Below are 87,650 nucleotides of genomic sequence, written 5' to 3'. Positions count from 1 at the left end.
CGGTGGGCGGGATCTGCAAGGGGTTGTTCATAGAATATGGTAAATGAGAAAGGTGAAAAATGAAATACTGCCGCCCAGCTAGCGTACCCTAAAGCAACGTGCATTGCCGTGTGCCGCCGACTGTAAGCTGGCTTATTGGTAAGGCAAAGGTCTCAGCTACCAGCGGCAGAAATTGCCTTAGATCAAACCAAAACATATACAATTCGAACCTGCGCCAGCCTTTTCGCCGGCCGTTCGCTCACTGATTTTTTAGACCCCAGCCTGCTGGTATGAGCATACCTGACCTAACTGAAACGCTACAAGGTTTTCACCACCATATTCTGACAACCCGTCCCCGTTCGACCGCCGCTACGGTGGCCGCTCCAGGTACGGGGCAGTGTTTTGTGTACAGCAGTGCCGAGCCGGTGCCGCCGCTGCGCCCGCACCAGCGGCGCGACTTCTACAAGATCTACTTACTTAAGGCTGGAACGGGACGGTTGCACTACGCCAGCCGCAGCCTGGAAGTCGCGCAGCCCGCCCTGATCTTCTCTAACCCCTTGGTGCCCTACTCCTGCGAGCGTGATGCGGGGCCGCATGAGGCCATCTACTGTTCCTTTAATGCCGAGTTTTGGCAGGGCAACGGGCGGCCCGGCCTGCCCTCGTTGGCGGAGTCACCGCTGTTTCGGCCCGGGGGCAGCCCGGCCCTGCTGCTCAATGAACAACAGCTGGCTGTTTTGGAGCCGCTATTTCGGCAGTTGCTGGCCCAGGCCACGACCGATTATGCGCATCGCCACGAAGTGATTCACAACTATGTAGAGCTGATCTTACACGAAGCCTTAAAAATAGACCCGCCCACGGCCCACTTTAGCAGCCACAACGCGGCTGGGCGCGTGGCCTCCCTGTTTCTGGAGCTTTTGACGCGGCAATTTCCCCTGCTGACGCCCGCACACCAACTCCGCCTGCGCACGCCCCAAGACTATGCCGCCGCGCTAGCGATTCACGTCAACTACCTCAATCGGGCTGTGCAAGCAGCCACGGGCAAAACCACCACTACCCACTTAGTCGAACGCCTCGTGCAGGAAGCTACCGTGCTACTCCAAACGAGCTATTGGTCCGTTGCCGAAATAGCAGACAGCTTAGGCTTCGCCTACCCCACCTATTTCAACCGATTTTTCAAGAAACATACCGGCCTGACGCCTATGCAGATGCGGCAAGCCGAGCTACTACCAGCATGAGGCGCAGCCCATTTTTAGTTGTGCCGCAGCCCTAGCAGCATTTCTAAAAAGTTGGTGGCGCCTCTGCCTAGTTCTACCTAGCTAGGGGCCCATGCGTTAGGAATCAGGACAGAAAAGGTTAGCTGCCCGCTTTGCAGGATGCACACGCGGAGGTACCGGCTGAAACGGAGGCAGGCTTCTACAGCGGCACGGCCGAAGAAGTGCCGCACGCCAAGAGCTTGTTGCAGCACCGCCACTGCCGGTGGGCCTGGCTGGCACAGTGTCTCAAGGTGGCCGCGCAGGGCGGCACCTAGGCTTACTTTATCAACTACGGGGTTGAGAAAATGCACTTCTCCGATCAGACGGCGGCGAGTTATTTCTCCTTATTCATGCTGCTCATGATGGGTGGCCGTTTCGTGGGCACCTTCCTGATGCGCTACATCGCGCCTAATAAGCTGCTGGCGGCCTTTGCGCTGGCCAACGTGCTAATGTGCCTGATTGTGGCTCAAAGTTGGGGTTAGCCTTCCTGCATGGCCCTGCTGCTGATCAATTTCTTTTTCAGCATCATGTTCCCGACCATTTTCAGTCTAGGTATCAAGGACCTAGGTCCGCAAGCCCAGCAGGCCTCGTCTATCTTAGTCATGGCCGTGGCGGGTGGAGCCTTTTTTCCTACCTCATGGGCAAAATCGCCAACCACGACGTGGCCGCGGCTTACTACTTGCCTATCATCTGCTACTTTGTCATCTTTCTCTGTGGCGCCCGGCTCTACAAGGTGAAAGCCTAGTCGAAGCGCCCTTGCACTTCATCCCCTCACTCTGTTTATCCTCTACTATTCGTGTCACAACAACCAACTTTCGTCCGCCGCACCTTTCTCAAAAATGCTTCTGTGGGCACTCTGGCCGCCATCACGATGCCGTCCGCCTTGCTGGCCGCAGAAGCTAGCCCCAAAGCGCAGAAGATAAGCCTAGCCCCAAACGACGTCATTCTCTTCCAGGGCGACTCCATTACGGATGCTGGCCGCAAGAAAGATCCCAAAGATGCCAACGTTCCCAACTCGTCGGGGGCGCTAGGAAGCGGCTACGCTTACCTCGCTGCCGCCGAGCTCCTGCTGCGCCATGCCGACCAGAACTTGACGATCTACAACCGGGGCATCAGCGGCAATAAGGTGTACCAGCTGGCTGAGCGCTGGGACGCTGATTGCCTGGATTTGAAACCCACTGTGCTTAGCATTCTGATTGGGGTCAATGACTTTTGGCACACGCTGACGGGCAAATACCAAGGCACCGTGAAGACGTACACCGACGATTTTACGGCCCTGCTTAACCGCACTCGGCAGCGCTTGCCCGACGTGAAGCTTATCGTGGGGGAGCCGTTTGCCGTGCCGGGCGTGAAGGCCGTAGATGAGAAATGGTTTCCTGCCTTCAAGGACTACCAAGCCGCCGCTCGCAGCATCGCGGCGCAGTTCAACGCCACGCTGATTCCCTACCAGCGCATCTTCGACCAAGCCCAGAAACAGGCTCCCGGCTCTTACTGGACCGGCGATGGGGTGCATCCGAGCGTGGCCGGCAACCAGCTCATGGCGCAAGCCTGGCTCGAAACCATTAAAAGCTAGCTTCTCCACGCCGCCCCTTATGAAGATTTCGCCCTTGTGACGTGCCTGTTGCACCGCCATGGTATGTTTGCTTGCGTTGGTGGCCCGGGCTCAATCCGGCAATCTTGTAGTTCACCCGGTGCCCAACGGCGTGCTCTACAGCCAGCACAACGACGATTACACCGTGCGCGTGCGCCAAGTCGGCGGCGAATGACAAGACCTGTTTGAGTACAACGTGCAGGTAGACCTCGACAAGGTGCGCGATGCGTCCATGGTCACCTTCGACTTTCGGGGCGGTGGAGGTAGCCGTTCGCAAAACAATGGGGCGGTGCAGCAGGTGCGCATCCGGCCGCTGTCGTACACCATCAAACCTAGGGTGGCAGACAATACGGTGTACTGTACGCTGGATAAGCACCGCAAGCTGTCGGTGGAGTTCAACGGTGACAAGCTGCTAACCCTGCACGTGTTTGCTAACGCGTTGGAGACGGAAAAGCCGGACCCGAAGGACCCGCACGTCATGTACTTCGGGTCCGGCATCTATACCCCGCCCGATTTGCCCGGCAGCGTTATTCACGTGCCAAGCAACACCACCGTATACCTAGCTGGTGGGGCGGTGCTGCAGGCCAAGCTCGTGGTCGACCATGCCGAGAACGTGCGTATCATCGGGCGCGGCATCCTCGACCAGCCCGAGCGCGGTGTGGAAGTCACGTTCTCCCGCAACGTCACTATTTAGGGCATCATCGTCAAGAATCCGCAGCACTACACCGTGTACGGCGGCCAGTCGAACCACCTAACTATTCGCAATCTGAAGTCGTTCAGCGCTAAACCGTGGAGTGACGGCATCGACTTGATGAGCTGCTCGGATGTGCTGGTCGATGACGTATTCCTGCGCACTTCCGACGACTGCGTAGCGCTGTACGGCCACCGCTGGCAGTTTTACGGCAACGCTCGCAACGTCACGGTGCAGAACTCAACCCTATGGGCCGACGTGGCGCATCCGACAAACCTAGGTCTTCACGGCGACACCGACATTGCGGGCGACACCCTGGAGCACATCACCTTCCGCAACCTCGACATCCTGGAGCACGACGAAGACGGCCCGAACTACCAGGGCTGCCGAGCCATCAGCGGCGGCGACTTGAACCTGGTGCGCGATGTGCGCTACGAGGACATTCGCATGGAAGACTTCGAAGAAGATCAGCTGCTGAACCTGCGCGTGCTCAAACAAGACCACAAGCGCATTTCGAGGGGCTTCAGGGTCTGCTGATGTATAAGTTTGATGAAATCACCATTTTCGTTAGGCGAAAGGTCAATTCGTGCTCGGACATGACGATGAAGCAAAGCGTTGAATAAAGTTACAAGCCGGTAAAAGGGCAACGAGCTGGCCCAAAATCTTCTGATCTCTACATGGCTCCCGACTGATTCCCAACACGTAATACAAGCTGCATGGATGCGGTTACGAGCTTGGCCAATCGCTAACCTGAACTTGTGCAGCGGCACCCGGTTATGGCTTCCCAGTCGACTCTTTCCAAGCTAGGCTACTAGAACAGTCTGGCGACTCCTCTTACTCATTAGATAGGAACACCCATGAAATCTATCCTCGTACTCACGGCCGCGTTGGCTGCTTTGGCTATTCAAGCGCCGGCGCAAACTACCTCCCTCGCCGCTACCTCGCGCGTAGCCGCTGACCAGCTTGCTACTAGCAAAGGGCCGCTTACGATACAGCCCATCACGCACGGCAGCGTGGTATTTACCTGGAACGGGAAAACCATTTATGTAGACCCCTACGGCGGAGCCGCGGCCTACGCCGGGCTGGCCGCGCCCGACGTTGTCCTCATCACCGATATCCACGGCGACCACCTGGACCCCAAAACACTGGCTGGCCTTTCTGTGGGCAAAGCGCTGCTAGTGGTGCCAAAAGCAGTGGCCGAGCAACTGCCGGCCGAGTATAAAACGCGAGTACGTATCCTTGGTAACAGCCAGCGGCTCGACACATTGGGCCTAAGCGTGTCAGCCATTCCGATGTACAACTTGCCCGTAGCCGCCGACGCGCGACACCCCAAGGGCCGGGGGAACGGCTACGTGCTAAAGCTAGGCGGCAAAAACGTGTACCTGTCCGGCGACACCGAAGATATTGCCGAAATGCGCGCGCTGAAAAACATCGATGTGGCCTTTGTGTGCATGAACCTGCCCTACACCATGGACGTGCAGCAAGCCGCGCAGGGTGTGCTAGCCTTTAAGCCAGGCATCGTGTACCCCTATCATTACCGAGGCCAGAACGGTTTGAGCGACGTGGACGGCTTCAAAAAAGCGGTGAATGCGGCCAATAAGAACATTGACGTTCGGCTGCGCAACTGGTATCCCGCGGCCCAGTAAGTCTACGTTCTTACGTTCCTCATCCCAACTAGTGGGGTCGTTTGCTGATGTCAGAGGGGCGTTGGAACAATGGTATGATGGGATATCAGCCCAAGGTTGCTCCCTCGTTTGAATGAACAACTGGTCGCTTGAGAAAAGGGGGCAGGTGGGAGCGATAAAAAAGGCTCGGAAATGGTTCAGAAAACTTGTTCATCGAACATTGTACACTACAGTTTCTCGTGCTCATGAGAAGAGTGTACAGCACACGACACCCAGTAGTCATGAGCCGCCTGCTTTTAATCAACCGATGAGTACCATACTACCCGTTCGTTACTAATAATAGAGAAGACGGTATTAGGGCCTGACGGTTGGGTCTACACCACACGGACGAAACACAAGAAACTGCTTCTGACCCGCAAGTATTTCCGAGGCTGGCCAAGCTGCTATTACCTCCTGCAACCGCTCGTTGGCTTCCGCCCACAAGAAAATGGTCAGTCGTCAGCCTCCGTAGAAAAGGCCACGGCTTGCTGCGCCTCTAGCTCCGCCAAGCGCTGCACCAGGGCCGCCCGAATCTTATCGTAAGCCCCGCGCCCGAGGGTAAGCCGCCGCGGGGCCGGGTGTTGGTCGGCGGAAGCTAGCATGGCGTCCACCATTTTGGCGGGGTCGCCGGTGACGGCAAAGCTGCCGTCTTGCAAGCCGCGCCGGACGTCGCCGGCGGGGGTGGCGTCGTAGGCGGGTAGGGGCGTAGCGTGGACCAGCCCACCCCCGAAGTTCGTGCGGGCCGGGCCAGGTTCGACCAGCGTAAACTCGATGCCGAAGGGCGCGACTTCCTGCGCCACGGCCTCTACGAAGCCCTCGATACCCCATTTGGTAGCGTGGTAGTATCCGAAGTTGGGGTAGGCAATCTGCCCGCCTTCGGACGAGAGCTGGAGGATGCGCCCGCCGCCCTGGGCCCGCAAATGAGGCAGCACGGCCCGAATAACCTGAATGGAGCCGGTTAGGTTGGTGTCGATTTGCTGGCGAATTTGCTCGTTGTCAGCTTCTTCGCCCGCGCCAAACAGGGCGTAGGCAGCGTTGTTGACCACCACATCGATGCGGCCTAGGTCGGCAAAAGCTTGGTCAACTACCCGGCGTACGGCCGCGGTATCGGTTACGTCCAGCGCCGCGACCCAGAGCTGCTCGCCGTATTGTGCTTTTAGGTCGTCGAGGGCGTCGGGCTTGCGCAGCGTGGCGGCCACCCGCTCGCCCCGCGCCAGAATTTTTTCGGTCAGCAGGCGGCCGAAGCCAGCTGAAGTGCCGGTAATGAACCAGGTTTTCATACAATTTAGAGGTTAAGTGACTCGGGAAAAGATGCCTTCCCGTTTGCTCCACAAAATTGCTGCGGACCCGTGCGGGCCGGATAACGCCAATCAAACCAATGCCGACGCCAATCAAACCTGCCGCAGCGAGGAGGGCGTGCAGCCGGCCACTTTGCGGAAAAGCTGGGTGAAGTGCGTGGGCTCGTCGAAGCCCACGCAGTAGCTGATGCGGCTGATGGGCCAGTTGGTATGCAGCAGCAAGGTGCGGGCCTCCTGCACGAGGCGCTCGGCCAGCAGCTGAGAGGTGGATTTGCCCGTGGCGGCCTTCAGCACCCGATTGAGGTAGTTGACGTGCACGGCCAGTTGGTCGGCAAAATCGGACGGGGTGCGCAAGGCCAGGCGTCGGGCCGGGGTGACGATGGGGTATTGACGGGCCAGCAGCGCGTGAAACGCCGCGACCAGGCGCTCCGGGCCGCTGATTGCGGGCGCCTGCTCCACGGGGGCCAGTTTCAGCGCCCGGTGGATGCACGTCATCAGGTAGTGGTAAAGCAACTCGTCCTTGGCGGGGTAGTCGGAATCCTGTTCGGCCAGCATTTGCTCGAATAAGCCAGCAAACCCGGCGTGCTGCGCCGGGCTGAGGCGGAAAAAGCCGGGCTGCTCGGGCGCGAAAACGGCCCAGTCGGCGGGCCGCACGCTCGTGAGCGTTGGCACAAATGCTTCCGTAAACACGCAGCAGTACCCTTGGCAGGAGTTTCCCTCAGGTAGTTCCCAGGCGTAAGGTATTTGCGTGTTGGTGAACACCAACGCGGACTCGGCAGGCGCTAGCTCCAGGCGCTGGTGGGCGTAGTGGTAGGTGGAAGGCCCGCTGCTGAGCGTGACTTTAAAGAAATCCTTGCGGCTATAGACGCCCATGAGCTCAAAGTCGGCGAGAAAATCCTCCAGCCGCCACGCCCGAAAGTGCCCGCCGCTCGGCCAGTTGGAGGTGGGCGGCGCCAAGGGATGGTGGGCGTAGTAATCGGCTAACTTCTGCTGCTGAATGGTCATGAGATGGATTTTACTTGTGCATCACCAAAAATGGTCGTGGTGCAAGCTACAGTTTGCGTCTGAGTTCCGGCAAGGCAGCCGCGCGGCTAAAAATACCTTACTTGTTTGGTGTCGCCGGGGCTGCTTGCGGGGCGTGAAGCCAGCGGTTGAACAAGTGCGTCAAAACGGGCATGACCAGCCACGTCATTAGCACCATCACCACGCTCGTCACCGCCAGGCTGTGCAGCCACGGTACCCAGGAACCCACCAGCGGTTCGAGCAGCTTCGGCACCAGCATAATCGTTGGATAAATGCCTAGCATCGTAACCAGCGCAATTTTCCACTTGGGCGGAGCCCAGGCCTCGCTGCCGGAATGAGTAAACCAGCCTTCGAGACCGTTAATGCGCTCCACCCGGGCGGCTCCCTCCGTCAGCGCGTCGCTTTGGGCTTTCCAGGAGCGGCAGAGGGCCGAAGTTTGCCAGGCCCGCAATTGGGCTGGCGTAGCGAACTGCACCAGCAATTGCCACTCGTCACTCGCGGCGCCCGGCGCCGGCTGCAGCAGGTTGCCGCCCGTATAACCTGGGAAGGTGCTGGCGGCTTGCAGGGTGGCCTGCGCCACTTCTTCTAGCGCCGCCTCGGCTCCTGGTTTAACCTGCCACTTCACATGGGTGATGGCCTGAGGCGAGGAGGTGGTAGAACTGGGCGACTGCATAGGCTTTCGTAGTAGGTGGGTACAGAACTTCCTGAGATGGTGCTATTCGTTACTGGAGCGCTTTTAAGAGAAGCCCGCGGCTACTGAGCCAATGAGTTAACCACTTCAATGGCAGTAGGAGGTAAGGCAAAAGCTGGCTAGCGGGCCTCCCTAGGCGAGCGGCTTTTAGGAAGCAAAATGGTAGCGGTGAGCAGCGCCGTATGCTGCCAGCGCACGCGCCGCGGCTCGTAGCCAGCCCACCAGTTCCAGTACAGCGCTTGCGCCGTAATGCCAGTCGTGAGCTGAAACTGCAAGCCGACCTGGGAGCGCACTTCTTGCAACCAGGTATCGGTGCGGTAGAGAAATGGCTCGGTATTAAGCACTAGGCTTAGGTGCGGGGTGAGTTGGGGCACCACGCCTACCAAGGTGCGAACCCGGTAAGTAGGTTGCCGCTCCCGGCCCTCATATCGCATGGGTGTGAACCAGAGGCGGTCCAGCGTGAGCTGCCAGCGCGGGTGCAGCACTCGGCGGGCCAGCAGTTGCCCCACTTGAAATTGGGCTAATTGTGCGGTGCCCAGTTGGTCAGCTGCTCCTGCCACGTACGCCAAGCAGAGAGTTAGCTGTTGCCGAGGCAAGGTGTAGCTGACCCGGCCCAGGCCCACCCGCAAGAACGTGCGCGTCAGGTTCTGATAGGCCACATAATTGGGCGACGCTTCCAGCGCCCAGCGGCTGCTATCGGGCTGCCATTTTGCGCTCACCCAGTTCCAGCTCACCAAGTCCGAATGCTGTTGCGCCCGGCCAATTCGGGGTTGCAGCGCCAGGCTAAGTATGCCGCTGAGAAGGAAGAGTCGGCGCATGAAATGGTTGCTGGCAAACACTAGTGGGGCGTCGCCAACAGCTTGTCGAGGGTGATGGGTAGGGAGGTGATGCGCTGGCCGGTAGCGTGGTAAATGGCGTTAGCAATGGCGGCCGCTACCCCCGTAATACCCAGCTCGCCTAGCCCTTTCACGCCCAATGGATGGCCCCGGCTGTCGTCTTCCTCCACCAGAATCACGTCGATGTCGGCCACGTCGGCGTTGGTGGGCACCAAGGCCTCGCCCAGGCTGTCGTTGAGCCAGTGGCCGGTGCGCTCGTCCATTTCGCTTTGCTCCAGCAGGGCTTGGCCCAGGCCCCATACCATGCTGCCCATCAATTGGCTGCGTACCAGCAGGGGGTTGAGGATGCGCCCGCCGGCGAAGGCACCTACCAGACGCTCCACCTGCACGTGCATGGTGTCGGGGTCCACGCTTACCACGGCAAACTCGGCTCCGAACGCCTCGCGGCCGTAGCTGCTGTGGCCCATGGTGCGCCCGGTGGTGGCCTCTTCGCGGATGGGCGCCTCGGGGTGGCGGGCCATGGCCGCTGCCACCGATTCGCTGGCACCACCCGGCCCCACCATGTGACCGTTTTCTACGCGCAACTCGTCGGGAGCGAGGCCGTGCAGCGGTGAAGCTTTATCAGTCACTACGCGCTTGAGCAGCGCTTTTTGCACTTGTTGGGCTGCTTCCAAAATGGCCGCCCCGCCGCTGAGCGTGGTCATCGAGCCCACGGTCATGCCGCCGTAGGGCAGGCGGGTGTCGCCCCATTCTAGGCGTACGTGCTCTAGGGGCAGCCCTAGGGTTTCAGCGGCCAGCTGAGTAAAGGCGGTAATCATACCCTGGCCGATTTCGTGGTTGGCCGTCTGCACCACGGCTCGGCCATCGGCGCCGAGCTCCACGCGGGCGCGGGCTGGTAGCTGCAAGGTAGGGTAGATGGCCGTGGCCATGCCGTAGCCGATGAGCCGGCCGTTTGCGGCGCGCATGCTGCCCACCTGCGGGTTGCGGTGGTGCCAGCCCACACGCGCGGCCCCTTGGGCGTAGCACTCCCGCAGCGCCTTACTCGACCACTCCTTGCCCGTGTCCGGTTCCGTTTCGGCGTAGTTACGCAGGCGGATTTCGAGCGGGTCGAGGTCTAGCTGGTGGGCCAGCGTATCGAGCGCGCTTTCCAGGGCAAACTGGCCGTTGGGCGCGCCGGGGCCGCGCATCCAGCCGGGAGCGTTGGTGTCGAGGGCGGCGGCCTGCACGTGTAGGCCTAGGTTGGGGGTAGCGTAGACCTTGGTGGTGCCCTCGCCGATGGGGGCTACAAACTGGCCGGCCGTGCCCTTGGCCAGCAGCGCGTCGTGCAGCACGGCTTGCAGGCGGCCTTCGGCATCGGCCCCCAGCCGAATGCGTTGGTGCATCTCGCCCCGGAAGGGCATCAGGGTAAAGGTTTGGGCGCGGTCGAGCACCAGCTTCACCGGGCGGCCGGTGAGCTTGGCGGCCATGGGGGCCAGCAGCAGGTGCACGTTGGCGTTTTTGCTGCCGAAGGCTCCGCCCGTCATCGTGGACACTACCCGCACCTTGTGATGAAACTCAATACCGCCCAGCACCTGCGCCACAATGTTGGGCAGCCGCTCTTTCAGCCCAAACCCAAAGGCCTCGCCCAAAATCACGGCGTCGCCGTAGCTGAACTGGGTGGGCAGGTGCACCGTCAGGCCCCCATCCGCGTCCCAGGCCGCGACGATGGCGCCCGGCTCCATGGCATTGTGGTGGTGGGCGGCCGTGTCGAAGGTCATGTCCACTTGGTGCGGGGCGGCGGCAAACGCCTTTTCGGGGTGGCCTACCTGCACCTGGCCGGGGTCGCCGGCCCCTACCTTTTTCACGTCCTGGGCCCGGCCGCGGCCCTGCGCTAGGGTAAAGGCGGCGTCCGGCTCGGGGGCAGAATACGTGACCTGCACCAGTGCGGCCGCGTCGCGGGCAGTGGCCAGCGTGTCGGCCACGACCACGGCTACCGCCTGCCCGTAGTAATGTAGCTTGTCGTCTTGCAAAGGCAGCAAATCCCCGATTTCCGCGCCGTTGGTGGCCATAACCGAATGTAGACGGGGCGCGGTTTCGTGGGTGAGGACTAGGCGCACGCCGGTCAGTTGGCTCGCCGCGCGGGCGTCAATGCTTAAGATGCGGCCCGTGGCCTGCGTACTAGTCACGACCACGGCCGCGTCGAGCACGCCGCCCGTTAGGTCGGCAGTAAAGTCGCCGGCATACCGGGCGCGGCCGGTGAGTTTGTCGTGGCCTTCCAGCCGGCGTGGGCTGCCGGGAGCGGGGAGTGGGGGTAGCTTAGCGTTAGCGGGCGAGGAGTAGTCAGATACCATAGCGGAAAAACTTAGCGAATGTGTTTGTCGGACTGCGACTGCGGGGTGCCAGCGGCGGCCTGCCAGCAGGCTCGCACGATGGCACGGCGCGCTAGTACCAGCTTGAAATCGTTCTCGCCCTGCCCCTTAGCTCCGGCCAGCAACGCATCGGCCGCCGCTCCAAACACCTCAGCGCTGGGGAGTTGACCGGTGAGTAAATCCTCGGCTTCGGACACGCGCCAGGGCTTGTGGGCTACCCCTCCCAGCGCCAGGTGAGCGTCCAGCACATGGCCGGCTTCGTCGAGGCGCAGGGCCACGGCCACCGAGACCAGCGCAAAGGCGTAGGAGAGCCGGTCGCGAATTTTGAGGTAGGTGTAGTGCTGTCCGAAGTCGGTAGGGGGTAGGTCGATGGCGGTTACCAGCTCGCCGGGCAGCAGGTTGTTGTCGCGCCAGGGCTCGGCGCCGGGTAGGCGGTGATACTCGGCAATGGGAACGACCCGCTCCCCAGCCGGCCCCAGTAGGCGTACTTGGGCGTCGAGCACCCGCAGCGCCACGCACATATCGGAAGGGAAGGTGGCAATGCAGCTCTCGCTGGTGCCTAGGATGGCCAGGTCCCGGTTGTGGCCGCCTAGGGCGGCGCAGCCGCTGCCGGGCTCACGCTTATTGCAGGCCGCGGCTACGTCGTAGAAATAAGGGCAGCGGGTGCGCTGGTTGAGGTTGCCACCGTTGGTGGCTGCGTTGCGCAGCTGCGCGCTGGCCCCGGCCAAAATGGCGCTACTAAGCAGGGGGTAGCGGGCCTGTACCCGCGCATCGTAGGCGGTGGCGGCATTGGTCACGAGCGCGCCTAGTCGCAATCCGCCATCAGGTAGCTCTTCGATGTGGCCATAAGGTAGGCGGTTGATATCAACCAGCGCCTCGGGCTGCTCGACGCGGTATTTGAGCAGGTCGACCAGGTTGGTGCCCCCGGCCAGGTAGTGCACCTGCGGGGTGGCGCCGGCCTGCACGGCCTCAGCGGCTGAGGCAGCGCGGAAGTAGCCGAAGTTTCTCATGGGGCGGGCTGCTGGGTGAGGAGGACGGACAGGATGGCGTCGGTGATGTGGGGGTAGGCGCCGCAGCGGCAGAGGTTGCCGCTCATCAATTCGCGCACCTCGTCTCGGGTGCGGGCGTGGCCCTCGCGCAGCAGGCCCTGGGCCGAGCACAATTGGCCGGGCGTGCAGTAGCCACACTGAAAGGCATCATACTCCAGAAACGCCTGCTGCAAAGGGCTGAGCACGTCGCCTTCTGCCAAGCCTTCCACGGTCGTGACGGTGGCCTCGTCGTGACTGACGGCCAGCGTCAGGCAACTCACGCGGCGCTCGCCGTTGAGCAGCACGGTGCAGGCGCCGCATTGGCCGTGGTCGCAGCCTTTCTTAGTGCCCATTAGCCCTAAGTGCTCGCGCAGCAAGTCGAGCAGGGTAGTGCGCGGCTCAACGGCTATTTGGTGCACCTGGCCATTGATAGTCAGCGCCACGGGCACTGGCGCATTATTGTAAGAGATAGTTTCAGACATAGACCACTAGGAAAAAGGTGAGAGAAACCAGCTAGTGTCGCGCCAACGGATGGCCTAGGTACAGCACCACGAGCGCCAGCAGCAAAAACGGCAGCTCACCTACCGCGCCGGGTAGGTTGCGGTGCGTTAGCTGTAAGCTGAGAATGAGCAGGATGCAGGCCGCCGACGCGTAGCCGCCCACCCAAAATGTGGCCGGCAGCAGCGTAAGCACGGCCCCGAGCAGTACCACGGCCCCAAGCGCCACCTGCCCCGGTCGGCTGACGCCTAGCCGTTGCAGCAGCTCCAGGGCGGGGGGCTGGCCGTGTAGCATGGCCCAGCCCTGCCGGGCGCTCAGCATGGCGCTGACCAGCAGCAGCGCACCAGCCAGTAGTTTGAGAAAGAGGGCCATTGGTGACAGGAAAGCAAGAATGCGGTAGTACAAGCCTCTTAGGGAGATGCTTCGAGCACACACGTTGGCGGGCCGGCTTGGTCTTGCCGGCCTGCTAGGCTCGATGGGTAGCCCTAGCATGACTTTACCTCCTTAAGTTGGGCGCAATAAGGCAGCGAACAACCAGCCAAGCACTACCCGAATTGCTCCTGGGTAGTGTGACCGAACAAAAGTATTCGCTATCTAATGGCTTGTCCTACAGTACATTTTACTGCTTGTTGCGCTTTGCTATCGCATTCTTGCGCTTCTCGAAGCTCGAGCGATAGCTGGCCTCCTAAGCCGGGCGCTGCCGCGTGATGCTAACTGGTAGCTGGCCCGTGTGGCGGGCGTAGAGCTGCGTAAAATGCGCATGGCTGCTGTACCCCACGGCGGCAGCCACTTGCTTCACGCTCAGGTCGGAATTGCGCAGCAGCTCCGTGGCGCGCACCATGCGCTCGTTGGTTAAGAATTGGTTGGGCGAGAGCCCGGTGGTGCGCTTAAAAACGCGGCAGAAGTGGTACGAACTCAGAAACACCAGCTCCGCTAAGTGGTCCAGGCGGATAACGTCCCCTAAATGAGCCTGCACGTAGTCGCGTACACGGTGCAGTTGAGCAGGGGTAAGCTTGCCCCGGCGGTCGGGCAGCTCGTGCGAAAAGGCGCAGTGGTGGCGTAGTAGCTGGGCGGCCAGCAGTTGCGTGGCGCTTTCCGCAAACAGGCTTTCCGGACCGGAGGCAACGGCAACCTCTTGCGCCAGCGCATAGCTCAATTGGTAGAGCAGGGTGTCGGGAATATTGCAACCCTCGGCTACTTCCACCCGGTCTGGGTTGAGACCGGCCGCCTCGGCCGTGCGGGTTAGCAAAGTAGGGGGCAGGTACAGGTGGGCCGTGCGTAGAGGAGCAGGCGTGATGGCGGTCCACTGCATCTCGTACGGCTGGTGGTGGGGGGTAGTGAGCTTTACCGTGCCGGGCCGCGAAACGTAGGTTAGCGTGCGGCCATGGCTGCGTATCTGCATGTTGGTAGTGCCCGAGAGCAGCAATAGCAAGCGCAGCTGGCTGGGGGGTAGCAAGCGCGTTGGCTCGATGCAGCCCGGCTCGGCGAACAACTGAACCGCCAACTGGGGCCAGCGTTGCTCGCGCAATAGGCTGGTTTCGGCAGGGTTAACCTCAGCGTTAGTATGTAGCGGCTTACGGCTTGACTTGGCCGCTTGGTCATCGTGCCGAAGAATGTTGGCGTTGCCCGAGAAGTTCATGCTAAACGCAAGTGCGAGAGTTTCTGATAAAGTTGGTACCCTGCGGCATTGCTCCACAACTGCCACCAACTACAATAGTTGCTCTTATTTCTGATTAACCGCCACTAAGTGCGTTCGCTGATGGAGGACCAGTCATTAGCAAAGAAAACAGAAAAACCGGGTTTATTCATCGCCCAGAATTCTGGACGTTTCACGACAATAGATTGAACGTTTCACGAAACCCCATGCGGTTAGGCCCCACCTAATTTTGCCTCATACTAATCGCAGGAAATCATGAAAAAGACAGTTCTAGTTACCGGAGCATCCGCAGGGATTGGCCAAGCAACCGCCATTTTATTAGCCCAAAACGGCTACACTGTTTACGGGGCAGCACGCCGAACCGAAAAAATGCAAGACCTGAAAAAGTACGGCATTAAACCCATTGCGCTGGATGTGACGCAGGACGAAAGCATCACAGCCTGCGTGGACCAGATTTTCCAGGAAGCTGGAAGCATTGACATTTTGGTCAATAACGCCGGTTTCGGTTCGTACGGGGCGATTGAAGACGTGGCGCTGCCGGATGCAAAGTATCAATTGGACGTAAATGTATTTGGGGCCATGCGCTTAGCACAATTGGTGCTACCGAAAATGCGCGAAAACCACTATGGCAAAATCATTAACATTTCGTCGGTGGGCGGCAAAATTGCGTCGCCGCTGGGCGGGTGGTACCACGCCAGCAAATTTGCGCTCGAAGCCTTGAGCGATGCCATGCGCTTGGAAGTACAGCCCTTCGGGGTGAACGTGGTCGTGATTCAACCGGGCGGCACCAAATCCGAATGGGGCAACATTGCGGTGGACAGCTTACTGCGCGTGTCGGGCCAGACCGCCTACGCTGGCTTGGTCACGGCGTTCAAAAAATCCTTTGAAAAAGTGGCCGGCAATGTTCCTGAGCCGGTTGTGATAGCCAAACTGATTAAAACCAGTATGGAGGCCAAAAATCCGAAAACCCGCTACAGCGGCGGCTATATGGCCAAGCCGATGTTGTTTTTACGCAAGATTTTATCGGATAAATTGTTCGACCGAATCTTAATGAGCCAGTTAAAATAAGGCATCGAAATCGACTGGCTACAACAACTGGGCGAAACCAATTTGTCGGTGCCCATCCAGCCCGTTCACCATATCTTGCTGTAATTCGGCGGCTTTCTTACCCCTTATGTACCAAGCGCACAAGACCGGCAACGTCCTCTTATATACGTGCCACGACGAAACCCCTTTTGGCCACGACCCCTTTGTGTATGAAAACTATATCGGCATCATCACCTCGGGCAGTGCCGACCAGTACACGGATAAAGGAGTTATCACCTATCCGACCGGTTCGTTGCGTTTGGTGAAGCGAAACCAATTGCTGAAAGTAGTTAAGAAGCCCGACGGGCAAAAACCGTTTGCGACCATTACCGTGTTCTTAGAGCAAGAAACGCTGAAGCAGTACAGTGCGGAACACAACGTAAAAGCCGACGGCGTTTATGTGGGCGAACCGGTTACGCTCGTAGAAAATGACGCGTTCCTGACCGGCTATTTTGGTTCGTTGCTGCCTTACTTCGACCAACCCGAAAAGCTAACTCCGGTGTTGGCCGAAGCCAAAACCACCGAAGTCATTGCGCTTTTGCTCCGCAACCCGGCCTTAAAAAACTTCTTATTCGATTTCAGCGAACCGCATAAAATAGATTTGGAGGCCTATATGCAGCGGCATTTTACCTACAATGTGCCGCTGACACAGTTTGCGAAACTAACGGGCCGGAGCTTGTCGACCTTTAAGCGGGATTTTGCGAGAATTTTCAGCACGACCCCCGAAAAATGGTTGCAAAAACAACGCTTAGCGCAAGCCCGTTTTCTTGTCAGCCAAAAGAATAAACGTCCGTCAGACATTTATCTAGAATTAGGGTTCGAAACCTTGTCGCACTTTTCTTACGCGTTCAAAAAGCAGTTTGGACAGACCCTGACCGAATTGCAAACCCTATCCAGGGCGAACAGCTAACAAAGGCCTAGCGTCAGGTAGGACTAGGGTTGGGCAGGAAGGGGAGGGTAGTAAAACCCGGATAAAGCCCCGCGAATCATGTCGCAGCGAAGCCTAGGCGAAGCCGCCGTTGGCCCCGATGTTCTGGCCCGTCACCCAGCTGCTCTCGTCGCTGGCTAGCAGCAACACCATGCGGGCAATATCGTCCGGCTCGCCGATGCGGTTGAAGGCCGCCATCGCGCCTAGGCGGTCAATCACCTCCTGCGGCTTGCCCTTGGTAAAAAGCTCCGTATTGACGGGGCCGGGCGAGATACTATTGACGCGGATGCCGCGCGCACCCATCTCTTTGGCGAACACGCGGGTAAGCTGCTCCACCGCCCCTTTGCTGGCGCAGTAGGCTGCGTAGGTGGGCAGCATCAGCCGCGTCACGGAGCTAGAGAAGTTGATGATGCTACCCCCATCGGCTAGCTGCGTAGCGGCCTCCCGCAAGGTGTTGAACACGCCCGTTACGTTGATAGCCAGCGTGCGCTGCAAGTCCTCGTCGGTGGTGTCCTTCAGCAAGCTCAGCTTCATGATGCCGGCGTTATTGACCAGCACATCTACGCGGCCGAAGCGAGCAATGGCCTCGGCAAACAGGCGGCGCACATCGGCTGCCTGACTGACGTCGGCCTGCACGGCCAGGGCTTTTCCGCCCGCCTGCTCGATGGCGGCCACTACCGCCTGGGCCTCCGCGTGGCCCCCGGCGTAGTTGACGATGACATTTGCCCCCGCCTGGGCGGCGGCGTGGGCAATGGCCGCGCCAATGCCGCGGGAGGAACCGGTAATGAGTACTACTTTGTGGTGGAGGTCTGGCACAAAAAATGGCGTTTAGAAGTGAAGCAACTGCTGCTCATCGTTGAAACGAGGCCGATGAACGCGCGTTTTTCGGCTTCTTGCCCTTTCCTACCGCGTTCTTGCGCTTTTGTCTTAGGAGGAGTTGGGCGCAATTAAGGATTTCAAGCCGACCAACCGCCATCGACGTTCAGAGTGGCGCCCGTGATATAGCCGGCGGCCGCGCTGGCCAAAAAGGCCACTACTTCGCCTACCTCCTGCGCGGTGCCGAATCGACCCAGCATGATAGGCTGCAGCAGGCTAGCCACCGTGGCTGGGTCGGTCGGGGTCATGTCGGTCTCAATCAGCCCGGGCTGGATGATGTTGACGGTAATCTGGCGCGGGGCCAGGTCGCGGGCCCACCCGCGGGTGTAGGCCGCCAGCGCCCCTTTGCTGGCCGCGTAGTCGCTGGTGCCGGCATACGGGGTGCGAATATTCGACCCTGACCCGATGTTGATGATGCGCCCGCCGGCGGACAGGTGCTCGCTAGCCGCCCGCACGGTTTGGGCGGTGCCGTGCACGTTTACTTGCCAAAGGTGAGCCAAGGCCGCCTCATCGGGGGCGACCTCGTCAACCGGGCTATTAACATATACCCCGGCATTATTGACCAAAATGTCCAACTGCCCAAAGTGCGCTATCACGGCCTTGATGGCCTGCTTTACTTCAACGGGCTGGGCCGTGTCGGCCTGCAACGCTAGTACATGGCTGCCCGTTTGCGTGAGCTCGTCTACCAGTGCCTGGGCCGGTTCTGCGCCCCGCACGTAGGTAAAAGCCACCTGCACGCCCTCGGCGGCCAAGGCTCGCACAATTCCGGCCCCAATCCCTCGGCTACCCCCCGTTACGAAGGCTACTTTATTCGTTAAACCTCTCATTGCTTTGTGATTACTAGTAAGGCCTAAGCACTGCTGTGCCGGCGCAACAAAGGTCTGGGAGGGGGGTTGGGCTGGCAAGTACGGAAAAGTTATTCGGGTACGGATAACTTTTTCACCTAGGGCTGTTTTCTTCCCTATGCTGCCTTGGCACTGGTGCCGGCGACCAACCTACTGCGATGTATCAGAAGAAAATAGAACGCACCCTGGACTGCGGTGTGGTCCTGACCAAGGAAGTGCTGCACGGCAAGTGGAAATCGACGCTGCTCCACTTCATTGCCCGCGGCGTGCAACGCCCGAGCGACTTGCAGCGGGCCATTCCTAGCGCCACCCGGCGGGTACTTAATATTCAGCTCAATGAATTGGAGCAGCACGGCCTTATCGGCAAAACCATCTACCCGCAGCTACCGCCCAAAGTAGAGTACAATCTCACCAGTTTGGGCGAGTCGCTACTGCCCGTGATTGATGCCATGGAGCAATGGGGCAACGAGCACCGCGCCACCCTGGAACCTCTGCTTGCGGCCAATCCGAATGCCCAGGCCGAAGCATCAGCGTAGCCCCGCAATCTTGCCCTAGCACCTGAGACTCTGAACTACAGGCAACGCAAGAGTTACCCCGCAGTATCAAAGGAGTTGAGCGTGGTTTTGGACTGCCCATACGCAGCCAATATTTCGTAGTCCCGGTGCTCAAAATCCAGGTTTTCAAAGGTGAACGGCACAAACTGGTGCCCTTGCGAGGATACGTTGATGACCCGTAAAGTCAGTTACCAAGCAGGCTGGCATCGGCTGAGCCGGTGATGGTATGCGGTTGCTCAAGCTGCCCGGCGGTAGGCTAGGGGGGTAGTACCGGTCTGCTTCTTGAAGAAGTTGTTGAAGTAGGTGGGGTAGGCAAAGCCTAGGCAGTAGGAAATGTCGGCCACGCTCCAGCTGGTGTGTTGCAGCAGGGCTTTGGCCTCATCGGTGATGCGGTTGGTGAGGTGGGCGCTCGTGGGCTTGCCCGTAATTTCCTTTACGGCTTTGTTGAGGTGGTTGACGTGCACGGCCAGCCGGTCGGCAAACTCCTGCGCCGTTTTCAGTTCCAATGTCTGCTCGGGGTTTTCTATCGGAAACTGCTGCTCTAGCGTCTCCAAAAACCGGGCGGCCAGGCGAGCCGCCGCCGTGTGGTGCTGGAGCAGAGTTTCCGCGGGCTGCAGGTGCAATGCCTCGTGGATGGCCAGCTGGAGGTACGTTCGAATCAACTCGCCTTTGAAGGGGTAGTCGGCTTCTTGTTCGGCCAGCATTTTCTGAAAAATGCCGTTCATAAAGGGGACTTGCGCCTCCGGGAGTTGGAAGAGCGGCGAACTGCCGATTTTAAATAAGGGCGACTGCAGCAGGCTTTCCGACCGGTCGAGCGAGGTGATGAACTCCTCAGTAAACAAACTGATGTAGCCGTGCCGGAGGTCTCCCTGCATTTCCATGGCGTACGGAATGTGCGGATTGAAGAAGAGCAAGTAGGTGCCATCGAGCTCCCAACTCTGGTGGCCGTAGTGCAGCCGGGCCTTGGTCGTCAGCAGGATGACCTTGTAGCAGTCGCGCCGGGTAAAGCGGGGTTCGGTCGTGCAGGGTTGGTTTACCGCGTACACCTTAAAGCCTCTCAGCTTTAGGTCCCGAGGTGTCCACTTAACGGGCGAGGCAGCAATAGAACTTACCATGCAGCGAAAGTACGAAAATCAAGCAAGCGGTACTGCAAATAAACCCGCGAACCGGGGCAGTCCTTATTTGTCGAAGGAATTGCTGGAACTGGAACAGCACCAGCTCGTGACCCGCACCGTCTGCTATACGCGGCCCATTACAGTCGAATACTCGGCCACTGCCTACAGCCGCACCCTCTACCCCGTGGTGGCTGCTATGCGCGAATGGGGCCTGACGCATCACCAAACCATTGTAGGGCAGCCCCGGCCATCCGCCATCCTACCGGCTTAAACCAGATAGCCTCAGGCAAGCCCTTAGCTAGCACAGCACTTAGGCCGGGTTCTCGCTTACCCGCCGCAGCGGAAGAACGTGCATGGGCGTGGCTAGCAGTGGCAGCATCCGTTCGACCAAGCGGGACTGCGCAGGCGTAGGGTGCGCGGCTACGGCTTCCTCATCAACCCAGGCGGCGGCTATCATGAACGCGTCGGCGTCTTCGGCTTGCTGAAAGATGTTATAGTACAGGCAGCCAGTTTCTTGGCGAACCAACCCCACGAGTTCGAGCAGGAGTTCTTGTACGAACGAGCGGTGAGTAGGCTGACTGCGAACAGTGACCAGCAGGTGACGTTCGGCGGACTTATCATGGGTAGGCATTGGGGTAGGGGGTAGACGTGGCTAGGATAATGGTTGCGGCTTGCCTATCAAGTAGCAGCGCTTACGCCACGGTGAGCACGATTTTGCCCTGGATGTGCCCCTGGGCGGCGCGCTCGTGCGCCTGGCGGGCCTCGGCGAGCGGAAATGTGCTATCAATGACCACGCGAATTGTCCCAGCCTCGAGCAAGCGTCCAAGTTTGGCCAGTTGCGACCCGCTAGAACGCACTTGCGCCATCGAAACCGTGATGCCCAGCTGCGCAGCCTGCTCGGCCTCGTTGAAGCCTAAAAATACCGGGAATAACGCGCCGCCCCGCTTCAGCACCCGCAAGAAACGACCCGTGGTAGGACCACCAAGGGTATCGAGAACGAGGTCTAGGTCTTGGACGACATCCTCGGCCGGGGTTTGAGTGTAGTCAATAAACTCATCCGCGCCAAGTTCGCGCAGCAGGGTTTCCTGCTTGCCGGAGGCCACCGCAATGACGTAAGCGCCTTGCCATTTTGCCAGCTGCACCGCTAGGTGGCCTACCCCCCCCCGCGGCCCCGTTAACGAGCACGCGCTTGCCCTGGAGTGGCACCGGGCGATGCGGCTCCGGCTGAAACGGGTTGGGCTCCGTGTGGCCCAGTTCAATGAGGTACTGCCAAGCAGTGAGCCCCGACATCGGACCCCCGGCGGCGTGCACGTGGTCAAGCCCGGCCGGCTTGAGGGCTAGGTCTGCCGCGGGCGCCGCCACGTACTCGGCATACCCCCGGCTCTCGCCCACGCTCGGAAACCGGACCATGCCATATACTTCCTGGCCCACCGCAAAGCTCTCCACATCCGGCGCAACGGCTTCAACAACACCCGATATATCTGTCCCCAGAATCAAGGGCATCGTCACCGATGGCCGCCACTCCGGCGGCAGCATCTTATACCCGTCGCGCAGGTACCAGTCGGGAGGATTGAGACTCACCGCGTGCACCCGCACGAGTACCTCGCCCACCTGTAGCTCGGGCTTTGGCGCCTCTTCGTAGCGCAATACCTCTGGGCCACCGAACTCGTGTAGCTGCACCGCCTTCATTGTAGTGGTCGGCCTGGCCTCTTGCTTTTGGGATGTCGGATAATCTTTTTCAGCTGTAGTTGCCATGTTAAGTAGGATTGAATTGCGTGTGAAGTCGCATTTGTAAGCTGCTAGCCTATGGCTACCTAGCTGGCAGCGTTGGGTCTTAGAAATCAGCTTGTCGGTGCCCTATTTTGGTTGGTGCAATCGACTCTACAAAGGTCCCTCTTGCCCATAGGGGCAAAAAACACGATTCAATCTAAAAAGTATGAATATCACGCAAGTGCCACTTGCGTGATATTCCTGCTGGCAGTACCTATAACGACCATCCCGCTCCGGGTTAAAACTGTTGACTTGTTTCCGACGCAGCACTGTCACGTAGCTTAATCCTTACTAGCACAGAGGTAGGAGGGGTAGGAAGAAACTGACCATTCTTCTGGGACGTAATACAAAACGCTACTTTTTGCGGGTCTAAGGTCAGGTGCCGGGTTTACCGTTCACCGGGCGAATAATCTTTAAAAGGCAAGAGAAGACTAGCTGAGCTTGTTGCCGCTAAGTACACTGACGAACGTAGGTATTCAACACAGTCTCTCGCGAGCTGAACTACTTTTTTTATCGCTCTGCCCGTCGGTTCCTCATTAGCGTAGGCCGCAGCGGTGTCGATCAGTCGGTCGCTAATGGTTAACGTATTTAATACAGATTGCTCACACGCTATAAACCGTCTCGCAGCAAGTAAGTGTCAAAACCAAGCAGCAGCATTTTTAGGCTATTATTCAGTGTTAGTTCCATCATTCTATACCTAGCTGTACGCTTTTTTCATAACCCACTAGGTAACAGCCCACGCCGGCTGACGTGAGCTGCTACCTAGTGGGTTATCTGCCTTGTAGGTCTGCCAGACTTGCGGTAATTAGCTGCCGACCAAACTTCCGATCAAGTAAGCAAGAGCTAGCAAGAGTTGAGTAAAAATAGGGGCCTTTGGTTCAGCGATAGAAGGTTAATGCACGTGCTATCCTAGCTGGGACTAACTATTGACAAATGCTGATCTCATGCAAAGCGAATCTATGGGATTCGCCGCCACAAGGGTACCCGTTACCGACGGACAACCCTTGTAGCAGGCAGCAGGTCGTGCGTGGTTCCTGCTCAATTCCTGGCAGAGCAAATGCGTTAGGCGTTGTTGCTAAAGGCAGAGTGCAACGGGTTGTAAGCTTCATCAAACCGTTACAGCACCAGCACATTGAGGTAATCTAAGACGCCGAATTTTGTCGTGATAATCGTTCTACGCCATGAACAAACGCAAGCAAACATTCCGCGCACATTGGCTGCTACGTCTGGCCGCGCTCATCCGCCCAACGCAAGTTACCGCCCCGACTACGACCACGCCTAGCTTATTTATATGAAAATGGCTTTTCAGTACCGGAATGGCCGTTTGGGCTATCGTCAGAAACGGCGCTACGTCCCCGAAGCCAGCTCCACAGTGACGGCTACGGATGCGACGCTTTTGTTTCCGGCGCCTCCCCAGCAAGCCCGTGGACTGGCGGCGTCCTCCACGCAGCTCGGCTGGGACAAGGCGGCCTAGGTTTATTATAGCGAACCAGCGCCTTGCTCACCTAAGCCCTCCGAAAGCTTTGGGGAAGGTGTCTGCTCCCGTCTCATGTATCGCGCAACCATGCACAATATCTTATTCGAACATTGCCCCTTGTCGCCTACGAAGATACTAGCACCAGCTCCGGCTGCCCCCACCACCAGCCGCCGCTTACTAAGTATCCGGATAGCGCTGCAACTCTGCGGTGCGCCACCACTTAGCACCTCGGCGCATATTTTGTTGGCCCGTTATGTTGCTGGTCGGGTGTCGCTTGCCACCATCATGCCCACCCTCTTGCAAGGCTAGCCAAAGCAGCCATACGGCTCTAAGCTAAAGCCCCCGGTTGCCAAGCAGCCCGGGGCTTTAGCTTAGAGCCGTATGGCTGGCCTGTGTCTACCCGGTGCGTGCGATTAACCTGTCTGTAGCTTGGCCACACAACACAAAAGCTAGGATCCGCCGCACCTAGGTGCAACTTCGGGTTGCCATGATCGTCAGTTAGCCCAGCACGTCAGCCATTGGTTGGCGCAGCAATGCGGTCCTACTTTTCAGCCAATCTTTGCGAAGGGACAAGCTTGCCTAGTCGCCGCCGCAAGATTTTCTTTCTGAGCCTAGGCTTCGGCCACGCTTAGCGCTTTCCCCAGAACACATGCAGTGGTACCAAGATGATATCCGCCGACTGGAGCAAAAGCCAGCAACCAAGTCCGAACGGCCGAAAGTGGTGTTTTATGGCAGCTCCACGTTCACCCGTTGGGGGGAGGAACTAGAGCGGTGCTTCCCCCAAATTGAGGCGGTCAACCTAGGCTTTGGGGGCTCGACGCTGGCGGCGTGCGCCTGGTTTTTCGACCGGGTCGTGCCGCGCCAACAGCCCGATTATCTCTTCGTATACGCCGGCGACAACGACCTAGGGGATGGTCGCAATCCTGAGGAAGTGGTGTTATTTTTTGAGCAGCTGCTGGCGCGCGTGCAGGCCACGGTGGGCAAAATACCCGTGTGCTTTATTTCCATCAAGCCTAGCCTAGCCCGGCAGCACTTGCGCGGTAACATTGAGTACGCCAACTACTGCATTGAGCAGCTGATCAGCCGCCAAGGTGCGCCGCTCTACTACCTAGACCTTTACCACCAGATGCTGGACGAACGAGGCCAGCCTCAACCCGCGCTGTTTGACCCCGATGGCTTACACTTGTCGCCGCAGGGCTACGCCTTGTGGCAGCGCGAAATCGGGGAGCAGCTAGGGCGTATGCTACCCGCGCAGACCTAACCGTCACTTTCCGGATCCGATATGCTCTCCACTTGTTGTTCGCCTACCCGTATGCACCGCGAGTACCACGAATGGTTTAGTCCGGCTTTGAATCGACGCATGGAGCTGCTCGTCTTCGGCAAGGAGGGCGCGCGGGTCTTATTCTTTCCTACTCGGAAAGCGCATTTCTACGATTACGAGAACTGGGGCGCGGTGGAAGCGCTGCGGCCCAAGATCGAGAGCGGCTTTTTGCAGCTTTACTGCGTGGATAGCATCGACGCGGAAAGCTTGTATTGCAAAACCAAGCATCCGGCCGAGCGAATTCAGCGCCACTTGCAGTACGAGCGCTACATTCTGGACGAGGTACTGCCGTTCTCAGAAGCGATTAATCCTAACATGTTTCTGCTGGCCGCCGGCTGTAGCATGGGCGCTTTTCACGCCGTAAACCTAGCTTTTCGGCACCCCGATCGGTTCGGCCGGGTAGTAGGCATGAGTGGCCGCTACGACCTGACTCAGGCCATGGCCACGTTCGCCGATTTGTTTCAAGGCTACGTGGACGATGACGTGTACCTGAACACGCCCAACCGCTACCTCCCGCAGCTCACCGACGACTTCTACTTGCAGCACCTCCGCCGCCTAGGTATCACGCTGGCTATTGGGGCGGAAGACGCTTTTTTGTCGGACAACTTCTTTCTCAGTCAGCAGCTTCAGGCCAAATGCATTGACCATGAACTGCATGTGTGGGAAGGAGAGGCCCACAACCCCACGGCTTGGCGGCAGATGGTCAACTTGTATTTGTAGGTAGCAGTACCACTTGCTGGCGTATTGGGCAGGGCTCCATCTTCGCCCGTTCGTCTCTCTTTCTATCCCTCTTGCCGTTTCATGCGCTATTTACTCCGGCTCTTTTCCCTGCTAATCTTTTTTCCTGCCTTAGCCCAAACACCCACTCAGCAAGTCAATGTCTTCTTAGGAACGTCCGGTGACCATGGGCAGCTTTCACCGGCGGCTTCCTACCCATTTTCAATGCTCAGCCTGGGGCCGCAGACGTACCCCAACACGCACACCGGCTACGAGCACCTGGCCCGTACTTTCCTAGGGTTTACGCACACGCGCTTTGAAGGGGTAGGCTGCCAAGGCGCGGGCGGTAACCTGCTCGTAAAGCCCTGCCTAGGTCCGGGCCCACAACAGACGCAACTACTCAAAAAAAGCGAACATGCGGAGCCCGGTTACTACGGCGTCACGTTCGCCAACGGAATAGGCGCCGAGCTGACCGTGGGGCAACGCTTTGGCTTGCACCGCTACCACTTCCCCGCGGGTGCCGAGCGGACGCTCTACCTCAACCTAGCGCACTCCTTGGCGAACGGCTTCAAGCAGGAAGAACACGCCACGCAAAATGCTGCCCTCAGCGGCTGGATTGAAGCTGGCACGACGTGCAGCGCGGGCACGTACCGACTCTACTACTACCTCGAAATCAACCAGCTGGTGCAGTGGACGGCGGCCGGCGCGCACCAGGTGCTAGCCCGGCTGCCCACCACGGGTACCGCCGACGTGGAGGTGCGCGTGGCATTCTCCTCCGTGAGTGTTGCCGATGCGCAAGCCACGGTGCAGCGGCAGGCCCGCGCTTCGTTCGAGGAGGTGCGCCGGGCCGCGAGCCAAGCCTGGGCGGCGCAGCTAGCCCGCGTGCAAGTGCAGGGCGAGGCGGACCGCCAGAAGCTGTTTTACTCGCTGCTGTACCGCACGTTGCAGTCGCCCTACTTGGTGTCGGAGCCAGACGGGCGGTACCGGGCCATTGACGGGTCGTTGCAAAAGTCGAAGCAGCCTGTCTACAATGGTTGGGCCATTTGGGACAACTACCACACGCAGCTGCCGCTGTTCTCGCTAGCCTACCCCAACGAGTTTCAGGCTATTGCGCCCTCGTTGGCCAACCTGTACCGCTACGGCAAGAAGAACTTCGCCACCCAGCACGAGCCTTCTCCCACGGTGCGCACCGAGCACGCCATAGTGGTGCTGCTGGATGCGGTGCGCAAAGGCTACGCCGTGGACCTGCGCGGCATCCGCGACTCCCTTATTAGCGAAGCCGAGCGGCTCGACTACTCACACCCCGACAAGGCCCTAGAGTCGTCGTACGACGCGTGGGCGCTGTCCGAAATCTTAGGTATTCTGAAGGACAAACCCTTAAGTGCCAAGTACCGGCAGAAGGCGCTGCAATACCAAGACTACTGGCGCAAGGACTTCCAGGACATGACGCGCCCCGACGTGGACCGGTTGCCGACTCGCGGGCTGTACCAGGGCACCATCTGGCAATACCGCTGGAATGTGCCCTTCGATATCAAGGGTTTGCAGGAAATGATGGGCGGCGAGGCGCCATTTCGCCAGCAGCTCGACGCGTTTTTTGCCGGCGACTACTACAACCACGCCAACGAGACGGACCTGCAAGCGCCCACGCTCTACAATGCCACGCAGCAGCCGTGGAAGTCGCAGGCGCTCATGCACCAGCTCGCCGCCGACACGGTGGTGCAGCACTACTTCAACGACAACAGCCGCGGCATCGACCCCTACATCGGGCGCATCTACCAGAACCAGCCCCAAGCCTACCTGCGTACCATGGACGACGATGCGGGTGCCATGTCGGCGTGGTACGTGCTGACGGCTTGTGGCTTGATGCCGGCTTGCGTGGGCCAGCCGGTGTATTACCTGAACCTGCCTTTGTTCCGCCAGATCAAGCTACAAGTAGCGGCTAAGCAGCCGTTGGTCATTCAGGTAGAAAACTACGCGCCTGGTCGCCGCTATATTCAAGCCGCGCGCCTGAATGGGAAGCCCCTGAACCGCAACTGGCTCACGCACCAGGAGCTAGCCGCCGGTGGCACGCTGGTATTCGTGGCCGCCGACGCGCCTAACGTGACGTGGGGTACGCAGCAGCCGTGGATTGCCACGGGCAAGGTGGGAAAGTAAAAGCTAGCAAGCCGGCGCGACGATCGCATCTGCAAAGCCCTAACCGACCCTAGGTTTAGCGCAACAGAATAATCCCAGCCATTGCTCCAAGTAAGGGCGCAATGGCTGGGATTATTCCGTTACTGACAAAACGCTTCTGCGCCGTCTTCTTAACCTACACAGCTACACTAGCAATGCCCTTTTGCAACGCGGTAGCTTGGAACTCCGGCAACTTGACGCCTTCGGCCCGGGCCACGGTCACGTCGGTCATACCTAGGAAGCCGAGCATCCAGCGCAGGTAGGGCGTGGCAAAATCATACGGCTGCATGGGCCCTTCGGAGTAGATGCCGCCGCTGGCCACCGCCAGATATACCTTCTTGCCCGTGATAAGTCCTTCTGGGCCAGTAGGTGTGTAGCGGAACGTGATGTTTGCCCGCGTGAGGTGGTCGAGCCACGCCTTCAGGGAGGAGGTGATGGTGAAGTTGTAGAACGGCACCCCGATGACGAGCACGTCGGCCGCCATGACTTGCGCAATGGCCTCGTCGGAATGACGCACGGCCTGCTGCTGCTCGGGCGAGCGGCCTTCGGCGGGCGTGAAGTAGGCTTGCAAGTGCGCTTCTTCGAGGTGGGGGAAAGGGGCCGTGGCCAAGTCTCGCACGACGACGGTGCTGCCGGGCTGTGCAGCCAGCAGCTTGTCGATGATGCCCTGGCTGAGCTTTGTGCTGTACGATTCGGCGCCGCGGGCGCTGGAAATGATTTGCAGAATCTGCATAAAAAGGGAGTAAAGGAGGTGATACACTACGAGCTAGCCCCTTTGGCCTACCGACCAACGACGACTGCCCGCCCACTGAGTAGCCACGTAGATAGTTTGGTACTCAGATTACCTCAAGTAATCAGCTGGCTCTTTGTTCGTACTTTGCAGCCACTTCAGATTACGCGGTGGTAGCCTGATTACCAGCAGGTAACCAGGCTACCACCGCCCCTCAACGCCTCTCTGTTACTCCCATGACGAAACCCCAAATTTCTGAATGCGTCCTGACCATGCAAGCCTTGCGTAATGCGTTGCTGGTCGTAAATGGTAAGTGGAAGCTTCAAATCATTGTGGCGCTCAACGCGGGTACTCGGCATTTCCGCGGGTTGGAGCGTAGCGTGCCGGGTATCTCCACCAAAGTGCTGGCCAAGGAGCTAAAGGATTTGGAAGCCCATCAGTTCATCGCCCGCACGGTGCACCCTGGCCCGCCCGTGCTCGTGGAATACCACGTCTTGCCCTATGCCCGCACACTCGACCCCGTGATTGAGGTTTTGAAAGCGTGGGGCTTACAGCACCAGCAGCGGTTAGAAGCCGATAACGCGGCCCCGGTTTAGCAAAGCCTACAAAGGCAAAACGCCCAGCAGAACCTAGGTCCTGCTGGGCGTTTTCGACGTATTAGTAGTGACTACTCGTACGGGAAGTATGACCGGCGGCCACCTCTCGACTTTTGTCTGTCTTTGAGTTTATCCTTGTCCTTATCCTTGGACGTGAGCAGCAACACAGCGCCGGTGGTTACGGCGGCGATAGTTGCCATCTTAAGCACGAATGGCCCGCGGTTGTATTTCCACTCCATCTTGTAGCCTTTTTCGGCGAAGATGTTGGGCACTTTGCCGTGCACTAAGTCACCTAGCACACCTTCTACCACGTTCACGCGGTCGGCGAGCAGCAGGGGCAACCAGTGGCCGTAGTGCGATTCGCTGTATTTGAAGGCAAAGCGCCGAATCATGCCACTCAGGCCGCTCGGAGGCGCTGCCTCACCGAACACCGCCGACACCGTGGGCCGCTCAATGGACTTGAGCAGCTCAATATCGATGGGCTGTTGTGTTGGGCGATGAGTTTTGCTTTCCGGGTCCTGCGTAATATTCAGGCGCGGCTCGCGCATAGGGTAGGTGGGGTCATTCTCCGGATTTGCATCAATGCCCCAACCCGGTAGTTTCTGAGGATCTAACACAGTGTTTTCCATGGGTAGTAGGCGTTAGAGATTAGCGGAAGGAGAAATGAGAATCGGCTTGATGCAGTTGTCCAGCTTGGCCGAGAACATCCGGTAGCCATCAGCCACGTCTTCCAGCGGAATGCGGTGCGTGATGAGCGCTTTCGGATTGATAATACCGTTCTGAATATGGTCGATCAACCTAGGGAGCAAGCGCTTCACCGACGCCTGGTTGGCCCGAATGGTCAGGCCTTTGTTCAGCACGTTGCCGATGGGCACGAGGTTGTCAGTAGGGCCATACACGCCCACAATCGATACCACGCCGCCTTTCTTCACCGAGTTGATGGCCCAGTGCAGGGCGGTGGCAGAGCCAGCCTGAAGCAGCAGCTTACGGCCTGTGATGGTTTGGGCGGCGTTGCCGGCAGCTTCTGCGCCTACGGCGTCAATCACGCAGTCGGCACCCATGAAGTCGGTGATTTTCTTGATAAAGACCACCGGGTCGTCCATGTCCTTCTCGAAGTTGTAGGCTTCGCAGTTGGCGTAGTTCTTCGCGAATTCCAGGCGGTAGTCTTCTTTGTCGATGATGATGACGCGGCCGGCACCAAACAGCCAGCAGCACCGCGCCGCCATGATACCAACAGGACCGGCGCCAAACACAACAACCGTGTCGCCGGGCTGAATACCCGCCATTTCGGCGGCCTGATATCCCGTTGGCACTACGTCTGTGAGCAGCACAGCATCGTCGGGGTCCATGCCTTCCGGGATTACCGTTGGGCCTACGTTAGCGTACGGTACCCGGGCGTACTCGGCCTGGCCGCCATTAAAGCCGCCAGCCGTGTGCGAGTAACCGAAGATGCCGCCCACGGCGCTAGCTTCCGTATTTGACTCGTGGCAATTGCCAAACAGGCCTTGCTTACAGAAGTGACACTCACCACAGGCCACGTTGAACGGCACAATCACGTGGTCGCCCACTTTTACTTTGGTCACGTCGGGGCCAACTTCTACGACCACGCCCGTAAACTCGTGGCCAAAAGTGGTGCCTACGCGGGTGTCCGGCACGTTGCCGTTATACAGGTGCAAGTCGGAACCACAGATGCAAGTGCGGGTAACGCGAACAATAGCATCTTGCGGGTGCTTTATTTCCGGCATTGGCTTCTGACTGGCACGGACCCTTTTTGGGCCCCGATAATCCATAGCGAGCATATAAGCTGGTTTTGAAGGTGGTAGGTGGGAAGGGGCTAGTCCGCTTCGCGAAGTCTTACGCAAGAGTCATCGGACGCTAGGGCGCAAAACTTCGCTGCAGAACTAAGAAGTACTACCATTCCTATCAGGAAGGTTACGAGTGCCGTTTAAAGAGAAAGTAATTACGTGTTTATACACGGGTAGCTCCGTATTTATATCAGCCTAGCGTTGCGCGCAGCGTGCGACGGGTTTTATTTATATGTTGATTAGTAGATTTTTACATTGCAAGGTGTAGAGCTGTAGGAGCTAGCTTAGGGTCGCGCACATAAAGTTTCTGCATAGCTAGCTCCAGTGTGGCCAACGGATAGCTTTACCTTGCAAGTGCTCTGTCGTTAGCAGCACGTTGCGGCTTAGTCCAAAACTGTCGCGGCTTTATCCTGTTAGTAGGGCGGTAAGCTGCGATTTACTTCCTTGCAGCATCTGGGGCCGCCAGATTCCGTACACCAAGGTTTGCGCGCTGTCCGGTGCTCGTTCATGCGCGCTTCAGTTAACCTGCTTTCCTTCCCTTTCCAGAAAGTATAACCACGAAAACACGTAGCACTAATGAGCGAAAAGCCAGCTAAGTACGCGTTCGGCATGATTGGCCTAGGTACCATGGGCCGCAACCTGCTGTTGAACATGGCCGACCACAATTTTGCGGTTGCCGGATACGATAAAGATGCCAGCAAGATCGACTTGCTCGCCAAAGAGGGGCAAGGCAAGCCCGTTGCGGGCTTCTCCGCCCTGCCCGATTTCATTGCTAGCTTGGAAAAGCCTCGCGCCATTATGATGCTGGTGCCCGCCGGTAAAATCGTGGACAGCGTGATTGACGAACTCACGCCGCTGCTCGACAAAGGCGACATGATTATCGACGGCGGCAACTCCTACTTTCTGGACACCACCCGCCGCGACGCCGAGCTGGAAGCCAAAGGCTTTCACTTCTTCGGCATGGGCATTTCGGGCGGGGAAGAAGGCGCCCGCTTCGGCCCCAGCATGATGCCTGGCGGCGACAAAGAAGCCTACCAAAAGATGAAGCCGGTGCTGGAAGCCGTAGCGGCCAAAGTAGACGGCGAGCCCTGCGTAACCTACATCGGACCGGGCGCCTCGGGGCACTTCGTGAAGATGGTGCACAACGGCATTGAGTACGGCATTATGCAGCTGCTGGCCGAAACCTACGACATTCTGAAGAATGGCCTAGGTATGGACAACCAGGCTATTCAGCAGCTATTTACGAAGTGGAACGAAGGTCGCTTGCAATCATTCCTGGTCGACATTACCAAGGATATTTTTGCCTTTATAGCGCCCAACACCGACCACCTGCTGCTCGATGATATCAAGGACGAAGCCCGCGCCAAAGGCACCGGCAAGTGGACCTCGCAAGTGGCGATGGATCTGCAAACGCCCCTCGGCACCGTGGATACGGCCGTGTCGATGCGCGACATGTCGAAGTACAAGCAGTTGCGCGAGCAAATGCAAGGGCTGTACGGTCCGCGCCAGCCTCTCGGCGACGTAAACAAAGACCAGGTGCTAGAGCAACTGGAGCAGGCGTTCTACTTCAGCATGATTGTCAGCTATGCCCAGGGCATGCACATGCTGGCCAATGCCTCGGTGGAGTATAAGTACGAGCTGAACCTAGCCGAAATTGCCAAGATCTGGCGCGGCGGCTGCATCATCCGCTCGAAGTTCTTGAATGACATCTACAACGCTTTTAAGCGTCAGCCCGACCTCGCTCACCTGCTACTCGACGCCGAGGTGCAGAAGCAAGTGCAGGAGTCGGTGGTAGGCACCCGCGCGCTGCTCGCCCAAACGGTAGCAGCAGGCCTTGCTACGCCGGCTTACGCGGCTTCGCTGAGCTACTTTGAGGCGCTGCGCACGGGCCGTATGCCGTCCAACCTCATCCAAGCCCAGCGCGACTACTTCGGAGCGCACACTTACGAGCTCATCGGCCACGAAGGCGTGTTCCACACCCAGTGGGCACCCAACCACGAAGATGCGGCCAACAAGCAGGATACGCACGAGGGCGAAGGCTACGTGAAGCACGAAGAGCCTGTTATTCCGAACAAGTAGGCTAACGGCGTCTGCCGGTACGACACCCTAGGTGTCCGACTGGTTGTCGATTGCGAACATCAGCACGAGGCAATTGCAAAAAGCTCGTTTTGACAGTTCGTTGTGGTAGCAACCGGTCCGGCGCCCTAGGACGTCGGACCGGCAGACGCCTTAAGTATCTGCTTGTCAACTAATACATCATCTAAGAGCCAACAGCTAGCAGCTAACAGCTTATTCTTACTTCACATGAGTACGCACGATAAAATCCAGCCCACCGTTTTCGTCATCTTTGGCGGCACCGGCGACCTGAATGCCCGCAAGCTGGCGCCGGCTTTGTATAATTTGTATTTGGAAGGCTGGCTGCCTGAGCAGTTTTCGATCATTGGCACTGGGCGCACCAAGCTGTCGGATGAGGAGTTCCGGCAAAATCTGCTAGAGGATATCAATCAGTTTTCGCGTACCGGCAAGGCCGCACCGGAAAAGTGGGAGGTGTTTAATAAAAACCTCTACTACCAGGTAGCTGACGTGAACAACGTCGACACCTACAAGGAGTTCGGCACCCGCATTCAGCAGCATGAGGCCGAGTGGAAGACCAAAGCCAACGTCATTTATTACCTAGCCGTTGCGCCCAATTTCTTCCCCATCATCGCCGAGAACATTGCCAAGAGCAAGCTAGGTGCCGCCGCCGACCGCGTGCGCATTGTGGTGGAGAAACCCATCGGGCACGACCTGAAGTCGGCGCAGGAGCTGAACCAGCTACTGACTCGCCTCTTCGAAGAGCGCCAGATCTACCGCATCGACCACTACCTCGGTAAGGAGACGGTGCAGAACATCATGGCTTTCCGCTTCGCCAACTCCCTGCTGGAGCCGCTCTGGAACCGTAACTACATCGACCACGTGCAGATTTCGGTGACGGAACAGCTCGGGGTAGGTGACCGGGCTGGCTACTACGACGGCTCCGGCGCCCTGCGCGACATGATTCAGAACCACTTGCTGCAACTACTTTGCCTCGTGGCGATGGAGCCGCCCATCAACTTCAACGCCGACGAGGTGCGCAACCGCAAGGTGGACGTGCTGCGTGCTATGCGCCGCTTCTCGCCCGAAGACGTGCGCCTCTCCACCGTGCGTGGCCAGTACGCTTCCGGCTGGATTGAGGGGAAAGAAGTGCCCGGCTACCGCCAAGAGCGCGACGCCAACCCGGAGTCCAACACTGAAACCTTCGCCGCGGTGAAGTTTTTCGTGGACAACTGGCGCTGGCAGGGCGTACCGTTCTATTTGCGCACGGGCAAGCGCATGCACCAGTCGTCGTCCGTCATCACGATTCAGTTTAAAGATGTGCCGCACTCCGTATTCCCGGCCGAGTCGGCGGAAGGTGGGCACCAAAACCGGCTTATTATCAGCATTCAGCCTGAGATGAGCATTCGCTTGCAGATGCAAGCCAAGCGTCCTGGTCTGGAGATGATTCTGAATACCGTCGATATGGTGTTCGACTACAAAGGCACCTATACCGCGCAGGCGCCCGAGGCGTACGAAACCTTGCTGCTGGATACCATGCTCGGCGACCAAACTCTGTTCATGCGCGGCGACCAAGTGGAAGCGGCTTGGGACCTAATTATGCCCATCCTGAACACCTGGCAGAACCGCAAGAGCCTGAACTTCCCCAACTATTCCGCCGATTCGTGGGGCCCCGAAAGCGCCGAGGCTCTTATTGCGCGCGATGGTTTCCACTGGTTTACCCTCCCGCTCAATGGAAAAAAATAAGCCCGGCATCAAACTCAACGTCTTCACGACGCCCGACGAGGTTCTGAAGCACCTTGCCGACTACTTCGTGTACCTCGCCAACCAGAACATCGAAGCTAGGAGCCGGTTCGCGGTGGCGCTTTCGGGTGGCAACTCGCCTAAGAAATTGTACGAGCTCCTAGCCTCCGACGCCTACAAAGGCCAGGTAGACTGGGATAAAGTCGATTTCTTCTTCGGCGATGAGCGCTACGTGCCGCAAACCGCGCCGGAGAGCAACTACCTGATGGCCAAGCTAGCTTTGTTCGACCCCTTGCAGATTCCTTCGACGCACGTGTTTGCCGTGGATACGGAGCTGGAGCCTGCCCAAGCTGCTTTGGCCTACGCCACCAACATTCAGTCATACTTCAATGGCTTGCCAGCGCGGTTCGATCTGGTGTTGCTAGGCCTGGGCGACAACGCACACACGGCTTCGCTGTTCCCACACACGCCCGTGCTGCACGAGCAAGCCTCCACGGTAAAAGAAGCGTTTTTGCCCGAGCAGCAAGTCTACCGCATTACGCTCACGGCCCCGCTGATAAACCAGGCGCAAGCCGTGGCTTTTCTGGTATATGGTCAAGACAAAGCCGTGGCGGTGCAGCAGATCCTGGAAGCCGAGCGCGATATTGAGCAGTATCCTGCCCAGTTGATTGCGCCCAAAGAGGGCGACTTGCAGTGGTTCTTGGATACCGCCGCTGCTTCGGAGCTAAGCTAGCACACTGCTAGCGGCGCTCTTCTTGAGTAGCAGCGCTATTCCCAAAGGCCCTGTGGCGGCTAGAACAGTAATTTGTTTTAGCTGCTGCAGGGCCTTTGGGAATAGCGCTGCTACTTAAGAAGAGCGCCAGCAAGCAGTACAAGCTGCGTATGCTCGGCTTCGCCAATGTAGCGTAGCGTCGGGCCGTTGTAGGCTAGCTAGGTGTGCACTTGCCCCAGATGGTGTCGCGAAAGCCTGTTAACTCGCTATTTTGGCCCCGCTGTTTCGCCCTCATGCGGCGCGGTACCTAGCTGCTTCGTGGCGGTTAGGCTAGCCTTACTATTGAAAAGAGACGTTTCCATGAGCCAATTCGATCAACAAGTCTACCAGCAACGCCGTCAGCAGCTTTGCCGCACCGTCGCGAGTGGGCTCATTCTGCTGCTGGGCAATGAGGAAGCGGGTATGAACTACCGCGACAACTGGTACCATTTCCGGCAGGATAGCAGCTTCGCCTACTACTTCGGGCTGCAACTGCCCTCCTTGGTTGCCATGCTGGATGTGGACAGTGGCGAGGAGCTGTTATTTGCCCCGCAGCCGAGCCTGGATGATATTATCTGGACGGGTCCTTTGCCTTCTATTCAGTCCTTGGCCGAGCAGGTAGGAGTACAGAAGGTGCTGCCGCTTGACCAAGTGGCCTCGTACCTAGCCGCCAAAACCCGGGTGCACTACCTGCCGCCTTACCGTCCAGAACACACCCTGAAGCTGGCTGCGTGGTTGGAAACTGCCCCCGGCCAGGTGGCGGCTGGGGCCAGCGCGTCCCTGATCACGGCCATTGTGGCGCAGCGGTCCATCAAATCACCGGCGGAGGTACAAGAGCTACACCAAGCGGCCACTTACTCGGCCCAGATGCAGCTGGCTGTGATGCAGCACGCCCGGTCGGGCATGCGCGAATACGAAGTGGCAGCCGAAGCGCTACGAACTGCGCAGGCGCTCGGCTGCCAGCTTTCCTACCCGCTTATTCTAACTATTCAGGGGCAGGTGCTGCACAACCATTTCCTGGGAAATACTCTGCGTCCCGGCGACTTACTTCTCTTCGATGGCGGCGTGGAAACCCCTCGCTACTATGCCGGCGACCTGACGCGTACCTTCCCCGTGAGCGCCACCTTCACCACGCGGCAGCGCGAACTCTACCAAGTGGTGCTCAACGCGCAAACGGCGGCTATCTCGGCGCTCCGGCCGGGCGTACGCTTCCTGGATGTGCACCTGCTCGCATGTCGTGAGCTAGTGGTGGGCCTAACGGAAGTGGGCCTCATGCGCGGCAACGCCGACGAGGCAGTGCAGGCAGGCGCTCATACCTTATTCTTTCAGTGCGGGCTAGGCCACATGATGGGCCTGGATGTGCATGACATGGAAAACCTAGGGGAAGCCTACGTGGGCTATACGCCCGATTTGCCCAAGAGCACGGCGTTCGGGTTGAAATCCCTCCGATTAGGCCGCACACTGGAAGCGGGGTTCGTTGTCACCGTTGAGCCCGGCATCTACATCATCCCTGAGCTCATCGAGCAGAAGCGGCAAGAGCCCACGTTCCAGCGCTTCGTGAACTTTGACCTGCTGGATACTTACCGCGACTTTGGCGGCATTCGCATTGAGGATGATTTTGTTCTTACAAGCCAGGGCAGTACGCTGCTGGGCGAGCCCCTGGCAAAGACCTTGTCAGAGGTAGAAGCTATTCGCCAGCACGCTTTAGCCTAACGGTTTAAATGGTGAGGTGCGTGTGTTTCCTGGCGTAGCATANGTGAGGTGCGTGTGTTTCCTGGCGTAGCATACCGCCCGCTTTCGTCCGTTGCGCATTGCACTAATCAAAGCAGCAAGACTAGAGCGGCTCCGGCTAGTGCAATGCGCAACGGACGAAAGCGGGCGGCGGGCTACTTGCGCACAGGTTCCCAGCTTACGGGTCCTGCGAAAATGTTCTTGATCGTGTACTGCTTGGCTTCTTTGGCCGTGAGCTGACGCGACCATTGCACGCGGCCCTGGGTAGCGGCGCCGGGCCCGGTGCTGGCAAACTCGGCGTAATACGCGGTGGCTTCGTTGCTCACCTTGCCCCAGTTTTCCCAACCCGCCGGCGTGATGTGCGCGCCCATAGCGGTGTAAAGAAATACCGTGTGGGCATTCGGTCGCCAGGGCCGACCTAGGTACACCTTCGTGGCTTCGGGCGCGGCCGTGAGCTGGCAGTTCAGGAACACCAACCCAAACGGCTGGCGCGGCGTGGTAGACGCAGCCGTGATGTAGGAGTTGGTTTTGCTGTGAATGGTGCAATGGTCGAACACGGCCGTGCTGGCGCCAAAAATGAAGTCGGTGGTGCCCTCAATGTAGCAGTCTTGGTAATACTGCCGGCTATTTTCAATGGCCAAAAATAAGGTGTCTTGGTTGCCGAGCATGCGGCAGTTGCGGAAGGTGGCCCGGTCGCCTTCCACGTGCAGGGCCACGGCCTGGCCCACTCGCCCAGCGGAGTTTTCGAAGGTGATATTTTCGGCCGTAAAATCATTGCCCTGCACGCGCACCGTCGACGAGGTGTAGGTACTGTGCTTTTCCGCATCGCCGGAATAATCGCCAAAGGAGATAACGACGCCTACTTTGCTTTCGCCCAGCAGGGTAATGTGCGTCTTCTGCGACGGAATGAGGAGCTTTTCGTGGTAGGTGCCGTTTTTGATGAAGATGGTGGCTTCTACCTGCATGAAGTCGCGCACGGCCATCACCGCTTCCTGAATGGTACGGTAGTCGCCCGAGCCATCGGGGGCCACAGTCAGCCGGATCGGAATCAGGAAGGTTTCTTTGGCCGCGGGGTCCTTGGCGGCGGGCGGGGTTACCTGGGCATGCAGCGAGGACGCGACCAGCAGCAAGCTGCCAACGAGCAACGAATGACGAATGAGCATTAGCGGAGTAAACGAAGAGACGGTTTCACGGCGGGAAGATAAGCGGGCCGCCTTTATTTAAAGAAGGCTAGGCTGCATATCCTGGCCGCGGGTAGCAAACGGCTTCTCGTTTGTGAAAGATGGACAGGGCTACCTATCTGGCCAACAAAGCGCACCTTTTCGGGTCCTAGGCTTACCGCTTCGGCTTGATGTTAGTCTTGCTTTTGCTGGGTGTTGGAGTTGGCGCGGGCAGCGGGGCGGTATGAAAAAAGGCCTGACAAGTGTTGTTGTCAAGCTTGAGTGCCACTTCCAGCACCGTGAGCCCATCGACGGCGGGGAGCAGCTGCGAGCTGTAGTTGGGGCAGGGGTTGTCTTTGGCATCGGGTACGGGCACAGGAGCCGGCACCTCCTGCCAGAGGCCTTCCCCGTTTTGCTCATTCAGCATGTACACTTGCCCATTGCCGGCTGCTACGGCGTTGTCGCTATTATTCAGCAGCATCTGCCCCACTACCAGCAGACGCCCCTGCGGATGGCCGGGCACCGGAGCCCAGGCCACGGTAGGCGCATGGGCAAAGTGATGGCTGGCCGTGGATTCGATGCGCGTGCCGGGGTCGGTGGGTGTACCCCAGGTTACGCCGTCGGCGGAGCGGCGGAGGTAGGCATCGCAGCCCATACCGCAGATTTCGTAGGTCATTACGTACGAGCCAGTTGGCAAGCGCCGAACGATGGGCATGCCTGGGCGCTTGGCTCCATCCGGCATGCCCACGTCGAGTACTTCTTCGCCCCAGGTGCGCCCGCCGTCGTCGGAGACTTTGTGCGCTAGCAGTTGATTGTAGCCACTGGCTTTGCGCTCCTCGCTGGAATAGTACACCACCAGCCGCCCGCGAGCATCGATAGTAAACTCCGGCTCCCAGAGGCCAATAAAGCCGCTAACGGGCGTCGAGAAAAACTCCCAGCGGTGCCCGCCGTCGGTGCTACGGTACACGCGGATGGAGCACGGCCCGCGGCCGCCTTGGTCGGTGCCCACTGAGGTAGCCCAGAACAGGGTGCCGGCCGCCGTAGCACCGAGCGTCTGCGGCACCTCCCAGAGGCTGCTGCAACAGGTGCGCGGCGGGGTATTTTCCGTCACGTCGGCGAGGTGTTGCCAGGTGCGGCCGTTGTCAGGGCTTTCGTAGATAACGCCCACCTTGCCCACATCGAAGCTGGCAAGGAGCCGACCGGGCGTCTGGCCCTGCGTCAGGCGCACCACCCGCGGATAATATGTGGGCCGGCTGATGGGCATTTTGGTTTGCGCATGGGCGGCACCCCCGGTAACAAACAACACCCCAACTGCGGCCAGCCGCCAAGGCAGAAAAGCGGTTTTTGTCCTAGTCATCTTCTTACTTGTCAGTGGGAGGGTGCAACGTGGTTTCGCTAAAGCTAGCTGTCCTAGCTAGATCTCCGGTTATGCTAATGCTAAAAACACCTGCGCCCAACCGACTGACAAGCGTTAAGCCTCAATCGGTTGGGCGCAGGTGTTAGCCGGAGACAGGGCTAGGCCGCAGATTAGCAAACCTCGCTTAGGGCAAGCTGGCAAAGTCGCTGGCCGGGGCGGGCGCCATGCCGGGGCGTATCACCTGCACATCGGCCCCGTTCGCAATCAATGCTGCCTTCGCCAGACCAATAAACAAGCCTTGCTCCACAATACCGGGAATGTTCTGGAGCTGATGCATGAGGCGCTCAGGATCGGGGATGGCATTGAAGTAGCAATCGACCAGCAAGTTGTTTTGGTCGGAGCGATAAAGCTGGTTTGGGTCGGCTTTAACGGTGCGTACTTCGGGGGCGCCTCCTAGCTTTTCCACGGCATCCAGCACCCAAGGCAAGGCAAACGGCACTACTTCCAGCGGCAGCGGGAAGCGACCTAGCTGCGGCACCAGCTTCGTAGAATCGGCAATAACCAAGAAGTATTCCGAAGCCGTTTCCAACAGCTTTTCGCGCAACAAGGCGCCGCCACCTCCTTTGATGAGGCGCAGCTGGGCATCCAGCTCATCAGCCCCGTCCACGGCGAGGTCGAAGCGCAGCCCGCGGCGGGGCTCTACCAGTGGAATACCTACTTGGCGAGCTAGGTTCTCGCTCGCCAGCGACGTAGCTGTGCCTTGCACGCGCAGCTGCCCGGCCTGCACAGCCTCGCCGAGCAAGGTAATGAAGGCTGCCGAGGTGCTACCCGTACCTAGGCTCAGGAGCATCCCGTCGCGCACCCATCGGAGGGCGGCGGCGGCGGCGGTACGCTTTTCTAGTGCTTGCTGGCTTTGGTCTGGGGTCATGGTTTGTGGGGTTGGGCTCGAATGAAACGCGCACTGAGGCCGGCAATATTAGCAAATGTGCCCCACACCGGCTACCTCCTCAAGCGCGGCTGCCGGTCCGCCGCCGCAGGTTCCTTACTGGTAGCGCTGGCCCAGGCTGCAGCCCGGCCAGTGGGCACCTAGCTTCTGCTGCCAGCTGGCAAGCATCCGTAGGCGACAACCAGCCGGCTGCTTAGGGCATTGGGTCGGCCGACGGCCGAAAGGCCACTTCACCACGTAATAAAGGCAGCTCACACCTAGGTTTATTGGGTGCCCACCTAGCTTTGTTACTTTAGCGGAATGGGGAGAAACTCAAAAGACGCCAGCACCACTAGCGCCCAACCGCTGCTCAGCGGCCGCACCATTGCTGTGGCGTGGCTGCTGTTCAGTGTTTTTATGGTGCTGCTGGTTTTCATGCAGAACCTCTCCACCGGCACACCCACCGATTGGCGCGATGCCTTGGGCGGCCGGCTGTTGCACGGCCTAATCTGGGGGCTGCTCACACCCGTAGTGTTCTGGCTCGCCAAACGTTTCGACCTGACCGAGAGTCGCTTCCGCTTGCCTTATCTGGTGGTGCATGCGGTAGCTAGCTACTGCCTCACGCTCATTTACCGCTTAGTTTATGCAGGCATGATGCACCTAGTGGTAGAGCCTGGAAGTGGCTTTCGGCTCTCGGCGGTGGTGGTAAATGCCAACGTGTGGGTGCCTATTTACTGGATGCTGCTGTGCATTGCGTACGCCGTGCAGTACCAGGAGCGCTACCGCGAAGGACAGCTGCGCGCCGCTCACCTAGAAACCCAACTTGTGCAGGCCCAGCTGCAAGCCCTGAAGATGCAGTTGCAGCCGCACTTTCTGTTCAACTCCATGAACGCCATTTCGGCACTGATGACCGAGGACGTGAAAACGGCTCGCCGGATGCTGGCCAAGCTCAGCCAGTTTTTGCGGTTGGTATTGGAAGGTACGGAGGAGCAGGAGGTAACCCTGGAAAAGGAAATGCAGCTCACCCGCTTGTACCTGGAAATCGAGCAAATCCGCTTCCCCGACCGCCTAGCCGTGCACTACGACCTTGCCCCCGAAACTTTGGGGGCCTTGCTGCCCACGCTGCTGCTGCAACCCGTGGTAGAAAACGCGGTGCGCCACGGCATTGCGCCCCGCGCGGGTACCGGCCAACTGGCCCTCACGGCCCGGCGCCAAGCTGACCGCCTAGTGCTGGAAGTGAAAGACGACGGCCGCGGCGCCGATGGCTCACTGGCGTGGGGCATTGGGCTGCGCAACTTGCAAAGTCGCCTAGCCGCCCTCTACGGCAGCCACTATACCTTCGACATAGAAACGGCGCCCAACGCAGGATTCTGCTTGCAAATCTCCCTGCCTTTCCGCCAACCTAGCTTAGCTGCCTAACGCTGCCGCGAATGGACCCAATCCGCGCCTTACTGGTCGATGATGAACCCTTGGCCCGCCGCCTGTTGCGGGAATTGCTGACGGATTTCCCGATGGTGGAAGTGACCGGCGAATGCACCAATGGCCGCGAAGCCTTGGCGGCGCTGCAAACCCATACCTACGACCTAGCTTTCCTGGATGTGCAGATGCCTGACCTCGACGGCGTGCAGGTGCTACGCCAAGCAAGCGAAGCGGGCCAACGGCTCCCGCTGATTGTTTTCACCACTGCCTACGACCAGTATGCCGTGCAGGCGTTTGCCCTGCACGCCGTCGACTACTTGCTCAAGCCCATCGACCCCGACCGGTTTGCCGATTGCCTTGCTCGTGTGCAGCAGCGCCTGGCCCAGCAGCAAAGCCATGCTGTAAGTGCCCACCTAGCTTCGTTACTGGGGGCGTGGCCCGCGGCGGCTCCGGTGGCTTCGAGCACATCAACAGCCACCTCTCCAGCACCTACCGAGTACCAGGATCGGTTTCTGATTCGGACGGCCGAGCGCAACTTCTTTGTGCCCGCTGCCGAGGTGCTGTACTTGGAGGCCACGGGCAACGCCATCACGCTGCACACCCTAGGGCAGCCGCACATGCTGCGCACGCCGCTGAGCCAGCTGGAAAGTCGCCTCGACCCAGCCACGTTTCTGCGCATTCACCGCTCCTGCATCATCAACGTGAACCACATCCGCGAGTTCAAGCACTGGGCGCACGGCGAGTACGTTTTTCGGATGGAGAATGGGGCGCACGTAACGTCGTCGCGCAGCTATAGCGCCGTTATTCAGCAGTTCTTAAAACGGTTCGCTTAGTAAGATTACGGGCAACCAAGTCTGCTAGCATCGCTACCGTGCTGTTCATGCTGAAGTGAGAGCGAAGCGACAGGAAGTGCTGGTAACCTCAGCACGACCCAGCGATAAATTTTAACCAGCTCTACGCTACGCTGCTGTGCATGTAGTTCTCGGGTTGAGTAGCCGAAACTTACCCTTGCTGCTTGAATTCGTGAATGGTGTAGCCCTATATCTATACTTCGTGAAAGTGCGCGACAAGTGGCTGGTACCAGAGAAACCTAGCTTGTAGGCAATTTCCTACTGGATAATAAGCCGAGGGACGGTAGAATGACCTAGGTTCCTGCTGATGTGCTGCCGGACGAGCGGAAGCTCATAGGAAATTAGTAGCAAAGCCAAACGATGAATACTAGATAAATGCAACCGCAAATGGTTTTCGCAATCGTTTTCGTAAAAAAATAATCATGATCATACGTAAGCCAATACAAGTTTGCTGTACTTACCGCTCTGAACTCCAAAAACCACCCTAAACCGTATTCTATGCGAAGATTTACACTATTTTTTGTGCTCTTTGCGGTCCTTCTTAGTTATGCCGTGCAGGCCCAAAACCGGCAGATAACAGGCCGCGTGCTCAATGCTGCCGACAGCTCACCGCTACCCGGCGTAACGGTGGTGGTGAAAGGTACCACCAGCGGCAGCACCACCGACAGTGAGGGCAAGTTTGCCCTTACATCACCCGCGAGCGACAATCCAACCCTGGTGCTATCCTACATCGGCTTCGAAACCACCGAAGCGAAAGTGGGCAGCGACGGCAACGTGACAGTGCGCCTGAAGGAGCAAACCACGGCCCTGAACGACGTGGTTGTGGTCGGCTACGGTACCCAGCGCAAGCGCGACGTAACCGGCTCCGTCGCCTCCGTGACAGCCGAGCAAGTGGCCGAAGTGCCTATCACCCGCGCCGACCAGATTTTGCAGGGGCGCGTAAGCGGCGTGCAAGTAACGCAAACCAACTCCGAGCCCGGTGGCGGCACCTCCATCCGGATTCGCGGCACCAACTCCATCAACTCCGGCAACGAGCCGCTGTTTGTAGTAGACGGCTTCCCCGGTGCCGGCGACTTGAACTCCATTAACCCCAGTGATATTGAGAGCATTGAGGTGCTAAAAGATGCTTCCGCGACGGCCATCTACGGCTCGCGCGGGGCCAACGGCGTCGTCATTATCACCACGAAAAAAGGCAAAGCCGGCCGCAACGCCATCAACTTCGAGGCCTACACGGGCGTGAGCAACGTGCGCCACAAGTACGACCTGATGAACGCGCCCCAGTTTGCCAACTACCTCAACGACGTTCAAACGCTGAACAACCTCGAAAACAAAACCAACACGCCGCTGCCCTACACCCAAGACCAAATTGCGGCGCTGGGCAAAGGCACCGATTGGCAGGATGCTATTCTGCAACAGGGACGCCAAAGCAACTACCAGCTAGGTTTCAACGGCGGCACCGAGGAGACGCGCTACAACCTTAGCTTCAACTATTTCGATCAGGAAGGTATCGTGCTGAACACGGGTTTTCAGCGCGGCACGGTGCGCCTAAACCTCGATAAGAAGGTCAGCAACAAGATCAACGTTAGCTTTTCGAGCCAGCTAGCCCGCACCTTCCGCAAGCTTACCACCGTGAACACCAACGGCGGCAGCGCCGGGGGCGTGTTGCTGGATGCGTTGCGTTTTAATCCCATTCAGCCCGTGCGCGATGAGTTTGGTAACTACACCTTCCAAAACCAGCCGCTGCCCGCCGTCGAAATTGCCGGTAACCCGGTGGCGTACGCCGAAAGTGCCAAGGACACACGCACAATTCTGCGCGCGTTGGTCAACGTAGCGGGCGAATACGAGATTACCAAAGGGCTGAAGCTGCGCATTTCGGGCGGCGCCGATTTGTTCGGCAACCAGCGTAATCAGTTTATTCCGTCGACGGTGTACGTGGGCCAGAATACCAACGGCGCCGCCACGAAGGCCTCAAACAACAACTATAGCTGGCTCAACGAAAACACGCTGACGTACGACGGCAAGATCAACGCCAACAATGCCCTGAACGTGGTGGCCGGTCTGACCTTCCAGCAGTTCGTGAATGAAAATTACAGCGCCCAGGCGAATAACTTCTTTACCAATGCGTTGGGTAGCGACAACATCGGTATCGGGGCCAACGTGCTAACGCCAGAATCGGGCAAAAACCAGAACACCCTAGCTTCCTACTTTGGGCGGGTAAACTACCGCTTGTTTGAGCGCTATCTGTTCACGTTCACCATGCGCGCCGACGGCTCGTCGCGGTTTGGCCCGAACAATAAGTGGGGTTACTTCCCGTCGGGAGCCTTTGCTTATCGTCTTATCGATGAGAAGTTTATGCAAAGCGTTCCGACGATTAGCGACCTGAAGCTGCGGGCTAGCTACGGCATCACCGGCAACCAGGAAATCGGCTCGTACCGCTCCTTGGGGCGCTATGGCCTGAATGCTTATACGTCGGGGGCCACCCGCCTCGTGGGCTTAACGCCTTCAAACATCGGGAACCCCGACCTGAGCTGGGAGTCCACTTCCTCCGCCGACTTCGGCATCGACCTAGCTTTGTTTAAAAACCGCATCAGCATCACGGCCGATTATTACTTCAAAAAGACCAAAGACTTACTGCTGGAAGTTTCCATTCCGCAAACCAGCGGCTTCTCGAGTATCCTGCAAAACGCTGGTAGCGTGCAGAATAAAGGCTTCGAGTTTGCCTTGACCACGGTCAACTTCGACGGCGGCAAGTTCTCCTGGAATACCAACCTGAATTTCTCCCTGAACCGCAACAAAGTGCTCAGCCTCAATGGGGAGTACCAGCGCTTTGTGGGGCTGTCGAGCACGAGCATTTTCCCCGGCGCCACGGGGGCCACGAGCGTGCTGCGCGTCGGGGAGCCGATTGGTTCGTTCTACGGCTATCAGTTCCTCGGTATCTGGCAGACGCCGGAGGAAATCACGGCCAGCGGCATCACCAACCTCGTACGGCCCGGCGACCCTAGGTACGCCGACCTGAATGGTGACAAGAAAATTGATGCCAACGACCGCGCCATCATTGGCCGCGCCCAGCCGAAGTTTATCTACGGCGTCACGAACACCTTCAGCTTCGGGCCGGTGGGCTTGAGCATCTTCATCCAAGGCGTGCAGGGCTCCGACATCCTGAACCTGAACCGCTACGAGCTAGAATCGGGCTTCACCACCACCAACAAGCTGAAAACGGTCGTCGACCGCTGGACCGGTCCCGGCACCAGCAATACCATTCCGAAGGCGAACAGCGTGGTGCGCCGCAACACGGGCATCACGAGCGACATCGTGGAAAACGGCAGCTTCGTTCGCCTGAAAACGGCCACGATCAGCTACCAGATACCGGTGCCAAAGGCAATGACCAAAACCGTGAAAACGGCCAGCATCTACGTGACGGGCCAAAACCTAATTACGCTTACCAAATACACCGGCTACGACCCAGAGGTCAACTCGTTCGGTGAATCCACGGCGGCGGGTGCTGGCCTGAGCCTGAACACCGACTACAACGCCTTCCCCAACACGCGCACCTTCATCGGTGGCGTTCGGATTGGCTTCTAACTAACTGGCTAGCTTTCAATACCTATTACTATGAAAAAGAAGATTTTTCTTCTCAGCTTGTGCACCCTAGGTCTCTTCACTTCCTGCGAGAAGTTCTTGGAGGAAAAGCCCTATGATTTCCTGACGGCCAGCAACTTCTACCAAAACGAGAGCGACGCCATTGCGGGCCTGAACGGCGTATTTAGCACCATGCAGGCCCAAACGCTCTACGGCCGCACCGTGTGGCTCGTGACGGAGCTGCCCGGCGACTACATGACGGTGGTGGGCGCCACCACCGGCGACCGAGCCGAGCTTAGTCGCTTCTCCTACACGGCCAACAACGGCGAGATAAGCTTCTGGTGGGTAAACCTTTACCGCATGATTAGTCGAGCCAACGACGTGATTGAGAAGGTGCCGCCGATTAGCATGAACGAGGCCAGCAAAAACAACATTCTCGGCAATGCCCGCTTCCTACGCGCCCTCGGCTACTTCGATCTGGTGCGCTCCTACGGCGACGTGCCGCTGATTTTGTCGCCGGTGAAAGGACCGAACGACGACCTGCGCCCTTCGCGCACGCCCAAGGCGCAGGTGTATGACCAAATCATTGAAGACCTGAAGTTTGCGGAAGCCAACTGCCTCAAGGAAAATCAGATTCCGGCGGCTAATAAAGGCCGGGTGTCGAGCGGGGCGGCGGCGGCTATGCTGGCCAAGGTATACCTGACGCGGGCTAGCTCTACCGACGCTAAGAGCACGGATAACCAGGATGCGCTGGACGCCTGCAACCGCGTGATTAGCTCCAACTTGTATAGCCTCGTGCCAGTGTATGGCGACGTATTTCTGCCAGATCGGGAAAACGGTCCGGAGCACATTTTCTCGGTGCAGTTTGACCTGCCGCCGAATACCGGCAACATCATTGTGCGGCAAAATCTGCCGGCGGCCCTAGGTGGTTTCGCCTCGTTCACGGCCGAAGACTGGTTTGTGCGGTCGTACGCCAACAACGACGTGCGCAAGGCCTGGAACCTAAGCAACCAAGCCGGCACCACCACGCTGCCGCAGTACTACTTCAATAAATTCCGCGACGACAAGCGCATCGGCAACGACTCGCGGGTCAACTGGCTGGTCACGCGCTACGCCGACGTGTTGCTGATGCAGTCGGAGGCCCTGAACAACCTTAATGCGGGCGACGCCACGAAGTATCAGGGCATCAACCGCGTACGGCAGCGGGCGGGCCTAGCCCCCTTGCCCACAACGGCTACTTCCAAAGATGCCTTTGTGGATCTGCTGGTGCAGGAGCGGGCCTGGGAGCTGTGCGACGAAGGCCACCGCCGCTACGACCTGATCCGGTTGAACCGCCTGAAACAAGTCGAGAAAGCCATCTTTAACCGCGACATCAACGACAACTTCCTGCTGTTCCCCATCCCGCAAACGGAGGTGGTATTGAACTCGAACCTGACCCAAAATCCTGGTTTTTGATGCTTCATTCCTGTAAATGTTGGCTAGGTTGCCTCGCGCTGTTCCTCTGGTTCGGCGCGGCGGCAGCTTATCCGGTTCCGGCGCCTCAACGTCAGTTTTTGCTGCTCGATGCTGCGCAAATGGCCTCCTACAAAGCGGCCTACCTCAAAGGCAGCGCGGCGGAAGTGCAGCAAGTGAAGCTGCTCCTGAGCGACGCCGACAAGGCCCTAGGTCGTGGGCCGTACACCGTTACGTCCAAAACTAAGCTGCCGCCCAGCGGCGACAAGCACGACTTCATCTCGCAAGCGCCCTACTTCTGGCCCGATCCGAGCAAACCCGACGGCAAGCCCTACATCAACAAAGACGGCTTGGTGAATCCGGAATCGACGGCGCTGAAAGACCAGGAGGAGCTAGGTAACGTGTGCAAAGACGCCAAAGCTTTGGGGCTAGCTTATTATTTCTCCGGCAATGAGAAATACGCGGCTCATGCGGCCAAGCTGCTGCGCACGTTTTTTCTGGACCCGGCCACCCGCATGAACCCCAACCTGAACTACGGGCAGGGCGTGCCGGGCTCCTCGGAAGGCCGTAGCTACGGCATCATTGCCACCCGCAACCTGGTGGAAATCCCGGACGCTGTGGCTCTGCTGAACGGCAGCAAAAGCGTGGATGAGAAGCTAGTAAGCGGGCTGAAATCGTGGCTTAAAGACTACAACACTTGGCTGCTCACCAGTAAGCTAGGCGTGGAAGAAGGTAACAACAAGAACAACCACGGCACCTTCTACGACGTGCAAGTGGTGGACTTTGCCCTCTTCACCGGCGACAAAGCGCTAGCCAAGAAAACCATCGAAACGCGCACGATTCCGCGCATCTCGCTCCAGCTAGCCCCCAATGGCTCCCAGCCGCTGGAGCTAGAGCGCACCCGCCCCTGGAACTACACCACCATGAACCTGCAAGGCTGGGTACGCTTAGCGGTACTCGCCAAGAAAGTAGACATCGACCTCTGGAACTACACCACGCCTGATGGCCGCAGCCTGCACAAAGCCGTGACCTGGTTCCAGCCTTACCTGCTGCAACAGAAGCAGATGGACCGCCAAGACGTAGCACCCACCAGCAACTACACCATCCTGAACCTGTACAATCGCGCCAGCCGCGAGTACGCCGACCTAGACGTGGAGAAGGTCTTTGCCTTGAACGCGGGTTCCGCGCGGGTGCCCTGGGCGATTTAGCGCTACGTAGCGCGGACTTTGCAGTCCGCGCTGGTGTCAAATTGCACGCAAATCATAGAAGCTAGGCTAGGTCTATTCACAGCGCGAACTACAGAGTCCGCACTACAAAATCAGTACGCATGACCAAGAGTTTTTCCTTGCACAGTCGAGTGCTTGCGCAGATTCTCCATTTTTGGCGGCGTTTAACTTAAAAGAGCAGCAAGAAATGGCGTACACAATGCAGCAAACCATGCGCTGGTTTGGCCCCAATGATCCTGTTAGTCTGGCCGACATTCGGCAAGCCGGCTGCGCTGGCGTCGTGACGGCCTTGCACCACTTGCCCAACGGCGTGGTGTGGCCGGTAGAGGAAATTCAGAAGCGCAAGGCTGAAATCGAGGCAGCTGGCATGGTGTGGAGCGTGGTGGAGAGCGTGCCGGTGCACGAAAACATCAAGACGCAAACGGGTGATTTTGAAACGTATATCCGGAACTACCAACAGTCGCTGCGCAACCTAGCCGCGTGCGGCATCTACATCGTCACTTACAACTTCATGCCGGTGCTCGACTGGACGCGCACCGACCTAGCTTTCACCGTGGCCGATGGCTCCAAGGCCCTGCGCTTCGAGCGCGCCGCATTTGTGGCCTTCGACGTGTTCTTGCTTCAGCGCCACAATGCCGAGCAGGACTACACGCCCCAGGAAATCGAGAAGGCGCGGCAACGCTTCGCCGCCATGAGCGACGAAGAAAAGCAACTAGTGCAGCGCAACATCATTGCCGGCTTGCCGGGCAGCGAGGAAAGCTTCACGCTGGCGCAGTTCCAACAGGCCCTCGACACCTACGAGGGAATTGACGCGGCCAAGCTGCAAGCCAACCTCATCTACTTCCTGCAACAAGTAGTACCCGTGGCCGAGGAAGTAGGCGTGAAGCTGGTTATCCACCCCGACGACCCGCCCTACAGCATCCTAGGGTTGCCACGCGTGGTAAGCACAGCGGCCGATGTGGCGGCGCTGTTTGAAGCGGTGCCTTCGCCGAGCAATGGCTTGTGCTTCTGCACTGGCTCGTTTGGCGTGATTCCGAGCAACGACTTGCCCGCCATGGTGAAGCAGTTTGCCGACCGCATCAACTTCATCCACCTGCGCAGCACTCGCCGCAACGCCGAGGGCGACTTCTACGAGGACAACCACCTAGAAGGCGACGTGGACATGTACAGCGTGGTGCGCGAGCTGCTCACCGCCATGCAAACTCGCCAGCTCAGCATCCCGATGCGCCCCGACCACGGCCACCAGATGCTCGACGATTTGAACAAGAAAACCAACCCCGGCTACTCCGGCATCGGCCGCCTCCGCGGCCTAGCCGAGCTGCGCGGCTTAGAGCTAGGTATTCAGAAGAGCTTTTTTGAGTAAGATAGCTTAGGTAAGAACGTCATGCTGAGCTTGCCGAAGCATCTCGCGTGCAATGCTAACTCCAATTGTCAGGGTTTACCAGCACAATGACCGCACGCGAGATGCTTCGGCAAGCTTAGCATGACGTTCTCTTTTGGCCCAGTATGGCGGTCTTTTTTGATTGACGGCAGAAACACGAAACAGTGAAAAACAGAAAGTTGCTGCTGGTTTGGCTGGCTTTGGTGCTGAGCGTGACGGCGTTTGGGCAGAACAAAATCCGTCTGAACGACAACTGGGAATTTGTGCGACAAGACCTAGGGGGCGTGTGGGAAGCCGTGCGCCCCGTGGTGGCCGGCAACCCCGAAAGCGTGCCGCTGTGGCAAAAAGTAACGTTGCCGCACTGCTTCAACGCCCTCGATGCCGTCGACCCGGACGTGAACTACTACCAGGGGCCCGGCTGGTACCGCACCCAACTCACGGTGCAGAACCCATACGCAGGCGGCCGCACGCTGCTGCACTTTGAAGGTGCCGGCCAGAAAACCGAGGTGTACCTCTACACCACCAAAGTGGGTAGCCACGTGGGCGGCTACGATGAGTGGACCGTCGACATCACCCAGGCCGTTGCCGACTTCCAGAAGACCGACGCTTTTAAAACCCAGTTCAAAGGCAAAATTCCGCTCTCCATTCGCAGCGACAACTCGCGCGACTTGGAGATGATACCGTCCGACTTGTCGGACTTCAACTTGTACGGCGGCATCTACCGCTACCTGAATCTGGAGTACGTGCCGGCCGTGTCGCTAGAGCGGTTGGTAGCGAAGGCTGAAGTTGATAAAGCGGGCAAAGCAGGTGTGCTGACGGTGAAAGCCGTTTTCCCAGAAGGAACGCCAGCCACTAACGCGCAAGTTTCCGTGCGGCTGCTCGATCCTAAAGGCAAGCAAGTCGATAAGTACCAAACGACCGTTTCAGCTAAGGCGGGCGAACAGGATATTCACCAGTTTCGGGTGAAAAGCCCGCAGCTTTGGTCGCCGGATGCACCGCAGCTGTACACGGTGCAAGTGGCGGTGAAGGCGGGCGCTGATACCTATGAGCAAACCGAAAAGCTAGGTTTCCGCCACATCGAATTTGTGGAGCACGGGCCCTTTCTGCTCAACGGCAAGCGCCTCTTGCTGCGCGGCACGCACCGCCACGAAGACCACGCCGGCGTAGCCGCCGCCATGACCGAGCCCATGATTCGGCAGGAGATGCGCATGATGAAAGATATGGGCGTCAACTTCATCCGGCTAGGGCACTACCAACAATCGCGCATCGTGCTCAATCTCTGCGACAGCCTGGGTATAACGGTGTGGGAGGAAATTCCGTGGTGCCGCGGCGGGCTAGGCGGGGAGGTGTACCAGAGCCAGGCCAAGCGTATGCTCACCCACATGATTCAGCAGCACTACAACCACCCGGCCGTCATTATTTGGGGGCTAGGCAACGAGAACGACTGGCCCGGCGACTTCCCCGAGTTCGACAAGGAGAAGATTCGCACCTTCATGAAGGAGCTGAACGCCCTTTCGCACCAGCTCGACGCCTCGCGCTACACCGCCATTCGCCGCTGCGACTTCTGCAAAGACATCCCCGATGTGTACTCGCCCTCCATCTGGGCGGGCTGGTACCGCGGCATTTACACCGAGTACAAAGAGGTGACGGAGAAGGAGTTTAAGGACGTGAAACGCTTCCTACACGTGGAATGGGGCGGCGACAGTCACGCCGGCCGCCACTCCGAAAACCCCGACAACGCCCTCGCTAAAATCAGCCGCGGCCAGGGTGCCGATGAGCGTTCCGGCGACGCGTCGCTGTTCGGCGGCAGTGCCCGCGTGTCGAAAGACGGCGACTGGAGCGAAAGCTACCTCTGCAACCTCGTCGATTGGCACCTGAAAGAGCAGGAAACTATGCCTTGGCTCAGCGGTACGGCGTACTGGCCCTTCAAAGATTTCTCCACGCCCGTGCGCCCCGACAACCCCATTCCCTACATGAACCAAAAGGGCGTAGTGGAGCGCGATTTCACCAAAAAGGAAGCCTACTACGTGTTCCAATCGTACTGGACCACACAGCCGATGGTGCACATCTACGGGCACTCGTGGCCGGTGCGCTGGGGTGAGGCTGGCGAGCAGAAGATGGTAAAAGTTTATTCCAATTGCGCGGAGGCAGAGCTGTTTGTGAACGGCAAAAGCTACGGCGTGAAGAAGCGTAACAGCCAAGATTTTCCGGCTGCTGGTCTGCGCTGGCTCGTGCCCTTCAACAACACCGGCGACAATGTCATCAAAGTAGTTGCCCGCCAAGGCAAAACGGTGGTGCAAGACGAAATCCACCAGCGCTACCAGACCGAGAAGTGGGCCAAGCCTGCGAAGCTGATGGTGGAAAAGCTAGGGGAGCAAAATGGCCTCGCGACGGTGCAAGTGAAGCTGCTCGATGCCAACGGCGTGCAGTGCCTGGATGCGGTCAGCTGGATTAACTTCTCGCTCAGCGGCGACGGGCACTTACTGGACGACCTAGGTACGTCGTCGGGCTCGCGCAAGGTGCAGGCGTACAACGGTCGGGCTATCATTCGGGTCAAGACGAATGGGGGCAAGAGCGTAGTGGGCGTGCAGTCGGAAGGGCTAGCGACGGCGTTGTTGCCTTTGTAATGCATGCAGCTCGCGCTCAGCTGTTGCCCCGCTCGGCCGCTCGGCCGGATTTACAATCCGGTCGTCAGGAGCTGCAGATTTGCAATTCGCCCGTCTGCGCTGGCCGGGGTTGTTCTGGCATAGCTGCCCGCGTTGCGGGCGGGGATTACAAATCCCCGACTCCAAACAGCCGGATTGCAAATCCGGCCGAGCGGCGTCTTTGGGCGCCGACTAATAGGTGTGCAATACCGGATGCGCTGCGGCGCGTCCCTACACTATACAAGTAAACGATGCGCGCAAAGTTTCTGACTCCTCTGTTGCTCACTGCCTTGCTAGTGCTGCCAACACTAGCACAACAACGTGTTAAGCAATCCGTCAACGCCAACTGGCTTTTCCGCAGGGATGACGGCACCGACTACACCAAAACGCCAACTACACCAGCGCAAGGGTGGGAGAAAATATCCTTGCCGCACACCTGGAACGCCACCGACGTGATGGACGACGAGCCCGGTTACTACCGCGGGCTAGGGTGGTACAAAAAGGCGCTCTACGTGCCCGCCAACTGGCAAAAGCGTAGCGTGTACCTCTACTTTGAAGGCGCCAATCAGGAAACCGAAGTGTACGTGAACGGGCAGCTAGCCGGACGGCACACGGGCGGCTACACGGCCTTCAGCTTTCCAGTGAGCAAACTGCTGAAGTTCAGCAACGAAGGCACGGCCGCCAACGAGGTAACGGTGAAGGTGAACAACCGCCATAACCCGGATATTCCGCCGCTTTCCGCCGACTTCACCTTCTACGGCGGCCTCTACCGCGACGTGTACCTGCTCGCCGCCGACCCAGTTCACTTCGACCTAGATAACAACGCTTCGAGCGGCGTCTTCATCACCACACCCAACGTGTCGGCGGAAACGGCAGACGTCGTGGTAAACGGCGCCGTAACCAACGACGCCGCGACAAGCCGTAAGCTAGCCGTGCTCACGCAAGTGCTTGATCGTGAAGGCCACACCGTGGCTCAGCAGCGCACCAAGCTGAGCGTAGGAGCAGGGCAGAAGCTAGCTTTCAAGCAAACCTTCGGCAAGCTGCGCCAACCCCACCTGTGGTCCCCCGACGACCCGTACTTGTACCGCGTTATCTCAAGAATCGAGGAAGGCAACGGGAGCAAGCCGCTCGATGAGGTGACGAACCCCCTAGGTCTGCGCTGGTTTCGCTTCGATGCCGACAAAGGGTTTTTCCTGAACGGTAAGCCGTTGAAGCTGATTGGTACCAACCGCCACCAGGATTTTCCCGGCCTCGGCAACGCGTTGCCCAACGCTTTGCACGAACGCGATGTGCAGTTAATCAAACAAATGGGTGGCAACTTCCTGCGCATCTCGCACTACCCGCAAGACCCCACGGTGCTGCACGCCTGCGACCGGCTCGGCATCCTGACTTCGGTGGAAATCCCGGTGGTGAATGCCATTACCGACTCCGAAGGCTTCTTCAACACCTGCAAAACCATGCAGACGGAGATGATTCGGCAGGGCTTCAACCACCCGAGCGTCGTCATCTGGAACTACATGAACGAGGTGCTGCTGCGCCTGCCGGAAGGCATTAAAAAGGATAACGCCGCCGGCCAAGCGTACTTCAAACGCGTGGCTCAACTCGCCCAGCAGCTAGAGGATCTTACCCATCGCGAAGACCCGAGCCGCTACACCATGCTCGTCAACCACGGCGCCTTCGACCTCTACCGCGACGCCGGCCTGACCAGCATCCCCATGATCGTCGGCTGGAACCTGTACCAGGGCTGGTATTCCGGTGAGTTCGAAGGCTTTGCCCAATACCTCGACCAGCACCACCGCGAGCTGCCCACCAAACCCACGATGGTCACCGAATATGGCGCCGACTCCGACCTGCGCTTGCATTCCTTTCAGCCCCAACGCTTTGACAAAACCCAGGAGTACGCCAATCGCTACCACCAATACTACCTCAAAGCCATTCTGGAGCGCCCATTTGTGGCCGGCAGCACCGTCTGGAACCTAGCCGAATTCAACTCCGAAAGCCGCCAAGAAGCCACGCCGCACATCAACAACAAAAGCCTACTTACCGCCGACCGCCAGCCCAAGGATGCCTACTTTTTCTACCAAGCAAACCTGCTCAAAACGCCGTTCGTGAAGATCGGCTCGCGCGGCTGGACGTTGCGTAGCGGCCCCGCGGCCAGCGCCGATTCGTTGTTTTGCGCGCAGCCGGTGGAGGTGTACACCAACCAGCCGATCGTGCGGCTGCAACTCAATGGCAAGGACCTAGGTAGCCAGCCCGCTACGTTTGGCGTGGCGCGGTTTCGGGTGCCCTTTGTGAATGGCTTGAATCAACTCAGTGCCCAAGTAGAGGGACAGCCAATTGATGATCAGGTTGATATTCAATTTAAGTTGCTGCCGCAAAAGCTAGCTTCAGCGCAGTTGCCGTTCACCGAGCTCAACGTCAGCCTCGGCGACCCGCGTTATTTTACCGACCCCAAGCTTCAGCAAGTGTGGGTGCCCGAGCAGGCGTACACGCCCGGCGGCTGGGGCTACGTGGGCGGTCAGGTGTTCAAGCTGCCCGGCAGTGGCCGCTTGCCCTACGGCTCCGACCGCAACATCCTCGGCACCGACTACGACGCCATTTACGAAACCCAACGTGTTGGCCTCACCCAGTTCCGCCTTGATGTGCCGGATGGCGAGTACGAAGTGACGCTGCACTTTGCCGAACTGGAGGCCGTGCCACAAGGCGAGCAGCTGGTGTATAACCTCGGCAATGGTGCCAACACGGCGGCCGATAAGAAAGCCAGTAGGTCGTTTGACGTGCTGCTGAATGGTCAGCCGGTGCTGTCGGACCTAGTTACTGCGAACTACTTGCAGCCGCTACAAGCCGTTAGTTTCAAATTCCCAGTTTCTGCTCAGCAGGGGCGAGGAATTATCCTTGATTTCAAAGCAAAGACCGGTGAAGCGGTGCTGAACGGCATCCAAGTGAAGCGGTTGTATTAAGGCGTTGTCAATGTTTCGGCTCAGGTGCAACCAATGAATGTAGAACGTCATGCTGAGCTTGCCGAAGCATCTCGCGTGCTGACGTTGCTAGGGGATATTCCAACCAATTAAGATTACCATTGCACGCGAGATGCTTCGACAAGCTCAGCATGACGTTCTTGTCCATTAAGATATTTTTTCAGTTTCATCTGCTCGATAAACAGCTGCTTTTGTAAACCACCTCACCCACCCAAATGCATGAAGTCTGTCAACTTAAAAGAACTCGCGCAAGAGCTGAATTTATCTATTTCGACCGTTTCAAAAGCGTTGCGTGATAATTATGAAATAGGACAAGAAACGAAAGAACGGGTCAAGAAATTAGCGCAGGAATTAAATTATGAACCGAACCCGTACGCAAGCAGCCTGCGGCGGAAAAAGAGTAAAACGATTGGCGTTATTATTCCCGAAGTATCTAATAATTTCTTTTCGCAGGTAATTAATGGGATTGAAGAAGTAGCGCGCGAAAATGATTACCACGTCCTAATTTATTTAACCAACGAAAGCTATAGCCGCGAACAGACAATAAGCCACCACCTAGCCAGCGGCCGCGTCGATGGTATTTTGATGTCGATTGCCAGCGAAACGCAGGATTACGCACACTTAAAAGAGTTGACTAGCAAGAATATACCTATCGTGTTTTTCGACCGGGTGTGCGACGAGCTAGCCACTGCCAAAGTAACCACCAACGATTTTCAGAGCGGCTACATGGCCACCCAACACCTGATAGAAGCTGGGTGTCAATGCATTGCGCACCTGTTGATATCCAGTAATTTGTCTATCGGCCAGAAGCGCATGCAGGGCTACGTCAAGGCGCTGGAAGATTACGGAATAACTTGTGATGCTAGCTTAATCGTGAATGGCGACAAAACCGACGCGGAAAATCGGGAAACGATGAAGCAATTGCTGCGCAGCCGGCCCGAAATAGACGGTATTTTTGCTTCTGTAGAGCGTTTGGCCATGAGCAGCTACGAGGCTTGCAAAGAATTAAACCTTGCTATTCCAGAAAACATTAAAATAATTAGCTTTTCTAACTTATATGTTGCTTCGCTGCTTGATCCAGCCCTAACCACGATTACGCAGCCGGCTTACGCGATTGGAAAAGAAGCGGCCAAAATATTATTTAATTCACTTGATAAGAATAAGCCGATTTCAGCAACGCAAAGCCTAGAGTTAAGCTCTGAGCTGATTAAAAGAAAATCGACGGCTGTTTAAAATTAACCGTGAAAGAACGTCCTGCTTCGCGGGGTCCAGTATTACGCTTTAAGATGATAGTTGAATAGGTGTTTGTAATCTATGGAATGTCATTTCGACCAGCGGGAGAAATCTCGCTAGCAATGGTAGCTTCAATTGTAAGAATTTACTAGCACAACGACCGCACGCGAGATTTCTCCCGCTGGTCGAAATGACGGCCTAGGTGGATAGGTTCTAAGTTTCAAAAAGCTAGGTTGCCTTTCTGCAAATCATTGCGACGCATCAGCGCTTCCATGAAGTAATAGTCGGCGTAGCTGAGCGGCACGTCTACTTCGGAATTGGAGGGCTTGGAGCCGGTGCTGTGCAGCAGCAGGAAGCCTTTGCTGCCGCCAGGCGCGGCCGTGTAGCTCTTGGCTAGGTTGCGCACCATCTTGTCGGCTTTGCTGCGGTAGAGAACGGCCTTGGCGCTGTAGGTGCTCAACTCGTACAGGGCCGAGGCAATCACCGCAGCGGCCGACACGTCGCGGGGCTCGCTGGGGATGTTGGGCGCGTTGAAATCCCAGTAGGGGATAAGGTCTTTGGGTAAGTGGGGGTGATTGAGAATATACTGCGCAACGTGCTCGGCTTGAGCGAGGTAGGCTTTGTTCTTGGTTTCGCGGTAGCACATGGTGTAGCCGTAGAGTGCCCAACCCTGGCCCCGCGCCCACGCCGACTCGTTGGCGTAGCCCTGGTGCGTGGTGCGCTTCACCACGTTGCCGGTGGCCGAGTCGTAGTCGACTACATGGTAGGAACTGTAGTCGGGGCGGAAGTGGTTTTTCATCGTGGTGTTGGCGTGGGCCACGGCTATCTTGTAGAAGCTGGAGTCGCCGGTGAAGCGGGTGGCGGCGAACAGCAACTCTAGGTTCATCATGTTGTCGATGATAACCGGAAACGCCCACTTTTCGCGACTGTGGTCCCAAGAGAGGAGGGTGCCCACCTTGGGGTAAAAGCGGGTGCTGAGCGTGCGCGCCGCCTGCACAATCACGTCGCGGTAGGCAGGGTCTTTCGTGAAGCGGTAGCCGGTGCCGAAGCTGCAATACACCTTGAAGCCCATGTCGTGGGTGGTGCCGTTGGTTTTTTCCTGCTCGATGTTCGCCGTCGCCGACCTAGCTGCCGTTTGCCATTTGTCCTTGTTCGTGAAGCCGTAGAGAAACCACAGCTCGCCGGGGAAGAAGCCGCTGGTCCAGTCGCGGGAGGCGACCAGGGCTAGGTCGCCGTTGGGCTTCAGGCTGCGCGGTGATACCAGCACGGCTTTCGTGCTGGCGGTGGTAGCCGTAGCAGTCTGCTGCTGCGCGGCTTTCGGAATTTCCCGGAGCATCGCTTCGGCCTGCGTTTCTGCTAGCTTCACTACCTTTTTGGTGAGAGCATCCTGCGCAAAACTGCTGGTAGAGGCAAGGCTAAGGGCAAACGCAAGGCGGTAGCTAAAGCTAGGTTTCATAGAGAGTTGAGGTTAAAAGCAAGCGGCCGGCGCCGTGGCGTTGCGCGGAATACTGGCGTGGCAAACTAGGTAAACTTGCTTCAGATAAGACAAGGCAATGACTGTTTATTCGCGAAAACGTTTGCGGAATACGAAAAGCACAGCTTATACTGCTGCTGTAAACCTGCCTGTTCCTCGGAAGCCTTGGTTAGAAATGGCTAGGGTATTCCTGCCTACTATCTCCCTCTTAATCGTTGTTTGCTATGAAGTGTGCTGCTATTCTGCTTGTTACGCTGGCCTTTGTAGTGGGTGGTGGGCTAGGTCTGCGGGCACAAGGGCTGAAGCCGAAGGTGCTAAACCAAGCAAAGCCGCCGATTCGGAAAGAGAAGTTTCAGCTGTATTTGCTGGTGGGTCAGTCGAATATGGCGGGCAGAGGCTACCCCGAGGCCCAAGACACCGTACCCGACCGCCGTGTGTTGCGCCTCAACCAAGCCGGCGCCTGGGAAATAGCCAAGGAGCCTATTCATTTTGATAAGCCCGTGGCGGGCGTCGGGCCGGGCCTAGCTTTTGGCAAAGCAATGGCCGCGCAAGACACAAGCGTTGTTATCGGCTTGATTCCGTGTGCTGTGGGTGGCTCGGGCATTGCGGTTTGGCAGCCGGGGGCCTATTACGAGGCTACCAAAACGAACCCCTACGACGACGCTATTGCCCGGGCAAAACTGGCCATGCAAGCGGGCACGCTGAAAGGCATCATCTGGCACCAAGGTGAAACCGACAGCAACCCGGAAGGCAGCAACGTGTACGCCCAAAAGCTGACTGAGCTCATTGCTAGGTTCCGCCACGATTTGGCGACGCCTAACGTGCCGTTTATCGCGGGGCAACTGCCCGAATTTCAATTTGTAAAGCTAGACAGCGCCGGGCGTCGGCAAGTCAATGAAGCCGCTATCCGCGTGAACAGAAGCGTAGCGCAGCTGAAGAAAAGCGTCCCGAACTACGCCTACGTCACGGCAGAAAGCACCAAAGACCGCGGCGACCAACTGCATTTTGATGCGGCTTCGGCCCGGCTGATGGGTCGCCGTTATGCTGCGGCCATGCTAGGTTTGCTGAAGAAAGCACGCCGCCATGTAACGCGGACTTTGTAGTCCGCGCTACTTTATTCCACACCTTTTACCTTCATCGGCAGCGTAAATACCGACTCGGAAGCGGTGATAAACAGCGTCTTGCGGTCCTTGCCGCCGAAGCACAGATTAGCGGTCCAGGCGGCAGGTATGTCGATGTGGGCTAGCTTTTGGCCTTGGGGCGTGTACACCATCACGCCCTTACCGGTCAGGTAGAGGTTGCCTTGGCTGTCGAGGGTCATGCCATCGGAGCCCTGCGGCACAAAAAGCTGGCGGTTGGTGAGCTTACCGTCGGCGCTGATTTGGTATCTGTACGTTTTATTAGCCTTAATATCAGCGACGTACAGGTACTTGCCGTCGGGCGAGCCGACGATGCCATTGGGTTGCTGCACCTGCTCATCGACCACGATTGGCTCCGTTTTGCCTTTGGCTAGGTAATACACTTTTTGCCCTTCAATATCGGGGCTTTGCCGCGTCCAGTAGGAGCGTTGGTAGTAAGGGTCGGTGAAGTAAATGCCGCCGTTTTTGGGGTTGATCCACAGATCGTTGGGGCCGTTGAGCTTGTGTTGCTGCACGTCGCGGAGCAGCACCGTCACCTTTCCGGCCGGGCTGATGGACCACAGCTCATTTTGCGCGTCGGCGCAGGCGAGCAGGTTGCCTTGCGCGTCGAAGTACAAGCCGTTGGAGCGGCCGGTTTTATCCAGAAACAGCGTCAGCTTGCCGTCGGTGCCGTACTTCCAGATCTTGTCGTTGGGCTGATCGGTGAAGAAGATGTTGCCCTGCTTATCAACGGCGGGGCCTTCGGTGAACTTGAACTGGCTGGAAACGAGCTTGGGTTGGGCGTTGCCGGCTACGATAGTGCCTAGGCGGGCGGCGTTGCTGGTATCGGCCGCAATACCGCTGGCTGACTCTTTCAAACGGTAAGCACAAGGTTGGGCAGGACTAGCCGAATATTCCAGCGCGTGAAGGGAAGGAAATAAGCTGGCCGTCAGCAGAAGCAGTGGCAGCTGTAGAGGAAACTTGGCAGGAATATGCATTCAATGAGTGGGTTAGATAGGTCCGAGAAACGTAAACCTAGGTGGTAGCGCACCAGCAGAACTGTGGCTCGCCTCGCTTACAACACGAGGCCTTGCACCGGGAAGGCTGGGTCTTCATACGGCGCCGGCAGCGGCGCGGCGCGACTCACCGAATCGAAGATCATCACGTTGCGGCTAGCAGCCGTGTAGGCCGGCCAATTAGCTTCCGGCTTACCCGTTTTGATGAAGCTCACCCACTGCTGGTGCATTTCAGTAGCAAGGCGTTGGTTTTGAACATTACTAGCTAGCTCATTCGGCAGCGAGTTCCAGGCGTAGGCTAGCTCCCGGGCGTGCACGGGAGGCTGGGTGGGGCTAGGTTGATAATCGAATCGGTAGAGCCAAACGGGCTGCTTGGCAGCCACCAGCGTTTGGGCGAGGCGGTAGGTGGCAAGGCGGTAGAGGTAATCCGTCAGGGTACTTTGCCAGGCTTGCTCCGCGGGCTGGGCTTGGCTCCGATTGGTGTAGGCTTGCCACACGTAGCCGTTGCTCTTGCCAAAAAGCGCCGTCAGCACCTCCGGGTTGGGGTGCGCCAGCGTCGACCAGCTGTTGATGAAGGCGCCTGCTTCGTCGCGGTTGGTGCCGAGTAGTACCCGCAACGGCGTGCGGTTCGGGCGACTTAAGTACGTGAGCGGGGCCGTCGTGATGACCTTGCCATCGAGCACCGGCCCGAATAGCTGCAAGCCGGTCGGGCCATCCGTTATTTTGGCTTGGGCCTGCATGAGGGTGGCCGTGGGCAGCGTGAGCAGCTGTTTCGCCTGGTTGGGAGCTAGGTGCAATTCCTGCAAGAGCCGGCGCGTGACCGTTGCGGCCGTGGCCGTGTCGCGGACGCACTGCACCGAGCCGCTTTCCAGAATTGCCTGCTGAAATAAGCCCTGCGCGGCGGGTGTCACCAAGATGGCACTCACCAGTTTCGCCCCCGCCGATTCGCCCATCACCGTCACGCGGGCGGGGTCGCCGCCAAACGCACTGATGTTCTGGTGCACCCATTGCAGCGCCGCCACTGCGTCGAGCACGCCGCAGTTGCCGGAGTTCTGGTACGCCGGGCCGAGCGCACTACCTAGGTAGAGAAAGCCCAGGCTGCCAAGCCGGTAGTTGATGCTAACGGTTACGATATCATCGTGTTCGGCAAAGTTGCCGCCTCCAAAATCGGAGCCCGTGCCGCCCGTGAAGGCGCCCCCGTGCACCCACACTACCACGGCCTTCTTGGCTTTGGGCGTGGCGCTGGCCGGGGCCCACACGTTCAGCATTAAGCAGTCTTCCTGGCCTTGCAGCTTGCCGTTCGAAACCTGTGCCGCCCGAGGGCCGGGGGCGGTGGCTGGCCGCACGCCCTGCCACGGCTTCAGCGGCTGCGGGGGACGGAAGCGCTGAGCGCCAATAGGTGCTTCCGCGTAAGCCACACTCCGAAACACCACCATGTTGCCTTCGCGGGCTCCTTGCAGCTGGCCGGCGTGGGTGCGCACCACCGGCGCGGTAGCCGTGGGCGCCGTGGCAACGGCCTGCGCCGCGCAAGGCTGCCGAAAACCTAGGGTTGAGGTGAGTAGGAGCGAGGTAAGCAGCAGAGACGATCTGCTAAGCAGGTTGATTTTTTGTAAACGCATGGTTAAACATAACCTTAATCTCGACTCAAAAACAGAAGAACGTCATGCTGCCGCTGGTCGAAGCATGACGTTCTCATTCCTAGGGCAACTACTCAAGCTCGGTAGTTACCATACGTAGGTGCCTACTGCACCGCCGTAGAGCGCACTAGATACTACTTTGCCTCGGTACTGAATATTAAAGGGTTGCAGCGTGTTACCGGTGTTTAGCACGACCAGTACCTTCTTGCCGCTGGGTGTTTTGAACGCCACGTTCGACAAGTTGGTAGGGAGGCTAGAGCTGATGCGTACGGAGCCAGGCCGCACAAACTTGCTAGCGTGGGCAATGCTATAGTAAGCCACGTTGCGCGTTACGCCCGAACCAACCGTGACGGCCGGTAGGCAGGTGCTGCACCCGCCGTTGGTGTGGGGTCCGTTGGAGGCGTCGGCGGCTAGGTTCCACTCCAGCACGTTGCGGCTCCAGTTGCGCGTGGCCCCGATAAGCAGATTATTCACGTGCCAGCTGAAATCGCCAGCGAAGTTGCTGGGGGCGCCCACCCATTGCTCAGTGAAGTACACGTTTTTGGTTGGATACGCCTCGTGCACCTGCGACAAAGCACTGATGTTGCCGCTATACAAGTGAAACGCCGAGCCATCGACATACTGGCGCGCGCCGGCATCGTTGAGCACTGTGAGCGGGTACTCGGGCTTGTCGCAGTTGTGGTCGTAGGCGATGATTTTGGTATCCAAGCCAGCGGCCAGTAGGGCTGGTCCTACCACCTTTACAAACGCCGCCTGCTCCGTCGCCGACATCGACATGCTCGGGTTGTTGTCGGGGTTCAGCGGCTCGTTTTGGAGCGTAACGGCATCAAGTCGCACGCCTTCCGCCTTCATCGCTTGCAGGTACTTCACGAAATATTTCGCGTAAGCCTGATAGTATTCTGGCTTTAGCGAGCCGCCCTTGGGACTGTTATTGGTCTTCATCCAGGAAGGAGCCGTCCAGGGCGAACCGAGGATTTTGATGGCTGGGTTGACCGCTAAGATTTCCTTTAGAACGGGCAGAAAATAAGCGCGGTCGGGCTCCAGACTAAACTTATCCAAGTTGACATCGGTGCCACTGCCGGGCAGGTCGTCGTAGGTATATACTTGGTCGTTTAGGTCGGAGGCGCCAATGCTAATGCGCAAGTAGCTGATGCCGATAGAAGTGCTATCGGTGGCAAAAAGCTCTTTAAGCAACGCGGCCCGGTCGGTGGTACTCAGCTGCCGCATGACGTACGCGCTGCCGCCCGTGAGCGTGTAGCCAAAGCCGTCTATCGTCTGGTACGTCTGAGTGGTGTCTACCACGATGGTGGGGTCTTGGTTCGTCGAGGCGGCGAAGTTGAGCACTACTTTCTGCTTGGCAAAGAGTTGCGACTTATCTGGGTTAGTCAGCCAAAAGGCCACTTGCGAAGGCCCCACTGCCACCGGGGGCGTAGGCGGGGTGGGCGGTTGCGGGGTGGGGTCTGGTTTATCGTTTTTCTGGCAGCTGCTCGCCAGCAATAGGGTTAGCAGCGAGCCACTTACGGCAAGGCTTTTCAGGGTGGGGAAGGTCATGCGCTTGGAGAAGGAAGAGTGAAAAACGTAACGAAACGAGGTAATGCCCAACCTAGGTCCTGCTATCGGAGCAACCCTAGGTTGGGGACTGGGCTACCACACGTAGGTCCCGACGGCGCCACCGCTGAGCGTCGCGCTGGCCTGCTTGCCCTGGTAGCGAATGTTGAAGGTTTGCGGCGTGGTTTGGTCATTTTGCACAATCAGCACATGGTCGCCGTTGGGCGCCTTGAAGGCCACGTTGGGGGGCGTGCCGGTGCTGGTAGAGCCAATGCGCACCGAGCCGGGCCGGGCAAACTTGCTGGCGTGGGCCACGGTGTAGTAGGCCACGTTGCGCTGCACCGTGTTGCCATCGAGCGTGATGGCGCCCAGGCACTCGGTGCAACCGCCGGGCGTGTGCGGGTTTTGCTGCGGATCAGCGGCTAGGTTCCACTCCAGCACCGTGCGCGCCCAGTTGCGCGTACCCCCAATGGTCAGAGTTTTCACGTGCCAGCCTAGGTTGTTCTCAAACTTGGTCTTGGAGCCCACCCATTGCTCGGTGAAGTACACGTTCTTGTTAGGATACGCCTCGTGCACCTGCGACATGGCCTCGATCTTACCAGCGTACATGTGAAACGCGGAGCCGTCCACGTACGGGCGGGCCTCGGCGTCGTTGAGCACCGTGAGCGGGTACTCAGGCTTGTCGCAGTTGTGGTCGTAGGCAATGATTTTGGTGTCGAGCTTCGCTTTCTTGAACGCCGGACCTAGGCTCTTCTTAATGAAGTCGGCCTGCTCGTTGGCGGGCATCAGCAAGCTAGGGTTATTGCCGGGGTGCAGGGGCTCATTCTGTACCGTAATGGCGTCAATGCGAATGCCTTCCGCCTTCATGCCCTGGATATACTTCACAAAGTACTGCGCGTAGGCATCGTAAAACTCCGGCTTCAGCGAGCCGCCTTTGGAGTTGTTGTTGGTCTTCATCCAAGTTGGCGGCGACCAAGGCGACCCCAAGATTTTGAGGCTAGGTTGCAGCTTCAGAATCTGCTTGAGCACCGGAATCAGGTACGGCCGGTCGGGGGCTAGGCTGAACTGGCGCAGCTCGGGGTCGGTCTGGCCCTCGGGCAGGTCGTCGTAGCTGAACACCCGGTCGTCGAGGTCGGAGGCCCCGATGCTCACGCGCAAGTAGCTCACCCCGATGTTGTTGCCGTCGGTAGTGAACAGTTCTTTGAGCAGGGCCGTCCGTTCGGTAGCGCCCATCTTGCTCAGCAGCATGGCGCTGCCACCCGTGAGGCAGTAACCAAAGCCATCGATGGTCTGAAAGCGCTGGCTTTCATTTACTTCAATGGTTGGGTTGCTGTTCGTCGTGCCGGTAAAAGCTAGGGGGGCGGGCTGCTTTTGAAGAAGCGCCGATTGATCGGGGGTGGTGATCCAGCTAGTTATCCCGGCTGCTTTCTTTTTGCTCGTTTGGGCTAGGCTCTGCTGGCGGCTTGTGCCCGCCAGCAACGCGGCTGCGAGGAGGGAAGGAAGCACGTAGCGTTTGAATTCTATGGGCATAATACTGTTCGGGAAGAAAATGAGTGGTGTTTCATCGAAAACAAAAGGGGCCGGCCGGCGTCCCACCACGCCGCACCGGCCCCAAATCATTCGTTACCTCCGCACTCACCTAGCGGAGGGTCGGAATGAAGTGTTCTGCTAATGTCAAAGATGCTTTGGCTTCCTTAATAGCCTGGATTCTGTTGAATGAGCGCGTTGTTGTTCAATTCGCTTTGGGGCAAGGGGAAGAGTAGATAGTTCACATCGCGGCTGTTGCGCTTCTGCTGAATCATATCCAGCGCAGTGATCTTGTGCGAGGCTGAGGCATCTGCTTGCGTTTGCCGAGCATAGCGCACCAAGTCAAACCACCGCTCACCTTCGAAGGCCAACTCCCGACGGCGTTGCAGATCCACTTCGTCGCGAAAGGCTTGCTTGGTAGCTAGCTGAGCCAGCGTGAGAGCAGGCAGTCCTGCCCGCTGCCGTATAGCATTGAGCTTACTGAGGGCATCCGCGGTGGGGCCACTTTGCTCGTTAGCAGCTTCCGCATACATCAGGTATACGTCGGCTAGGCGTAGCACGTAGTAGTTGTCAGGGCTATTAAAGCCATTGGGGTTACTGCGCCACTTATAGATAAAAAAGCCGCTATCGTTCTGCTTCGCTGGGTTCCTACCCGCATAGAGTACGCTCACGTAGCTTACGCCGCCCGTTACTTTGGCACCGCGCTTCCAGCGTAAGTCATTTACCGTATCTACGGCAAACGTCAGATCGGTTGGCTGAGCGAGCCTAGGGTCCCGGTAAAGGGTCGGGATGTCGAACTTGGCGTACGAGTACGTAGCAGGTGGGTTGGGCAGTACCTCGTCGGGTAATAGGAACCCACCGTCAGAGTTGCCAGCAAACTGTACTTCAAAGATTGATTCAGCGTTGTTGTCGGGGGGATAAAGCGCGTTGAAATTGGTAGCTAGCACCGACGTATTGTTGCTCAATACTTTGTTTGCCGCGGTTTGCGCATCACTCCACTGACGGCGGGTCAGGAATACCCGAGCCTGCAATGCATTAACCGTGGTTTTAGTAGCGCGGGCGCGGTTCAAGACATTGTCCCCGAATGTCGTCGTCGTCAGGTTCTCGGCCTGAGCTAGGTCTGCTAGGATCTGCGCGTATACGTCATCCGCTGAGGCGCGTGCTATGGATACTACTCCCGGGTCAGCCGATTCCGTCGGATCGAGGTGCAGTGGCACACCACCGTAAACGCGTACTAAGTTGAAGTAGTGCAGCGCCCGCAGGAAGTAAGCTTCGCCCAAGATCTGGTTGCGGCGCTCTGTGGGCATCGAGATGGGCTGAACGTACTTTATAACTGCATTTGCCCGGTTGATAGCCCGGTACATGTCGCGGTAAGCATTGCCCATCTGACTTGTCGTTGGAAACCAGTTAATGATTTCCAAGGCGTTGACGTCGTTGTTGGTGCTGGTGCAGTCGTCTGACGGCATCATACCAATGTTAGGCAGGTCTTGGCCGTAGTAGCCAGACATCTGCAAACCGTCGTACGCTGAGGTAATAGCCGATTCAGCATCGTCGGCGTTCTGGAAGAAGTTGTTCGGTACTACGCTGGCCAAGGGCTCTTTGTCAAGCACATTGCAGCTTCCCAGTAGCGCGAGGGCAAGAACAGGAATGAATACTTTTTTCATGGGTGGGAGTCGCTTAGAATGATACGTTGATACCAGCCGTGTAAGTGCGGGCTTGCGGATACACGCCGAAGTCACGACCGAAGCCTAGGGCTGCGAAAGGACTAGCGCTAACCTCGGGGTCATAGCCAGAGTAGTTCGTCCAGGTAACAAGGTTCTGGCCCGTTACATACACGCGAATGTTGCTGCTGCTGATTTTCTTAGTCAGGTTGGCCGGTAGGTTATAAGCTAGGGTCAGGTTTTTCAGACGTACATAAGTGCCGTCTTCAAGGAAGCGAGTTGAGAAACGGTTGTTCTGGTTGGGGTCACCAGCCACGGCACGCGGTACATCCGTATTCGTATTCGTGGGCGTCCAGCGGTCCAGTACCCGCGTCGTCTGGTTGAACGCATCTGACATACCCTCCGTCGTTATGCGGTTCTCGTTGTAGATGTCATTGCCAAAGCTGCCCTGAAACAACACGCTAAGCTCCACGCCTTTGTAGCTGAAGTTGTTGGTGATACCGCCTTGTAGCTTGGGGTTAGGGTTCCCGATTATCTTCCGGTCGCTGCCGTTGATAACACCGTCGCCGTTCAGATCAGCGAAGCGAATGTCGCCTGGCTTAGCCCCTGATTGGTATAGAGCCGAAGCATTGCCCGATTTTTCGCGGGCCGTTTGGTTTGCCGCATCAATCTCCGCTTGGCTTTGGAAAAGCCCCTGCGTTACGTAGCCGTAGAAGGCACCCAGTGGCGAGCCTTTCTGCGTGATGGCAAAATCATTATTGTTGGTGTTCGTAATAATCTGCCGACCCACTTGCTGGCCTTGGTCGTTGGCGAGGGTACCTAGGTCCAGCACCTCGTTCCGGTTTATCGATAAGTTTAGGCTTGTGTTCCAGGTAAAGCCATTGTTCTGACTTTGCACGTTCTGGGTGTTGATGCCTAGCTCAAGCCCTTTGTTCTGTACCTCGCCTAGGTTGCGTGTTACGTTGTCTACGCCGGCGCTGTAAGGCAGCGATACGGTCAGCAGTAGGTCTTTGGTGCGCTTCATATAGGCGTCGAACGTCACCGTAATGCGATCCGACAAGAAGCCTAAGTCCAAACCGCCGTTATACTGGTAAGTAGTTTCCCACTTCAGATCCGGGTTGCCCACCGTCAAGCTCGGTCCAATACCACCTACGATAGTGCTGCCGGACCCTTGGTAGTTCTGGTTGGTGCTGTACGTCGAAAAGCGGCCGTAGATCGGCACCGATTGGTTGCCGTTAACTCCCACGCTAGCCCGAATTTTAACATTTGATACGGTCTTGCTCTGCGGGAAGAACTCCTCCTTCGACAAGCGCCAGCCTAAGCCTAAAGCAGGGAAATAGCCAAACTTGTTTTTGGTGCTGAAGCGGCTGGTACCATCAGCGCGTAAGCTGAGGCTAGCCAAATACTTGTCTTCGTAGCTATAGTTAGCGCGGCCGAAAAAGCTCATCAAGCCCCACTGCTCCTCGTACGTGCTAGGCCGGGTGAACTGAGTTCCTGCTGATAGGTACGGCACCGCATTGGACGGAAAGCCGGATACCTGCGCATTGGAAGTAAAACGGTCGGACTCCTGCACCGATTGGCCAGCGAGCAGCGTCAGGTCATGTCCTTCGCCAATGTTGGGCCGGTAAGTTAAGGTGTTTTCCCACAGCCATACTGCCTGGCGCGTATTGCCAGTGCGGGCGCTGCCACGAAGGCTAGAGGCTTGGTTTTGGAAACCTGGATACTCGCGGCTCAGGAATTCATTCTCCAACTGCTCACGGTAATCGAGGCCGGCCGAGCTGCGAAGCGTAAGGTTCTTCAGGATGTCCAATTCCGCATACAAGTTGCCAATAACTTGGTCCGTAGAAGCTAGGTTATGGGTCTCGAGTAGGTTGCCAATAGGGTTGTCAATCTGGCGGAAGGGGTTTTGGCCGTACAGGCCATCGGCGGTGCGAACTGGAATGGTAGGAATCTGCGCCAGTGCACCTAGGATAGTGCCTGAGCTACCTGCTCCTAACTCGCTGCGTACGCTGCCGTTCGTGTTGCTGCGGCTTAGGTTTAGGTTCGTGCCCAAGCGAAATTTAGTGCTCACCTGCTGGTCTAGGTTCAGCTTGAAGCTGTAACGGTCGAAGCCAGAGTTGCGAACAATACCGTCCTGCTTGAAGTAGCCACCCGAAGCATAATAACGCGTCTTATCGGTGCCGCCGCTAATGCCAAGCTGGTAGTTCTGAATGGCTGCGGTGCGGTACATCTCATCCTGCCAATCAGTATTGTATTGCAGGCTATTAATCTGATCCTGGGTGAAGGCAGGTAGTTGACCAGCATTAGTCCGTGCTTCGTTATAGAATTGCGCGAACTGCTGATTGTTGAGTAGGTCTATCTTCTTGCGCAGCTGCTGAACACCATAGTACATGCTGAGGCTCACCTGAGGCTTGCCGCTCTTGCCATGTTTGGTCGTAATGACGATTACACCGTTGGAGGCCCGGACACCATAGATAGCAGCAGCAGCGGCATCTTTCAAGACATCAATCGACTCGATGTCATTAGGGTTGATGGAGTTCAGCGGGTTTGGTGTCTGGTTGCCGATAGCTATTTCTCGGTCGTACTGCGGTACGATGGGCACCCCGTCAATAACGTAGAGCGGTGAGTTGTTCAGGTTAACCGACGTATTTCCGCGAATTCGGACGTTGATAGCGGCACCCGGAGAACCAGTAGGGGCTGTTATCTGCACACCAGGTGCTTGGCCTTGCAACGCTTGGTCGAAGCCAGCCACGGTCTGACGGCTAATTGCCTGACCGCCTACCGAAGCTACCGAAGTAGTTAGCTGCTGGCGAGTTTGGGTGCCATAACCTACAACGACTACTTCGTTTAGGGCCTGCGTATCTTCGGCTAAGGATACGTTAAAAGAAGTGGTAGCGCCCGTCACGGGTACTTCCTTCCGAGAGTAGCCTACGAAGCTAAATACGAGCGTACTTCCTACTGGAGCACTCAGACTGAAAGCGCCGTTTGCATCAGTCGTGGCGCCAGTAGTGGTACCTTTTACCACCACCGTTACACCTGGCAGCGGGTCGCCGCCAGCCTGAGTTACACGTCCGGAAACGGTGACATCCTCTGCCTTGGAAACGTTTGCGCTGCCAAGAGTAGAAGCAGTAGATTGGGCATCAACGACTAGGTAATAGTCGGCGCGCAATTTTTTGAAGGCTAACTGAGCCTGTGGTAGCACATTGTTGAGCTTTCCTTCTAGCGTGGCTGCTTCATTAGTGCCTAGCACGTGCTTATCATGAACTAACTGGCTCTCGTAGAAGATGGTAACGCCATACTCCTTTTCCCAACGGCCTAGGAGATCTTTCAACAGGACCATTTGTACCGGCTGCGCGGTAGTGCGTTGCGAAACGGTATTCACCGCTAGTATCTGTGCGGAAGCTGTGTTATTGGGGGAGTGCAGCAGCATCGTGCACATCGTGAGGGAAGCCGTATGTACAACACGGCGACACAGTCGGGTATTGGGTAGTGTCATTGGTGGGAAATATGAGAAGTGGGTGAATTTGCGTCAGAGAGAATAATCTGGTTCTGCTGTCGCTCAATCTTCAGCTTGAAGGTTTCTTGCAAGGCTTGCAGCAGCACATTCAGCGCGCCAATGGGTACCGTACCCGTAATTCTGCGCGCATTTAGCGTCGGGTCTTTTACTACCACATCCACGCCGTAGGTGTCGTGCAGGCGAGTAGCTAGCTCGGCAATCGTCGTCTCGTCGAGCACGAGCTTATCGTCTTTCCAGGAAGCGTAAGGCAGCGTCGTCGGTACGGGCTTGTGTACAAGCTGTTGGGGTAAGCTATCCACGGTGGCCACTAGTTCGCCGGGCTTCATGATTACGGCCGGGCGCTTGTCGGCAAACGTTAGGCGTACCTTGCCAGAAAGCAGTACTACCTTGGCCTCGGCGTGGCGCCGGTAGATGGTAAACTTGGTGCCGAGCACTTCCACGTTCACGCCCGCGGTGGTGTGCACCACGAAAGGCTGATGGCTAGGGAGGTGTTGCACAGAAAAATAGGCTTCGCCATCGAGCCACACTTCCCGGGGCTGATCCGCCGATTTGCCAGGCGCGTAACGCAGCGTCGAGTGGCTGTTCAGGGTTACCTCCGAGCCGTCGGGCAGCTGAATTTGACGCGTTTGGGCGTAAGGCGTCGCAAACGCGAGAGGCGCTGCCACTGGTTGAGCATGTTGCTGCTGCCACCACAGGCTACCAGCTGCCAAGAGTGCACCCGCAGAAGCGGCGGCAGCCCAATAGCGCCAGCGTGGCGTAGCAGTTTCGGCCGATGTCATTTCTGTCGACTCAAAACCTAGCTGCTGGTGCAAAGAGGAGAGGAGCTGGTTGTAGTCAGGCTCGCGGGCCGGAATGGTGGCTACGTCTACGGGCTGATCCCACTGGGTCTGCATCCAGAACTGCGCCAGCAGCTGGTTCTCGGGCTGCACGAGCCACTCGCGCACGGCTGCTGCTTCCGCTGCGGGCGACTGGCCGCGTACGTAGCGGTTGAGCGCTGCTTGATCAACGGGTGGTTGCATGAAAGTCGGGGTGAGAGGTGCTTGGTTGTGGTAGTACACGCAACCCTGGCAACACCCTTACTCGACTCGCAACTTTTTTTACTTTTTTAGGAAGAATAGTAACGGCAGTACTATTAAGGCCGTGCCGTGCTGCTGAAAATAATCGCGCAAGAACTTGAGTGCCTGCGTCATCTGAGCTTCCACCGTCTTCACTGAGATATTTAGCTCCTGGGCAATCTCGGGGTATGAAAGTCCTTGTTGGCGGCTAAGCTCGAAGATTTGGCGCCGCTTGGGGGGAAGTTGGGTAAGGGCAGCTAGGTACAAATTCTCTAGTTCCGAGAACTCCACCTCATTGCCTGTTACTTTGTTGCCGACGCGTAGCAAATGCTCTTGATAGATGCGTTGGTAGTGGCTGTGCCGCAGCTGGTTCAGAATAGTGTGGTGCGCTGTGGTGAATAGGTAGCTTTTGAGCGGCACATCCTCGCGCAATTGTTGGCGCTTTTCCCAGATCTTTAGAAAGCACTGCTGCACAACGTCTTCTGCTTCCGATTGCGATTTTAAGTAGCCATACGCGAAGCGATAAACGTGTGAACTGTACTGCCGGAATAGCGCGTCAAATGCCTGACTATCGTCTTGTTTGATAAGACGCAGACAGTCTGACTCCGAAAATTCGCGCACAATTTTCAAAAGATTACCACAGGATTTTTACGAAAGATACCAATTTCCCAAAAGGGATGCAGGCATTGCGCAGTGGTATATCTAGGATAAGCGCCGGAGCCGCACCTAGGTGCTCAGCAGTAAACGAATCAGTAAGGCTCCTGCCCAAATGAACCTGTTCGCACTAGCTATATACCGGCAACAGACTTCTCTCGCTACCATGCTGCTAACTCTCTCTTACCGTGTGGCGTGAAGCTTAGCGTACGATGGTAATGGTGCCGTTCTGGACTATGACTTGGCCGGTTTCATCGGTAGCTTCGAAACGCCAGGCGTAGGCTCCGGGCACGGGCGGGTTGTTACGCACCCGCCCGTCCCAGGTTTGGGTGCGGTCGGTGCCGCGAAACACTTCCTGACCGTTGCGGTCGACTACTACGAACTTGAATTTGTCTAGGTAGCGCCCTTTCACTTCTAGCACGTCGTTTAGGCCGTCACCGTTGGGGCTGAAGGCCGTCGGAAGAACTATGCTGATGCGGCGGGCTACCGTCGCAATATTAGAGTAACTCACGGTGCCCGCTGGTAAGCCACCTCCGCTGGCCTCGAGGCGGTAGCGAAGTACCTGCCGATTACTGGCCGGCTGCTGGTCTAGTTCCGTGCTACCACTCACGGCCCGACTCGCTAGCACCGTACCATCGGCAGCGAGGGTGAGGAGGCGGTAATTAACTGGCGCGGCGGGATCGGGGCCACGCAGTGCCGACCACGTCAGTGAGGCCGAACTGCCAAGCGGATCGGCGGCCTGGGCCGTCAGAAGGGGCGGGCAGGCCGGGGGGCTATCAGCCGAGCGGTTGCCGCACACATCCAGTAGACGCACCGTGTAGCACGCTCCGGCGCCGGGCGCCAGCGTGGAGTCGCGCAAGGTACGAACGGCGGTGGTAGCTATGTTTTGGCCATCACGCGTGAAGGTGAGTTGGCCACTGGTTGGGGTGCGCGGCGTAGTAGCAGTCAGTTCTACTTGATTGCGTAGATTGAAGCTAGCTACTAAACGCGGCGTCGGAGGCGCGAGGGTGGAAATGGTTTGCACCGAGGCTAGGTCGGACGCGGAAGTGACGGCACCCCGCGTGGCCGTGACACGGTATTGGTACGTCGTACCGCAACTCACTAGCGTGTCTATGTACCGGCTTGGGCCGCTCACTACGGCCAGCCGCGCGCCGTCGCGCGTGATTTCGTAGCTACTTACGCTGGCCGAGTCGAGGAAGCTCCATTGTAGCACATTACGGCCGCTGACAGAAACAGCGCGCAGCGTGGTAGTAGCTACCGGTGCCGAAGGATAATCGAGCGTGCTGATCTGGCACGGACTGATTAGCCGCAGGCGGTAGCGGCCCGATAACGGAGCGCTTGGTAAAGTAAAGGTCGGGCCGGAACTGGTCGGGAGCGTGGCTAGGGTAGTGTAGGCGCTGCCACTCGCTATTTGTAGCTCGTAGCGAAATTCTGGCTGTAGTGCTGCAAATTGAAAGTCAAGGCTGCCACTACGTGCTGCTATGCGCTGAATGGCGGGTGTTTGCGGAGCGGGCAGTGGCGTAAACGTAACTGTTTCTGAGCCGGTGCATTGCACGGCATCGTAGCTGCCCGTTACCGTCACCGTTGTAGGTCCGCCCGTTGGAATCGGATAGGAGGCTGTGCCCGGCTGCACGTTGGAAACAAGCGGGCCGTTGCCAATGCGAATGGCGTAGTGGTTGTACTTCGGGCCAGGACTATTGGGAGCAGCAATAGTCACCTCCACAATTCCTGCCGAGCAGGGACGAGCCGTAACGACAGGTTTTGGCGTGCCATACACCGCGTAACGCCGGACATACAATGTACCGCTAGGTGCCGTAGGATCGGAGTTCTGAGCATTCTCGTACACGCTTACGCGTCCCGGACGGCTTGTAATAGTGAATACGCTGCCGGCTGGATTACTGCACCGGGTGGTATCATACAGCACAACGACCGTGGCGGGTAAGTTGCGGGTCGGATTTGGGGCAAACCGCACGAATTGGCCCTGGCAGAAAGCATCGAGCCGCCGCCCAGTTGCGACGTCATAGGCTTCAAAAGCCGCTGGCGGCTGGTTCGCAGAGGTGGTGCGGGTGCACGAATCGACGGGTGTTTGCGCAAATAGGTTGGTAGTAAAACCTAGCCCAACAAGCCAGAACAGGAGCAGAAAACGGTAGTTCACGAAGGGTACAACGTGTAAAGTCAACGAACAATTGCCAGTAGGTAGGCTGACCGTGCTGCAACCTGGTAGGTGGCGCTACTGCCACGCATAGGCGCGCACAAACGTAGCCGTGGCTTGCAGCGCCAGAGAAGGCGCAGCCGATGACGCTAGGTCGACTTTTTCCGCTAGCGCCGTAACAAGCTGCTGCAGCATTGGAGGTAGGGGCGCCGCGCTTTGCAAGGAAAGCACCCGGGCTGCCGTGTACAGCTCAATGGCTAGCACTTGCTCGGCATTCTCGAGCACGCGCCGTGCTTTGGTAGCCGCATTGGCCCCCATGCTCACGTGGTCTGCCACGTTACCTGTACCGGTGTTATCTAGGGAGGCCGGCGAACAAAGTTGTTTATTGTGACTCACAAGACTGGCAGCAGTGTGCTGCGGCACCAGTAGAGCCGGTGATGTGGCCCCGCCAGACGCGTCAAGCGGCCTACGTAGCAACTGCGCACTACGGCGCTCGGAAATGCTGCCTAGCTCAGCCACCGCCACCGCCATAAAATCGAGGGCTAATGCCAGCGGCTGGCCGTGGAAGTTGCCACTCGAGAAGCTAGCTTCCTCGGCCGGGAAAGTAGCTAGGTCGTTGGTGACGGAGTTACACTCCGTTTCCAATACTTGGGCTACGTAGCGCAGCGCGTCGCGGGAGGCTCCGTGCACCTGCGGCAAGCAGCGGAAGGAGTAGGGCAGCGGCTCGGTGAAGCTAGGTTGTTGGGCTGGTTTATCGGTAGCCAACAGGCTGCGAAAGCGCTCCGCGACCAACGTCTGCCCCGCGTGCGGTCGTAAGCTGTGCACCCGTGCATCGAACGGCTCCAAGTCGCCCCCAACCACATGATAGGACAAGGCACCTATTACATCTGCTGCTTGGGCCAAGCGTTGGGCGCGCAACACCGTATGAACCCCATACGCGAGCATAAATTGTGTACCCGTTAGTAAAGCTAGGTCCTCGCCGGGGGCTAGCTCCACTGGGGTCCAGCTAAATAAGTGCATGACATCGGCCGTCTGTAGCCGGTAGCCCTGAAAATTAGCTTCTCCCAAGCCAAGCAGTGGTAAGCTCAAGTGCGCCAAGGGAACCTGGTCGCCAGCGCCGAGCGAGCCCTGCTGGTACACGACCGGTAGTATTTCGCGGTTGTAAAAGTCTAGCAGGCGCTGCACCGTAGCCACTTGTGCGCCGCTACGACCGTAACTCAAGCTTTGCGCCTTGAGCAGCAGCATGAGGCGGACCAACTCAGTCGGTACTTCGTCCCCCATGCCGCACGCATAGCCTAGCAGCTGATTAGCAGAAGCTTGACTAGCGCCAGTCACCTGGGTACGAGCATGGGCTGCCCCCGCTGCCAGCTGCTGCTGCGCTGCGGGGCTGAGTACTACGCGCCGTTGATCCGTTAGCAGCGCATCAAGCGTGGTAAGGTCAAGGTGAGTTGTTGGGTCGAGGGCAAAATCAGTCATGAGCTCAGCATAGTAAAAGGAAGTAGCGTCGGCGCTTACTCGCCAATAAGGGTCGCCACCACTTGGCTAAGTTCGAGCAACTGCTCTTCGCCAGTGCGCATATCGCGGAGCTTGCCCTTGCCGACGGCGCGCTCTTCGGAGCCAAGCAGCAACAGATACGGGATGCCCTTTTGGTCGGCGTACTGAAACTGCTTCTTCAGCTTACTGCTTTCTGGGTACAGCTCGGCCGAGATGCCTGACTGGCGCAACTGACGCAAGATGGGTAGGGCCGCCCGCTCTGACTCCGCGTCGAAGTTGGCAAGTAAGCACTGCGTTGTCACGGCCGCATTGTGCGGAAAAAGTGCTAGCTCCTCTAGGCAGTCATAAAGCCGGTCGACGCCGAAAGAGAATCCCACGCCTGACACGCCTGGTAGCCCGAAAGCACCCGTTAGGTTATCGTAGCGCCCCCCGCCTGATACGCTGCCCATGTTCACGTTGTTGATCTTTACCTCAAAGATGCAGCCCGTGTAGTAGCTCAGGCCGCGGGCCAGGGTTACGTCGAAATCCAGGTTTTGGAAGTTGTCAAACCTAAATTCCTGCAGGAACTCGTACACGCGTTGCAAGTCTTGCAAGCCACGGTAGCCATCCTCGTTGTCGGGCGTTACGCCGGCTGTTACGAAGGCGGCGAGTAAGCGCTCTAGCTTCTCGGCAAAGCCGCCACCTACGCCAAGCAGGGCAAAAAGTGTATCAATGGCCATGGCGGAAAATCCGCGTTCGGCTAGCTCTTTTTCTACGCCCTCGCGGCCAATCTTATCGAGCTTATCGATGGCCGTGAACAAATCTACTTCCGTACCCTCACCACCTAGGGCTTGGTAAATAGCTCCGAGCACACCGCGGTGGTTGATCTTAATGGTGTGCTCCGTCAGGCCTAGAGTGTTGAGTACCTCGCTCATCATCAGCACAATTTCTGCCTCGCACAACAGTGAGTTGGTGCCCACTACGTCGGCGTCGCACTGGTAGAACTCGCGGTAGCGGCCACGCTGAGGGCGATCAGCGCGCCATACGGGCTGAATCTGGTAGCGTTTGAAGGGAAACGTAATTTCGTTCCGGTGCATTACCACGTAACGGGCAAAAGGCACCGTCAGGTCGTAGCGCAGACCCTTTTCGGCAATCTTGGGCAACACTGATTTCGAGCCGGCAGCTAGGTCCTCAGTGGTTACGGCAGCGTTCTTTTTATTGAGGAAGTCGCCCGAATTCAACACCTTGAACAGGAGTTGGTCGCCTTCCTCGCCGTACTTACCAGTCAGCACCGATAAGTTTTCGAGAGTAGGAGTTTCGAGCGGCGCGAACCCAAATTTCTCGAATGTGCGGCGGATGATGCCAAATATATAGTTGCGTCGAACGACGACAGCGGGACCAAAATCGCGGGTACCTTGGGGAATGCTAGGCTTTTGAATGCTCATCGAATACAATGCGGTTCAGAGCCGCGAAGGTACGCAAACGAGCGGGTGGCACCAGCAACGTTATACTTATGGTCTTACGTATTGATAAACGTAATCGTCCTCGTGCACAGCATCGAGCAGAGAAGCCACGAGTAAAGGCTGCGAAGCCGCGTCCAGATTGAGAAAGTGATGACGCACTTGTTCGGGTACGTGGCAAAGTACTAAGCGCCGATTTTGGCACCGCAAATGGAAAGCGTATGCTAACAGTAAGTCAATGGCATCCGCAGAAAGGGCCTCTAACAAGCTACAATCCACCCACACCGCCTTCTTATTGCTCCGACTAGCCCGGTGCAAAGCACGACTTAGCTTGATTTCATCAGGCGAAGTCGAATCAGGGGCTAAAATGAGAAGATAGCTGTCGGGCAGTATCTCGCGTTGGATGTCGAGCATAATAGTAGGACCACTAGGCGGAGCGTAGAGCCCTTCGTCGCGGCTTTGCTAGTATTCAAATATAAAGGGGTAAACGGCACTAAAAAAGAGAAAAACGCACATAATCAGTATAATATAAATTATACTTGGTAAAGTAGAATACCAGGTTAGCGCTTTTAGGATTTATTAACAGAAAACAGTACCCGACGCTTCTATGAGCTAAAATGATGATAGCGAAGGTATAGTAATTAGAGGATTAGCACACACGTCAAGGGTAAGCTAAAGTATTAGCGGAACTTAGAAATAATTCTAAAATAGCGTTCCTTCCACTTAGCCCTAATGGAGCATGCGCCCTAGCCGATAACAGGAGGATTACCTAGCTTTTCGTACTTGATAAAGCACAGAAGCCGCGAGGGGAGCTTTCAGCGCGGCGCGAATACCGGCCCGACCTAAGGTTCGGTTTGTCCAGTCGTTGCAGGTATGCAGGAGATGGTAGCGCCCCCCTGCCCGAAAGAAGAAGTCGTGTGCAGTGTAGCCAGCGGAGTTGCGTAATGCAAAATGGCCGACCGAATCAGGCTGAAAAGATTGCTCAATCAGCTGCGTTAGTTTCTGGTACTGAGCCATTGAAATCTGTAGCGGTACTACTCGAGGCCCAGCAGGCGCGGCGGGGTAAAAACCAACGTGCATAAGCGCGCGGCCCGGCAGGGCAGCCCGCAGCGTAGTGCCAAGCCGTGGGAAATGCCCGCCATACGAATCCAGAAAAAATCCTTCGCTTCCCCAACCGAACGCAACAAACTTGTACCCGGCAAACTGACTCGCCCAAGCTGGCTGACCTAGCTTTTGCAGCCAATCCAGTTGGGTGCGGGGTTCGCGTAAAGGCACAACTACATCTGAGTGGAAGCCATTGGATACGACAAAGATAGAAACCCCGCCGGGCGTTTGACGGAACTGCTGGTTCACCGGTACCAAGGTGCCAGTCATGAGAAAAAGTAGGAGCGCTGTAAGTGCTGCCATCAGGAGCCGAAAACTACGAGAGAGCCAGAAAAATTTCATGGGAAAACGGCTGCACCTAGGCACGCTGGTGCAGCCAGTTGTTGATACCCGTTGTGACGCTGAGTAACCCATTGAAACAAGCAAGGAGCCCCCACCCGAAGGCGACGGCTCCTCAATTCACTTGTGGCTGTTCGGTAACCTAGCTACCGGCTCGTGCTTGCTGCTGAAATTTAGTTAGCAGCGAGTAAGGTGGCTTGCTGGCAGAGTGCTGTGCTCGAAACGGCAGGATGGGCTACTGTTTGCTTAGCCAATTGGGCGTTAGCGGGTTGCATGACCATGTTTCCCAACGTGACGCGCGTCTTGAGACCGTTGAAGGTGATGGTAGGTTCCATTTGCTGATAGCCTAACACTGTGGTAGTGAACTTGTACTTACCAAAAGGTACTTTCTCGAGACGGAAAGAGCCATCGGCGTTGGTTTTTACCGAGCGAATATAGGCGTTGTCGGTAGCACGCAGCAAAACCACATTAGCGTAAGGAATGGGCTCCCGAGTATCGGCGTCGAGCAAGGTACCCGTGAGCGTGCCGTTGAAGAAGGTAGCGGCAGAGAGTTGTAAGCCGGTGAGCAACAAAATGACACCAACAAGAAGGCGATTTAGAACGGAGGTTTTCATAGCTGGAAAGGAAAAAGAGGGTTAAGGAAGAAGGAGCAACAATTACTTTCGGGGCGGAAGCAGCCGCGGTACTGATTTAACCACCGAAGCAAACAGGTTGGAAATAAAAAGTAACTAGTTGTTAATCAATATACCTTGTAAAACAAGGTACCTTGCAGAAATTTTATATGGCCATGTGAGAGCGTAAACTGCTAGTAAAAACAGGTGGTGAGCGGAAGAACAGAGCTGACAGAATAAGAACCTAGCTTAACAAAGCGAGCAGCTTTTTTTGGGTTACCTCCTGAGCCATTCGAAAGCCGTTAGGCGCAAAAAGCAGGTGAGTGATAGCGACAGGTGAGCAGTAGTATTCTGAGTGATTGACGTTGCAAAAGTAGCACTGCGGTGAAAGGGTGTCAATCACACAATGATGTGAAAGTCAGTAATATTAGCCCCCAAAGCCACCGCCACCGCTTTTCGGCCCTTGCTCGATTTTCTTCGCGGGTTTGCTGTTGCCGAAGTAGTAAGTGAAACCTAGGTAGCCCACGCGCGTCTCCCGCTTGTTATGGAAGTTGGCAGTCAAGCCTTCCGAGTACAACTCAGTGTACTGACGCTTCGTGTTGAAGATGTCGCTAAGACGTAGTGTAAGAGCTGCTTTGTCATTGAATAAACGCTGGCGCAACGCCACATCTGTGGAGTATACCGAAGCCATGCGGCCCTGGGCCGTGATGACGGCGCCGCGGTAGTTGCTGGTCAGCTGCACATCGAGGGTTTTGGTTGGGTTAAACGTGTTCATCAAGCGAGCCGTGCCTGTGTAGTTGGCGCGGTTACGGCCGTCGCCGCTAAAGCTTGTGAGTTCATTGCGGAAGAAAGAGCCACTAGCCGTAATTTTCCACCACTTAGCTACTGGCTGCGTAATAGAGAGTTCTGCCCCGTAGTTGTTGGTTTGGCCAAAGTTGCGGTACGAGGTCCGGGTGATGAAATCAGGCTGGCCGCTGAGGCGCGTGGCGGCCGTGTCAATCTCGCGAATCGACTGCAACGACTGGTTTGTTTGGCGCCAGAAGAGCGTGCTGGTTAGGCTCATTTGCCCCAGCGAAACTTGATGACCTAGCTCGAAGGCATTCACGTACTCAGGCCGAATGTTCGGGTTGCCGATGCGGTAGTTGCGCTGATCTGAGTAAATAGGCAGGGCCAGGAACTGCATAAAATCGGGGCGGTTGAGGCGACGTGAGTAGCTAAGTTGCACGCGCTGGTCGCCGGCCAACGTGCGAGCCACCGTAGCAGACGGAAATACGTTCAGAAAGTGCTGGTTGAAGTTGCCGAAGCTAGGTACTACGTTGCCTGTCAGGTTGGTATATTCGGCACGCAGGCCACCTTGGTAGTTCCACTTACCTACCTCTGCCTGGTAGGTAGCATAACCAGCGTGGACGTTGCGCTCGTACCGGTAGTTGTACGAGAAGGCATCTTGGCGGGTGAAGGTAGCCGCATCAGCATCCTGGAGTAGGTACTCAACGCCCCCGTTGGTAAAGAGATTTTCGGTCTTTAATCCTACGTCGAGGTGGCTCTTTTCACCTAGCGGATGTACATAGTCTACTTGCCCCATCAGCAAGCTCAAGCCAACATCATACTTCTGCTGGCGTTCTTGCTTGGGATACTCAATTGGGCCATCCAGCACGCGTTGGCCCACGGTCACATCCACATCCACGTCCACGTACGTGACGTTGGCGGTTAGTTCGCGGCCTTTCTGGCCCGCCCACGTCCGGCGATAATCGGTAGAAAGGTCTAGTTCCCGTTGTTGCTCATCATCGTAGCCTAGGTTGCGTAGGGCAAGCGGAGCGTCGTTGTTGCGTGTGAGAAGTGTCGTAAGGTTTTCCCGCTCCCAGCCCTTGTTGCGACTCAAATCGGCAGCTACTGTGAGTTTTTGGTTATCAGTGAGATCGTAATCTAGTCCAACACGGCCACCGTGGTAGGAATTGTGGCTGACGTTGCGGCTGTCCTGGTCGGTGCGCGTAGTAGAGTTGCCTACCGTGGCCACTTGGTGCAGGTCGCCCGCACCATGCCACCGGTTGTCGCTGCCGTCGTAGCTACCAAAAAAGTTCAGCTTTCCGGCTTTCCGGTTTAGGTTAAGTGAGGTGTTGTACTTGTCTTGCGTACCGACGTTAGCCACTGCTTGCCCATTCCAGCCGTCCTTCTGCTGCTTTTTTAGCGTGATATTGATAACCCCACCCGAGCCAGCAGCCGAGTAGCGCGCCGAAGGATTAGTGATAACTTCCACATTTTCAATGCGGCTGGCAGGTAGCTGATCAAGACGGAAGGTGCTAGGTGCTGGCTTACCATCCACGTAGATGGTCACGTTTGGTGTGCCACGCAGACTTACTTGCCCGCTCTGGTCAACGGATACGGAAGGTACGTTTTGCAAGACATCCACGGCCGTACCACCCGTGCTGTTCAGATCCTTGCTAACGTTTATTACCTTCTTATCGAGATTATCTACAACGGCAGCTTTCTCGCCTTGTACAACGACACCTTTAAGCTGCACAGCCGAAGGCGCTACTCTTAAGGTACCCAGTTGTATCGAAGGGGCCGTTGCGGTAAGCGCTACCGTCTTTCTAAACGGTTGATAACCAACTACTGTAGCGCGTAATAGGTAAGTACCCGTAGCGACTTTTTCTACAGCGAAAGCCCCATTTTCACTCGTTTGGGCACCCGCAACGAAGCTGGAATCCTGCGTCTTCAGGAGTACCACATTGGCAAATGGAAGCGGCTGGTTGTTGCTTTGATCTTGCAGCTTGCCCGAAACTGTGCCTCCGTTTTGGGCCTGCAACCCTAGTGGAAAGAGCGCAACGAGGAATCCAAGGCACCGCAGCGCCCGGCGAAAAGTAAGGAAGGAGTTCATAAGAATAGGAGAGGAGCGTTGAAAGAATCAGGCAATAAGGGGCTGTTCCAGGCGGCCGCGGTTCCGCTGGTTACCCCATGCAGGGATTCACTCTATGTATTCGGAGATGCCCAGTAGTAGAGCATCGGTGCAACGTCCTAGTAGATGCCGGCTGGCGGTCGAGGGTTGTCTAGGGTCTGAAAATTTGTGGACCGACTTACCTGCTTCGGATGACGTTGGGGCCCGGCGGGCGCCGCCCCGGTTGGGCGGCAATAACGGCCAGGGTTTAGTTCCAAGTAGTGATACAAATGTAGTGGAAGGTACTATGTGACGCAAGGTACCTTGATAAAATATTCGATAAATCTTTACAGCAGTGTATATGAAGCAGATATTTTATATGCAACCTGTTGTGATAAAGATGGTTACCAAAAATAATTTCAATTATTGGTAACTAAAGGGGAGCCATAAGCACCCTGCCAAATTTCCCAAACAGATCTTTAAAAAGACTTGAGAGCCCTAGCATAGTCGGCTTAAGGCTTGATGCGCTAAGTGGCGAAACCAAAGCTGCGGTTGCGAGGAGCGTTTGAAGGGTTGGCAAGCTAATATATAGGAGCTACCTTCATCAAAAGCTCATATTGCATTAATGCTAGCTTAAACTAGAGGAAACATAGCTGGCCTACCTTGCAGCCGCATCCAAACCAAGCCTCATGAAACAAAACCTACTCTTTCTGTCTGCTCTCGCTGTTGGTAGTACCGTGCAAGCCCAGACCAACCCTGGCGACTGTACTACACTGCCCGACAGCCACTTGAGTAACTTTACTTCCGTACAACCTAGCGCTCAGACGCAAGTGTTGCGTATTCCATTAACGCATACTTACCAAATGCTGGTGCAGACCGGCGATGCCTATTCTAACCCAAATGATGGGACCGTAAAGGCAGCAAACGACTTTACGGGCTACGTACCTATTAACAATAGCAGCACCAACGGTTACCTATCCATCAATCACGAAGGCTCATCGACAGCATCTTCGGGCGTAAGCATAGTCAACCTACAGTTTGGCTCCGGACCAAAGCTGTGGAACGTAACGGACAAGAACCCAGTCGACTTTACCTCAGTGGTTGGTACGTACAATAATTGTTCGGGCGGTATCACTCCTTGGAAAACAGTTATTACGTGCGAAGAAAATACGCCCACGGCCCCCACAGACAGCAACAACGATGGCTACCTGGACTTCGGCTGGAACGTTGAGCTAGATCCTGCCACTCACACTGTAAAAGACCAAGATGGGGATGGCAAGCCAGATAAGTTGTGGCGAATGGGCCGCATGCGTCACGAAAACGTAGCGCCCGCATCTGATAGTCGCACTGTATACGAAGGTGCCGATGATGGCGGTACTAGCTACCTCTATAAATACATTGCAGATGTTTCTGGCAAATTGGCCAACGGCAATCTGTATGTGCTAAAGCTGAATGGCGCAATCGGGACTGCCACCACCGGCCAATGGATTCAAGTACCAAACACTACACCAACCGACTGCAACAACACAACAACCCTAGCTACCGCCCTAGGTGCCACGAGCTTCAACGGAGTTGAAGACGTAGAAATCGGGCCACACGATGGTCGCATCTACTTCACCTCGAAGGGTACGGGCCGCGTGTATCGCTTCAACGATGCCGCCACTGCCGTTAGCAACTTCGAAATATTCGTGGGGCAGCCAGTAGGGGTCACGGATAAGAGTTACCCAATTACTTATGCTTCAGGCACTGTGATGGAGCCTTGGAGCACCGGTAACGATAACTTGACTTTCGACTCGCAGGGTAACTTGTATGTATTGCAGGATGGTGGGCGGAATCATATCTGGCTGGTGAAGCCCTGCCATACGCAGGCTGCTCCAGCAGTGCAGTTGTTTGCTACAACTCCCGCGGGTTCTGAGCCAACGGGTATGACCTTGTCGCCCGATGAGAAATTCATGTTCGTCTCTATCCAAGGACCTAGCAGCACCAACACCCAATCTACCACTGACGCGGCTGGGCAGCCCATCGTATTCAACCGCGCTACTACTGTCGTTATTGCTCGGAAAGAAAACCTAGGTTCTACGGTTGCTGCTACGCAGGTTATAAAAAACTCGGCCAAACTAGAAGTATATCCTAACCCCGTAGCCGACGAACTCACCCTAGAACTGCCAAGCGACAAGCAAGAAGTAGCCATTTTGCAAGTGGTAAGTACCATCGGGCGCCGAGTGCTCCTAGAGAAGTCTATCAACTTAAAACCAGGTGCCAATCTATTAAAGCTGCCCGTAGGTTCATTGAGCAGTGGCCAATATATCTTGCTCATCAAAACGCCTCATATTACAAACACGCGCGCATTCATTAAGAAGTGAGGCTACCTACGCTCATAACATTCCTCTTTGTATTGGTTGCCCCGCAGGTACTGCGGGGCAACACTTGTCTAGCGCAGTGTGCTAATCCAGCCGCTTTCACTGTCGCTGAAGCACTAAGCCATCCGGCCTGCACGCTAGAGTTGAACCTCCGTTTCCAGGATTTAGAGCAGTTGCCTGTCTCCGTAGGCAAGTTACCGATGCTACGCCGCTTGCACGTGCAGGACAATCACCTGCGCCATTTGCCCGACGAGATAACCCAACTAGATCGCCTTCAGGAGTTATTCGCCAACAAAAACGGCCTGCTAGATCTGCCCGCTCAGCTCGGCAATCTGCATCGATTGCGGCAATTGCAAGTAAATGAAAACGCATTAGCCGAGTTGCCACCTAGCATTGGCAAGCTAGATAGTTTGAGGTATCTTATTGTGGCCTGGAACAGCTTCGCCTCCCTTCCCGAGCAGCTAGGGCACCTAGCCCAACTCGAATACTTTGACACCTCGCACAACCAGCTGCTGTTTTTACCACCCTCGCTTGGAGAATTAAAGCACCTGAAGTATGCCTATCTAAATAATAACCGGCTAGAAAATGTGCCGACTCAACTAGGCGAACTGAGTGAGCTACGAGAACTGAACTTAGCTAATAACCTGCTAGAGCAGCTGCCTGCTAGTATTGGGCGCTGTCGGTCGTTAAAGGCGCTTACGCTCACGAGCAATCGGTTGAAATCTCTCCCGAGTACCCTAGGTAAGCTCGCTGACCTCGAAACGCTCATTGCGAGCGACAATCAATTGACAGCGCTGCCTCGCTCTTTAAGCAGGCTAAAAAAGCTTAAAACAGTTGTCGTGCTAAACAACGCTTTCACTGCAGAAGCCCGCCGCCAAGCTGAAGCGCTCTTACCAAATACGAAAATTTATTTTGAATGATTTTTCACTCAGTTCGTCCGCAAGCCCTAGGTCGTTTCTTGGCACTGAGTGTGGCAGCGCTACTTTTTTCCTTCACTATCCTGCGTAAAACTCCATCTGAGGAAGTAAAGGATTACTACGAAGCTCACCTAGGTCGGCTGCAAGAGGCTGTAATACACTTTCGTGAAACTAGCGCCAGCGCTAGTGCAACCAGCTTGAAAGCCAGCTTTATGGCTTGCCGCGCCGAATATAAACGCGTAGAGTTTGCCATAGAATACTACTATCCAAACGCTGCCCAGCGGCTAAACGGGGCTGCTCTGCCTGAGGCTGAACCGAGCGAGCCGGAGCAAGTAATACCGCCCACTGGATTCCAAGTGCTAGAGGAATACGTGTATGGCCCTACCGACGACCGTATCACGCGCGACTTGATCGGTCAGGAGCTAGAAAATATGCTGTACCAAATTCGCTACCTGCAAGGCCAAGCACCGTCACTCACCTTCTCGGATGCAGAAGTATTCGATGCCGTACGTCTAAACCTGTACCGACTAGCGACGAAGGGCCTATCCGGCTTTGATTCACCTGTGGCATTTGCTTCCTTACCCGAAGCCGCCACCACGCTCGAAGGAGCAGGGGAGGTGCTGAAGTACTTCGCGCCTTCAGCCTCGTATAGGCGCCAAGTGCAACGGAGCGTTGCTGCTGTTCAGGCAGCAGGTACCTCTGTTGCTAGCTTCAATGGATTTGATCGTGCCGCTTTTTTGGTGCGGTATTTCAATCCTTTGTTAGCTGCTTTACAGCAAGTGCAACGCGAGCAGTCAATTCCTTTTGTGCAAGCTAGGCGTGCTATTCGCCCTAGCGCTGTCAGTTATTTCGCTGCTGATGCATTTGATCCCATATTCTTTGCACCCACCGATGCTGCGCCAGCTACCCCAGCAGTGCTAGCCTTAGGCAAAGCGTTGTTTCAGGAGCCTGTTTTATCAGCACAGAGCGGGCGCACCTGTGCCAGTTGCCACATACCTAGCCGTGCTTACACCGATGGCTTGAAAGTGAATAAGTCGCTGCTTCCAGGCGTCGCCTTAGAGCGCAATACTCCTACCTTGTTAAATGCTGGCCTGCAGCCGGTTCAGTTCTACGATGGTCGTGTATCGTTTTTGGAAGATCAGATTCACGAAGTTGTATCTAACAAAGCGGAAATGGGTGGCCACTTTGATAAAGTAACAAGTGCGTTACGCCGAAAAAAGAGCTATGTAAAAATGTTCACGCAAGCTTTCACCAATGATCTAATGCCACTTACCGAACGCAATATTCGTAAAGCGCTAGCTACCTACATTCGATCTTTAGGACGACTCAATAGCCGCTTCGACCAGTATATGCGCGGCGACACTACGATGTTGACCGGCCCGGAAATTAGTGGCTTTAATCTATTTATGGGCAAAGCTAAATGTGGTACCTGTCACTACATGCCGCTCTTTAATGGGAGTGTTCCTCCTCTCTACAGCAAAGTAGAGTATGAAGTCTTAGGGGTGCCAGCTAGCACAGACACATTACAATCGACCCTCGACAAAGACCAAGGAAAGTATTTGCTTCATTCTATTGCGCATCAGCAATATGCCTTCAAAACTCCTACAGTGCGTAATACCACTCGCACAGCTCCTTACATGCACAATGGCGTGTATCAAAGTTTAGAAGAGGTCATTGATTTTTACAACAAAGGTGGTGGCTTGGGTTTGGGGCTAAACGTACCCACACAGACACTAGGGGAGGACAAGCTAGGCTTATCTCCAACTGAAAAGCGGGCCATTGTGTCCTTTATAAACTCACTGACAGACACGACAGAATAAGATAGCCGGGGGAAGGGAAACAGCTTTGTCTTCTAGGGTTATACCAACAACAAAGGTTGCTATCTACCAAACAGATACTCTACTGTCCTGATAGTTACAGGCAGGACTTCAGGAAGTATTTTATGGTAAACTATCCTGATACACACTGGTTTTTTGAAGATAAACTAAGTACCAGAGGAAAAAGCGATTTTCTGATTTAGCTGCTAATTTATAGAGACTGATCCAACCAGCTTATTACTGGGGTAGGGGGCCTAAAACGCGAGCAGCCCCGGGGGGTCGCGC

Annotated in this window: 72 protein-coding genes; 35 read left to right on the top strand and 37 right to left on the bottom strand. The window is 57.1% G+C overall.

The genetic code is table 11. The features are described from left to right. Positions 1 to 269: 269 nt before the first annotated feature. The 8 genes from BXP70_RS23860 to BXP70_RS23840 all read left to right on the top strand — a co-directional run bounded on the left by BXP70_RS23860 (position 270) and on the right by BXP70_RS23840 (position 5,160). Positions 270 to 1,214, top strand: a complete 945-nt coding sequence (locus BXP70_RS23860; RefSeq protein ID WP_086596639.1) for a helix-turn-helix domain-containing protein — start codon at positions 270 to 272, stop codon at positions 1,212 to 1,214. Between the two features lie 131 nt (positions 1,215 to 1,345). Continuing rightward, positions 1,346 to 1,507, top strand: coding sequence for a hypothetical protein (locus BXP70_RS30000; protein ID WP_179197802.1), 162 nt, complete (start codon positions 1,346 to 1,348; stop codon positions 1,505 to 1,507). 30 nt (positions 1,508 to 1,537) lie between these two features. After that, complete coding sequence (locus BXP70_RS29620; RefSeq protein WP_143436657.1) at positions 1,538 to 1,714, top strand: sugar MFS transporter; 177 nt, start codon at positions 1,538 to 1,540, stop codon at positions 1,712 to 1,714. 314 nt (positions 1,715 to 2,028) lie between these two features. Then, positions 2,029 to 2,805, top strand: coding sequence for an SGNH/GDSL hydrolase family protein (locus tag BXP70_RS23855; RefSeq protein ID WP_218779853.1), 777 nt, complete (start codon positions 2,029 to 2,031; stop codon positions 2,803 to 2,805). Positions 2,806 to 2,863: 58 nt separating this feature from the next. Continuing rightward, the gene (locus BXP70_RS30840) at positions 2,864 to 2,998 is read left to right on the top strand and encodes a hypothetical protein (protein WP_262490764.1); all 135 of its coding nucleotides are present in this window, start codon (positions 2,864 to 2,866) and stop codon (positions 2,996 to 2,998) included. A 21-nt stretch (positions 2,999 to 3,019) separates the two neighbouring features. After that, entirely contained in the window at positions 3,020 to 3,517 is a 498-nt protein-coding gene (locus BXP70_RS30375; protein WP_086596638.1) for a hypothetical protein, read from the top strand. A gap of 3 nt (positions 3,518 to 3,520) precedes the next feature. After that, positions 3,521 to 4,051, top strand: a complete 531-nt coding sequence (locus tag BXP70_RS30370; protein WP_317044485.1) for a glycosyl hydrolase family 28 protein — start codon at positions 3,521 to 3,523, stop codon at positions 4,049 to 4,051. A gap of 320 nt (positions 4,052 to 4,371) precedes the next feature. Continuing rightward, positions 4,372 to 5,160, top strand: a complete 789-nt coding sequence (locus tag BXP70_RS23840) for an MBL fold metallo-hydrolase (protein WP_086596636.1) — start codon at positions 4,372 to 4,374, stop codon at positions 5,158 to 5,160. Positions 5,161 to 5,630: 470 nt separating this feature from the next. On the opposite strand, the gene BXP70_RS23835 is transcribed toward BXP70_RS23840, so the two are convergent. The 9 genes from BXP70_RS23835 to BXP70_RS23795 all read right to left on the bottom strand — a co-directional run bounded on the left by BXP70_RS23835 (position 5,631) and on the right by BXP70_RS23795 (position 14,539). Next, entirely contained in the window at positions 5,631 to 6,458 is an 828-nt protein-coding gene (locus BXP70_RS23835; RefSeq protein ID WP_086596635.1) for an SDR family oxidoreductase, read from the bottom strand. A gap of 111 nt (positions 6,459 to 6,569) precedes the next feature. Continuing rightward, positions 6,570 to 7,481, bottom strand: a complete 912-nt coding sequence (locus BXP70_RS23830; protein WP_086596634.1) for a helix-turn-helix domain-containing protein — start codon at positions 7,479 to 7,481, stop codon at positions 6,570 to 6,572. Positions 7,482 to 7,578: 97 nt separating this feature from the next. Then, positions 7,579 to 8,172, bottom strand: coding sequence for an antibiotic biosynthesis monooxygenase (locus BXP70_RS23825; RefSeq protein WP_086596633.1), 594 nt, complete (start codon positions 8,170 to 8,172; stop codon positions 7,579 to 7,581). A 137-nt stretch (positions 8,173 to 8,309) separates the two neighbouring features. Then, positions 8,310 to 9,008, bottom strand: a complete 699-nt coding sequence (locus tag BXP70_RS23820; RefSeq protein ID WP_143436656.1) for a hypothetical protein — start codon at positions 9,006 to 9,008, stop codon at positions 8,310 to 8,312. A gap of 20 nt (positions 9,009 to 9,028) precedes the next feature. Next, a complete protein-coding gene (locus BXP70_RS23815; protein WP_086596631.1) occupies positions 9,029 to 11,356 on the bottom strand; it encodes a xanthine dehydrogenase family protein molybdopterin-binding subunit in 2,328 nt (775 codons plus the stop codon). Between the two features lie 11 nt (positions 11,357 to 11,367). After that, the gene (locus BXP70_RS23810) at positions 11,368 to 12,384 is read right to left on the bottom strand and encodes an FAD binding domain-containing protein (RefSeq protein WP_086596630.1); all 1,017 of its coding nucleotides are present in this window, start codon (positions 12,382 to 12,384) and stop codon (positions 11,368 to 11,370) included. Beyond that, positions 12,381 to 12,884 (bottom strand): (2Fe-2S)-binding protein, encoded by a 504-nt coding sequence (locus BXP70_RS23805; protein WP_086596629.1) that lies wholly within the window; start codon positions 12,882 to 12,884, stop codon positions 12,381 to 12,383. The genes BXP70_RS23810 and BXP70_RS23805 overlap by 4 nt, the downstream gene beginning before the upstream one ends. A 31-nt stretch (positions 12,885 to 12,915) precedes the next feature. After that, positions 12,916 to 13,272, bottom strand: coding sequence for a hypothetical protein (locus BXP70_RS23800; protein WP_086596628.1), 357 nt, complete (start codon positions 13,270 to 13,272; stop codon positions 12,916 to 12,918). Positions 13,273 to 13,585: 313 nt separating this feature from the next. After that, positions 13,586 to 14,539: a helix-turn-helix domain-containing protein gene (locus BXP70_RS23795; protein ID WP_086596627.1), complete on the bottom strand. Its 954-nt coding sequence runs from the start codon at positions 14,537 to 14,539 to the stop codon at positions 13,586 to 13,588. 273 nt (positions 14,540 to 14,812) lie between these two features. On the opposite strand from BXP70_RS23795, the gene BXP70_RS23790 reads away from it, so the two are divergent. Together BXP70_RS23790 and BXP70_RS23785 are read left to right on the top strand one after the other, a co-directional pair. Then, positions 14,813 to 15,625 (top strand): oxidoreductase, encoded by an 813-nt coding sequence (locus BXP70_RS23790; RefSeq protein WP_086596626.1) that lies wholly within the window; start codon positions 14,813 to 14,815, stop codon positions 15,623 to 15,625. A 106-nt stretch (positions 15,626 to 15,731) separates the two neighbouring features. Further along, the gene (locus BXP70_RS23785) at positions 15,732 to 16,553 is read left to right on the top strand and encodes a helix-turn-helix domain-containing protein (protein WP_086596625.1); all 822 of its coding nucleotides are present in this window, start codon (positions 15,732 to 15,734) and stop codon (positions 16,551 to 16,553) included. 93 nt (positions 16,554 to 16,646) lie between these two features. Here BXP70_RS23785 and BXP70_RS23780 read toward each other — a convergent pair whose 3' ends face one another. Together BXP70_RS23780 and BXP70_RS23775 are read right to left on the bottom strand one after the other, a co-directional pair. Then, a complete protein-coding gene (locus BXP70_RS23780; protein WP_086596624.1) occupies positions 16,647 to 17,387 on the bottom strand; it encodes an SDR family oxidoreductase in 741 nt (246 codons plus the stop codon). A 140-nt stretch (positions 17,388 to 17,527) separates the two neighbouring features. Continuing rightward, the gene (locus BXP70_RS23775; protein WP_086596623.1) at positions 17,528 to 18,274 is read right to left on the bottom strand and encodes an SDR family NAD(P)-dependent oxidoreductase; all 747 of its coding nucleotides are present in this window, start codon (positions 18,272 to 18,274) and stop codon (positions 17,528 to 17,530) included. Between the two features lie 176 nt (positions 18,275 to 18,450). Here BXP70_RS23775 and BXP70_RS23770 point away from each other — a divergent pair, with 176 nt between their 5' ends. Further along, entirely contained in the window at positions 18,451 to 18,828 is a 378-nt protein-coding gene (locus BXP70_RS23770) for a winged helix-turn-helix transcriptional regulator (RefSeq protein WP_086596622.1), read from the top strand. Positions 18,829 to 19,082: 254 nt separating this feature from the next. Here BXP70_RS23770 and BXP70_RS23765 read toward each other — a convergent pair whose 3' ends face one another. Continuing rightward, positions 19,083 to 19,961 (bottom strand): helix-turn-helix domain-containing protein, encoded by an 879-nt coding sequence (locus BXP70_RS23765; RefSeq protein WP_086596621.1) that lies wholly within the window; start codon positions 19,959 to 19,961, stop codon positions 19,083 to 19,085. Here BXP70_RS23765 and BXP70_RS23760 point away from each other — a divergent pair. After that, a complete protein-coding gene (locus tag BXP70_RS23760) occupies positions 19,960 to 20,232 on the top strand; it encodes a winged helix-turn-helix transcriptional regulator (RefSeq protein WP_086596620.1) in 273 nt (90 codons plus the stop codon). The two genes, BXP70_RS23765 and BXP70_RS23760, sit on opposite strands and share 2 nt — an antisense overlap. A gap of 39 nt (positions 20,233 to 20,271) precedes the next feature. Here BXP70_RS23760 and BXP70_RS23755 read toward each other — a convergent pair whose 3' ends face one another. The 3 genes from BXP70_RS23755 to BXP70_RS30360 all read right to left on the bottom strand — a co-directional run bounded on the left by BXP70_RS23755 (position 20,272) and on the right by BXP70_RS30360 (position 21,716). Continuing rightward, complete coding sequence (locus BXP70_RS23755; protein WP_086596619.1) at positions 20,272 to 20,592, bottom strand: putative quinol monooxygenase; 321 nt, start codon at positions 20,590 to 20,592, stop codon at positions 20,272 to 20,274. A 61-nt stretch (positions 20,593 to 20,653) separates the two neighbouring features. Beyond that, positions 20,654 to 21,064: a zinc-binding dehydrogenase gene (locus BXP70_RS30365; protein WP_218779852.1), complete on the bottom strand. Its 411-nt coding sequence runs from the start codon at positions 21,062 to 21,064 to the stop codon at positions 20,654 to 20,656. Then, positions 21,015 to 21,716, bottom strand: a complete 702-nt coding sequence (locus tag BXP70_RS30360) for an NADP-dependent oxidoreductase (RefSeq protein ID WP_218779851.1) — start codon at positions 21,714 to 21,716, stop codon at positions 21,015 to 21,017. The genes BXP70_RS30365 and BXP70_RS30360 overlap by 50 nt, the downstream gene beginning before the upstream one ends. Before the next feature lie 1,306 nt (positions 21,717 to 23,022). Between BXP70_RS30360 and BXP70_RS23745 the strand changes: the two genes are divergently transcribed. From BXP70_RS23745 to BXP70_RS23730, 5 genes are all read left to right on the top strand, one after another. After that, positions 23,023 to 23,205, top strand: coding sequence for a hypothetical protein (locus BXP70_RS23745; protein WP_086596618.1), 183 nt, complete (start codon positions 23,023 to 23,025; stop codon positions 23,203 to 23,205). A 90-nt stretch (positions 23,206 to 23,295) separates the two neighbouring features. Continuing rightward, complete coding sequence (locus BXP70_RS29605) at positions 23,296 to 23,517, top strand: hypothetical protein (RefSeq protein WP_143436655.1); 222 nt, start codon at positions 23,296 to 23,298, stop codon at positions 23,515 to 23,517. Between the two features lie 340 nt (positions 23,518 to 23,857). Further along, positions 23,858 to 24,469: a GDSL-type esterase/lipase family protein gene (locus BXP70_RS23740; RefSeq protein ID WP_086596617.1), complete on the top strand. Its 612-nt coding sequence runs from the start codon at positions 23,858 to 23,860 to the stop codon at positions 24,467 to 24,469. 51 nt (positions 24,470 to 24,520) lie between these two features. Beyond that, complete coding sequence (locus BXP70_RS23735) at positions 24,521 to 25,249, top strand: esterase family protein (RefSeq protein ID WP_086596616.1); 729 nt, start codon at positions 24,521 to 24,523, stop codon at positions 25,247 to 25,249. A gap of 81 nt (positions 25,250 to 25,330) precedes the next feature. Next, the gene (locus BXP70_RS23730) at positions 25,331 to 27,400 is read left to right on the top strand and encodes a glycoside hydrolase domain-containing protein (RefSeq protein WP_086596615.1); all 2,070 of its coding nucleotides are present in this window, start codon (positions 25,331 to 25,333) and stop codon (positions 27,398 to 27,400) included. A 154-nt stretch (positions 27,401 to 27,554) separates the two neighbouring features. Here BXP70_RS23730 and BXP70_RS23725 read toward each other — a convergent pair whose 3' ends face one another. Beyond that, a complete protein-coding gene (locus BXP70_RS23725) occupies positions 27,555 to 28,151 on the bottom strand; it encodes an FMN-dependent NADH-azoreductase (protein ID WP_086596614.1) in 597 nt (198 codons plus the stop codon). A gap of 233 nt (positions 28,152 to 28,384) precedes the next feature. On the opposite strand from BXP70_RS23725, the gene BXP70_RS23720 reads away from it, so the two are divergent. Further along, positions 28,385 to 28,744, top strand: coding sequence for a winged helix-turn-helix transcriptional regulator (locus BXP70_RS23720; RefSeq protein ID WP_086596613.1), 360 nt, complete (start codon positions 28,385 to 28,387; stop codon positions 28,742 to 28,744). 71 nt (positions 28,745 to 28,815) lie between these two features. On the opposite strand, the gene BXP70_RS23715 is transcribed toward BXP70_RS23720, so the two are convergent. Then, positions 28,816 to 29,373 (bottom strand): hypothetical protein, encoded by a 558-nt coding sequence (locus BXP70_RS23715; RefSeq protein WP_086596612.1) that lies wholly within the window; start codon positions 29,371 to 29,373, stop codon positions 28,816 to 28,818. Positions 29,374 to 29,385: 12 nt separating this feature from the next. After that, positions 29,386 to 30,543 carry a zinc-dependent alcohol dehydrogenase gene (locus tag BXP70_RS23710; RefSeq protein WP_086596611.1) on the bottom strand — a complete coding sequence of 386 codons (1,158 nt, stop codon included), beginning with the start codon at positions 30,541 to 30,543 and terminating at the stop codon, positions 29,386 to 29,388. 582 nt (positions 30,544 to 31,125) lie between these two features. Between BXP70_RS23710 and gndA the strand changes: the two genes are divergently transcribed. The 4 genes from gndA (at position 31,126) to BXP70_RS23690 (ending at position 36,829) form a co-directional block, all read left to right on the top strand. Further along, positions 31,126 to 32,628 carry an NADP-dependent phosphogluconate dehydrogenase gene (gene gndA, locus BXP70_RS23705; RefSeq protein WP_086596610.1) on the top strand — a complete coding sequence of 501 codons (1,503 nt, stop codon included), beginning with the start codon at positions 31,126 to 31,128 and terminating at the stop codon, positions 32,626 to 32,628. Positions 32,629 to 32,853: 225 nt separating this feature from the next. After that, the gene (gene zwf / locus BXP70_RS23700) at positions 32,854 to 34,368 is read left to right on the top strand and encodes a glucose-6-phosphate dehydrogenase (protein WP_086596609.1); all 1,515 of its coding nucleotides are present in this window, start codon (positions 32,854 to 32,856) and stop codon (positions 34,366 to 34,368) included. Beyond that, on the top strand, positions 34,355 to 35,098 hold the full coding sequence (pgl, locus tag BXP70_RS23695; protein ID WP_218779850.1) for a 6-phosphogluconolactonase: 744 nt from the start codon (positions 34,355 to 34,357) through the stop codon (positions 35,096 to 35,098). Before zwf ends, pgl begins: the two co-directional genes overlap by 14 nt. 339 nt (positions 35,099 to 35,437) lie before the next feature. Then, positions 35,438 to 36,829, top strand: a complete 1,392-nt coding sequence (locus tag BXP70_RS23690) for an aminopeptidase P family protein (protein WP_086596608.1) — start codon at positions 35,438 to 35,440, stop codon at positions 36,827 to 36,829. 173 nt (positions 36,830 to 37,002) lie between these two features. On the opposite strand, the gene BXP70_RS23685 is transcribed toward BXP70_RS23690, so the two are convergent. The 3 genes from BXP70_RS23685 to rpiA all read right to left on the bottom strand — a co-directional run bounded on the left by BXP70_RS23685 (position 37,003) and on the right by rpiA (position 40,292). Then, positions 37,003 to 38,010 carry a pectinesterase family protein gene (locus BXP70_RS23685; protein ID WP_086596607.1) on the bottom strand — a complete coding sequence of 336 codons (1,008 nt, stop codon included), beginning with the start codon at positions 38,008 to 38,010 and terminating at the stop codon, positions 37,003 to 37,005. Between the two features lie 172 nt (positions 38,011 to 38,182). Continuing rightward, the gene (locus tag BXP70_RS23680) at positions 38,183 to 39,364 is read right to left on the bottom strand and encodes a sialidase family protein (RefSeq protein ID WP_086596606.1); all 1,182 of its coding nucleotides are present in this window, start codon (positions 39,362 to 39,364) and stop codon (positions 38,183 to 38,185) included. A gap of 184 nt (positions 39,365 to 39,548) precedes the next feature. Next, positions 39,549 to 40,292, bottom strand: coding sequence for a ribose-5-phosphate isomerase RpiA (gene rpiA / locus BXP70_RS23675; RefSeq protein WP_086596605.1), 744 nt, complete (start codon positions 40,290 to 40,292; stop codon positions 39,549 to 39,551). A 318-nt stretch (positions 40,293 to 40,610) separates the two neighbouring features. Here rpiA and BXP70_RS23670 point away from each other — a divergent pair, with 318 nt between their 5' ends. From BXP70_RS23670 to BXP70_RS23630, 9 genes are all read left to right on the top strand, one after another. Beyond that, a complete protein-coding gene (locus BXP70_RS23670; RefSeq protein WP_086596604.1) occupies positions 40,611 to 41,708 on the top strand; it encodes a sensor histidine kinase in 1,098 nt (365 codons plus the stop codon). 11 nt (positions 41,709 to 41,719) lie between these two features. Next, complete coding sequence (locus BXP70_RS23665) at positions 41,720 to 42,541, top strand: LytR/AlgR family response regulator transcription factor (protein ID WP_086596603.1); 822 nt, start codon at positions 41,720 to 41,722, stop codon at positions 42,539 to 42,541. Positions 42,542 to 43,057: 516 nt separating this feature from the next. Continuing rightward, positions 43,058 to 46,141, top strand: coding sequence for a SusC/RagA family TonB-linked outer membrane protein (locus BXP70_RS23660; RefSeq protein WP_086596602.1), 3,084 nt, complete (start codon positions 43,058 to 43,060; stop codon positions 46,139 to 46,141). A 30-nt stretch (positions 46,142 to 46,171) separates the two neighbouring features. Next, positions 46,172 to 47,593: a RagB/SusD family nutrient uptake outer membrane protein gene (locus BXP70_RS23655; protein ID WP_086596601.1), complete on the top strand. Its 1,422-nt coding sequence runs from the start codon at positions 46,172 to 46,174 to the stop codon at positions 47,591 to 47,593. Then, a complete protein-coding gene (locus BXP70_RS23650) occupies positions 47,593 to 48,798 on the top strand; it encodes an alginate lyase family protein (protein WP_086596600.1) in 1,206 nt (401 codons plus the stop codon). The genes BXP70_RS23655 and BXP70_RS23650 overlap by 1 nt, the downstream gene beginning before the upstream one ends. 205 nt (positions 48,799 to 49,003) lie before the next feature. After that, the gene (gene uxuA / locus BXP70_RS23645) at positions 49,004 to 50,179 is read left to right on the top strand and encodes a mannonate dehydratase (protein WP_218779849.1); all 1,176 of its coding nucleotides are present in this window, start codon (positions 49,004 to 49,006) and stop codon (positions 50,177 to 50,179) included. A 182-nt stretch (positions 50,180 to 50,361) separates the two neighbouring features. Beyond that, complete coding sequence (locus tag BXP70_RS23640) at positions 50,362 to 52,824, top strand: glycoside hydrolase family 2 TIM barrel-domain containing protein (RefSeq protein WP_086596599.1); 2,463 nt, start codon at positions 50,362 to 50,364, stop codon at positions 52,822 to 52,824. 269 nt (positions 52,825 to 53,093) lie between these two features. Further along, positions 53,094 to 55,802 (top strand): glycoside hydrolase family 2 TIM barrel-domain containing protein, encoded by a 2,709-nt coding sequence (locus BXP70_RS23635; protein WP_086596598.1) that lies wholly within the window; start codon positions 53,094 to 53,096, stop codon positions 55,800 to 55,802. 237 nt (positions 55,803 to 56,039) lie between these two features. Next, positions 56,040 to 57,053, top strand: a complete 1,014-nt coding sequence (locus BXP70_RS23630; RefSeq protein WP_086596597.1) for a LacI family DNA-binding transcriptional regulator — start codon at positions 56,040 to 56,042, stop codon at positions 57,051 to 57,053. Positions 57,054 to 57,273: 220 nt separating this feature from the next. Here BXP70_RS23630 and BXP70_RS23625 read toward each other — a convergent pair whose 3' ends face one another. Further along, positions 57,274 to 58,509, bottom strand: a complete 1,236-nt coding sequence (locus BXP70_RS23625) for a glycoside hydrolase family 88 protein (protein WP_086596596.1) — start codon at positions 58,507 to 58,509, stop codon at positions 57,274 to 57,276. A 242-nt stretch (positions 58,510 to 58,751) separates the two neighbouring features. On the opposite strand from BXP70_RS23625, the gene BXP70_RS23620 reads away from it, so the two are divergent. Then, the gene (locus BXP70_RS23620; RefSeq protein WP_086596595.1) at positions 58,752 to 59,630 is read left to right on the top strand and encodes a sialate O-acetylesterase; all 879 of its coding nucleotides are present in this window, start codon (positions 58,752 to 58,754) and stop codon (positions 59,628 to 59,630) included. Between the two features lie 11 nt (positions 59,631 to 59,641). On the opposite strand, the gene BXP70_RS23615 is transcribed toward BXP70_RS23620, so the two are convergent. The 15 genes from BXP70_RS23615 to BXP70_RS23545 form a co-directional block, all read right to left on the bottom strand. Further along, entirely contained in the window at positions 59,642 to 60,643 is a 1,002-nt protein-coding gene (locus tag BXP70_RS23615) for an SMP-30/gluconolactonase/LRE family protein (RefSeq protein ID WP_086596594.1), read from the bottom strand. A 77-nt stretch (positions 60,644 to 60,720) separates the two neighbouring features. After that, the gene (locus BXP70_RS23610) at positions 60,721 to 62,280 is read right to left on the bottom strand and encodes a carboxylesterase/lipase family protein (RefSeq protein ID WP_086596593.1); all 1,560 of its coding nucleotides are present in this window, start codon (positions 62,278 to 62,280) and stop codon (positions 60,721 to 60,723) included. 105 nt (positions 62,281 to 62,385) lie between these two features. Further along, positions 62,386 to 63,849 (bottom strand): glycoside hydrolase family 30 protein, encoded by a 1,464-nt coding sequence (locus BXP70_RS23605; protein ID WP_086596641.1) that lies wholly within the window; start codon positions 63,847 to 63,849, stop codon positions 62,386 to 62,388. A gap of 93 nt (positions 63,850 to 63,942) precedes the next feature. After that, entirely contained in the window at positions 63,943 to 65,376 is a 1,434-nt protein-coding gene (locus BXP70_RS23600; protein ID WP_086596640.1) for a glycoside hydrolase family 30 protein, read from the bottom strand. Between the two features lie 164 nt (positions 65,377 to 65,540). Beyond that, a complete protein-coding gene (locus BXP70_RS23595) occupies positions 65,541 to 67,037 on the bottom strand; it encodes a RagB/SusD family nutrient uptake outer membrane protein (RefSeq protein WP_086596592.1) in 1,497 nt (498 codons plus the stop codon). 13 nt (positions 67,038 to 67,050) lie between these two features. Next, positions 67,051 to 70,530, bottom strand: a complete 3,480-nt coding sequence (locus BXP70_RS23590) for a SusC/RagA family TonB-linked outer membrane protein (RefSeq protein ID WP_086596591.1) — start codon at positions 70,528 to 70,530, stop codon at positions 67,051 to 67,053. Beyond that, positions 70,527 to 71,570: a FecR family protein gene (locus BXP70_RS23585; protein ID WP_086596590.1), complete on the bottom strand. Its 1,044-nt coding sequence runs from the start codon at positions 71,568 to 71,570 to the stop codon at positions 70,527 to 70,529. Before BXP70_RS23585 ends, BXP70_RS23590 begins: the two co-directional genes overlap by 4 nt. A gap of 78 nt (positions 71,571 to 71,648) precedes the next feature. After that, positions 71,649 to 72,227 carry an RNA polymerase sigma-70 factor gene (locus BXP70_RS23580; protein WP_179197801.1) on the bottom strand — a complete coding sequence of 193 codons (579 nt, stop codon included), beginning with the start codon at positions 72,225 to 72,227 and terminating at the stop codon, positions 71,649 to 71,651. A 235-nt stretch (positions 72,228 to 72,462) separates the two neighbouring features. Next, complete coding sequence (locus BXP70_RS23575) at positions 72,463 to 74,415, bottom strand: T9SS type B sorting domain-containing protein (protein WP_179197800.1); 1,953 nt, start codon at positions 74,413 to 74,415, stop codon at positions 72,463 to 72,465. Positions 74,416 to 74,490: 75 nt separating this feature from the next. Then, the gene (locus BXP70_RS23570; RefSeq protein ID WP_086596587.1) at positions 74,491 to 75,888 is read right to left on the bottom strand and encodes an HAL/PAL/TAL family ammonia-lyase; all 1,398 of its coding nucleotides are present in this window, start codon (positions 75,886 to 75,888) and stop codon (positions 74,491 to 74,493) included. 35 nt (positions 75,889 to 75,923) lie between these two features. Then, on the bottom strand, positions 75,924 to 77,330 hold the full coding sequence (gene hisS / locus BXP70_RS23565) for a histidine--tRNA ligase (protein WP_086596586.1): 1,407 nt from the start codon (positions 77,328 to 77,330) through the stop codon (positions 75,924 to 75,926). Between the two features lie 66 nt (positions 77,331 to 77,396). After that, a complete protein-coding gene (locus tag BXP70_RS23560) occupies positions 77,397 to 77,759 on the bottom strand; it encodes an STAS domain-containing protein (protein ID WP_086596585.1) in 363 nt (120 codons plus the stop codon). 351 nt (positions 77,760 to 78,110) lie between these two features. Beyond that, positions 78,111 to 78,719, bottom strand: coding sequence for a DUF2459 domain-containing protein (locus BXP70_RS23555; protein WP_179197799.1), 609 nt, complete (start codon positions 78,717 to 78,719; stop codon positions 78,111 to 78,113). A gap of 242 nt (positions 78,720 to 78,961) precedes the next feature. Next, positions 78,962 to 79,402, bottom strand: a complete 441-nt coding sequence (locus BXP70_RS23550) for a carboxypeptidase regulatory-like domain-containing protein (protein ID WP_086596583.1) — start codon at positions 79,400 to 79,402, stop codon at positions 78,962 to 78,964. Between the two features lie 424 nt (positions 79,403 to 79,826). After that, positions 79,827 to 82,274: a TonB-dependent receptor domain-containing protein gene (locus BXP70_RS23545; protein ID WP_086596582.1), complete on the bottom strand. Its 2,448-nt coding sequence runs from the start codon at positions 82,272 to 82,274 to the stop codon at positions 79,827 to 79,829. A gap of 686 nt (positions 82,275 to 82,960) precedes the next feature. Here BXP70_RS23545 and BXP70_RS23540 point away from each other — a divergent pair. The 3 genes from BXP70_RS23540 (at position 82,961) to BXP70_RS23530 (ending at position 87,368) form a co-directional block, all read left to right on the top strand. Beyond that, positions 82,961 to 84,634: an alkaline phosphatase PhoX gene (locus BXP70_RS23540; protein WP_086596581.1), complete on the top strand. Its 1,674-nt coding sequence runs from the start codon at positions 82,961 to 82,963 to the stop codon at positions 84,632 to 84,634. Positions 84,635 to 84,831: 197 nt separating this feature from the next. Next, complete coding sequence (locus BXP70_RS23535) at positions 84,832 to 85,551, top strand: leucine-rich repeat domain-containing protein (protein WP_218779848.1); 720 nt, start codon at positions 84,832 to 84,834, stop codon at positions 85,549 to 85,551. Beyond that, positions 85,548 to 87,368, top strand: coding sequence for a cytochrome c peroxidase (locus BXP70_RS23530; RefSeq protein WP_086596579.1), 1,821 nt, complete (start codon positions 85,548 to 85,550; stop codon positions 87,366 to 87,368). Before BXP70_RS23535 ends, BXP70_RS23530 begins: the two co-directional genes overlap by 4 nt. The last annotated feature ends 282 nt before the right edge of the window (positions 87,369 to 87,650 follow it).

This window comes from Hymenobacter crusticola, from assembly GCF_002154225.1.
In the GTDB taxonomy this organism is placed as follows: Bacteria; Bacteroidota; Bacteroidia; order Cytophagales; family Hymenobacteraceae; genus Hymenobacter; species Hymenobacter crusticola.
The sequence above is the reverse complement of the archived record's forward strand: the minus strand, read 5'-3'. Positions and strand labels throughout refer to the sequence as shown.

What these genes read in the sequence shown, in the direction of transcription:
- BXP70_RS23860 (WP_086596639.1), top strand. Translation starts at nt 270, where the DNA reads ATGAGCATACCTGACCTAACTGAAACGCTACAAGGTTTTCACCACCAT.
- BXP70_RS29620 (WP_143436657.1), top strand. Translation starts at nt 1,538, where the DNA reads ATGCACTTCTCCGATCAGACGGCGGCGAGTTATTTCTCCTTATTCATG.
- BXP70_RS30840 (WP_262490764.1), top strand. Translation starts at nt 2,864, where the DNA reads ATGGTATGTTTGCTTGCGTTGGTGGCCCGGGCTCAATCCGGCAATCTT.
- BXP70_RS23840 (WP_086596636.1), top strand. Translation starts at nt 4,372, where the DNA reads ATGAAATCTATCCTCGTACTCACGGCCGCGTTGGCTGCTTTGGCTATT.
- BXP70_RS23835 (WP_086596635.1), bottom strand. Translation starts at nt 6,458, where the DNA reads ATGAAAACCTGGTTCATTACCGGCACTTCAGCTGGCTTCGGCCGCCTG.
- BXP70_RS23830 (WP_086596634.1), bottom strand. Translation starts at nt 7,481, where the DNA reads ATGACCATTCAGCAGCAGAAGTTAGCCGATTACTACGCCCACCATCCC.
- BXP70_RS23825 (WP_086596633.1), bottom strand. Translation starts at nt 8,172, where the DNA reads ATGCAGTCGCCCAGTTCTACCACCTCCTCGCCTCAGGCCATCACCCAT.
- BXP70_RS23820 (WP_143436656.1), bottom strand. Translation starts at nt 9,008, where the DNA reads ATGCGCCGACTCTTCCTTCTCAGCGGCATACTTAGCCTGGCGCTGCAA.
- BXP70_RS23815 (WP_086596631.1), bottom strand. Translation starts at nt 11,356, where the DNA reads ATGGTATCTGACTACTCCTCGCCCGCTAACGCTAAGCTACCCCCACTC.
- BXP70_RS23810 (WP_086596630.1), bottom strand. Translation starts at nt 12,384, where the DNA reads ATGAGAAACTTCGGCTACTTCCGCGCTGCCTCAGCCGCTGAGGCCGTG.
- BXP70_RS23805 (WP_086596629.1), bottom strand. Translation starts at nt 12,884, where the DNA reads ATGTCTGAAACTATCTCTTACAATAATGCGCCAGTGCCCGTGGCGCTG.
- BXP70_RS23800 (WP_086596628.1), bottom strand. Translation starts at nt 13,272, where the DNA reads ATGGCCCTCTTTCTCAAACTACTGGCTGGTGCGCTGCTGCTGGTCAGC.
- BXP70_RS23795 (WP_086596627.1), bottom strand. Translation starts at nt 14,539, where the DNA reads ATGAACTTCTCGGGCAACGCCAACATTCTTCGGCACGATGACCAAGCG.
- BXP70_RS23790 (WP_086596626.1), top strand. Translation starts at nt 14,813, where the DNA reads ATGAAAAAGACAGTTCTAGTTACCGGAGCATCCGCAGGGATTGGCCAA.
- BXP70_RS23785 (WP_086596625.1), top strand. Translation starts at nt 15,732, where the DNA reads ATGTACCAAGCGCACAAGACCGGCAACGTCCTCTTATATACGTGCCAC.
- BXP70_RS23775 (WP_086596623.1), bottom strand. Translation starts at nt 18,274, where the DNA reads ATGAGAGGTTTAACGAATAAAGTAGCCTTCGTAACGGGGGGTAGCCGA.
- BXP70_RS23770 (WP_086596622.1), top strand. Translation starts at nt 18,451, where the DNA reads ATGTATCAGAAGAAAATAGAACGCACCCTGGACTGCGGTGTGGTCCTG.
- BXP70_RS23760 (WP_086596620.1), top strand. Translation starts at nt 19,960, where the DNA reads ATGCAGCGAAAGTACGAAAATCAAGCAAGCGGTACTGCAAATAAACCC.
- BXP70_RS23765 (WP_086596621.1), bottom strand. Translation starts at nt 19,961, where the DNA reads ATGGTAAGTTCTATTGCTGCCTCGCCCGTTAAGTGGACACCTCGGGAC.
- BXP70_RS23755 (WP_086596619.1), bottom strand. Translation starts at nt 20,592, where the DNA reads ATGCCTACCCATGATAAGTCCGCCGAACGTCACCTGCTGGTCACTGTT.
- BXP70_RS30360 (WP_218779851.1), bottom strand. Translation starts at nt 21,716, where the DNA reads ATGGCAACTACAGCTGAAAAAGATTATCCGACATCCCAAAAGCAAGAG.
- BXP70_RS23745 (WP_086596618.1), top strand. Translation starts at nt 23,023, where the DNA reads ATGAAAATGGCTTTTCAGTACCGGAATGGCCGTTTGGGCTATCGTCAG.
- BXP70_RS29605 (WP_143436655.1), top strand. Translation starts at nt 23,296, where the DNA reads ATGCACAATATCTTATTCGAACATTGCCCCTTGTCGCCTACGAAGATA.
- BXP70_RS23740 (WP_086596617.1), top strand. Translation starts at nt 23,858, where the DNA reads ATGCAGTGGTACCAAGATGATATCCGCCGACTGGAGCAAAAGCCAGCA.
- BXP70_RS23735 (WP_086596616.1), top strand. Translation starts at nt 24,521, where the DNA reads ATGCACCGCGAGTACCACGAATGGTTTAGTCCGGCTTTGAATCGACGC.
- BXP70_RS23730 (WP_086596615.1), top strand. Translation starts at nt 25,331, where the DNA reads ATGCGCTATTTACTCCGGCTCTTTTCCCTGCTAATCTTTTTTCCTGCC.
- BXP70_RS23725 (WP_086596614.1), bottom strand. Translation starts at nt 28,151, where the DNA reads ATGCAGATTCTGCAAATCATTTCCAGCGCCCGCGGCGCCGAATCGTAC.
- BXP70_RS23720 (WP_086596613.1), top strand. Translation starts at nt 28,385, where the DNA reads ATGACGAAACCCCAAATTTCTGAATGCGTCCTGACCATGCAAGCCTTG.
- BXP70_RS23715 (WP_086596612.1), bottom strand. Translation starts at nt 29,373, where the DNA reads ATGGAAAACACTGTGTTAGATCCTCAGAAACTACCGGGTTGGGGCATT.
- BXP70_RS23710 (WP_086596611.1), bottom strand. Translation starts at nt 30,543, where the DNA reads ATGCTCGCTATGGATTATCGGGGCCCAAAAAGGGTCCGTGCCAGTCAG.
- gndA (WP_086596610.1), top strand. Translation starts at nt 31,126, where the DNA reads ATGAGCGAAAAGCCAGCTAAGTACGCGTTCGGCATGATTGGCCTAGGT.
- zwf (WP_086596609.1), top strand. Translation starts at nt 32,854, where the DNA reads ATGAGTACGCACGATAAAATCCAGCCCACCGTTTTCGTCATCTTTGGC.
- pgl (WP_218779850.1), top strand. Translation starts at nt 34,355, where the DNA reads ATGGAAAAAAATAAGCCCGGCATCAAACTCAACGTCTTCACGACGCCC.
- BXP70_RS23690 (WP_086596608.1), top strand. Translation starts at nt 35,438, where the DNA reads ATGAGCCAATTCGATCAACAAGTCTACCAGCAACGCCGTCAGCAGCTT.
- BXP70_RS23685 (WP_086596607.1), bottom strand. Translation starts at nt 38,010, where the DNA reads ATGCTCATTCGTCATTCGTTGCTCGTTGGCAGCTTGCTGCTGGTCGCG.
- BXP70_RS23680 (WP_086596606.1), bottom strand. Translation starts at nt 39,364, where the DNA reads ATGACTAGGACAAAAACCGCTTTTCTGCCTTGGCGGCTGGCCGCAGTT.
- rpiA (WP_086596605.1), bottom strand. Translation starts at nt 40,292, where the DNA reads ATGACCCCAGACCAAAGCCAGCAAGCACTAGAAAAGCGTACCGCCGCC.
- BXP70_RS23670 (WP_086596604.1), top strand. Translation starts at nt 40,611, where the DNA reads ATGGGGAGAAACTCAAAAGACGCCAGCACCACTAGCGCCCAACCGCTG.
- BXP70_RS23665 (WP_086596603.1), top strand. Translation starts at nt 41,720, where the DNA reads ATGGACCCAATCCGCGCCTTACTGGTCGATGATGAACCCTTGGCCCGC.
- BXP70_RS23660 (WP_086596602.1), top strand. Translation starts at nt 43,058, where the DNA reads ATGCGAAGATTTACACTATTTTTTGTGCTCTTTGCGGTCCTTCTTAGT.
- BXP70_RS23655 (WP_086596601.1), top strand. Translation starts at nt 46,172, where the DNA reads ATGAAAAAGAAGATTTTTCTTCTCAGCTTGTGCACCCTAGGTCTCTTC.
- BXP70_RS23650 (WP_086596600.1), top strand. Translation starts at nt 47,593, where the DNA reads ATGCTTCATTCCTGTAAATGTTGGCTAGGTTGCCTCGCGCTGTTCCTC.
- uxuA (WP_218779849.1), top strand. Translation starts at nt 49,004, where the DNA reads ATGGCGTACACAATGCAGCAAACCATGCGCTGGTTTGGCCCCAATGAT.
- BXP70_RS23635 (WP_086596598.1), top strand. Translation starts at nt 53,094, where the DNA reads ATGCGCGCAAAGTTTCTGACTCCTCTGTTGCTCACTGCCTTGCTAGTG.
- BXP70_RS23630 (WP_086596597.1), top strand. Translation starts at nt 56,040, where the DNA reads ATGAAGTCTGTCAACTTAAAAGAACTCGCGCAAGAGCTGAATTTATCT.
- BXP70_RS23625 (WP_086596596.1), bottom strand. Translation starts at nt 58,509, where the DNA reads ATGAAACCTAGCTTTAGCTACCGCCTTGCGTTTGCCCTTAGCCTTGCC.
- BXP70_RS23620 (WP_086596595.1), top strand. Translation starts at nt 58,752, where the DNA reads ATGAAGTGTGCTGCTATTCTGCTTGTTACGCTGGCCTTTGTAGTGGGT.
- BXP70_RS23615 (WP_086596594.1), bottom strand. Translation starts at nt 60,643, where the DNA reads ATGCATATTCCTGCCAAGTTTCCTCTACAGCTGCCACTGCTTCTGCTG.
- BXP70_RS23610 (WP_086596593.1), bottom strand. Translation starts at nt 62,280, where the DNA reads ATGCGTTTACAAAAAATCAACCTGCTTAGCAGATCGTCTCTGCTGCTT.
- BXP70_RS23605 (WP_086596641.1), bottom strand. Translation starts at nt 63,849, where the DNA reads ATGACCTTCCCCACCCTGAAAAGCCTTGCCGTAAGTGGCTCGCTGCTA.
- BXP70_RS23600 (WP_086596640.1), bottom strand. Translation starts at nt 65,376, where the DNA reads ATGCCCATAGAATTCAAACGCTACGTGCTTCCTTCCCTCCTCGCAGCC.
- BXP70_RS23595 (WP_086596592.1), bottom strand. Translation starts at nt 67,037, where the DNA reads ATGAAAAAAGTATTCATTCCTGTTCTTGCCCTCGCGCTACTGGGAAGC.
- BXP70_RS23590 (WP_086596591.1), bottom strand. Translation starts at nt 70,530, where the DNA reads ATGACACTACCCAATACCCGACTGTGTCGCCGTGTTGTACATACGGCT.
- BXP70_RS23585 (WP_086596590.1), bottom strand. Translation starts at nt 71,570, where the DNA reads ATGCAACCACCCGTTGATCAAGCAGCGCTCAACCGCTACGTACGCGGC.
- BXP70_RS23570 (WP_086596587.1), bottom strand. Translation starts at nt 75,888, where the DNA reads ATGACTGATTTTGCCCTCGACCCAACAACTCACCTTGACCTTACCACG.
- hisS (WP_086596586.1), bottom strand. Translation starts at nt 77,330, where the DNA reads ATGAGCATTCAAAAGCCTAGCATTCCCCAAGGTACCCGCGATTTTGGT.
- BXP70_RS23560 (WP_086596585.1), bottom strand. Translation starts at nt 77,759, where the DNA reads ATGCTCGACATCCAACGCGAGATACTGCCCGACAGCTATCTTCTCATT.
- BXP70_RS23555 (WP_179197799.1), bottom strand. Translation starts at nt 78,719, where the DNA reads ATGACTGGCACCTTGGTACCGGTGAACCAGCAGTTCCGTCAAACGCCC.
- BXP70_RS23550 (WP_086596583.1), bottom strand. Translation starts at nt 79,402, where the DNA reads ATGAAAACCTCCGTTCTAAATCGCCTTCTTGTTGGTGTCATTTTGTTG.
- BXP70_RS23545 (WP_086596582.1), bottom strand. Translation starts at nt 82,274, where the DNA reads ATGAACTCCTTCCTTACTTTTCGCCGGGCGCTGCGGTGCCTTGGATTC.
- BXP70_RS23540 (WP_086596581.1), top strand. Translation starts at nt 82,961, where the DNA reads ATGAAACAAAACCTACTCTTTCTGTCTGCTCTCGCTGTTGGTAGTACC.
- BXP70_RS23535 (WP_218779848.1), top strand. Translation starts at nt 84,832, where the DNA reads ATGCTACGCCGCTTGCACGTGCAGGACAATCACCTGCGCCATTTGCCC.
- BXP70_RS23530 (WP_086596579.1), top strand. Translation starts at nt 85,548, where the DNA reads ATGATTTTTCACTCAGTTCGTCCGCAAGCCCTAGGTCGTTTCTTGGCA.